Genomic DNA, 104,784 nt, shown 5'->3' with positions numbered 1-104,784 from the left:
TCAAAGACGATGAGGTAGATAGGTTCGAGGTGGAAGTGTGGTGACACATGGAGCTGACGAATACTAATCGATCGAGGACTTAACCAAATCTTGAATACGCAATCAATGTCTTTATCCAGTTTTGAGAGAACGAACTCTCAACTAAATAGTCTAGTGATGATGGCAAAGAGGTCACACCCGTTCCCATACCGAACACGGAAGTTAAGCTCTTTAGCGCCGATGGTAGTTGGGGGCTTCCCCCTGTGAGAGTAGGACGTTGCTAGGCACATTAAGAACGCGACTTAGATAGTCGTGTTCTTTTATTTTTTGTGCAGAAAATAAAAGAACTTTGAATAATTGGAACTGCTCAGTATTTGTCAACATCTTTTTCCAGTACCTTATGGAATTGATTTTTTAGAGAGTAGAGAAAAAATGGGATTTTAAAAGTGACAGTTAAATCTATGGTGAATACGCGCTTGCGTAGTCACGAACCTTTATTTTGACTACATTCCGGATTTCTCGTATAAGGATTCGATCAGAAGCTTCCTATTCATAAATATCGAATGAAGGACAAAAGCACAGGAAAAGTCGATTGAAGTGGTCTTCATAAGCTCGATGAAGGACAAAACCTCGAGAAAAATTAGTTGAAGTGGTCTTCATAAGCATGATGAAAGACAAAACTCGATGAAAAATTGGTCGAAGTGGGTTTCATAGCCCCAATGAAGGACAAAATTGATGGAAAAATCACTTCAAGTGGCTTTCATAACTATTTCATAATCTCCCCTTCTACTCCTATAATTATTTTTGTTAAGAACTAAACGCTACCGCATCTTCTTAAACATACAGTAACATAACCCAAAATGCTTCATTTTGAATTAGTGACGCTTATTTATAAGGCTTGTAAACTCACAATAGATGGAATTAATGTAAGTTGGAAGAAACACCGCGGATCGCCTGAAACGGAAAGCAGCTATACCTTATATAACAGTCGATTTTAAAAAATGTGTTTTATGAAATTGATTCAATTAAATAAAAATATTCATATAGAGTAAAGTCACATGTATGAGATATTACATAAATATAGTAATAGTAATGTCTTTTCTAGAGGTGGTTTGATGAAATTTCGTCGACAACGCTATCGTAGAAATTTATTGGTTATTCTCTTTATTGTCGTAGCAGCAATTATTGTTTTATTTTCTCAATGACCTTGACCTGGGACTCGAAAGAATGGGGAAATTGTATTTCTGAGGATGGTTTTGATTGGGTAGATGAATTACGTATGATTCAAGCTAGTGAAATGATTTATCTATTTGAATAGCAATAAAAGCACAACATGTACTAATGCCACTCCTATAATTACAGGTGGTCCTAGTTAAGGTAACTATGTTGTGCTTTTTATTGTTCGGAATAGGTAATACATTTTGAACATTTCTCATTGTTTAGGTAAACTAAAATTATGTGAAGTGAACAGTGAGAGGAACAGTGAGTATGGAATATGAAATTGACATTATGTCCTTAGAAGATACACAACGATTGGCGCTAGAATTAGCGAATCTCCTTAATGAACAAAATACAATTACTCTTGAAGGTGATCTTGGGGCTGGAAAAACAACTTTTACTCAAGCGCTAGCAAAAGGTCTTGGCATAACAAGAACAGTAAATAGTCCAACTTTTACAATTATGAAGCAATATGAAGGCAGACTTCCATTTAATCATTTGGATGTTTATCGACTAGCAGATAGTGATGAAGATCTTGGTTGGGATGAAATTTTTTATGGGAATGCAGTAACGGTTGTAGAGTGGGCACATTTAATAGAAGAATATTTACCAGATGAACGACTAGCGATTGAAATATATCGAGTAGATGATACGAAAAGGAAATTTATTTTAAAACCAATTGGGAAGCAGTATGAACGATTGTGTGAGGAGTTAGTGAAATGATTTGGTTAGGAATTGAAACATCCAATGCACCTCTGTCGGTTGCCGTTGTCAAAGATGGACAAGTGCTTGCTGAAATAGTGCAAAATATAAAGCAAACGCATTCGGTAACGGTTATGCCAACGATTGAGGAGCTTTTAAAGAAAGTCAATATTCGATCTGAAGAGATTGATGCAATTGCTGTAGCAGAAGGACCTGGGTCGTATACGGGTCTTCGTATCGGAGTAACAATTGCTAAAACCCTAGCGTGGACATTAAAAATACCAGTTGTGGGTGTATCTAGCTTAAAGGTACTTGCAGCGAATGGCCAACTATTTAATGGAATCATTTGTCCGTTATTTGATGCACGTAGACAAAATGTTTATGCAGCAGCATATAAGGGGCTACAATTAGAGAAGATCATCGAAGAACATCATGGCTCCATCGATGAATTATTACTTCGGTTAGATCAAACGAAAGAACCTATTCTGTTCGTTGGACTGGATGTTGAAAACTTTAAAGACAAAATTATTGAACAGTTAGGGGATCGAGCTTACTTTGCAAATAGTTCGCATCATTTACCTAGAGCTTCAAAATTAATCGCTTTAGCGGAAGATCAACCAATGCCAACTATTGAAGATGTGCATACTTTTGTTCCAAAATATCATCGTATTGCGCAAGCAGAAGCTGAATGGATAAAGGAACAAAAGAAAGGAAATCAATAGAATGGTGTATTATCGTAAAATGACAGCAGGTGATGTAGATGCTGTACATAAAATTGAAGTAGCGTCTTTTCCAACACCTTGGACACTCGATTCTTTTCATTACGAGATGAGGGAAAATCAGCATGCCCATTATCTTGTTGCGCAAACAGATGAGGGAAGCCTTATTGGATTTTGTGGGATGTGGATTGTTTTGGACTCTGCGCAAATAACAAATGTTGCAGTTGTTGAGTCTGCGAGAGGACAAGGAATTGGCGAAGGATTGATGAGAGAAGCAATGATGCTTGCAAAGGCTCATGAAGTAGAGGTTATGAGTTTAGAAGTACGTGTATCAAATATTGTTGCACAAAACCTTTATCGTAAGCTCGGATTTAATGATGGTGGCATACGTAAAGGATATTATACAGATAATCAAGAGGATGCTCTTGTAATGTGGGTGAACTTATAATGAAGGATATATATATATTAGCAATCGAAACAAGTTGTGACGAAACTGCTGCTGCCATTATTCGCAACGGTTCAGAGATTGTGTCAAACGTAGTAGCGTCGCAAATCGAAAGTCAAAAGCGATTTGGTGGTGTGGTTCCAGAAATTGCTTCACGTCATCATGTTGAACAAATTACACTTGTTATTGAAGAAGCTTTAAAAATAGCGAACATGCAACCTAATGATTTAACAGCAGTTGCAGTTACTGAAGGACCAGGATTGGTAGGTGCTCTATTAATAGGCATTAATGCAGCGAAAGCCTTTGCTTTTGTACACAATTTACCGATTATTGGTGTCCATCATATTGCTGGTCATATTTATGCCAATGCTCTTGTTCAGCCGATGGAGTTTCCGCTACTTGCTCTTGTGGTATCAGGAGGACATACAGAATTAGTGTTAATGAAAGAGCATGGGAGTTTTGAAGTAATTGGGGAAACAAGAGATGATGCAGCTGGAGAGGCCTATGACAAAGTAGCACGCGTATTAAACATGCCTTATCCGGGTGGTCCACATATTGATCGGTTAGCTCATGAAGCAAAAGAAGCTGTAGAATTTCCTAGAGCTTGGTTAGAGGATTCCTATGACTTTAGTTTTAGCGGGTTAAAATCAGCAGTTATAAATTATAAACATAATATGGATCAACGTGGAGAAGAAATAATACCGGAACAAGTAGCGAAAGGGTTTCAAGATAGTGTTGTTGAAGTGTTAACGACAAAAACAGTAAGGGCAGCACGTGAATATAACGTAAAACAAGTTATTGCGGCAGGTGGAGTCTCTGCCAATAAAGGGTTACGAACAAGCCTAGAACAAGCCTTTAATCGTGAAGGAATCTCGTTTATTGTACCACCATTAAAACTGTGTACAGATAATGCAGCAATGATTGGAGCGGCTGCTACATATATGTATGAGGCTGGAGTGCGAGGAAATTTAGCGATGAATGGCGTACCAGGGAAAGAATTAATAAATTGGATTAAGTAAAGATTTAGGGGGTTCAGTCGTGTACTGAACCTCTTTTTTATAGCAGAATTAGTAGGGCATTTTCGGAACTTTCTTACTGAAAAACTAACATACTTATTCAACCTCATTTTTGTCGAAAAAATGCTAGGTTATTAACAATCCTTTTTTTGTACAATTTTTCTGAAAACTTATCCACAGGTCAACTATATTTTTTGTAAATTGTCAAGACGAACATTCGTACTTATGCACAATTTGGGGATAAGTTGTTGATAACCTGTGGTAAAACTATATATAGTGTTACTATTTTAACATTTGAATGTGGATAATTTTACTTTTTGATGTGGATAATGTGGAAAAGTGTGTTGATATGTTGGTATACCTTGATTTTTAGTGTGAATAAAATTGTGGAGCTTTTTTATTGAAATTTGTCTATTGACCAAGATATATGTAAAATATCCACGAATAATAAAAAAGGAGACATCCGAAAATTGATTTTCGAACGTCTCCTATGCGACGGAGATAGTGACAATTTATTGTTACTACCGTAAGAGCACAGATTTTTAGCGAAATTATATCATTAGAAGCATAGCTGTTCAGAAAGTAATACTTTCTGGACAGCCTTTTAAGTTCCCTGTTCTAAGAAAGAATATCCTCAAGTTCTTCATTTAATTCAAGCCATTCCATTTCTAATTCATCATGGTTTGTTTTGACCGTGTCTAATTCCTTTTGGAGCTCCATGACTTTTTCATGGTCGCGGAAAATATTCGGATCACATAATTGTTCTTCAATAATCGTAATTCGCTCTGATAAAACGGACATATTCTTTTCTAATTCTTCAATTGTACGTCGAATTTGTCTTTCCCGCTTTTTCGCATCTTTATCTATTTGAGAAGTAGATGGCTTTGAAGTAGTAGGTGCTTGTTCACTTTTTTGTGCAGCTGCAGCTTTCATTTCTGCTAATTCTTGAAGCTCTTGTTTTTTCTCTACGTAATAATCATAGTCACCTAAATATTCAAAGGAACCCGTACCAGATAGTTCGACAACTTTTGTGGCAATTCGATTAATAAAGTAGCGATCATGGGAAACGAATAATAAAGTTCCTGGATAATCAATTAAGGCATTTTCTAACACTTCTTTACTATCTAAATCAAGATGGTTCGTTGGCTCGTCAAGAACAAGTAAATTTGCTTTTTGCATCATTAATTTGGCTAATGCCAGACGAGCTTTTTCTCCCCCAGATAATGAGTTAACAGGTTTCGAAACATCATCACCGCTGAAAAGAAAGCGACCTAAAACGGTACGGATATCTTTTTCATTCATCAATGGCCATTCATCCCATAATTCTTGTAGGACGGATTTATTCCCTGTTAATTTTGCTTGCTCCTGGTCATAGTAACCGATTTGAACGTTGGTACCATAACGAATGTCTCCCTGGATAGTAGGCAGGTCCTTTACAATCGTTTTTAACAAAGTAGATTTACCTACACCATTTGGGCCAACTAAAGCAATGCGGTCTTCACGGAACAGGCGCATAGATATATTTGTCGAAATTGTTCTTCCTTCGTAGCCAATTGTGAGATTGTCCACGGAAAGAACATCATTACCACTTTGACGATTAATGGTAAAACCAAAGTTTGCTGATTGTTCATCGCCATCTGGAGCGTCCATCCATTGTGTTCGTTCTAGAACTTTACGTCGGCTTTGGGCCATTTTCGTAGTAGAGGCTCTAGCAATATTTTTTTGAATAAAAGCTTCTAATTTTGCCTTTTCATCTTGTTCTCGTTCATACAGTTTTAAATCACGTTCATAATTTTTCGCCTTTTCATCTAAATAGGCACTATAATTCCCAACATATTTTGATACATGGGTACGAGAAACTTCATACACAATGGAAACGACTTGATCAAGAAAATAACGATCATGGGAAACGATTAAAATCGCTCCATCATAGCCTTTTAAATAATTTTCAAGCCAACTTAGTGTTTCAATATCAAGATGGTTTGTCGGTTCATCTAAAATGAGCAGGTCTGGTTTACTTAAGAGAAGCTTTGCAAGTGCTAAGCGAGTCCGCTGACCACCAGAAAGGGAAGCGATCGGTTTATGATAGTCGGCTGGATAAAATTGCATTCCATGAAGAACAGAACGTGTATCCGCTTCGTATTGATATCCACCTGCATCTTTAAAGTCATGTTGTAGCTGGTCATATTCAGCCATTACTCGACTATAAAGATCGGTATTTTCATAAACAGAAGGATCGGCCATTTTTTGTTCCAGTTCGCGCAGTGTTTTTTCTTGATTACGCAACGGTTCAAATATTGTCATTATTTCGTCCCAGATGGTTAAGGAAGATTCTAAACCCGCATGTTGTTCTAAATAGCCTAATTTTACATCTTTCGGAATAATGATCTCGCCTGAGTCATAAGACATTTGACCTGCGATAATTTTAAGTAGGGTGGATTTTCCGGCTCCATTCCGGCCAACTAAGGCAACACGATCTCGATGTTGAACCTCTAATTTAACACCACTTAGTATTTCATCTGTCACAAAAGATTTATATAATTGATTTACTTGTAAGACAATCATTTTTTACACCTCAGTTTCGCTATAATAAGTGTAATAGAAGGGGAAAATGTACGCAATGAGGAGACTTTACTTATTTCAACATGTTTAGTAATATGAAGACGATTTCCAAAAAAAGTTTTATCATAAGTAATAAAGATAAAATGACCAATTCGTTATCGGGCAATTTGATAGGGGGACATTAAGTGAAAAACGAATTGAAAATACCACAGGCAACAACAAAGAGACTACCATTGTACTATCGTTTTTTGCAAAACTTTGCAAATGAGGGGAAAAGGAGAATTTCTTCACAAGAATTAAGTGAAGCAATTAAAATAGATTCAGCAACAATCCGACGAGACTTTTCTTATTTTGGAGCACTTGGTAAAAAGGGATATGGATATGATGTTTTATACTTACTAGAATTCTTTAGACAAACACTTGACCAAGATGAAGGAGCAAATGTAGCTCTAATTGGTGTGGGGAACCTAGGGAACGCTTTTTTGAAATATAATTTTCAGAAGACTCACAATACTAGAATTGTTGTAGCCTTTGACTCAAAAGCACCTCAAGAGGGAATGGTTATTAATGATATTCCTGTTTATCACCCTGATCGACTTGAAGAAATGTATCATGAGTATAACGCGGAACTTGCCATTTTAACTGTTTCCACTCGCTCTGCTCAAATGATGACAGATCGTCTTGCTGCAATTAATGCAAAAGGAATTTTAAATTTTACGCCAGTACGTCTAAATGTACCGGATTCTATGAAGTTAATGAACATCGATTTATCTGTTGAACTAGAAGCCTTGATCTATTTAATAAGAAATAGGGACTGACGAAAAGTGTTCACATTATCTATTAGCAAATTACGACAAGATGCGTTAAAATGTACATAATAGAGGAGGTGGCTATCGTGGTTGTGCATTTAAATGCAATTGGACCAGTGAGCCTAGTTATTATTGGGATAGTAGCATTATTAATCTTCGGACCAAAAAAATTACCGGAGCTTGGAAAGGCGTTTGGCTCAACACTTCGGGAGTTTAAAAAGGGTACTAAAGGGTTAATTGATGACGATGATGATGACAAAAAGAAAGTTATTGAGCATAAAGACGAAAACAAGTAAGTTAGGGATGTCTCATTAATATGAATCCAAGAGAACTCACTGTTATAGAGCATATAGAAGAATTACGAAAGCGGCTATTTATTTGCGCTGCATTTTTTGTGGTTGCGTTAATAGGAAGCTTTTATGTAGCGGAGCCAATCATTAAGTATATCCAACATAGTGGAGAAGCTGAGAAAATTACATTAAATGCTTTTAATGTAGGGGACCCGCTTACGGTTTATTTAGAAGTAACGTTTGTCGTTGCATTAGTAATTACGTCGCCAATTCTTCTTTATCAGTTGTGGGCATTTATTACACCTGGTTTACATGAAACAGAACGTAAAGCAACGTTAAAATATATCCCTTATTCATTTCTTTTGTTTATCGGTGGACTAGCATTCGGCTACTTCATTTTATTTCCGAATGTGATGAATTTCATGATGAAGCTGTCAAATGATCTTGAAATCGAACAAACGATAGGAATTAATGAATATTTTTCATTTTTATTTAAGTTAGTTGTTCCATTTGGCGTCATTTTTCAGTTGCCAGTTGTCATGTTATTCTTAGCACGATTAGGGATTTTAAATCCACAGCTAATGGTAAAATTCCGAAAGTACTCATATTTTGTTTTGTTTGTATTAGCGGTGTTCTTAGCACCTCCAGACTTGATTTCAAACTTACTGATTGCAATTCCTTTATTTATTTTGTATGAAGTTAGTATCGTTATTGCGCGGATTGGATATAAAAAGTACGAAGCGGCTGAGAGTTTGCGAATGCAAGAGGAAAAAGAAGCGGCACAAACATTACAAGTTGAACAGGTCTTGGCTGAACAACGTCGACAAATTGAAGAAATGAGTAAGCATAATTAAAATTACAAAGAACGTTTATTTTAGCATGTATGTAGATGGGTTCATCTTCATATGTGCTTTTTATTTTGTATGAAAAAGGGGCTGTCCAAAGTGTGAGATTTAGAACGTATATGAGTAGAGAGCCCCGAAAAGAAGACGTTTAATCTATCAATAATTATTACATCTATAAAGAAACAAACATTTTATCTATTTCAATAGCATTACTTTCATTAAACAGGTGGATAAAGTTACGGACCGTTTTGGATAAATATCGATCTTTTTTCCAAATGATTGTAGCTTTTGATTGAATATTACAATCAGCAAACTCGAGTATTTTAATGCCATTTATACTAAATTTATTTAGGCTTGTACGGGGTAAAATCGTAACACCTAAACCTTCTCTAACAAGTGACACGATCATTGCTAAATCAATACAATCACAAATAATATTGGGTAGAAAACCGTGACGCCTAAACTCATCATTAATAATTTTAAATGTATTACAATTACGATGGCGATAAAAAGACAGGAAAGGGGTATCTTTTAAACTTTTAAATGCAACAGGACTTTCTAATGGCCATTTTTCAGGTGTTATGAGAACATACTGCTCTGGTAATAAAGACATAAAATCAAAACGTTCGTCTTCAATTGGATGTTGGATGATCGCGACATCAATTTCTTTTTTATCTAACTTTTCCGTTAATGTGAAGGTATCACCCTCGTTTATTTTAAAACACAAATCTGGAAATTGCCTTCTCATTGATATAATTTTTTCAACAATATAAGACTGACAGGTTTGATCAACACCAATTGAAAGTAATCCTTTTACGCCTTTACCTACTTCTTTTACCTCCGACATGGTTTCCTCAAAAGTAGAAAGTAAAGATTTACTTTTTTCATAGAGAATACGTCCAGATTCCGTAAGCGACAAATTACGTCCATTGCGATCAAATAGTTTACAACCGAGCTCGGATTCAATGAGTTTGAGTTGATAACTAAGTGGAGGTTGTGCCATATGGAGCCTTTTTGCAGCCTTTGTAATTTGACCCTCTTCCACAATTGTAACGAAGTACTTTAGTTGTCTTAAGTCCATCCATTTTCCTCCTAATCTATATAATTTAATTACAGAATTCTGAATTTTCCATATTTATTATGTATAATAACACAACTTTTGTCATTTTAGAATATAACATTTTTTTGTTAGTAGTTTTTTTTCTGTAATTTATATGTGATATTCTCTACATCTACATAAAAATAGTATTTGAAATTTAATAAATGCTTGAAATTTAAAGGGTTTTGACTTTGATTGTTAAGTGGAAATTGCGAATTTATGTTTTGTAATCAAATTGAATGTAACTAAATTTTATGTACCGATAATAATACCTTATACTTTTTTTGTATATATTACGTGTGAAAACAAATTTTTAAAGTATTTAAAAAATTAAGAGAATCGTGTTAATCTTCTAAATAAGCTAGCGTTATTAGAATATTATCTACATTTTTATAGATTATTTCTTAGAAATGTACGATATTTGTAATTTGACGCTAACTGTTACATAGTGATTATCAATATAAAAGTATAAAGGGTGCTTATTGGTAGTACTAAGTAACAACTTATAATTAAGTAGATAATTTTTCTGGAAAAAGGGGCCGGTAAAATTGTTTACACAAAAAATTAGAGAAATAAGGGGTGTTTTTAGTGAAGAAGGTATTATTTACTCTATTCTTACTGATGACAATGCTATTTTTAGCTGCATGTAGCTCATCGGAACCAGAAACTACAAAAGAAACAACAACAGAACCTTCCTCAGATGATTCAGCAAAATCAGAACCAAGTGGTGGAGGCGAGCCAATCAAAATGGTTGGGATCTTCTCTTCATCTGGTGGAGCTGCTGCATTAGGGGAGCCAGAATTAGAAACATTTAAAATGTTAGTAGAAGCAAAGAATGCTGAAGGCGGCATTAATGGGAAACAAATAGAATTTATCACATATGACGATAAATCAGATCAAAACCAAGCGATTTTATCTATGAAAAAGGCGCTTACGCAAGATGAAGCAACAATCGTAATTGGTGGAACAATTAGTGGGAATGCTCTTGCTATGTTACCACTTGCAGAGCAATACGAAACACCATACATTGCGCTTGCAGCAAGTAAACAAGTTTATGTTGACGAAAATGGCAAAGCACGTAAATGGGTATTCAAAATGCCACAAGATGATCAGTTAGCAGTTGAACGTATTCTACAATATTTAAAAGATAAAAACTTAACGAAAGTGGCATGGTTAAACGTAGCAAACTCATATGGTACAGGTGGACATGATGAGTTCAAAAAATATGCAGCAGAATATGGTGTAGAAGCAGTAATAGAAGATGAGTTTGAAGCAACTGTAAAAGATGCTAAACCTCTACTTACTCGTGTGAAAAAGGAAAACCCTGATGCAATCATTGTATGGGGAACAGTTCAAGAATCAGCAGTAGTGGTTAAAAACATTCGTGAATTAGCTCTTGAAATGCCAATCTTAGCAAGTCATGGAATTGCAACAAAGCAATTTATTGAAGTAGCTGGAGATGCAGCGAATGATGTTATTTTACCTACTGGAAAATTATTAATTGCAGATAGTTTAGAAGATTCAAATCCACAAAAAGCAGTGTTATTAGATTACATCAAACAATATACAGAAAAGTATAACAAGCCAGCAAGTACGTTTGGTTCTTACGCAGCAGATGGTTTCAACATTGCAGTAAAAGCAATTGAAGAAAAGGGAACTGACCGTGCAGCTATTCGTGACTACATTGAAAATGAGTTAGGTGAGTATGTCGGTATTACAGGCGTATTTAATATCACTCCTGACAATCATATGGGTCTATCTTCAGATAGCTTTGAAATGGTACGCATTCAAGCAGGTGAATGGGTTCTTGAAAAATAATATGTAATGACTTAATGAGCATTGAAGTTTTATCCAATGCTCATTATTTTTCAATAAATAAAAGTATAAATTTTCAAGTTAGAACAGTGTCTAGCTGCGAACGCCAGCTCCTCGACAACTTCGAAAACCCCTACGAGGGCCAAAAGCTCCCTCTTGTGGTTTGCTCCAGTTGTTGTCGGAGCTAAGCGGGCGTTCTCCGCTTTTCTTAAGAGGGAGGATCCTAGTATGGAATTATTATCACAAATGTTACAACTACTGTTTTCTGGGCTAACACTTGGGGCAATTTATGCACTCATAGCAGTTGGATTTGTTGTAATTTATAACGTTACCGGAATATTAAATTTTGCCCAGGGCGAGTTTGCGATGTTAGGAGCACTCATCAGCATATCATTTGTGAATATGAATGTGCCTTTATGGTTAGCCGTTATTCTTAGTATTATTATTGTTGCTGCTATCGGAGGGATTTTTGAGAGAACAGCCATTCATACTGCTCGAAAATCGTCTGTCACAACATTAATCATTATTACAATTGGGGTGTCAATTGCCCTGCGTGGTTTAGCGATACTTATTTGGGGTACACAAGTACAAACATTACCTTCGTTTACTGACAATACACCAATTAATATTCTCGATGCAGTCTTATTGCCACAAAACATTTGGGCTGTTGGTATTTCAATTGTCATCTTAATTATTATGATGTACTTCTTTAACTTCACATTTGTCGGTAAATCACTAACGGCTTGTGTTGTAAATCCATTTGCAGCACGTTTAATGGGTATTAATCCTGAGAAGATGTCATTACTAGCGGTTATTGTAAGTGCGGGTATCGGAGCATTAGCTGGATCAGTTATTGCACCTATTTCAGGGGCTACTTATGATATGGGGATGATGCTTGGTATCAAAGCCTTCGTAGCAGCTGTCATCGGTGGATTAACAAACGCACCAGCAGCAATTGCAGGAGCATTTTTAATTGGAATTATTGAAGCATTTACAGAAGGTCTATGGTCTTCAGGGTTAAAGGATGTTGTAACGTTTTCAATGTTGTTGCTAATTTTGTTTATTAAACCAGAAGGGCTTTTCGCAAAAGCTTCAGGAAAACGTGTATAGGGGGATACAGTAATGAACAGTAAAAGCTTGAACAAGATTTATAATAATAGCCTTTTGGGTCCCATGATCTTCTTTGCTGTGTTGTTGTGTATTCCTTTAGTTACTTCATCGAATTATGTATTCTCTATTTTAACAATGGTTGGGTTTTATGCACTTGTATGTATTGGGCTTACAACGTTAACTGGATATGCAGGACAAATTTCTTTAGGGCATGCAGCATTTTATGGTATTGGGGCGTATTCTTCAGCAGTATTAACAGGCACATATGGTTTGAATCCATGGTTAGCAATTATTATAGGTGCAGTCATTTCAGCAATTGTAGCTTTAATCGTCGGAATACCAACATTTAAGCTAAAGGGTTACTATTTAGCGCTTGCTACTCTTGGATTTGGTATCATTGTCTTTACCTTATTTAAAGAGTTAAGTTCAATAACTGGAGGCTCAAATGGTTTCTTTGGAATTCCATCTATTAGTCTCTTTGGATTTGAATTCATAACAGATATCAGTTACTTTTATTTAATTTGGATAGTTGTATTTTTGGCTATTTTGTTTATGCGTAATATTATCCATTCGCGTATTGGGCGAGGTTTAAGGTCTATTGAAGGTAGTGAAATTGCTGCTGATGCAGTAGGTGTAAATTTAATGAGTTATAAACTACAAATGTTTGTATTAAGTGCTATTTTTGCTTCGGTAGCAGGATCATTCCTTGCACATTATGTTTCGTTTATTAACCCAGATCTATTTGTCGCAAATACCTCTATTTTCTTTTTAATAATGGTCATTATAGGTGGTAAAGGAAATATATGGGGTTCCATTGTAGGAGCTGCTATCTATGTATTATTAGATGAGCTTCTAAAGCATTATGTACCCTTACTTTTACCAAATGTCGGTGGGGAGTTCGAGATTGTATTCTTTGGAATATTGTTAGTATTAATGCTAATCTATATGCCTAATGGATTAGTACCTCAATTTGAAAAAATAGTGTCTAAATTTAAGAGAAAACCATCTGCCAATAGTACCCTTCAATCAATTTCAGCAAATGCAACGGGAGGAGACAACAAATGAACGACAAAAGACCGATTTTAAGTGTTGAAAATTTAACAAAAGTTTTTGGTGGTGTTGTTGCCGTTGATAATGTCTCTTTTGCTGTAGATGAAGGTGAGATTTTTGCCGTAATTGGTCCAAATGGTGCTGGGAAATCGACACTTTTTAATATGATTACAGGTGTATTGCCGAGTTCTTCGGGTAATGTTTATTTTCAGGAAAAGCGCTTAACTCGGAAAAAGCCATATCAAATTGCTCAACTGGGTATTACACGTACTTTTCAAAATCTAGAAGTTTTTGATAATATGACGGTCATTGAAAATGTTATGACGGGTGCGCATATTACGATGAAGACAAATATATTAACTGCAGGTTTACGTTTGCCTAATGTAAAAAAAGAAGAGATTAGAATAATGGAAAGATCAATGGAAGCATTAGAAGCGGTAGGGATTAGTCACCTAGCGTATGAACTGGCAGACCGATTACCTTATGGAAGTCAACGTCTGTTAGAGATTGCTCGTGCTGCAATTTCTAATCCTAAATTAATTTTATTAGATGAACCAATGGCAGGTCTAAATTCAGAAGAATCAAGGCAACTTGTTGAAGTGATTTTAAAAATGAGAGAACAGGGAATGACATTTTTATTCGTTGAACACGACATGGAAACGGTTATGTCCATTTCCGATCGAATTGTCGTAATTGATAATGGGGTTAAAATTGGTGAAGGAACGCCAGAAGAAATCTATCAAAATCCTCAAGTTGTAGCTGCTTACTTAGGGGATGAAGAGGAAGAAGGTGTTGAAGCTTATGCTTAAAGTTTCGAACTTGCACATCCATCATGGTTATTTACATGTGATAAAAGGTATTAACTTTGAATTAGCACAAGGAGAACTGTTAGCCATCGTAGGCTCAAATGGTGCTGGAAAAAGTACATTGCTGGGCACTTTAGCAGGTGTTTACAGAGCGAGTGATGGTTCAATTGAATACAAGGATAAAGTGATTACAAAGCAGGGCGTTCAAAAAATGGTATCGACCGGTATTTGTTTAGTACCAGAGCGGCGCCAAATTTTCTCTTCCCTTACTGTAAAAGATAATCTAATGCTAGGAGCTTACCATCGATATCGTCGCGACCATAAAACTGTCCATCATGATTATGAAGAAGTATTAGAACTATTTCCGCGTTTAAAGTCGATGTTAAATCGCCCAGGTGGATTATTATCTGGTGGAGAGCAGCAAATGTTGGCAATTGGTAGGGGATTAATGGCAAACCCTAAAGTACTAATGCTAGATGAACCTTCCTTAGGATTAGCACCTTTAATTGTAAAGGATATTATGCAGATATTAAGAAAACTTTGCGATGAACGTGGTGCAACGATTATTTTAGTAGAACAAAATGTAAAGGCTGCTTTAAAGGTAGCGGATCGTGGTTGTGTATTAGCTCATGGTCAAATCGTTATTTCTGGAACAGCAAAAGAATTATTAAATGATCCGAAAGTACAAGAAGCATACTTTGGTAAGATGGAAGTGGCTTCTGTATAAAAAGAGAGCTAAATGAAAAAGACCTAAACACTAAATGTAAAAATTGTGTTTAGGTCTATTTTTTTATTGGCTAAATAAAAGAAGAAGCTACTCTCAAAGTGAGTGAGTAACTCGCTTTGAGAGTAGCCCCCATAAGCTATAAGTTTAACTTTACTAGTAAGTGATGTAATAGTATACGTTGCTCATACCCCTTGTGTATTTCAAATTATCTAGTAGATATCTATTTAACTATTCTTTAACGAAAAATTCGCTTTTTACGTATACCATTGCCTCCATAGTTGCGATTAATTCATCTTCACTATAGACCTTCATTGAATACCAAGCTAATTTTCGAGTACGTCTAACTTCTTGTGCCTCAGCGCGCAAAAGTTTGTTTGCAAAACCAGCAGCAAGGTAGTTAATGTTGTTATTTACACCGACTGCAATTTGTCCGTATGAATTACTAGCCGCTGCGAAAACGAAATCTGCAAGCGAAAAAATAACTCCCCCATGTACCGTGCCATGGGAATTTAACATATTCTCGGTGGGCATCACTTCAGCCGTTGCGCAACCATCTTCAGCTGATAATAGTTTAAAACCTAAAAAGTTCGCATAAGGCTCTTCTTGAAGTGTTTTAAAAATTTGCTCTTTACGTGTACTTACGTTTGTCATGTAACTCCCCCTTTGATAAACGATGTAATAATAATTGAACGACAGTAGATGAATTTGAAATACATTATTAACTGTACCATTGAACTTAGAACGTTTGCAAAGGGAAAAAGTATTTTAGGGAGAATAATAATACTTAATGTAGAAATAAAGTGCTGTATAGCAAAAATGTACTGATTACATACAATAATTGTATTATTACTTAGAGTGAATTTCAGGTATAATATTGTCCCTTTTTTAAAAATTCTAATAATAAATAGAAACATAACTATTTAGAGAATATATTTATATTTTGCGAGAATTATTGTCTAATTTTATTGACAATTCTATGAAAATATTTTATTCTTTGGTAACAGAACGGATTAATAACGCTCCGTTTCCAAAGTGTTATATAAGGGGTAAATTTTTGTTTAAAATCAAAGGGGGGGCAATGATGTATTCACCTGAAATCGAAACATTGTCTAGGGAGAAACTGCAAGAGATTCAAAATGCACGTCTTGTAGAGACAGTTGAAAGGGTTTACAATAATGTGCCATTTTACAAACAAAAGTTTGAGGAATTAAAAATTTCGCCATCTGATATTAAATCAATTGATGATGTCCGGAAATTGCCTTTTACTGTGAAAAAGGATTTACGAGATCAATACCCATTCGGTTTATTTGCTGTTCCAAAGAAGGATGTTATTCGAATTCATGGTTCATCAGGTACGAGTGGAAAACCAACAATTGTAGGCTACACTAGGAAAGATATTGAGAACTGGTCTGACCTTATAGCACGTGCGATTGTGACAGCTGGGGGATCTTCAGAAGATATTTTTCATAACGCGTATGGTTATGGACTATTTACTGGAGGAATAGGGTTCCACCATGGTGTAGAACGATTAGGTGCAGCAGTTGTACCAATTTCTGGTGGTAATACAGATCGACAAGTCACTTTAATTAAAGATTTCAAACCTCGTGGCATTGGCGGTACACCATCATATATTTTAAATATCGCTGAAAAGTTAGAAGAAGAAGGAGTAGCGCCTGAAGATAATGGTATTGAGTACGGCATTTTTGGGGCAGAACCATGGTCAGAGGAAATGCGTAAAACCATTGAAAAGAAGTTAGGGATTAAAGCAATGGATGTTTACGGCTTAAGTGAAGTAATGGGTCCTGGTGTAGCGATTGAATGTTATGAAGCTCAAGATGGTTTACATCTTGCAGAGGATCATTTCTTAATTGAACTTATTAATCCAGATACGCTAGAGCCAGTAGCAGATGGTGAGGATGGAGAATTAGTTATTACATGCTTAACAAAAGAAGCATTACCATTACTTCGTTACCGAACTGGTGATATTACGTCAATTACAAAAGAAACATGTAAATGTGGACGTACAACCGCAAGAATGGCTCGAGTAAAGGGACGTACGGATGACATGATTATTATTCGTGGTGTAAACGTTTTCCCATCTGAAATTGAAAGGGAATTACTAAAAGTTGATGAATTTGCACCGCATTATCAAATACATTTATGGAAAAAAGGGAATATGGATGCCCTTGAAGTGAAAGTAGAGTTGACTTCGAACTTCCATCAACAGATAGCAGGTGACTTAAATCATGATGCGATTCGAAAATTAAAAAAACAAATACAGCATGATTTAAAAAATGCATGTTTAGTGTCTGTGGAAGTGACGATTCAACCACCTTTAAGCATCCCAAGATCAGAAGGTAAAGCGATACGTGTAGTCGATCATCGAAATGAGCTGCTTGAGGAGGCGGTAAGATGACAAATCTGCCAATAATAGATGTAACAATTATTGGTGGTGGACCAGTAGGGATGTTTTCAGCATTTTACGGTGGAATGCGTAAAATGAGCGTTAAGATTATTGAAAGCTTACCGCAATTGGGTGGACAGTTGTCTGCCCTCTATCCTGAAAAATATATTTATGATATTGCTGGTTTCCCGGAGGTAAAAGCACAACAGTTAATAGATAACTTAGAAAAACAAATGAAGGTTTTTCCAGTTGAAGTGTGTTTAGAAGAAAGCGTTGAAAAAATTGAAAAAAATGCTGATGGTATCTTTGTCATCACAACGAATAAAAAAACGCATTATTCCAAAACAATCCTAATTACAGCTGGAAATGGTGCTTTTAATCCACGTCCATTAGGTATTGAACGTGAAGACGATTTCAAAAATGCAAATTTACATTACTTTGTGAATGATTTAGAAAAATTCAGAGGTAAAAATGTAATGGTATTTGGCGGAGGAGATTCAGCAGTAGATTGGGCATTAATGCTTGAACCGGTAGCAAGTAAAGTAATGCTTGTACACCGTCGAGATAAATTTCGTGCGCATGAGCATAGTGTGGAAAAATTAATGGCATCTTCCGTTGAAGTGCTAACACCATACAACCCGCATATGCTAATAGGTACTGAAAAAATCGATCAAGTAATATTAAAACATGCGAAAGATGAATCTCAAACTCTCTTAAAAGATGTGGATGAGGTTATTGTCAACTACGGTTTTGTATCTACGTTAGGTCCGATTAAAAATTGGGGATTACAAATTGAAAAAAATTCAATTGTAGTTAACTCACGTATGGAGACGAATATTGAAGGCATTTATGCAGCAGGTGACATTTGTACTTATGAAGGCAAAATAAAACTAATCGCCAGTGGATTTGGTGAAGCACCAGTAGCCATTAGCAATGCAAAAGTTTATGTTGATCCATCCTCGAAAGTCCAGCCATTACACAGCACGAGCATCATGGAAAACAAAAAACAGTTAGTGTAAATGAAATTATTAAGGAGTGAATTGAACGATGGCAAAATTCACAAGGATTAACCAAGAAACGTGTATCGCATGTGGTGCATGTGGAGCTTCTGCACCAGAAATCTTTGATTACAACGCAGAGGGAATTGCTTTTGTTTTGTTAGATGATAACCAAGGAATAGAAGAAGTACCTGAAGATTTATACGATGATTTAGAAGATGCAGTTGATGGTTGTCCTACAGATTCAATAAAAGTTTCTACACAACCAATTGAGTTACAAGAAATCTAGTAATCTAGTATGCTCATTTTTTTTACACATTAATATAACTGAATATAAGTGTTTATCATTAAAAATGTTATATAGGAGGGTATAAATGATGACAACGCATTTGTTAGAAAATGATTTACAAGCTCAGTTTGAAGCACGTATTGCTGCAGGTGACAAGATTGAAGCAGATGATTGGATGCCGGAAGAATACCGCTTAGCATTAATCAAGTTAATTTCAATGCATGGTATTAGTGAAATTATGGGGGCTTTACCTGAAAAAGAATGGGTACCAAAAGCGCCAACTTTATATCGCAAATTAGGAATTATGGCAAAAGTACAAGATGAAATGGGTCATGGTCAGTTATTGTTACGTGTTGCAGAGGACTTGATTAAGCCACTAGGGAAAAACCGAGAAGATTTAATGCAAGACTTATTTGCTGGACGATTAAAGTTCCATAATGTTTTCCATATGGCCACAGAGTCATGGGGAGATGCTGGTTTAATCGGTTGGTTAGTAGATGGTGCAGCGATTATTACACAGACAAATATGTTAAATGCTTCGTACGCTCCATATACGCGTGCCCTACAACGCATTTGTGCCGAAGAAGTATTCCACGCACAACACGGAGAAGCAATCATTTTAGCATTGGCAGAAGGAACACAAGCACAAAAAGACATGGTGCAAGATGCATTAAATCGTTGGTGGGAAGCGCTTCTATTCTTCTTTGGACCACCATCAAGTGATACAACAGGTTCTAGTAAACAAGATGTAACAATTAAATACAAAATCAGAATCAATACAAATGAAGAATTACGCCAAGGTTTCTTATCAAAATATATTCCACGTATACAATCAATTGGCTTAAAAATACCAGACCCAACTTTACGCTTTGATGAAGAAAGTCAAAAGTGGATCTATCAACAACCAAACTGGGAGAATTTCAAAAAAATCCAACGTAATGAAGGTCCAAAATCACAAGAACGTTTAACACTTCGTCGTACTTCTTATGATAACACTGCTTGGGTACGAGAAGCATTAAGTTCACAAAGAGGATAAGGGGGATATAACAATGGGCAACGAATCATTTTATCAAGAATTTGAAGTGTTTAGCCGCCGTACGAAAACATCCGCATTCCAGCATCAATTTAGTTTATTAGCGCCAAATGAAGATATCGCTATTTTAATGGCACAGGAGAACTTCATGAGACGTGAGCCAGTTGCGGATATTTGGGTTGTTAAACGTGATCATATTCGTGGGTTAAATCAAGAAGAACGCCAAATTGTAGAACGTCTAGATAATAAAGATTACCGTTTAACTAAAGGTTATGGTTACTTAAGAAAAAAATGGCGTGAATATGAGCAAGGCATGTTTGATGAAAAAGAAATTTTATCTTGGGCTGGGGGTCAGAAAAAATGACGGGGAACATCGAAAATCCAGTAGTTGAATTACTATTCCAATTAGCAGATGATGATTATCTATTTTCATACCGTGGTTCAGAATGGTTAGGTCTAGCACCACATATCGAAGAAGATGTTGCATTTTCTTCTATAACACAAGATACAATGGGTCACGCAACGATGTTCTATCGTTTACTTGAAGGGTTAGGAGTTGGAGTAGCCGATTCACTTGCCCATATTCGACCAGCATCGGAACGTAAAAATAGTATTTTAGTAGAACGTCCAAATGGTGAAGGTTATTACATGGATAACCCACAATATGATTGGGCATATGCAGTGGCACGTAACTATATTTATACGACTGCTAAAAAGATAAAAATTGATTCGTTAAAATCTAGCTCAGATGAAACATTAAGAGATGCAGCAGTAAAAGTAAGTATGGAAATTTACTACCATTTACTACACTGGAAAACTTGGTTTGTGCAATTATTTAATGCAACAGAAGATGCGCGGAAACGTATGACAACTGCATTAGAGAAAGTGCTTGCAGATTGTGGCGACCTATTCTCTTATGGTGAAGCAGCAACTGCTATTACAAATGCAGGATTAATTGAATCCGAAGAAGTTCTAGTAAATCGTTGGATTGAATATGTTAAACCAGTGTTTGAAACAATTAAAGTTGAAGTTCCGACTTTCGGAAAACCTCAACAAAATGGTCGAAATCAAGAACATACGAAAGAATTGCAACAAGCTATCGATACGATGTCAGAAGTTTATGCAACAGACTTAGCAGCATCCTGGTAAAAGAGAAAAAATGGAGGGGTAGATATGGCAGCAGTAGATATTATGATAGATCAAATCTATAAAGTGCTCGATACGGTTAAAGATCCTGAAATCGATACGGTGAGTGTACTTGATTTAGGGATGGTAGAGCATGTGGATATAGATGGTCAGCAAGTAGTGATAAAGATGCTTCCAACATTTTCAGGTTGTCCCGCGCTGAATATTATTAAAGGGAATATCGAACGTGCGATCAAAACTGTTGAAAATGTAGATTCTGTCGAGGTTCAATTTATCTTCAACCCTCCTTGGACTTCCGACAGAATTACGGAAAAAGGAAAAGCAGGGTTAAAGTTATTTGGTATTGCACCACCACCTAAATACTTAGAAGAAGATGGTTCATGGCATGTTGAATGTGCCTACTGTGGATCTGATTATGTAACAATGGATAATATTTTTGGTCCTACAGCTTGTCGCAGTATTTTGTATTGTAAAAGCTGTAAAAATCCATTTGAAGCGATGAAACCTATTTCAACAATAATGTAAAAAGGGGCGTATTTTTAATGGCGAAATTAATAGCACTTTATAAACATCCAGAAGATAAAGAAGCATTCGATCAACATTACTTTGAGGTTCATGCACCAATTACAGAAAAAATTCCTGGGTTGCGTGAAATGCGTGTAACTAAGTTTTCTACAACGCCAATGGGAACAGATTCACCTTATTATTTAATGTGCGAAATGATTTACGACAGCATGGATGATTTAAAGAACGGAATGCGCTCGGCAGAAGGGAAAGCATCAGGTAAAGACTTAATGAGTTTTGCAGGTAATTTAGTAACGTTAATGATCGGTGAAGATGCTTAATGGATTTTGAATTCATTATTACATCTAAGCAAGAAGCAATAGGTATTGTGGAGTTAAATCGTCCAAAACAATACAATGCACTAAATCGTAAAATGGTACGTGAAATTGTTGAAGCATTTGAACAATTTGAACGGGATGAAGAAGTACGTGTCATTGTTCTACAAGGGCGTGGAAATGCTTTTTCAGCTGGTGCAGATATTGATGAAATGGCCTTTGATGATACGATTAAGCTCGAACTGTTAAACCAATTTGCTGATTGGGATAAAATCGCGTTAATGAAAAAGCCGATTATCGGAGCAGTTCAAGGCTACGTATTTGGTGGTGGCTTTGAACTTGCTCTAAGTTGTGACATGCTAATTGCTGCAGAAGGAACAGAATTTTGTTTCCCTGAAGTAAATCTTGGGGTAATGCCAGGAGCAGGGGGGACACAACGACTAACGAAACTTGTCGGTCGCACAAAGGCTCTTGAATGGATTTGGACAGCAAATCGAATTACGGCTAATGCTGCACTTCAACATGGTGTCATCAATCAAATCGTCCAAAAAGAGATCTTAATAGAAGAAACGATGAAAATAGCAACTCAAATTAGTAATCAACCGCCTCTTGCCATTCGATTAATTAAAGAGTCGGTAAATAAAGCAGTTGATTATTCTTTATATGAAGGTATGCAATTTGAACGAAAAAACTTTTACGTACTGTTCTCTTCAGAAGATCAAAAAGAAGGAATGCAGGCTTTTGTAGAAAAGCGTAAACCTCAGTTTAAGGGGCGATAACATGTACGAAACAATCGAATATGAAGTAATAAATAATGTATGTACGATTTTACTTAATCGTCCAGATTCGTTAAATGCATTTACTGCTACGATGAATAAAGATATTAAAAACGCGATTAAGCAAGCTGAAAAAGATACAAATGTTCGATGTATCGTCTTAAAAGGTGCTGGTCGAGGTTTTTGCTCGGGACAGGATTTATCGACAGTGGATGAATCAATGAATCATGGTGAAGTATTAAATACTTTATATGGTCCAATGGTAAAACAAATTACTAACTGTGAAAAGCCGATTATTGCTGCAGTCCACGGTGCGGCAGCTGGAGCAGGCTTTAGTTTAGCACTGGCATGTGATTTTAGAATAATGGCTGAGAAATCGTTCTTCTTAAATGCATTTATACACGTTGGACTCATACCCGATTCGGGCAACCTCTATTTCTTAAAACGCATTGTTGGAGATGCAAAGGCATTGGAAATTTCTGTTTTAGGTGAACGTATTTTACCACAAGAAGCTCTAGCACTTGGCCTTGCGACGAAAGTAGTAGCGAATGAGGAATTTGATAGGGAAGTAGCTTTATTTGCTGAGAAAATTGCTAATCTTCCAACGAAGGCAATTACTTTAATGAAACGTGCGTTACGTGCAGCAGATGCATTATCGCTAGAGGATTACTTAACGTATGAAGCAGAAGGGCAACGAATTGCCGGACTCACTCAGGATCATCGAGAAGGTGTTCAAGCTTTTGTAGAAAAAAGAAAACCTATATTCGTAGGTCAATAGAAGGAGAGATTGTATGTCAACAGTAGAAGAAAAAAGCACATTAAAACGTGAGTACTATCACTTAATTATAAATGGCGAAAAAGTAGAAAGCAGTAATGGAGCAACAATCGAAACATACAACCCAGCAACAGGGGAGTTAATTGCGAAAGTTGCAAAAGCGAGTAAAGAAGATGCAGAACGTGCTGTTTTAGCTGCACGCGAAGCATTTGACCATGGGAAATGGAGCAAGTATCCAGTATCTCGTCGTTCACAAGTTTTAAATAAAATTGCTGCTATTATGCGCTCTCGTTTTAATGAACTAGTAGAGCTTGAAATTTTAGATACAGGTAAATCTTTAAGTGCAGCACAAGGACAAGTACATCAAGCGATTGAAGATTTCGAGTTTTATGCTGCTGCTATTGTTGGCCATCGTGGAGTAGTCAATAATTTACCTGGTCAATTCCATAACTACACGGAAAAGGAAGCAGTGGGTGTTTGTGCACAAATTATTCCTTGGAACTATCCATTAATGATGGCAGCTTGGAAAGTAGCTCCAGCAATCGCAGTTGGATGTTCCGTTGTAGTAAAGCCAGCTTCTTTAACGCCATTAACTGCGATCATCTTAGGTGAAATTTGTCTTGAGGCAGGTGTACCAGCGGGTGTTGTGAATATTGTACCTGGTTCAGGTGCTGAAGTTGGAAATTACCTAGTAGAACACGAAAAAGTTGATAAAGTAGCGTTCACAGGTTCGACTCCAATTGGGAAAGACATTATGAAAAAAGCTTCAGATACGTTAAAACGTGTGACATTGGAACTTGGTGGTAAATCACCAAATCTAGTATTTGAAGATGCTGATATCGACGCTGCGGTAGATGGTTCTTTATATGGTATTTTCTATAATTCAGGTCAATCTTGTGAAGCGCGTTCACGTTTATATATTCAAGAAAGTATTTATGATGCATTTATGGAGAAATTCGTTGCCAAAGCAAAACAAATTAAGCTTGGTGATCCATTTAGCAAGGAAACACATATGGGCGCGATTATCGACCAAGCACAAGTAGATGTAATTGATGGGTATGTACAATCTGCACGAGAAGAAGGCGCAACAATTTTAGTTGGTGGGAATGTAGCGAGCGTTGATGGCTTTGAAAAGGGCTTCTGGTACGAACCAACAGTAATTGCAGATGTAACTCAAAATATGAAAGTCGTTCAAGAAGAAATTTTTGGACCAGTTGTAGTTGTTAGTAAGTTTAAAGATGAAAAAGAAGCAATCCAATTAGCGAACGATACGGAATTTGGTTTAGGTTCTGCTGTTTGGTCGAAAGATGGTGCACGAGCAACGCGTGTAGCAAATGCAATTCAAGCAGGTATCGTCATGGTAAACTGTCCATTCTCTGCAATGCCAGGAACACCATTTGGGGGTTACAAGCAATCTGGTTTCGGCCGTGAACTTTGCATTGAAACATTAGATCTTTATACAGAAACGAAGAGTATTATCTCTTATTATGGTAATCGCCCATTAAATCCACTTGGTTTATAAAATATTAAAAAAGAATAGGGGATTCTTCTCCTATTCTTCTCTTTTTTTAGCTTAAGAATACAAATATAGAGATTGAATAGTGTCTAGCTACTGCGGCGAGCCGATTTCGCTCTTCTTACTATAGGGGGATTAAATATGAAGTTTAAAAATCTAACAGTAATTGGTTCTGGGGTTATGGGGCGAGGAATTGCTTATGTTTCCGCTATCGGAGGATTTAATACAACGTTAGTCGATGTAAATGAAGAAGCTTTACAAGGTGCAGAAAGAGAGATTCAAAGTATTTTTGAGAAATCAAAGAAGTACGGAAAACTTTCTGACGAACAAGCAGCCCTTGGACTATCAAATTTAGCTTATACAACAGATTTTGAAAAAGGTGTAAGCAATGCCGATTTAATAATTGAGGCTGTACCGGAAAAAGCAGATATAAAAAGATCTGTATTCGAACAAATGGAAAAATTAGCACCATCTACTTGCTACTTTGCAACAAATACTTCAACGATGAGCCCAACGGAAATTGCCTCCTATGCTAATCGTCCAGAACGTACGATAGCGATGCATTTCTTCAATCCAGTTCACCGGATGAAACTTATTGAAATTGTGCGCGGGTTAGAAACGAGTGATGAAACAGCTAATCTGATTCGTGAAGTTGCTGAGCAGTTAGGAAAAGAAACGGTTGTGATTAATGAGTTCCCAGGGTTTGTAACGAGCCGAATCAGTGCGCTAGTCGGAAATGAAGCGTTTTATATGTTACAAGAAGGACTAGGCACGCCAGAAGAAATTGATAAAGCAATTAAACTTGGTTTAAATTATCCGATGGGGCCTTTTGAATTAGTAGATTTAGTAGGATTAGACGTGCGTTTAAATAACTTACGCTACTTACATGAAAAATTAGGGGAAAAATATCGCCCAGCCCCACTACTTGAACAATACGTAAAAGCAGGTCGCTTAGGACGAAAAAGTGGTCGAGGCGTTTATGATTATACTGAAGATAAAGAGTTGGTGAAAAAATGACAGAAGTAGTAATTGTAGATGCAGTTAGAACACCGATAGGACGCTACAAAGGTGCTTTAAAATCGGTCCGCCCAGATGATTTAGGAGCGATCGTCATTAAAGCCTTGATCGAACGTAACCCAAATTTGCCAGTAGATCAAATTGAAGACGTCGTGTTTGGTAATGCCAATCAAGCAGGGGAGGATAACCGTGATGTGGCACGTATGTCCGCTTTACTTGCAGGGTTACCAATCGAAGTAGGTGGAACGACTATTAACCGTCTTTGTGGTTCAGGTATGGATGCGGTACATTATGCAGCACGCGCGATTTTGGCCGGTGAAGGTGATATTTTCATTGCAGGTGGTACGGAAAGTATGACACGTGCGCCATTTGTAATGGGGAAACCAGAAAGTGACTTCCCACGTGGTGATCAAAAATTATTTGATACTACAATTGGCTGGCGCTTCACTAATCCGAAGTTACATGAGAGGTATGGTTCTGATTCTATGCCTCAAACAGCAGAAAACGTTGCTCAGCGCTATGGAGTTAGCCGTGAAGAACAGGATGTATTTGCTTTTGAAAGTCAACAACGCGCAAAAAGAGCAATAGAAGAAAATCGCTTTCAAGAGGAAATTGTACCTGTGGAATTAAAAGATCGTAAAGGGAACGTTACAGTTTTTGATAAAGATGAGCATCCCCGTCCAGATACAACTCTTGAAAAATTGGCTCAATTACGTCCAATATTCGATGGTGGTACAGTAACTGCTGGTAATGCTTCAGGCGTTAATGACGGGGCATCCGCGTTATTAATGATGAGTGCTGAGAAAGCAAAAGAACTTGGGTTAAAACCCCTTGCAAAATATATAACGGGTGCAGTTACAGGTTTAGAGCCTGCAGTAATGGGTCTAGGTCCAATAAATGCTACACGTAAAGCGTTAAAACGTGCAGGGCTATCAACAAATGATATTGGTTTAATTGAAATTAATGAAGCTTTTGCGTCTCAATCCATTGAGTGTATTAAACAACTTGAATTGGATAATTCAAAAGTAAATGTTAATGGTGGAGCAATCGCATTTGGTCATCCATTAGGGGCAAGTGGGGCCCGTATTTTAACAACATTGATTTATGAAATGCAAAAACAAGATGTGCAATACGGATTAGCGACGATGTGTATTGGTGTTGGTCAAGGTATTGCGACGATCATTGAAAGTGTGAAGGAATAGTAAGGAATGAAGGAGACGTCCGAAAAGTCATTTTGGGACGTCTCCTTTGCGACGAGGATAGTGACAATTTATTGTTATTACCACAGGAGCAAAGCTTTTTAGCGGTATTTTATTATTAGAAACGTAGATGTCCAGAAAGTTGAGTGCTTTCTAGACATCCCCTTTATGACTTTAAATAGGAGGTATTCAATCGATGGCAGTCGTATTATTTGAAGTAAAGAACCATATTGCTTACGTGACCGTTAATCGTCCGGAAGTGTTAAATTGTTTTGATTATGAAACATTATCCACCTTACAACAAAAAGTCGATGAAATTGCTAAAAGCGATGATATTCGAGTTGTCATCTTCACTGGTGCAGGAACAAAGGCATTTAGTGCTGGGGCAGATTTAAAAGAACGAAAATCATTAAATGAAGAACAAGTTAAGCGGAATGTGAAGGCAATCCGAGATGTCTTTAATAGTATCGCAGAATTACCACAACCAACTATTGCCGCAGTAAATGGTCATGCCCTTGGTGGTGGTTTTGAATGGTTATTAGCATGTGACTTTGCCATTGCCGCAGAACATGCAAAATTAGGCTTAACCGAAACGAGCTGGGCAATCATACCAGGAGCTGGTGGTACGCAACGTTTACCGCGTCTAGTCGGTGAAATGAAGGCAAAGGAAATGATTTTTACAGCCAAAAAATTAACTGCTACTGAAGCGCTTGCTGAAGGGATTATTTTAAAAGTGACTCCGGTAGAAGAAGTAATATCGGCTAGTGAAGAATTGGCAAATGCCATTATAAAAAATGGTCCTATTGCAGTAAGACAAGCAAAATACGCCATTACAAAAGGAATGAATACGGACTTGGCTACGGGGCTTGAAATTGAAACAGAAGCTTACCAAGTGGTTATTCCGACAGAGGATCGATTAGAGGCATTGCAGGCATTTAGTGAAAAAAGAGCCCCTAATTTTAAAGGGAAGTAAGAGATAGAAACTTTTTATAGAATCAGAAACATACTTAATAGTTTCTGATTCTATTTAACGGAAATTAATTATTATAGATCGGATTTTTGCAATGCTTAGGATACATAGTGTTATTTAGAGAAAGTTTCTTTAAATTGAACCCCTTTTTGCACATACGTATCAATTGAAAGTTGGATGAGTTCTAAATCTTTTTCTGTAATTTGGCGTACAACTTTACCAGGAGAACCGACGACTAAAGAGCGCGGTGGAATTTTTGTACCTTGTGTAAGAAGTGTATTGGCCCCGATAATGCATTCTTCACCAATTTCGACATGATCTAGTATGACAGAACCCATTCCAATAATTGAACGTTTTCCTATTTTACAACCGTGTAAAACAACTTGATGACCGACTGTAACTTCATCTTCAATAATAACTGGTGCACCTTCAAAGTGATGAATTGTTGAGTTATCTTGTATACTACATCGTTGACCGATCTGAATGCGATCTTCATCCCCACGAAGTACAGCATTGAACCAAACAGTTGACTGGGCACCAATTGTCACATCCCCAATGATATAGGCGCCTGGTGCAACGAAAACAGAATCATCGACAATCGGATTTTTATCTAAATATGGAACTAGCAAGGGCAAAACTCCTTTATTGTAATATTTTAATTTTTCTAAAAATAGTATATCATATTTCCTAAGAGGGGTGTATTCTATGAAACATTTATGTAGTTTGTTAGATATTCAATATCCAATTATCCAAGGAGGAATGGGCAATATTAGCAATGCTAGTATTACATCTGCAGTAAGTAATGCTGGTGGTCTTGGTACAATTGGCAGTGGGGTAATGTCTCCCCAGGAAGTAGAAACATTAATTATCGAAACAAAAGGTAAAACATCAAAGCCATTTGCAATTAATATCCCAATTAACGTTAATCCTTACTCGAAGGAATTAGTAGATTTAGCTATTACACATAAAGTACCGGTCGTTTCATTATCAGCGGGAAATCCAGCACCTTTTATCAAAAAGTTACACGAAGCTGGAATTAAAGTAATTGTTGTGGTGGCAGCGGTAAAACATGCACAAAAGGCAGAAGAAGCAGGTGCAGATGTATTAGTTGCAGAAGGGTTTGAAGCTGCGGGCATTAATTCAAATTTAGAGTTAACGACAATGACGCTCATTCCACAAATCACAAAAGCTGTATCTATTCCAGTTGTGGCAGCTGGTGGCATTGGAGATGGAAGAGGATTAGCAGCAGCCTTATTGTTAGGTGCATCGGGTGTTCAAATGGGTACACGGTTTATTGCAACGAAAGAGATGCCAGTTCATTCTTATTACAAAGAACGTTTACTGAATGCAAGCGATCAGGAGACAATGGTACTTGGCCGCTCTGTAAATCAAGTACGAAGAGTGTTGCGAGATACGTATGCACAGAAAGTATTAGCGTATGAAAAAGAGGGAATTACATTAGACCAATATAATGAAAAAACAAGTGAACCCTATCATATTAAAGGGGCAATTGATGGTAACGGTGAGGAAGGTTATATGAATAGTGGGCAAATTGCGGGTTTAATTGACCATTTGCCAACCGTAGAAGAGCTCATTAACAGTATGATGAAGGAAATGCGTGAACAATTAGCACTTGTATATAATGAATATAACTAACGTAAAGGGAGCATCCGAAAAGTGATTTTCGAACGCTCCCTTTTTTAACTTTTTAGATCTGTCATAAACGGGTGGTGCTGTGCATCATACAACGAGTCTTTCTTTTGCAGGTCATTATCTTTTTCGAAGATTTGTTCAAAGAAACGACTTGCAGGTTCTGCTAATATTTTATAATATTGCTTGAATAATAGTGCTGCATGGTTGCCGCTCCACATTTGTGGTAATAATTCGTTCGGTAGACCTGGGTCGATAAATAGGAATTTACGGTATTCATGGACAAGCTTCGAACGTTCAACAAAACACTCTGCCTCGGACATCTCCCCTTGAGCAATAATGCTTTGGTGGACAATAAACTTCTTACTATATTCATCGATAAATTCTTCGTAACGTTTTTCGATAGTATCTAAATCCCAGCTTTTTTTAACAAGTTGTTGTTCATCTTTTGGTCCAAAATAATCCGCTTCAAAAAGCTCAACATATTCTTCTATTCCGTATTTTTGAATAAGAATGTTTGCTTCATTTCCTAAATTATTTGGGGAAATCCAACAACCGTTTGAGAAAGAGCCAAAACCACTCCAGTGCAATTCTCGACGGAGCTCATCTCGAATATGGCGATCCTCTTCTGGAATCGTATACATAAAGATAAGCCATTTTCCGTCCCATTTATTCGGTTTTAATTTAAAGATACGATTTCCTGCTTCTTGAATACGTTGTTCGCCACGCTCAGTTAAATAATAGTAGCTTTTATTACTTTTCTTTTCAGATCGAAGCCAACCTTGCTTTACCATACGAGATACGGCAACGCGGACTGTTTGTTCATTATGACCAAATTCTTTTAATAATCGAATTAAACTACCGATCCAAATTTTAGAACCGTAATGACAAATATAATCGCCAAAGAGTGTAAAAATCATTGATTGTGCTTTCAAATTAAAAAGCACTCCTTTCTTTGGTAGATAATTACTTTAAATAAAAGTAGAATTTTTGTTTAAAGGGGTAAAATAGTGGTGTTTTATAGTAAAAGGGTAAATTAAGAATACCATGTTCTGTCAATCGATTCAAAATGAATAGTGAATAAAGATTGTAACAAGTAAGAAAATGAACAAAAAAATTAGTACAAACCGTATCGCGATTTGTACTAATCCATTTTTCATAGCATAGTATTACTTTGTTAGCTGATCGGAAATTTGTTGGAGTTTATCTATATTTAATGTAAGGATTGTCAGAACCCCATTTAACAACATGTGTGCAATGATCGAAGTAAGTATTCGCTTCGTTTTATAGTAAAGGAATGCAAAAACGAAACCACTAATTGTATATAAAATAATATGGGTAAAATCTAAATGGATTGCTGCAAAAATAATCGAACTAATAAGCCCGGCAACCCAAAAACTTTGTGTTTGAATTAAAGAGCCAAAAACGACACGTCTAAACACAAACTCCTCTAAAATAGGACCGAAAAACACAGTTGCTAGCATCATAATGGGCGCAACCTCAGTTACTAACATAATCGTTTCGGTATTTTCTGAGCCTGCTTTAATCCCAAGGGCTGCTTCAATGTATGCGCCAATAATTTGACCAAAGTAAACAAGGAAAAACCCGATAATCCCCCAACCAATTGAAACCAGAATGGATGCTTTCTCTCCATTAAATACATTCCAAAAGTTTTTATTTCTATTAATCAATATTAAACAAACAATAAACGCGATTCCTGCCGTCATGCTAGACCACCAAGCGGCTAAAGCAATTCCAGAATTTATCCCGTCTTCATGAATAAATTGAAGGAAAAACTCCCTTATTGGTGGAATAACTAATATAAAACCAGATACTTGAAATATAACGTAAGTAATTAAAACGTAAAAGGCAGTCTTTTGCGTTTGAAGTTTAGTTAAGGTACTCAATTTAAAAAAACCCTTTCTAAAAATGGAGTTTAAAACATAGAATAAGTAGCTACACTATCACAGGCGAAATATGGAAGGATAGTAGCATTTAACAACTAAACTCTATTGTAGTTGAATTTGGAAAGAAAACAAAATTTTTTTATGCTTCTTGCTTGCAAAACAAGATTTAATTCATTATTATAATAATTGTGTTAGCACTCATATGAAGTGAGTGCTAATAAAGTTACTAATTAATACAAACTAAAATTTGTAGGAGGTTGTTTCACTTGTTAAGACCATTAGGTGATCGTATCATTATCGAACTAGTTGAGGTGGAAGAAAAATCTGCATTCGGAATTGTCCTTCCAGATTCAGCAAAAGAAAAACCACAAGAAGGTAAAGTTGTTGCTGTGGGAACAGGTCGTGTACTAGATAACGGCACACGTGTCGAGCTTGATGTAAAAGAAGGCGATTCTATCATCTTCTCTAAATATTCAGGCACAGAAGTGAAATATGAAGGTAAAGAGTATTTAATTTTACGTGAAAACGACGTATTAGCAATTATCGGCTAATCAATTTTAAAATATCATCAAAAAGGGCGTCTATACATAATATGGATTGTTTGACGCTCTCATGCTACTTTTGATTTTTAATAGAAAAAAACTGGAGGTAAGCAACAATGGCAAAAGATATTAAATTTTCTGAAGAAGCTCGTGCACTAATGCTTCAAGGTGTGGATAAATTAGCAAACGCTGTAAAGGTTACATTAGGTCCAAAAGGCCGTAACGTAGTCCTAGAAAAGAAATTCGGTTCACCATTAATTACAAATGATGGTGTGACAATTGCAAAAGAAATCGAACTTGAAAATGCTTATGAAAACATGGGTGCTAAGCTTGTGGCTGAAGTAGCATCTAAAACAAACGAAATCGCTGGTGACGGTACAACTACTGCAACAGTTTTAGCACAAGCGATGATTCGTGAAGGTCTTAAAAACGTAACTGCTGGTGCTAACCCAGTAGGAATCCGTAAAGGTATGGACAAAGCGGTTGCTACTGCAATTGAAGAATTACAAGCAATTTCTCGTCCAGTAGAAAACAAAGAAGCCATTGCACAAGTTGCAGCAATCTCAGCTTCAGATGAAGAAGTTGGAGAATTCATTGCAAACGCGATGGAACGTGTAGGAACTGACGGTGTTATTACAATTGAAGAATCTAAAGGGTTCACTACGGAGTTAGATGTTGTAGAAGGTATGCAATTTGACCGTGGCTATTCATCTCACTACATGGTAACAGATACAGATAAAATGGAAGCTGTATTAGACAACCCTTATATCTTAATTACAGACAAAAAGATTTCAAGCATCCAAGAAATCCTTCCATTATTAGAGCAAGTTGTACAACAAGGTCGTCCATTATTAATTATTGCGGAAGATGTTGAAGGTGAAGCTTTAGCAACTTTAGTATTAAATAAATTACGTGGTACATTCAACGTAGTAGCAGTAAAAGCGCCAGGATTTGGTGATCGTCGTAAAGCAATGCTTGAAGACATCGCGATCCTAACTGGTGGTCAAGTAATTACTGCAGACCTTGGTTTAGAATTAAAAACAGCTGACGTTACTTCTTTAGGTCGTGCTGGTAAAGTTGTAGTTTCAAAAGACTACACAACAATCGTTGAAGGTACTGGAAATAGCGATGCAATTGAAAGCCGCGTAAACCAAATCCGTGCTCAAATTGCTGAAACGACTTCTGAATTCGATAAAGAAAAATTACAAGAACGCCTTGCTAAATTAGCTGGCGGTGTAGCAGTAATCAAAGTTGGTGCTGCAACAGAAACAGAATTAAAAGAGCGTAAACTTCGTATTGAAGACGCATTAAACTCAACTCGTGCTGCAGTTGAAGAAGGGATCGTATCCGGTGGTGGTACTGCACTTCTAAACGTATACGGCGCAGTTGAAAAAGTATTAGAAACAGTTGAAGGCGACGTGGCGACAGGTGTACGCATCGTTCTACGTGCTCTTGAAGAACCAGTTCGTCAAATCGCAAACAACGCAGGTCTTGAAGGTTCAATTATCGTGGACCGCTTAAAACGCGAAGAAGCTGGTATCGGATTCAACGCGGCTAACGGCGAATGGGTAAACATGATCGAAGCAGGTGTAGTTGACCCAGCGAAAGTAACGCGTTCAGCTCTTCAAAACGCTGCATCTGTAGCTGCTCTATTCTTAACAACTGAAGCAGTAGTAGCAGACATTCCAGAACCAGCTCCAGCAATGCCAGATATGAGTGGCATGGGCGGAATGGGCGGCATGATGTAATAAGTGCCACCAACCCTTGATACGCTTGGGTTTGTATGTAAGGTGAAAGTGATTTGCTAACATAGAGGATAATCTAGAAGCTTCTCATAAGTTGACTAAACTTGTGGGGGGCTTCTTTTTTCATTTATTGTATTACCTTTATCTTGTATTATTAAAGAGGGAAACTTCTTTTTTTATTTTTATAGGTTCGTGATAACCTCCGATAGAAAAAGAGACATAACAACAAAGAGGTGGCTACATGAAAGGGCGAACTCATTTAACAATAGGGTTAGGAATAGGAGCGGTGGCATCTGTTAGCCAACCACTTGAAATGATACCCGTCATTTTAGTTGCGTCAGGCATAGCTTCCCTTGCGCCTGATTTAGACGGAAATAATCTGTTAAATAAACGTATAACTAATACAGCTAAACTAATAAAAAAACGTGGGATATTTATCGGTGTGGCATTAATGGTCCTGTCCTTAGTTACATACTTTTTAGATGTAAATTTCTTGTCTTCCCTAGATGGAAAATGGTTTACTCAACAAAATAAACTTCTCCTGTTTGGGTGTGGAGCAATCATTATAGGCCTTTCCCTGAAGAGCCAGGAAACTTTGAAAAATATTCTAATGAGCATCTTAAGTTTATTCCTTCTATACTATGCAATTACGGATGAGTTGTGGTGGTTGGTTATGTTTGCCCTATACATAGGGGGAGCAGGGTGGTTTCCACACCGAGGACCAACACATACGATTTGGGCATTAGCTTATTGGTGGTATATGTCCTATCTGTTGCAAATCAGTACGGGAGTGGACAGTTTGGCTCTTATTTCCACGATAGCTTATCTTTCACATATTGTAGGAGATATGTCAACGAAAAAAGGGGTTAAATTTCTATATCCACTTACCAATAAAGTATTTAGAATGCGTTTTTAAAGGCGATTATTGGAAGAATGGCTAACTATGGGCTTTAAGTTTATGAAGTACTTGCTAAAAATATCTAATTTTATAGGTAAGAAAATAGTTAATCAATGTAGTATATAGAAGCTTCTCATAAGTTATAGAAACTTGTAGGAAGCTTTTTATTTCATTTTGGGTTACGTAAAGGTAAGCATTTTTGATTTGACCATCACTATGACCAACTCTATACATGATTTGTTCGAGTAAGACATGAATCGTATTTCAAAGAAGGATCTAAAGTTAATACGCAATAGAATTATACAGTATGAAAAGTTGAAAAAGCGATTTTATAAAAGATTAACGACTTATAACCAGACAGTCTTTTACGCAAAAGACTATTTTTTATTGCTTCTGTGACAATTCGTGTATGCGAATCATTTCATCGATTACTTCTAATTGTTCTTTCACTTCTTGGTAGATTACGTTTGCACCATTTGGCGTGAAATGTGTTCCTGTTTGATCAATCAATCCAGATGACATTAATGATTTGTCTGAAGAACCATGTGCCTTTTCAACGATTGTTCTATAAATATCTACTAAAGGTACATTTTGCTCTTTTGCTACTTTTCGTACAATGTCATTGTAATCGTTTTGGAATGCTCTCACTCCTTTGTGTTGACTGTATAACTGTTTATCATGTCGTTGATAAAACTTTTGTTCAACGACTGGAATGGTTGTCATTAAGATAACTTGAGTCCCTTGTTTTTTTAATGTTGTAACGAAATAATTTAGATTCTTTTCAAATTGCGTTTTACTTACCTTTGCTTGCGTTTTACTTGTTAAGACAGCATCGTTTGTTCCAAACATGATGGTAACTACTTCGGGCTTTTTATCTAACACGTCTTTTTGGAATCTTCTCTTCGCATCTTCTGTTGTTTCACCCGCAATCCCTGCATTGTGAACGCTAACTGTTTGTCCAATTTGATTTACCCATTTTGTTTTCTCGTTATATTTATATAAATTCCAATTGGAGCCTTGCGTGTTGCTATCTCCAAATGCAACGATTCGTTTGTATTCGCTTTTACCCATAACAATATTGCAGTTTGGGAGAAAACTGATAAAGAATCCTAATCCCATTAGAATGACTAACAATTTTTTGCTTTTTTTCATAGTTGAATACTCCTCTTGATCGTTATGATATTTTAAAGAATTTCTAAAACATCAATACATGGAAACATAAGGAAGGGTATAGAGTGGAAAATGGGAGAGTGATAATGATTCATTTGGATAGTTAAATAAGTTTGCTGTTTGTTCTTTTGGAAGTGATGTAGGGTTTAATTTCTATGGGGGAAGTTGCTGTCTCTGAATAAGTTTAATAATGGGGAGTTTCGTAAGCGGGTACAGTTTATGTGTTCTGGAGAAGTAAGAAGAATCACATTCGGTTTTATTGGATCTTCAATAGAAGCTTCTCATGAGTTGTGAAAACTTGTGGGGAGCTTCTTTTTCATTTCTTTGTATCCTAGTAATAGCAAGGGGATAAATGGTTAGCTTTCCTTGTTATCATCCATCTATCCCATTTACTGAGTTGAAATGAGGTTTATTTCCTGCCATGAACTCTCTCTATGAAGTTTGCAAATTGTTTTGTGAATGGAAGAATCATTAACGAACTTGCTACGTTAAAAATGACACTAATATGCGCCAGTTGTACATCGGGGTATTTGGATAAATGAGTGCCAATTGTTGCTAACAGGCCTATGAATGGATAGAAAATGCCTACCCCCAACACATTTAGCCATATATGAGCATAGGCAGTAAGTTTGCCTTGTCTACCAGAGCCTAATGAAGCAAGCCATGCATCCAAACATGTCCCAATATTTGCCCCAAGAACAATGGCCACACTTGTATCTAAATTCATGCTTCCTGCTGCAAGAAATCCCATCATGATGCCAGTTGTGGCTGTACTTGATTGAATGAATGCAGCGATTAAAGCTCCGGCTACGACAGCATAGAATAGGTTTCCATCTAGCATGAGGAGAATTTTGTCGATATAGGCTAGTCCTCTTAAAGGTGTTGCCAATTTTTCAAATCCCCACATGGCTCCAAAAATTGCAGCTATTCCGATTAACGCTAAACCAGAGTTTCGCATAGTTTTATTCTTAAATAAAAAGAGAATGGCTCCTATAATCGCGATTGGAAGGATGAACGAATCGATATTTAATGTAATTAGCTCAGCTGTCACCGTTGTTCCAATATTTGCACCTAAAATTACACCAATCGATTGCGAAAAAGTTAAAACCTTTGCAGCAACTAGTCCAATTGTGATAATGGATACAGCAGAGCTACTTTGTAGTATGGAGGTTACAACAATTCCAAGTAAAAGGCCTTTCCATGGTTTATTCGTTAAAGTGACAAGTGATTTTTCTAGTTTCTTGGAAGAAAGATCAAAAAGCCCCTTCCTAAGTAAAAACATCCCCAATAAAAACAAGCCAATCATAAGAATAAATAACGATAATTGAAGCATTTTAAAATTCCTCTCTTCTCTTCAACATGAAAATTGCTAGGCTATTAACCTTAAGGAAATATAGTTGGTAAACTCCCTATAACAACAAAGAAATTATACGTACAAGCCTAAAAGATATTTCAGTGTATGCCTATGCTGGAAGTTTAATGAAGTTTCTTTTTTATGCTTAGAGTGACGTGAAGGATATAGTAAACTTCTAAAAATATTCATAAAAATTATTTACAATATATTACACTTAAGTATCTTTAGGTTATAATTAATGGTAAATAGACAGACTTTTCAGATAGTTACAAAAGGCGGTGATAAGTTCACATTTAAAAGAAACTAGAACTTATGTATATAAAGGGGATGTAAGTAGGTACATTGGGGGGAGAGTATGAGGAATTGGATCCAAAATCGAAAATTGAGTACAAAGCTATACTCTATATTAATATTGATGGCTTTAGCTATATTGGTTAGTAATACCATTTTAATTCAAAATTCAAATGCATCTTCAAAAAATCTTGAAAAAGAATTATATGATGAGTTGTATAATTCAACTTTTTATCTATTAAATGCAGATCGGGACTTTTATCAAGCTGACCAAGCCTTGATTAGTTTTCAAATAGATCAGCAGCTACAGTTAGGAAATGGGGATGCGTTTATAGAAGATTATGAAAAAAATCTACAACAAGTCCAGGAAAGAATGGAAGAGGCGAAGATTATCTTGCTTGCAGATAATGGATTAAAGAATGATCAAATCGCCACTTACTTTAATAATTTTTTTGATAGTTTAGCCTTATGGGGAAATATGTCTGCGCAACTTTTAAAACCTAATAACTTACAGAACATTTCTTCACAAATTGAAAATGTAAGAAATACTTTTGAAGAGACACGGAATTATATTGATTTAATTCAACAGGATTTAGAAGCTTCTGCATTAAGTACGGTAGAGTTAATCCATAAGGAAAATCGAAATTCTATGATTATTTCATTTATCAGCATTAGTGTATGTCTTGTTATTATATTTATATTTGGGTATCTTCTAATTCGTAGTATTACGAAGCCAGTCCATCAGCTTGTAAATCTTTTGCAACAAGTCGCAACAGGAAATTTACAAGTGGAAGAATTGAATCTTCAACGACAGGATGAAATTGGTCAATTAGCCTCTGCTGCAGAGAAGATGCTTGATAAGTTAAGACAAATGGTAGGTAGCATTCAAGGTATATCTCAAACCGTGAGTGCTCAAAGCTTGGAATTAATGCAATCCGCAAATGAAGTGAAAACTGGGGCAGATCAAGTGGCTGCTACGATGGAACAATTGTCAGCAGGAGCAGAAGAACAAGCTAGCTCTTCCATTGAAGTTTCGAGTTTAATAGAAGATTTAAGTAATGAACTTTCTAAGTCAAATGAAGATGGGAAAGCATTGGAGAATTCTTCAAGAGCTGTTTATCAAATTTCAAATAGTGGGAAAGCAGAGATGGATCAATCCGTTAAACTGATGAATGAAATTACAACGATCGTAACAGAATCCGTTGAAAAGATTAAAGGATTGGAAAAGCGTTCGGAGGAAATTTCTAAACTAATTGTCGTCATACAAAATATCGCCGCACAAACCAATCTACTTGCTTTGAATGCGGCCATCGAAGCGGCTAGGGCAGGAGAGTCGGGTAGAGGATTTTCGGTTGTTGCAGATGAGGTAAGAAAATTAGCTGAGCAAGTTGGGGAGTCGGTAAGTGAAATTACGGAAATTATTAATGGCGTACAAGAAGATACAAAATCGATGGTGGATGCATTAGAAGCTGGGGATCAAAAAGTGAAGACTGGGCATAAACAAATACATGTTAGTAGAGAAAGTTTTAAATCAATTAATCAAGCAATAGTAGAGGTAATGGAGCGGATTCAAACGATTTCTTCCAGTGTTGCGAAAAGTTCAGTAAACGCGAGCAAAGTGAGTCTTTCTGTCACAGAAATTGCTTCAGCATCAGAAGAAGCAGCTGCAGGAATTGAAATGAGTGTTGCCACAGCCCAACAACAAAACGCGTCCATGCAAGAGATTGCAGCTAGCGCAGAATCGCTCTCTAAATTATCAGAGGAACTAAACGATATGATTAAAGAATTCAAAATTAGCGAGTAAATTTTCCAAAAGTAAAAGACCACTTCAAAACTGAGTGGTCTTTTTTAGGGCAAAATGCATTATCTACCTTGCTATTTTCTAAGATGCTAGATGAGAGGAAACATTCGCAATTTTTGTAGCAATTGCTTCTCGGAATCTTTTGGCCTCTTGTATATTTGATAGATCTACCGTTGTACAGAAACTACCTGCTTCCTCATATAAGCATTCTAAAAAAGCGCCTTTTCCTTTAACTTGATATAAGGCATATATGTTGCTAATAATTTGGTTAATTGCGTCATCGGAAAATGAATTAATGACGGCAATTTCAAAGTAACCCGCATCTCCTATCGTTTTAAAGTACAGTCTAAGCGTTTTAATATTGCTTAAACGGTCTTGTATCTTTGCAATTAAGAAGTTGTCCTTTACCATGTGTTCATCAAAATAAAAGACTTCTCCCTCAGTTTCAAATGTCCTTAACCTTTCTGAAATCGATTTTATTGGCACAAATATCGCACTCCTTCAAAATTCTATTCGTCTATCACCATCTTTAACTAGAATTTCATTATTTATACGTAATTTTTTTTAATAACTAATAATTTTATAGAGTACATAGGCTATATGTTAATTCCCAAAGTTTACTAGGTTTATAGAAGGATGGTATTATCTAATATAGAGTTATAATTGTATACGCTTACATAAGGGTGTTTCGTTCGGAGGTTCTAATTGTAAGGAATGGCCAATATAAAAGTAATAGAAGGGAGGGAAAACGATGGATAATATTGACATACAACTATTAGATATTTTGCAGAACGATGGAAGGATTACGGTGAGTGAACTATCTAAAGCTTTATCTTTGAGTCGCCCTAGTGTGACGGAACGGCTTACAAGACTTATGGAAAAAGGCGTTATTTCAAGGATTAGCGCAATTGTACCGCCTCCAAAAGTAGGTCGCGATCTTTTATTATTTATTCAGGTAAGTCAGGTAAAGGTTCCTTACGCTGAATTTGAAAATATGATAGTTGACCATCCGGATATCTTAGAGTGTCATCGAATCACGGGGGTAGTAGATTATCTGTTGAAGGTCGCGGTGAATGATATGGAGCACCTGCGTAGATTAAGTGATGAGCTATTAAAATATGGAAATATTAATTCATCCATTGTACTGAAATCCCCAATTTCCAATAAAAAGATTCTTCCCTCTATGGAGGATAAAAATGAATAGTGTGTAAGAAATCGACTTTTGCTATTTAAAGAAAGTCGATTTTTCTTTTTTGCTATATCGCCGGAAAAGTTGATAGAAGAGGTGTTCATAAGCCCGATGAACCCCCAAATAGCTGGAAAAATTAGTGGAAGAGGTGTTCATAAGCCCGATGAACCCCCAAATAGCCGGAAAAGTTAGTGGAAGAGGTGTTCATAAGCCCGATGAACCCCCAAATAGCCAGAAAAATTAGTGGAAGAGGTGTTCATAAGCCCGATGAACTCCCAAATAGCCAGAAAAATTAGTGGAAGAGGTGTTCATAAGCCCAATGAACCCCCAAATAGCCAGAAAAATTAGTGGAAGAGGTGTTCATAAGCCCGATGAACCCCCAAATAGCTGGAAAAATTAGTGGAAGAGGTGTTCATAAGCCCAATGAACCCCCAAATAGCCAGAAAAATTAGTGGAAGAGGTGTTCATAAGCCCGATGAACTCCCAAATAGCCAGAAAAATTAGTGGAAGAGGTGTTCATAACCGGGATGAAGGACAAAACCGTGGGGAAAATCAATAATAGTGTTCTTCATAAGCCAAATGAAGGACAAGAACATGGAGAAAATCAATAGAAGTGTTCTTCATACCCCAAATATTAAACTCGCACAATAGACCTCAGTATATTTTGAATTGGCATAAAATCAAAGTGTAAATAAAAACATAAAAATTAATTCACGATGTTAATTATTGCTCGAAAATTCATTCTTTTTGTTATGTAGCCGATTCCCGGAAAACTTTATAATTAATTAAAAATTCAAATAAGACCAAATAAATTGAGGTGAACTAAATGGGATATGAACAACAATTTCCATTACAACAAGTTGTTGACCATAATGGAGAGTTAGTTCTAGAAGGCTACGAAAGTAAAATATCTCAGGATTTAGTTTTAACATTCTACCGGCATCTTATAAGAGTAAGAGCTTTTGATAGAAAAGCAAAAAACCTACAACGTCAAGGGCGGATTGGGACATATGCATTGTTTGAGGGGCAAGAGGCTGCCCAAGTCGGAAGTGCTTTAGCATTACAAAAAGATGATTGGATGTATCCGACTTATCGAGATCATGCAGCTAGTATTACATTTGGCCATTCTCTTCCTACGATTCTTTCCTATTGGAACGGACGTTTTGAAGGAGGAGTACCGCCAAAGGGTAAGCGCATTGTTCCACCTTCTGTACCAATTGCAACTCAACTACCATTAGCGACTGGCACAGCGATGGCCGAGAAGTATAAGGGCACATCAAATGCGGTGATTTGCTACTTTGGTGATGGTGCCACATCAGAGGGGGATTTTCATGAAGGGATGAACTTCGCCAGTGTGGTAAAGGCACCAGTTGTATTTTTCAATCAAAATAATAGTTATGCGATTTCAGTTCCTATTTGGAAGCAAATGAATTCACCAACCATTGCGCAAAAGGCAGTTGCATACAATATTCCGGGTGTAAGAATTGATGGAAATGATATTTTTATCGTCTACTTTGAAACGATGAAGGCATTAGAACGGGCGCGAAATGGTGAAGGTCCAACCTTAATTGAGGCGGTAACATGGCGATATGGTGCACATACAACGGCTGATGATCCGACAAAATACCGAGATCAAGAAGAAAGTGAAAAGCGTCGTGAATATGATCCGATTACTCGTCTAGAGAGGTTTATGAAAAATTACGGACATTGGAATGAAGAATGGGTTCAGAAAGTACAAGAAGAAGTTGAACAGGAAATTAATCAAGCAGTTATAGATATGGAAGCGATGCCAAAACCAGATGTAAACGATATGTTTGATTACATTTTTGCCCAACCGACATGGACAATTCAGGAGCAAAAGGATGCGTATCTTAAACATTTGCGAGGTGAAGCATAATGCAATCATTGACATTAATTCAGGCGATTACAGATGGAATGCGTACGATGATGAGGGACCATGAAGACATTTTAGTGTTGGGTGAAGATGTAGGGAAAAATGGTGGTGTATTCCGTGCGACAGATGGACTTCAAGAAGAATTTAGCGAGTTTCGTGTGATGGATACGCCATTAAGTGAAGCTGGAATAATCGGCACTTCGATTGGAATGGCGATGAATGGGTTACGCCCAATTGCTGAAATTCAATTTATGGGGTTTATCTATCCTGCCTACGAACAAATTATGACCCATGCTGCTAGAATGCGTTACCGAACAAAGGGAGCATTGACTGTTCCTTTAGTAATACGTACGCCATATGGAGCAGGGGTGCGGGCTCCGGAAATTCATTCGGATAGTACGGAGGCATTATTTACACATATGCCGGGCATAAAAGTCGTTTGTCCGTCTACACCATATGATGCGAAAGGGTTGTTAATAGCGGCAATTGAAGACCCAGACCCAGTGTTATTTATGGAATCATTAAAATTGTATCGTTCTGTTCGTGGAGAAGTTCCTAAGGGGAAATATACCATTGAGATCGGAAAGGGTATCAAACGAAAAAATGGTGATGATGTTACTTTAATTGGGTGGGGCGCTATGATGCCAGTCATTGAAAAGGCGGCTGAAGAAGCTGAAAAAAGTGGCATAAGCTGTGACGTGATTGACTTACGCACACTTTACCCGATTGATAAAGAGATCATTGCTGAATCTGTCCAAAAAACTGGGCGATGTGTCATTGTTCATGAAGCCCATGCTACTGGCGGGTTAGGAAATGATATTGTATCAATTATTAATGATACATCCTTTTTATATATGAAATCACCTATTCAGCGAGTAACAGGTGCAGATGTTCATGTACCATTTTTTGCATTAGAGGATCACTATTTACCGACGCCAGCACGGGTAATGAAAGCAATTGAAGATGTCATGTACTTCTAGGGGGTGGAAAAGTGGTTGAAGTTAAATTATATGATGTGGGTGAAGGGATTCATGAAGGGGAAATTCTCACGTACTTCGTAAAAAAAGGTGATACAGTTTCCGTTGATCAGCCATTAGTTGAAATACAAACAGAAAAGATGGTTGCCGAGTTGCCATCGCCTGTAGCAGGTGTTGTAAAAGATATACTCATTGAAATCGGCACAACCATTACAGTAGGAACGACCGTATTAATCATTGAAGAAGAGGGAGTATCAAGAAAAATTCAAAATGATAAGATGGAGATTGCGTCATTAGATATAGAGCTAGAGAAAATTAAGCCGAAAAGTATGACAATGCAGGTAGCTCCAAAAAGTAAAATTGGTGTTGTCATAGCTTCACCCTATACAAGAAAAATTGCACGAGAACATGATGTGGACATTACGTTAGTAAAAGGAACTGGTCGTGCAGGAAGGGTACTTGAGGAAGATATATATCACTATTTGAAGCAACAGGAAATAGCCCCCGAACTAATGCCTGTTGAAAGTCAACCGAGTGTAGTAACAGATGAGGCTGACGTAATCCCATTCAGAGGGATTCGAAAACAAATTGCGAAGAAAATGACAAAATCTTTATATACAATACCTCATGTTACCCATTTTGAAGAAATTGATATGACCAATTTGTTAGCGTTTCGTCATGAATTAAAATCAGCAAACGTTTCAATTTCTGTAGTGGCTTTTTTTATCAAAGCGTTAGCAATTGCATTAAAGGATTTCCCGATTTTCAATGCGAAATTAGATGAAGAAAATGAAGTAATTCGTTTAGAAAAAGTGGTTCATATCGGTCTTGCTACAGATACTGATCACGGTCTTGTTGTTCCGGTTTTAAGGAATGTGAGGCACAAATCATTAAAACAAATTCACGAAGAAATGAAAGGGCTTACGAAAAAAGCGCAGGATGGTAAGCTGACGGTCAATGAGATGACTGGTAGTACGTTTACCATTAGCAATGTTGGACCAATGGGAAGTATCGGAGCAACGCCAATTATTAATTATCCAGAAACGGGATTGATGGCATTCCATAAGACAAAGAAGATGCCAGTTGTAAATGAACATGATGAAATTGTCATTCGATCCATGATGAATATTTCCATGTCCTTTGATCATCGAGTTGCCGATGGAGGAACTGCGGTAGCCTTTACAAATCGATTTAAAGAACTTATTGAAACACCAAGTCTATTATTCTTAGAACTTACTTAATAGAAGAAAGCCCAATTTCTCATTTCATTGAGAAGTTGGGCTAAATTTAGTTAATCTGGAATAATCATGACAGAGGAAACGACACTCGCCACTTTTTTTTCATTTTGAAATAACTCGGCAACGATATAGGCGATTTTGTTTCCTTTTCGATCAACCTTTGCTTCCACTAATACATCACCTTGAAGGACTGGTCGATGAAAAGTTGTATGAAGATCTATCGAAGCAAAAGTCTGCTGTGCTTCTAGTGTAGATGAAATCGCGTAGGCCATAATAATATCCGCAGCTGACGATACATATCCACCCATTGCGATTCCTTTTCCGTTGATAAATTTTTCATCCACTTTCCATAATCCACGTGCAATGCCATTCTCAGCATAGGTAGCTTCGATTTGTAACGTTAAATCACAATTCGGTGGTGTTTTTCCCTCGGTTATCACTTGGATAAGATCCGCGGCTTTATAAATATTTGTCATCTCCATACCCCCAATAATAGCAATCCATATATTGAATATTCTAACATCTTAATTGGTAAATCGGTATGGTATTTAAAAAGATTGTACCTGCTGAAGTGCTAATCCGCATCTGTTAATTCATTTATCGCTGCAAACCCCAGTGTCTTACGGAATTTCATATTGTGCTTAAAATTATTTAAAGCATCTGACGGATCAATGAAAGCAAAGTTTAATGTTTCAAATGTTGCGCGGTCAAATTTGGCGGAAACAATGCAATATCTCTCAATATGCCCGGTTTCCGTGTTTAGTTGTTCATCATAGGCATGGACATACGTTGTGTGGATTGGTAATAAGGCAAAAAGATCACGTGCAATGCGGATCATACAACTACATACATAGTCTTGTTGCAAATCGTAATACTTTGTTTTGGTGAATTTCTTAACCGAGAGATTGCCAGCCTTTGTTAATGTTTTTTCGTTGGTAGGAATTATGCTTTTCGAATGGACATCAAATTGAACAAAGATCGTGGATGCATCATTACAGCCAATTTCAAAGCCACTACCAAATTCGCTTAAATCATTTAGTGGGTCCATTTCTTCGATGACTTGCATATAGGCATCCAAGTCTCCATTAAGAACGCGTTCACTCAATAACTTTAGCTTTTACGTTATTTCCGTAATAAATCGTATCTACAACAGTATTTGCATATGGAAAGTAGCTAAACATTTAATGAAATTCAGTCCAATTTCTTTATTTACAGTATGAAGCAATTCATTCAGGAAAAACTACTACATAAAGAAATGGAAGGAAGGATTACATTTGAAGAACACTAAGGCGATTCTTATAAAGTTTGCCATAACATTTGGTGTTTTATTGTTAGTGTTAACATTTTATTTTGGCGTATCACTGATCAATACACTAATCATAAGTGTTGTTTTAACTTTAGTTGCATTTGTTGGTGATAAGGTTCTCTTGCCGAAAATCGGAGGAGTCTCCGCTACAGCCGGTGATTTAGTGCTTGCCTTTTTAGTCATATGGGCTTTAGGGGCGTTATTGTTTGATCCAGACATTTCAGTATTCTCAGCGGCTTTATTGTCATCATTGTTCATTGCAGGTGGGGAGTTTTATTACCATAAATATTTGGTCGATCATCTATTTGAAAATGAAATGGAACATACAACCATGACGCCGAAGCATAATCTTGTCACACAAACGGAATTTTCTGAGGACTTTGATAAAGGGATTGAAAGTAATAAGGAAAAACAACAAGATGATGCAAATATGAGTTGATAAAAAAGGGGGATGTCCAGAAAGCACTACACTTTCTGGACATCTACGCTTCTAATAATAAAATAGCGCTAAAAAGCTTTGCTCCTGCGGTAGTAACAATAAATTGTCACAATCCTCGTCGCAAAGGAGACGTCCAAAAATGACTTTTCGGACGTCTCCTTTAGTATGGTTTACGAGTTTTCCTTCTTCATATGCAAATAACGCCAAAAAGCAATGGAGATTTCGTGTACTTCGTGTTCGTGTGTTGTTGATTTAAAACTTCTAATAAAGGCTTGTAAAATTGCTTCTAGTATATAAAGACTGTCATTATTCGACTGTAGCTCCTTTATTAGATAATCCGTGTATTCAATTCCGCTTTCTGGGTCGTTTTCAGTAAGCTTTTCTTTAAAGCCTTCTAATTGATTGACTAGCATCTCTTTTGAAACTATCCGAAGATCTACTTTAAGTTGTAGTGACTGAACAATTTCTGGCGTAATAATGATTTCTTTCTTAATGAGCTGACGTTCAATAATGGCATCGATATGATTCATGACGACTTTAATTACTTCTTCTGGAGAACCAAATTGCTTTGTTGCCATCGCGATAATACGTAATGATTGTTGCATCATGCCAATTATATGGACAGCACATTCAAAGGAAATATCTCGAATTTTTTCCCCATATACATCAACCAGTCGATTTGCCAGCCAACTGATTTCAAGGATTATATGTTTTTCAAGTAATGCTTTTAATTCCTTATCAGCGTTTCCTGCGAGTGACTCAAAAATTTGAACGACATTTCGTTTTCGGTTTACATAAGCGATAAGTGCAATTTGCTTGATAAGTATGTCAATATTTGAACGGTCTTCATTAATTGCGATTTCATAACGTTGACTTAATGCTTCTTCTCGAGTTTCTTCCAAGATCGCAATTAAGCATTCATTTTTGGAAGCGAAGTGATTATAAAAAGTGCCTTTGGAGATATGTGCAGCCGAAATAATATCCATTATAGACGTATCGTTAAAACCTTTATCGATAAAAAGCTGACGCGCAGCATGGATAATCTGACGTTTTCTTTTATTCATATTTTCACCTTTTTTACTTTTGTATGAAATAATTATACCACTAGTTTAATGTTGTAAGCATTTTCAATTCAACTTTTTTTCTATGAAGCTACTTTTATGTTGAAAAAAATAGACTATGGGTATAAAATGAATTTCGAGTATAGAAACGAATTTAATGAGAGCGAGTGAAATAAATAAATATGAATACTGCACAGACAGTACAAAAGCCCCCGTATTTAATGATTGCCATCTTATTTGTGGGTGCTTTTGTTGCTTTTTTAAACAATACATTATTAAATGTTGCACTTCCTACCATGATGGAAGACTTAGGGGTAACCTATTCAACTATTCAATGGCTTGCCACTGGCTATATGCTCGTAAGTGGGGTGTTAATTCCTGCATCGGCGTTCTTAATAACACGCTTTAAAACAAGACCATTATTTATCTTTGCTATGGCAATTTTTACGATCGGCACATTATTTGCTGCCATTGCGCCTAACTTTGGGATGTTACTAGCGGGTCGTATGATACAAGCAGTTGGATCTTCCGTAATGGGTCCGATTTTAATGAATGTGATGTTAATTAGTTTCCCTGTAGAGAAGCGTGGAGCTGCGATGGGAATATTCGGTTTAGTTATGATTAGTGCTCCTGCCATTGGACCGACATTATCTGGATGGATTGTTGAGCATTATGATTGGCGAGTACTTTTCGAGATGATTTTACCGATTGCCATTATTAGCTTATTGTTAGGTATTTGGAAATTACAGAATGTATTACCTAATCGAAAAGTTACATTAGATTATTTCTCACTAGTGCTATCCTCAATTGGATTCGGTGGGATTTTGTATGGTTTCAGTACAGCTGGGAATGATGGTTGGACAGATCCGATTGTACTTACAACAACAATTGTTGGGGTTATTGGTGTAGTAGCATTTGTCGTTCGTCAATTAAAATTAGAAACACCAGTCCTAAGTATGGAAATCTTTAAATCACCAATGTTTGCATTATCAGCCGTTATTAGTGCCGTGAACTCTATGGCCATGATGGGTGGGATGATTTTAACACCTGCATACGTCCAACAAGTTCGTGGGATTGACCCGTTTGAGTCTGGATTAATGATGTTACCAGGTGCAATTGTTATGGCGGTGATGTCACCAATTACAGGGAAATTGTTTGATAAATATGGCCCAAGAATTTTAGCAGTAATAGGGCTCTTCATTACGGCAGTTGCAACGTTCTATTTATCTACGTTAGATGTTAATTCAACGTATTTATTTATTATTTCAATCTATACAATTCGTATGATTGGGATCTCATTAATAATGATGCCGATTATGACAAACGGCTTAAATTCGTTACCAATGCAATTAAACCCTCATGGTACTGCAGCAAACAATACGATTCAACAAGTTGCAGGTTCAATCGGTACTGCAATTCTAATCGCAGTGATGAATGCACGTACAACATCATCTGCTGAAACATTAGCAAAAGAGGCTCAAAATTCAGCAACAGGACCAATGACAGAAGAACAAATTGCAACGTTAAAAGGACAAATAACACAACAGGCGTTACTAGATGGAATTCAATACTCATTTTTAATAGCAACATTCATTACTTTAATTCCATTAATCCTGTCATTTTTCTTAAAACGTGCAAAAAGTCCGGACAAATTACAGTCTAGCGTTGAAAATGAAGCACAATAAAAGGAAAGGAGTAACCTCGAATTTATGAGGCTACTCTTTTTCTTTTTAGTTGGAAATATATTAATATATTAATTTAAACTGGATTATTGTTTATTCTTTGTAAAGAGGATAAGATGAAATTAAGATACATTAAAGAGGATCATTATATAAATAAACGTGACACTAAGGAGGGGTAAGGATTGGATATGCAATTTTATAAACAATTTTATAAAAATTCTCCAACCGCTTATACGTGTCAACAAGCAATTTTCGATGGAAATGGGACACCTATTGATTACATCATTTTGGATTATAATGAATCCTATGAAAAGATGATGGGGATTAATGGAGAAAAAATAAAAGATAAAAGATACTATGACATTTTCCCAAATGGGTGGGAGAACCAACGAGAATGGAACAATTTTGTAATCGATGCAGTCATTAATAAAAAATCCACACAATTTGATATAAATCGGTATACAATCCAAAAGTGGATAAGAATAATTAACTTCCCCATAGATGGAGACATTTTTGGCTGTATATATTTTGATGTAACGAAAGAGTATATGTTAGATAAAGAAGTTGAAGGTTTCCTAAAAGTTAATATCGATATGTTATCCGTATCTAGTACGGATGGCTATTTCGTTCGAGTAAACCAAGCGTTTGAAAGAATTTTAGGATACAAAGTAGAGGAACTGGAAGGTAACCGTTTTACAGATTTAGTTCATCCGGAAGACTTACCACGAACAATCGAAGCAATGAAAGATTTAGTCAATCAAAAGTATGTCTCAAGCTTTGTGAATCGTGTGCTTCGTAAAGATGGAACGTACCGTTATTTAGAATGGCATTCACAACCAAATGGCAACTATATTTATTCTTCTGCAAGAGACATTACGGAAAGACGAAAGTTGGAACAAGAACTATTCGAGAAAAATCAAAGTCTAGCAAAACTTACAGAGGAATTAAAAGAGAAAAATAAGCTATTAAAGACATTAGCAATTACAGATGATTTAACAGGTCTATATAATCGTCACTATTTGGATATGAAAATCGGAGACGAAATAAACCATGCGGATCGCGTCAATCAACCACTTTCGATGATCATAATTGATATGGACTTTTTTAAAGAGGTAAACGACACATGGGGCCATCCAGTAGGAGATGATGTATTAAAGCAAACTGCTGGGATACTTAAAGGCATTGTACGAAAATCGGATATCCTTGTTCGTCTTGGTGGAGAAGAATTCATCATTATTTTAAATAATACGACTACCGAAGAAGCCTATCTCATTGCAGAACGAATTCGTAAAACGATTGAACAGTACAAGTTCCCAATTGCGGGCTTTTTAACAGCTAGTTTGGGAGTAGCTACAAAAGAAAAGAATGAAGCTTTTAATAGTTGGTATGGAAGAACCGACTTAGCTCTTTATAAAGCAAAAGGGAAAAAGCGCAATTGTGTTGTGAAATCTTCAAGTTGATAAAAAATTTTCATTAATAATAAATATGTTCGTCATATTCAAAGTAATAAAGAATACACTAGGTTACAGTGTGTTCTTTTTTTGCATAAAATTAATTGTGATAGAAATGGTGATGTAACTTTTTCTGACATGTAGTTTGGTGTATAATTAGGATGAAGTAAGGACAGGTAATTATTTTAGATTTTGTGTGTGGGGGTTATGAGGATGGATGTTCTTGATTTTTTAGAGAAACTAGATGAAATCAAAATTAAGTTTGAACCAATTTTTAGTGCAGATGAACACGTCATTGTAGCTTATGAAATTATTGCACAGCATACAATTGCAGGAAGAATTGTTGATCTAAAAGAGTTTACATATGATGAATCAATTGCAGAAGAGATACGGACAGAAGTGGAATTGTATGTAATAAGAAAAACAATTGAAATTGCAAAAGAAGATGTTTTACGAAATCAAGTTGCCCTCTATTTACCGTGTAATCCAAACTTGCTTATGACAGACTTTGGTGAGAAGTACTTCCAAGTGTTAAAAGATCAATTAGATGAAAGTTGCATGTCTTCTATTTATTTAGTGATTCCAGAGCATAAGTTTAAAGGTGACTTTGAGCAGTTACAACACCCCATTCGCTATATAAAAACATACGGTGTGAAGATTGCACTAGATAATATTGGTTCTGAGACGAATTTGGATCAAATTTTAATGTTCGAGCCATCTGTATTAAAAATCAATGTTAGCCAACTAAATTATAATGCGTGGGGTGCGCAAAACCATGTATTTACAACGATACAATCATTAGCGATTAAAATTGGATCTACGTTAATGTTTGATAATATTCAGACCGATTATCAACTGCATCATGCATGGAAAAATGGTGCGCGTTATTTTAAAGGGGTATATTTACAAAAGCCAGCCGAGCAATTTATCCCACGTGATACGCTAAAGATGCGTTTCCGTAATGAGTGTCAGCAATTTATCTTAGCGGAAAAAAGACTTTTAGAAGTGAAATATGAAGAAATGAAAAAGCTGAAAAAAACGATTACGACTATCGTGGAACATGTGAAGCCGGATGGGAAAGATGTACAGAAGCTATTACAACTAGCGAAACAATTAGAAGCTTATGCATTTCGTTTTTATATTTGTAACGATGAAGGATTCCAAGTGTCGCCAAACATTGTCCGCCATAATGGTCAATGGGATGTGGAAAATAATGCGGTTGGTAAAAATTGGAGTTGGCGACCATACTTCCTATTCAATCTAATCAAAATGAGAAATGATGCAAAAGGTGAGCTTTCAAGTATTTATAGTGATATCGAAACCGGTGAATTAACACGTACGTATTCAATGGCATTAAATGATCATGAATATTTATTTGTCGACATCACGTACGATTATCTTTATGAACATAATATTGTAAATTAAAATAATGGGCTACTAAATGTTTGATTGTCTAAGCATTTAGTAGTTTTTTGTATGTTGAGTAAACAGAGCGTTCCGTATGAGGGACCCAGTTGCAAATTTCAACTGTTATTTTCTATGCATCCTTATCATAAAATCTAATGGTGTTATATTTTCATAGAACGATTTAAGGGGAGGAAACACGATTCAAATACACGTTGTTCAACCAGGTCAATCGTTATGGGGGATTTCTCAGGCATATGGAACAACAATGGAAAACATCGTTCAGGCAAATCAAATAGAAGATTCTTCAAGTCTTGTAATCGGGCAAGCATTAGTGATTCCGATTTACGGTAGCTTTTATTGGGTTCAACCAGGGGATTCTTTATATACCATTGCCCAGCGCTTTGGCACAAATCCGAATACCCTTGCGCAAATTAACGGGATAAACCCGAACACGCCGTTAACAGTAGGAACAAGGCTTTATATTCCACCAATGCCTAAACGAAATACCGAAGTAAATATTTATATTGAACCAATGGGCGATACGGTGAGCCAGGAATTATTAAATGAAGCGAGAAGTGTAGGTCCATACTTAACGTACTTGGCGCCATTTAGTTATGAAGCAAGAAGAGATGGTAGCTTGGATCCAATTCCGACAGAGGGAATACCGGAAGTTGCAGCAAGTGCAGGGGCAAAACTGATGATGGTAGTGACCAATTTAGAAAATGGTCAATTTAGTGGTGAGCTGGGTAAAGCCATTCTCCAAAGCTCTGCTGTTCAAGATGTGTTGCTTGAAAACATTGTAGAAGAGGCAAGAAGAATTGGAAGTGTATCCGATATTCATTTTGATTTTGAGTTTTTACCAGGGGATCAGCGCCAGGCGTACAATAATTTCTTAAGAAAAGCGGCGGATTATTTGCATAGAGAAGGATTTTTGATCTCAACTGCCCTAGCACCAAAAACAAGTCGTGAGCAAGCGGGACAATGGTACGAAGCGCATGATTATCGAGCGCATGGGGAGATAGTTGACTTTTCTGTTTTAATGACATATGAGTGGGGATATTCTGGTGGACCACCAATGCCAGTTTCTCCGATTCAAGAAGTGGAAAAAGTATTAAATTATGCGTTAAGTGAGATGCCTGCCAATAAGATTATGATGGGCCAAAATTTATATGGCTATGATTGGACACTGCCGTTTGTAGAAGGCGGAAAGTACGCTCGTGCAGTAAGTCCGCAACGAGCAATAGAAATCGCAAGGGAAAATAATGTAGCGATTCAATATGATTACACTGCTCAAGCACCTCATTTTAATTATGTAGATAAAGAAGGGGCTGCTCATAAAGTGTGGTTTGAAGATGCGCGGTCAATTCAAGCAAAGTTTAACCTTATGAAACGATTAAACTTGAGAGGAATAAGTTATTGGAAGCTTGGTTTCCCATTCCCTCAAAACTGGTTACTCATCGGTGAGAATTTTAATGTAACGAAAAGGTGATTGGTGCCTTGATTGGTGCCTGGTACTCACACAATTCTCACACAACTTTTTTTGCCTCAAATCTACTAACGTGTAGGTCGAGGCTTTTTTTGGTGCCTGGCACGCAAACAATTCTGAAAACTTCTTTAATGTGGAGCTTTAAAAGGAATAGATGAATAGAAACTACTATTTTATCTCTTCCTATTATGTAATAAAATGGATGTTAAATAGTGAGGAGGGTTATTTTGGTAAATTTAAGGAGAATTGGAATTACTGTAACAACTGCGGCATTATCTTTAGGATTAGTAACTTCAGTAGGACATGCACAAACAACGGTCAATGGACAAGGTGGACAAGCAGAAAAACCTTTAATCGAGGTTGCTGCTACTGAGAGCACTGTATCAAAAAATGACTTAATTAAAAAGTTCAAAGAGATCTTCCCAAACAAATTTGATTACTTAACAAGTAATGATTTTCATATGAGTAGCGGACATCATTTTCCTGGTGAAGACACGATCCGCTATGATTTAAGTTTCCATAAAACTGTTCAAGGTAAAAATATTCATGGTGGCATTACATTCGCAGGTGAGAAGTTAGAAATTGAGAGTTTTTATTTCAGCCCAGCTAATGAATCAGAAGCATTGTTCCCTGCGAAAGTAAAAGAAGATGAGGCCAAGGAAATTGCTTCAAACTTTATTAAGAAGTTCCCAAATGGCGATCAATATAAACTCAATACAAATGAAAGTAATTTTTATTATTTTTATGCAAACCAAGTATTAACTGAGCCAATCCGTTATGGCTTTACATTTGGACGTACGAACAAGGATATTAAAATTTCTGATCAGCAAATCCACGTAACAGTACTTGGAAATGGCGAAATTACAGAATTTTATCGAAACCCATTATCTAATAAATCACATACATTTGATGAAACAACTCAATTAAAAATGCAATCAGAAGTACTAAAGAAAATAAAAGAAAATCTATCAGTTCAGCTCCAATATCAAATTAATCACGATTATCAAAGTGGTGAAAGAACTGTCCAATTAGTTTATAATCCAACAAGCCAATTCGTGGGTGTTCATGCGTTAAGTGGCGATTGGTATACTTCAAAAGAGATCACAAGTAGCCTACCACCTCGAAAATCAATAGAAAAACTAGTAGAAAAGCCATTACCAGCAAAGCATAAAGGTTTAACAGTTGAAGATGTCAAGACACTTGTCAATGAATTATTAAAAGTGGATTCAGAAGATGTGACTTTAACAATTCATCATGTTGGTGAAACAACGAATTATAACGGTAAAGAAGTATATGTGGTTGATTATTCCTATGAATATAAAAATGGCGGCTATGGGACAAGCATTGAGATTGACAAACAAACGGGTGAAATCATTCAATATCACGACATGAGAAATGAAGTACTAAATAATTTAGGCAAAGATGAAAGTAAAGGTGGTACTTTAACAAGTGCTGAAGCCTTATCAAAAGCAATTGCCTATTTAAAAGAATGGGTACCATCGTATTTACACAATTATGCCAAACCAATTGCTGAACCTTATGTTGATCAACAATTAGGATCATATAGTTTCACATTCCCAAGAGTAGTGAATGGAATTGCCGTAACAGGGGATGAAATCAGCATCAGTATTAATTCAGATGGAAAATTAAGTAGTTTATATGTTAATCAACAAAATATCGAAGAGTGGCCACAGGTAGAAGGCGCATTATCCAATGAAAAAGCTAAAGAACGCTATTTAGAAGCAATCGGTGTAGAGTTACTGTACATGAAACATTCTGAAGAAGACAAGCACTATTCGTTAGTTTATGTACCAACTTATAACAAGTTAGCGATCGGTTCTTTAGATGCAACGAGTGGGGAATGGATTTCTCATTACGGACAGAAAGACTCTACAACCGTATCACATCCAACTGCAGCAAACGAATTGAACTACTTAATTCAAAATAAAATATTAGATGTGAAGGATCCAGCTAGCTTTAATGCAAACGAGAAAATCTCAAAAGGTGAAGCGTTAAGTGTGTTGGTGAAGTCTTTATCCTATTTTTATGATGGAATGTATCCAGAGCAAGAGGAAAAACCACAATCTTTCGAAAATATCGGCCCTGATAATAAATACTATAATGTAGTTGAAAGAGCTGTAACGATGGGTATTTTAGATGCTTCGGCGGGTACATTTGACACGGAAGCGAAAATTACACGTGAAGAATTAGCCGTTTGGTACATTAAAGCGCTTGGATTAGAACAGGCTGCTAAACATAAAGACATTTATAAAGTGAATGTAAAAGACGCAGATGAGGTAACACAAACAGGTTATGTTGCATTAGCGACGGCATTAGAAATACTACCTACAGAAGATGGTAAGTTTAGTCCGAAAAAAGAAGTAACGTATGCAGATGTGGCAGTTTCCACAATTCGCCTAGCGCACAAAGCACATGAATCAGGAGTAGAAATCTACTATTGAAAAAGGGGCATTTCCACCGTGTGTGGGGATGCCTATTTTAATTGAATAAGAATGTATAAAATTTTAAGTTGGAATAATGTCTAGCTTCAGCACCATAGCCCCTTTCGAAACTTCAACTTCCTCCTACGCATGCAAGCATCCTTGTCGGAAGTCTCTAGTTTCTGTCGGGGCTGAGCGATGGCGCTTCCACTTTTCATATAAAATTTTCCAAATGAATATGTGTACATTTAGAATAAATCAACGTATAATAATTATATGAACATATGCTCATATATCGAATTTTAAGTGAGGTGGATGGAGTGGAGGATGATTTCCAATTGGCAAGTGAAGAATTAGATGAAGAAACGTTATTTTTAGTTTCTCAAACATTTAAAGCATTAAGTGACCCAACTCGAATACGAATATTAAATTTACTTTTTGCAAAGGAGTATTCCGTTAACGAAATTGCAGATACGTTAGATCTTAGACAATCAACTGTTTCCCATCAACTTCGATTTTTAAAAAATCTCCGTTTAGTTAAATATCGTAGAGAAGGCACAACTTTATTTTACTCTTATGATGATGAACATGTGATGAACATGTTAAAGCAAACAATTGAACATGCTATTCATAGCTAGAAGGTAAAATGTCTTATATCAAATATCGCTATATGAACATATATTAATATATAAAGATAGGGGGCATAGCAATGGGACACGGACATGATCATGCACATCACAATCATGCACACGGCGCCAATAAAAAGACGTTGTTGATTGCATTTTTTATCATTAGTGCATTTATGATTCTCGAAGTCATTGGGGGATTAATGACAAATAGCCTTGCGTTACTTTCAGATGCTGGGCATATGCTTAGCGATGCGGTATCACTTGGGGTAGGAGTTCTAGCCTTTAAATTTGGTGAGAAGGTGGCAAGCTACAGTAAAACCTATGGATATAAGCGTTTTGAAATATTAGCTGCTGTATTTAATGGTGTTACGCTAATTATCATTGCCCTTTTCATTTTTTATGAGGCAATCGAAAGGTTTTCCAATCCTCCTCAAATTGCGTCAACGGGGATGTTAACGATTGCAATTATCGGGCTACTTGTCAATATTTTAGTAGCGTGGATTATTATGCGTGGCGGTGATACGAAGGAAAATTTAAATGTACGCGCAGCATTTTTACATGTTATTGGCGATATGCTTGGTTCGGTAGGGGCAGTAATTGCAGCTCTACTGATAATGTTTTTAGGTTGGGGCTGGGCAGATCCATTAGCAAGTGTAATCGTGGCACTGTTAGTTTTAATTAGTGGTTATCGCGTAACAAAAGACTCGATTCATGTTTTAATGGAAGGTACACCAAGTAATATTAAGCTAGAAGAAATTATTCAAATCTTTAAATCAACGCCGGATGTAATGGATATTCATGATTTACATGTATGGTCAATTACAAGTGGCCAAAATGCATTATCTTGCCATATGGTAGTGAAAGATCATATCACATTACAAGAAAGTCAAAAGATGCTGAAAGATATTGAACATCGATTACTACATGTGGGGATTAATCATATGACAGTTCAAATAGAAAATGTAGAACATGCCCATGACAACTCGATCTTATGCAAACTCAAAAATGATGACCACCATCACCATGCGCATAGTCATTAAATGAAGCATGAGGCTGTTCTGAAGGTGAAAAATAAGGCTAGCTAGGGTAAAACAAAAACACATCACTTTTCCATTGAGAAAAATGATGTGTTTTTAATGTGGAGAAAATTAATTTCCGTTACGGGGACGCTTTTCGTGGGCCCGGCTCGAGCCTCCTCGTCACTTTGCTCCTGCGGGGTCTCGAGTCACTGTTCCCGCAGGAGTCGCCCCTTCACTTCAATCAACAAGTTACTTAGGACAATAGGATATAAGAATATACCGGTAGTATAATCTGAATTTAGAAAGCGCGGCCTACCACTGTAAGCCGCGAACAAATATAGAAAGTTTAGTTGGCATTATTTTATGTGAGAGGACCTTTCACAAAGCACAAAGACAAGTCGTAGAGACAGCTTCAAGTTGGCTCTGCGGCTTGTGTGCTTAGTCCTCTCACTATGCAAACTTTTTCCGAAACTCCGTTAGCATCTAGTAATAGAGCAGTTTTTATCATTTCCAAAGCTACTATATATAATTCATAAGCAATATAATTCATAAGCACTTATTAGATACTTGTTTTTTCTAATTATAGCTTTTACAAAAGATGGATAAAATAGGAGGGGAAAATATACGTACGATAAGAGGATGAGTAGAATTGGAAAAAAATAAAAATGACGATGCTTTAAATCTATGGTCAGGTGTGTTCTTTGGAGTAGGGATCGTGGCATTTTTGGACGAGGCTGTTTTCCACCAATTGCTTCATTGGCATCACTTTTATGATAAAGCTACATTAAGTGTAGGGCTAATCTCGGATGGTCTGTTTCATGCATTTAGTTGGTTCGCAACCGTAGCCGGATTATTTATGCTTGCTCAACTAAGAAAACGAAATGTGTGGAAAAAACAAAAATGGATCGGTTCTTTATTGCTTGGAGCAGGGGTGTTCCAGCTCTATGATGGAACGATTCAACATAAATTAATGAAAATCCACCAAATTCGTTACAATGTGGAGATTTTTTATTACGATCTAACCTGGAATGTCATTGCCATTTTATTAATTATTATTGGAACTGTCTTAATAAAAAAGAAGTCCTCCGTTCCACATCCAAAAGTAGGTGGAATGAATGCATAATCACCATGAAGTAGGTACAGTGGATAGTTCAAGTCTGTTGGGTCTGGGGATATTAATCAGTTGTCTTATTTTACCTTATTTAATTGCCGTGTATGCTTCTAACAAGAAAAAGCGAAAGTGGCCATTGTATCGAATTGTTTTATGGAGTGCAGGAATCGTCTGTATTAGCTTAAGCATTCTAGGACCAATTGCGAAAATGGCTCATACTAGTTTTCAAGCACATATGGCTACCCATTTGCTCCTCGGGATGCTAGGTCCATTATTGCTTGTATTTTCAGCACCAATGACTTTGTTAGTAAGAACGTTACCTGTACGATTTGCAAGAAAAGTAAGCAAATTTCTAAAAAGCACATATATCCAATTTGTTAGTCATCCAATAACTGCAAGCATCTTAAATATTGGAGGGTTATGGATTCTCTATACGACAGACTTGTTTAATCTTATGCACTCCTCGACAGTACTTTATATTTTCATTCATTTCCATGTGTTTTTAGCGGGATATATTTTTACGGTATCGATGATTAACGTTGATCTATCCCCTCGACGGACAAGTTTTCAATTAAGAGCAGTTGTATTAGTACTAGCGATGGCAGGTCATAGTATTTTATCAAAATGGATTTATGCAAACCCGCCAGTAGGAATTGAACAAGCTGATGCAAAAGTGGGGGCAATGTTGATGTATTATGGTGGCGACCTGATTGATTTAATCATCGTTATTGCTGTATGTGCGCAATATTTTAAACTAAAACAACCGGAACCAGTGCTACTAAAAGCGTAGACCCTCCAAATTGATGGAGGGTTATTTTTTTGTTCATTCTATTAAAGTTGTTAAAATAGGTTCGGAATTTTGTATGATGCGTTCGGGTACTGCTGAAATAGGAAAAAATTTTGGAGCCAAATGATGATCTATTTAATCAGTTATACATAGAAAGAACAATCTATTCGCATAATAATGAAAAGAGGAGTGATTTTAATGCATACTGTTTGGAAAGGTAGCATTAGTTTTGGTCTAGTGAACATTCCAATCAAGCTCCACGCCGCAACGGAAAGTAAAGATATACAGTTAAGACAATTACATAAAGCATGTAATAGTCCAATTAACTACAAGAAGACCTGTCCAGTTTGCGATACGGAAGTAGGTAATGAAGAGATTGTTAAGGCTTATGAATATGCCAAAAATAAATATGTAGTGTTAGATGCTGAAGAACTTGAAAACCTTAGAAAAGAAAACGAAGACAAAGCTGTAGAAATTATAGAATTTGTAAAACTAAAAGAGATTGATCCCATTTATTTCGAACGAAGCTATTTTCTTGCTCCAGACAGTGGTGGAAAAAAAGCTTATGCATTATTACGAGAAGCATTAAGTAATTCGGGGAAAATAGGCGTTGCAAAAATTACAATTCGTTCAAAAGAGCAACTCGCTATTGTTCGTGTCTATCATGATACATTACTAATGGAAACGATTCTATTCCCAGATGAAGTGCGAAATACTGCTGAAATACCAAATATGCCAAGCACAGAGAAGGTTACAGAAGAGGAATTGGATCTAGCACTCATGCTGATCGAGCAGTTAACAGTACAATTTGAACCGGAAAAATATACGGATGACTATCGAACGGCTTTATTAGAACTCATTGAGAAGAAGAAAGCAGAAAATGCTACTGTCACTGCAACTGAGAAAGAAACAAAGCTTCCATCTGGTATGACAGAATTGATGGCCGCATTGCAAGCTTCACTGGATAAAACGTCAATAAAAAAGAAACCTACTACAAGGAAGAGAAAGACAAAACCAAAAAAAGAAGCGTAAAAGAGAATGGACAAGTATCTCTTCTACGCTTTTTATTTTTATCTTGCAAACCAAAGCCCCATAACTACCGCAACAATTTCAATGTTGACTACCCCTTCACCAATTAATCTCGCCTCTAATCTAACATAAGGTAAAGTTATAAAGCCAATTATTCCAAGACTGGAATATTCCTGGATTTTACCACCACTTTTTAACATTAGTTTGGATAAAATTTAACTTTATGGAGAAAATATGATGAGACAACTTTAGAAGGAGAGAGTAAAAATGAAGTACGCGAAAATTCTTATTGTTCCATTTTTAGTAGGCGCGTTGTATGGATGTAATGACAATGATGTCGATCAAGATGAACTGGTGACAGAAACGAACCCCGCAACTGAAACAAATCAAACAGATACAACTAATGATGATCAAGAGAATGCAGAAACATCCTATAATTTCACGCATTTTGACTTAGATGTAGATTATGCAAATGATGTATCCTATGATGTTGAATATACTATGAACCAAAATGGTACAACGGCAGAAATTGATGATGATGCGAATAAAGTGGAATTAAAAGGTGACGAAGCAAATAATCAACTTGCGGGATACTTCGAGTCGCTCACATTTAATGAAACGTCTTCAGATGAAGATGTAGTAAATCAAGTCATTACAGCCTTTAAATTAGATGAAAATTATCAAAACCTTAAACTTGAAGTAAAGTTTAATAATGGCGACGTAAAGCGATATGAGTTTAAAAAGTAAATAATACTAAAAAAGGGGCTATCGGTATGCCCCCTTTTTTATTAGTCAAAATAGCATTTTATTGTAAGGAGAGAGTGAACGGGATATAGTTTGAGAGAGTAGAGTATACATAGAAGGAGTGTTTTCGTTTGAATAACTTTTTAATATTAGGGGCATTACTTGCATTTTTAGGTGTAGCGCTAGGTGCCTTTGGAGCGCATGCTTTAAAGGATAAATTTGCAGAACCGCGATATGCTCAAAATTGGAATACAGCTGTACAGTACCAAATGTATCATGGTTTAGGGATACTATTAATAGCAATTTTATCAATGGATTCGTTACTAGGTGCTACTTCGTTACTTCGATGGGCCGGCTACTTAATGTTTGTTGGCGTACTGTTCTTTTCTGGTAGTTTGTATGTTCTATCAATTACAGGGATTAAGAAGCTAGGTGCAATTACTCCAATTGGTGGGGTATTCTTTTTAGTAGCATGGATCTTCATTATAATTGAAGCTTTATAATTTAAAAACTGCCTTTAAGAAGAATAGATACTCTTAAAGGCAGTTTTAGTTTAGTTATAATTTAAAATGTTGTACTAAATCATTTAATTCATCAGATAAAATAGAGAGCTCTTCTGTACTTTTTGTAATTTCTTCAATTGAACTGTTAAATTGTTGGGTTGTTGCAGCGGTTTGCTCGACCGCAGCAGCCGTTTCTTCTGAAATGGAAGCAACATCGTCAATCGTTACGCTCATATGTTTGGAACGCTCCATGTTTTCGGATAAGTCATGAGTAATGAATTGGATTTTTTCAACCATACCAGATATAGAGTGAGTAATTTGTTGAAAAGTTTGTTCAGTAGATTGAATTTGCTCATTCCCTAGTTTTATTTCGGAATAACCATCCTTTAAAGAAGTTTCCACTAATTTTGTTTCATGTTGAATGGACGCAACAATGTGGGTGATGTTTGAAATGGAATTGGATACTTGATCCGCTAATTTTCTCACTTCATCTGCCACAACAGAAAATCCTGCACCATGTTCTTTTGCACGTGCCGCTTCTATCGCTGCGTTTAGTGCAAGTAAATTGGTTTGGTTAGCAATGTCTTGAATTATGGTTACTAACGTAGAAATTTCTTTTGTTTGTACTTCTAAGTTTTGCATCTTGTTAACAGCTTCGATCATAATACAGTCAATTTTTTGCATCTGCTTACTAGAAGAATGCATTAATTGTTTTCCGGTATTTGTGTGCTCAAGAACTTCATTGGATAGGTAATTCATTTCAAGCCCATTATTATTTGTATACTGGATTGATGTAGAAAAATCAGTAGCCATGGAAGCTAAATCGGTCATGTTATTCGCCTGACTATCAGCTCCTGCAGATATTTCGTTCATCGTGAAAGCGATTTGTTGTGACCCTGCATTGAACTCGTTTGCCGCTTCTTTTAACTCGTTGCTTTGTGTCGCCACTTGTTTAGAAGCATCTGCCACTTTTTCAATTGTTGTATAAATATTTGTTTTCATCTGATGCGTGGCATTCAATAGATGTCCTATCTCATCTTTGCGAGTACTTTCATATGTATTCACTTGTAAATTTCCATTTGAAAGTTCATCCATCGTATCGGCTAATTGTATAATTGGTTTTGATATGGAACGGCTAAACAGAATGGATGATATAACAACGATTATAATTGTTAGCGCCACTAAAATTGTTGTTACGACTAAAATTTGCTGTTTAACATTAGACATAACAGAAATATTTTGATTGATTCCAATACCACCAATCACCTCTGCACCAGTTGGGTCATAGAGTGGAACGATTGATTCCAGTGTATCATCCTGTTGATGTGTGGAGATGTTGCCTTTAAAAATATGGGTTAGAACTTCTGAATCAAGCTGCTTTACATCAGATGTAGCGGATGAATACATGACAGAACCATCTTGGTTATACAAAGTAATTATTGTTCCTTCAAGCTTGCTACTTAACTTCTCAATAAAGTTACTGTTTATACTCGTTTGAAGTGTACCAATTATTTTATTGTTTTCTACGATAGGTGAAAAGGCTCTTACAGAAAGACCGCTTTTTCCATACTCAAACCCAGAAAGTGTCTCTCCCTTCAGTGCTTTTTGAATAGCCCCTACATCACTTTTGTTGTCACCATATTCGAGTGGATTATGACCTCGTAAAGCAACCGTCCCATCGACCTCCCCAAGCTCAAATACAGTTAGTTGATGCTCATCTTGAAGACGTTGGAAAATTGGATTGATTGTATTTAATAGTTCACTACGACTGCCTGTTTTAAAACTACTTACTATTTGAGCATTTTTTGAATAGCTAGAAGTAATGGCTAATAAATCCTTTGAGATCGTATCCAATTCATATTGAACATTATGAATCATTTTTTGTTGTTGATCTTCTATTAAAAAAGATAACCCTTTATCTGTAACGAAAAAGATGATGGATGTGGCAATAACTAATGGAATGATAGATAGTGTCAGGAAAATAGAGATTAATTTGGCTTTAATACTAGTCATTCCTATTTTGATTCCTCCTTTAGCTGAAAATTTTCATAATATAATAAGTAAATAACCTATGTTAATTTAACATAATGAATAAATTGGTGCTATTACAAGAAATGGAAGTAGTTTAGAAAGTTGCGCCATTTTCAAATTAGTATGAAAGTAAAGTCTTTTAATTTATAGATATTTAACAGAAAGGAAAGAAATTATCAAATATTCTACTAAAAGTGAAGGTGGAATGGGTAATAATAATTATATGTATTTCATTGGATTAAAAAAATAAAGTGACTGTGCTGAAAAATACTTAAATTTAAATAATATATTGAAAATTAAATATATTAATTCTATAATAATATAGTGTTTTGGAAGATAATTCAAAAAATCGTTTTAAGTTAACCTATCCATACATGTGGTAAGGGAACATACATATTATAGAGGTGAAAAAATTTTTTTGTATCCATACTGGTAAAAATGTAATGGGTAAAAGTGATTATATATTTAATTTGAAATATAAAAAATGAAGTATATAGTAATGGGGGGATTTTTCTATCGATGGACAATATCCATAATCTTATTCGAGAAAATAGACTATTTAGTGAATATCAGCCGTTAATTAAATCAGATAATGAGAAAATCTTTGCGTATGAAGCGCTTATGAGAACAACGCCTTGGACGAACCCGTTAACAGTATTTGAACAAGCTCGTGAACATAATCTTTTATTTGAACTAGATACAGTTTGCATTATGAATGCGATCAAAGGGTATCCAAAGGAGTACTTAAGCAAACATCTATTGTTTATCAATATATTTCCGTCAACAGTAATTCACGATAAATTTGAAAGTTTTTTAAAGTCGGTTAGTGAGGCTTTTCCAAAATTGAAAAATAGAATTGTTTTCGAAATCAATGAAACAGAAAATGAACAAAAACTTTGGTGGCAAACTCAATTTTTAAATCGTTTAGTTTTATTAAAGAGATTTGGTTATAGTGTTGCGTTTGATGATTTATCTATATCAAAGGCATCGTTAAAGAAATTGGAATTACTAACGCCCGATTTTGTGAAACTAGATCATACAAAGGGTAAGGATTTATCACAGTCAGTTGCAAAACAACAATTGATTTCATTGTTTTTAGAATATACCAATGAAAAAATGAAGCTGGTATTAGAGGGGATTGAAGAGAAAGCAGATTTAGAAGTGGCTAGAAAATTAGGAGTTCCTTTATTGCAAGGGTATTATATCTCAAAACCGAAAAAATTATCTTAAGAGAATATGAAAATAAATTAAACATAGAAGGGTGGGCAAAAGGGTGGTACGCAAAATACTAGCACCAACCATTAAGGCAAAACTAATAATGATTTCCTTAGTTTTATTAATCGTTCCTATGTTGATATTAGGAGTGTTTAGTTACCAAAAAAGTGAAAAGGGCTTAAATGAACTAGGTAAAACCAATTTACAAAACAGTGTTTCAATGACAATTGAGATGATTAATACTTTGAATAAAGAAGTTGAAAAAGGTAATATTTCATTAGAAGATGCACAAGAGCAAGTGAAAATAATGATACTAGGTGAAAAGGATTCGGAAGGGATTCGACCAATTAATTCGAATGTTGATCTAGGCGAGAATGGTTACATCTTTATTGTTGACCAAAAGGGTGTTGCAGTTGCGCATCCAAATAAAGAAGGAAATAATCTTTGGGATTTAACGGATACAAATGATAAAAAGTTGATTCAAGAAATGATCGCAATTGGTGGGCAAGGTGGAGACTTTGTTTACTACGACTATCCGTTAATAAATAATGAAGATCAAATTGAAGAAAAGGTATCCTTCTCCCAAACGGATTCTAATTGGGGTTGGACAGTAAATGCAACTACATACATGATGGATTTTCATGCTCCAGCTAACGAAATATTGACTGCTAATTTATACGTATTGATTATTTCGCTAGTAGTAGGTTTCATTGTCATCTGGTATTTCGCAAATAAAATCTCTAGACCAATAAAGTCTGTAACAGAACACATGGACTATTTAGCGAATGCTGACTTAAGTCAAGAATTGCTTCAAATCAAATCGAAAGACGAGACAGGTCAATTGGCGAACGCTATGAATGATTTACAAACAAAACTGAAAGCCATTATTGAAGGCATTTCAACGGATTCACAAGTCATTACAAGCCATAGTGAAGAGTTAACTCAAATGGCAGGGGAAGTGAAACAAGGTTCTGAACAAGTCGCTGTGACGATGGAGGAACTGGCTTCAGGCACTGAAAAACAAGCAGATCATGCGAGTAGCTTATCTTCTATGATGACTTCCTTTACAAATAAAGTATTAGAAGTAAATGAGTATGGGGAAGAAATTCAACAGTCTACAAATGAAGTATTAATGATGACAAATAGTGGTAGTGAATTAATGGAATCTTCCACAAATCAAATGGTGACAATTGATCAAATTGTAAGAGAATCTGTTCATAAAGTGAATAGTTTAAATACACAAGCGCAAGAGATTTCAAAATTAGTTGTAGTCATCAAAGATATTGCGGATCAAACGAATTTATTATCTTTAAATGCTGCCATTGAAGCAGCAAGAGCAGGTGAACACGGGAAAGGTTTTGCAGTCGTAGCTGAAGAAGTACGAAAACTTGCAGAACAAGTGGGAAGTTCGGTAACGGATATAACAAATATTGTAGCAAATATCCAAAATGAATTTAATGAAGTCACAAGTTCGTTACAAATTGGTTATAAAGAGGTAGAAGAAGGAACAAACCAAATCCAACTAACGCAAAAAACCTTTGTGAATATTAGTGCATCGGTAAATGGAATGGTTGATAATATTCACTCGATTGTATCCAACTTGTCAACGATCGCATCGAGTAGCCAGGAAATGAACGGATTTATTCAAGAGATTGCAGCGATTTCAGAACAATCAGCCGCTGGAGTTGAACAGACAACTGCTGCTTCTCAACAGACAAATAGTTCTATGGAAGAAATTGCAGGTAGCGCGGATCAATTAGCGAAACTTGCGGAGAATTTAAATGGTATAGTAGGTAGATTTAAATTGTAGAAATAGTCCCTAAGGATAGTGGTCATCACTGTCTTTAGGGTTTTTATAATTTCACTAAAAGTTACTCATACTAATCTTATATTTAATGAGGATGTGAATGCGATGTTCCAAACCGTTTATGCTGACCTACATATACATATTGGGCGCACTAAATCTGGTAAACCTGTCAAAATAACGGGTAGTAAAAATTTAACATTAAAGAATATATTAGATACCGCAAGTAAACGGAAAGGGTTAGATTTAATCGGGATTATTGATTGTCATTCCCCTGAAGTCATACAAGAGATAGAAGAGCTTTTGGAACAAGGTAAGATGTATGAGTTGCAAGGTGGTGGCTTACGTTACGAATCGACAACATTAATTCCTGGATCAGAAATTGAAATTTACGATGAGAATTGTCATGGTCCTATTCATGTACTTGCCTATTTTCCTACCTTAGAAAAAATGAAGCACTTCTCTAAATGGATGAGTAATGAGTTGAAAAATATTCATTTAAGTTCGCAACGGATTTATTGTGATGGGCGTACATTACAACGAAAAGTGTACGAGCTAGAGGGGATATTTATTCCTGCTCACGTTTTTACACCATTTAAAAGTCTCTATGGAAAAGGAGTAAAGAGAAGTCTTACAGAAGTGTTCGATTCAAATTTAATCGATGGAATTGAGCTTGGATTAAGTTCTGACACTTATATGGTCAATGGGATCAGTGAGCTTGACCGCTACATCTTTGTTACGAATTCAGATGCCCATTCATTAGGGAAGTTAGCAAGAGAATATCAAAAAATGCAACTTGCTGAAATAAGTTTTCAAGAATTAAAAATGGCACTTCATGAAAGAGACGGGCGAGGAGTACTTGCCAATTATGGGCTAAATCCATTACTCGGAAAATATCATGAATCAGTTTGTGCCAATTGTAGTGAACAAGTTGTTGAGGAAAATCCTTTAATGTGTCCCCACTGCGGTAAATCACAATTTATTAAAGGTGTGGCAAAAAGAATTAAAGAATTATCGGATATTACGGAGCCTACGAGAAAACGACCTCCTTATATCCATCAAATTCCACTTGATTTTATACCGGGGATTGGACCAAAGACGATCGATAAACTGATTAATGCTTTTGGAACAGAAATGAATATTTTACATGAAGTCTCTTTAGAACAATTAGAACAAGTAATCCCAAGCAAACTTGCCAACACACTTCATTTAGCGAGGAGTGGAAAACTTGCAATCACTGTTGGGGGTGGGGGAATCTATGGGAAAATCGACCAAAGTTAAAAAATTACTATGAGATGTCGAACAGTGCCGACATCTTTTTCATATTAAATAAATAATTCATTTGATACATACTCTATTACTAACTTACTATATAGTATATGGTGGTGGAAATCTTTACAATAAAATAGGGGGCGAGAATGTTTTATGAAATTTATGATGAAGTTTAAAGCACTATTTGCATTCATCATGGTACTAGGATTAGTTCTTCCAGTAGCAGCAGTAAATGCGGATGAAGTCAATAGTACAGAAGAGCGCTTAAATTATCTAGCGTTAGGGGATTCACTAGCTGCAGGTATGAATGATCAAGGGGCCATTGCAAAAGGTTATGCAGACTATTTTGCAATTGGGTTACAAGAAGCTGGTGAATTAAATTATAATAAAGGTTTTGCAGTACCGGGTTATAAAACTACAAATATTTTAGAAGATTTAAAATCGAATGTTCAAAAACGAATCTATAACTTAGAAGGTGAGCAAGAAGTAACAGTAGATTTAAACACTGCTGTTAAAGAAGCCGATGTTATTACAATTAGCGTTGGTGCTAATGATGTGTTGGCTTATATTAAAAAGGACCCACAAACAGGACAATTTAAATTTGATTTACAAGAAGTAGCAGCTGGTATTAAAAGTGTTGGTCAAAACTACCATGCAATTTTATCAGCGTTAAAACAAATTAATCCTGAAGTTGAGATTTTTGTAATGGGTTACTATAATCCATACCCTACTTTAGAGGCGTACACGCAACAATTCACATTATTAGTAAATGAATTAGATAAAGCTGTAGGGCAAGTAACAGAAGCAAATGGTGGTCATTTTGTAAAGGTAGTAGAAGAAATTGCCGCTGATTATAAGACGCATGTTCCAAACCCGGCAAACATTCATTTAAGTGATGCGGGATACCAAGTAGTCGGGAACAAGTTCTTAGAATCTTTTGCTACTCTTGCAGATGAAGAAGAGGCAACTGAAGAACCTATTGAAGGTCCGGTATTTACAGATCTTGCAGGACATTGGTCAGCAGAGTATGTAAAAGCGGCAGTTGAATATGGTGTGATCTCTGGGTTTGAAGATGGAACATTCAAACCAAATCAAGCAGTAAATCGTATTCAAATTGTTTCAATTATTGGTCGTAGTTTAGAGGTGCCTGGACAAGCAGTTGAAGTACCATTTGTGGACATTTCAAACTATTCAGAAAAAATTCAAGCAGAAGTTGCTAAAGTCGCTGGGCTTGGTATCGTCGTAGGAGAGAAAGGTTATTTTAAACCAGAAGATAAAGTAACGCGTGCACAATTGGCGGTTATGATTTCTCGAGCGTATACTGCCACAACAGGAGAAACATATGTTCCAAAACAAGTAGCGCCGTTTAAAGATATTGCAGGTTATAATGAAGAAACTCAAAATGCGATTACTTTACTTTATGATTTAGGCATTGTGCAAGGGACAGGTAATGGCGCGTTTTCACCATCTAGTGATGTAACAAGAGCGCAGGCGGCAAAAATCATTTTAGGGTTCTTAACACTACCTACTGAACAAGAGTTAGTAGTGAATTAATAGTAAGTAAATTAGGAAAATCCATCACTGTACATTTAAAGGGTGCTCTTGTAATGAGAGTTACCCTTTTTCTGTTGAGGAAGAAAGTGATTTAGGAGTTTGGATAAAATAGAAGATTAAAAACTATATAAAAGCTCTAATATAAACTAACATAGTATCTAAAAATGGTTGTCTAGTGAGAGGACTTAGCACACAAGCCGCAAAGCCACGTTGTACGTGTCTTTACGACTTGTCCCTGTGCTTTGTGAAAGGTCCTCTCACATCTAGTAATACCTACTAAACTTTCTGTACTTTTTTCGCGGCGTACAGTGGTAGGCCGCGCTTTCTTAATTTAGGTTAAATACCGGTGTAATTGCAATAAATTTCATCATTTAGGACTGTTCCTTTTCAAAATAAAACAAGCTGCAATTTAAGACGGGGATCTTAAACGCAACTTGTTTTTAAAGGGATGTATGTCACTAGGACATATATTTTATTAGCAAATTGGGGAATTTGCTAGGGGATACATTAGTAATATGGACAAGTTTTTCAAATTTCATATCAAGAAATTCAAAAAAATTATTCATTCCATTTTAGACCTTCGAAGAAATGATAAATTTCTTCAAATACTAATTCTTTCTCTTGGTCTAAAGTTAAAATATGACCAGAGTTGATAAAGCTTTTGACAGATTTAATGCGTGACTTGACAGAATTGTAAATCAGGTCAGCACTTTCGCAATAATAATCATCATCACGCAGTCCGCGTAAAATATGAACGGGTGTTTGAATTGTTTCTAATTTAGAACTTGTATCGTTAATCATACCTTGTAAATAAGATAATGAAGGCATTACATATTTTTTTGCTATTTCTTGTGGTTGATCTTCTTGTTCGTTAAAAGTACCAGATAATTTTTTATATTTAATCGTGTAATCGATAATGCGTTCTTGTAAACTATCCGTGCTCTTTGCTAATGCTGGTGCGCTCATCGCAACAATCGCTTTTGTTGGGCGTTCTTCACCAAGTTTTAATGAGAAAATACCACCAAGTGAAACACCTGCTACTGCGATTTCAGCGTAGCCACGATTACGAAGTTCGTCGTAACCTTCTAAAACGCTATTCCACCATTCAATTGGATTTGTTTCAATCAATGTTTTTGGATCTCCACCATGCCCTTTATATAATGGTGCGTGCACAGTGTAGTTACGTTCAGATAAATATCGACCTAAACGTTTTACATCGTTTGTGTTTCCTGTAAAACCATGAAGTAAGAGTACGGCGCGGTTACCTTTCTCAATTGTAAATGGTTTTGGAGGAATGATTTTCATTTGAATTTGTCTCCTTTTTGAACTTGATTGTGACAAACAATCGAATATTTTCGTTTTCTAGTTGTTTTTTTTAGTGAATTTTGATATTCAAATCTATTGATTAAGCTTATTATAGGGTTAACGAATACATAAGTACAATCTATTGTTTTTATCATTATGATTACTAAAAGTTATCAATTAGAAAGAGGTATTCAAAATGGAGATTCAGCAACTAGAGTATTTTAAAGTTGTTGCTCAGATGCAACATATGACCCATGCTGCAGAAGAATTGAACATTTCTCAACCTGCGTTAAGTAAATCCATTTCAAATATTGAAAATAAAATTGGGGTACCTCTTTTTGACCGACAAGGACGCTCCATTACATTAAATCGCTATGGCAAACTATTCTTAAAAAGTGTTGATATCATATTAGAGGAGTATGAAAGAGCGCACCAAGAAATTGGCGGACTCGTCATGCCAGGTTATGGTGAAGTCGCTTTTGGATTTATTCATTCGCTTGGGATGGAAGTGGTCCCGGAATTAATGGCAAAAATCCCGCGAAAGTATCCAAATATGAAATTTTCCTTAACGCAAGCAGCTTCTTTTAACTTGCTGAAAAGACTAGAAGAAGGAGCTATTGATTTATGTTTATCGCAACGAATTGAATCAAAGGCAGTAAAAATCGATTGGATTGAGCTATGGAGTGAAGAATTATTTGTCATTGTTCCTAAGAATCATCGTTTTGCAAAAAGGGAATCCATAAGATTAGAAGAAATAAAAGGTGAGCCGTTTGTTTCAATTAAACAAGGAAATGCACTTCGTCAAATCGTGGATAAGTTTTTAAACGAGGCGGGTATTACAACAAATATTACCTACGAAGGGGAAGAAATGCATACAGTTGCTGGATTTGTTGGGGCTGGACTAGGTGTTTCGCTCATCCCGAATATAAAAGGAATAAACGAGTACAATATTTGTAAAATTCGTGTGAGTGACCCAATTTGTGAAAGGAGAATTGGTGTATCGTGGGTAGAGGGACGTTATTTATCACCTGCAGCTACCCAATTTAAAGAGTATTTAGTTGAAATTTATAAGGGGAAATAACCAATCCCAAATCATTAGTGAAATATATAAACTTATAAAGGTGTAGATTACTTTGTCTAATAGTTCTGCTGGATTTGAGCAATTAATACATGAAAATTTCCATCTATTTACTGATGAAGAAATACAAGAAGCTATTACGCTCTATCAACCTGCATTAGCTGGTCATGTTGAGGCGATGCTAGAAGTTGCCCATATTTATTGTTTATGTGACCAACATCGATATGGCGTAGAATGGTATAAGAAGGCTGCAGATATTGGAAATACAACGGCTATGTATGAACTGGCTAATTGCTACTTTGAAGGATTAGGGGTAAAAGAAGATTACACAGAAGCTTTTCATTTATATAAGGAAGCAGCAGAAAATGGTCATGCAGATGCTGCAAATAATTTAGCGGATATGTATTTAAATGGTGAAGGTGTTCCAGTTAATGAGAAAGAAGCGTTCATTTGGTTTCAAAAAGCTGCCGCAAACAATGTAATGGAAGCAATGTTTACCCTTGGCATCATGTATGAGCAAGGAATCGGAATTACAATAGAGGATGAAAAAGCTTTTGAATATTATATGAAATCAGCAAAAGCAGGGTATGAAGATGCCCAATATCGCATAGGGTCCATTTTCTTAGATGGTTTACTTGGCCAAGAGAAAAATATTCCACTTGCACTTGAGTGGTTTGAAAAGGCAGCAGCTTCCCACCATATAGATGCAATTTTTAATCTAGGCTTTTTATATGAAAATGGTATGGGTGTCCCTAGAAACGGAAAAAAAGCACTATACTACTATAAAAAAGCGGCACTTCTTGGGGATTATCAATCTAAACTAAACATTGCTTTGATTTATGAACATGGTATTGATGTACCGAAGAATAAAAAAACAGCAGCTAAGTGGCGCAAGTTAGCAATGAATCAAATGAATAGGATCGATTAAAGCTTTCGGAGGATTTCCGAGAGTTTTTTATTTACATTAAATCTACAAATATTACATTATAATGTAAGTTTAAAAATAATTTCAGCAAAATAAACTGGACTATTGAATCATGCTGTTGAATATAAAATAAGTATCAATTTCTTCTGATATCGAGTTCATTTTGCAAGAACACTGCTACTCCTAAGTTTGGGAAAGGAAACCCCTCGCTTTAAGAAGCTTGATCTAGGCAGATATAAAAATACTTTTGAAAGAAGTGTGAATGGTGCTATTTAATAAAATGCGCAAACCAACTTCGATGAATCTGAATGATATTAAGGTTGAGATTGATACGACTCAGACAAAATATACAAATCAATTGCAATTGCTCAATCTGACTGAGCAAGATTTGAAATATTTAAAAGTGTTCAAACCGTATATACAAGAAAAAATTCATACGGTTGTAGATCATTTTTATAACGCACTTTATGTTGAAGATTCTTTAATTCAAATCATTGATAGAAATAGTTCAGTAGATAAACTAAAAGTAACCTTAAGGAACCATGTTTTAGATATGTTCAATGGGGTTATTAATAAAGAGTTTTTTGAAAAACGGAAGAGAATCGCGCAAGTCCATGTAAGAATCGGTTTAAAAACACAATGGTACATCGGCGCATTTCAAAATTTATTGATAACCATTATTGAAATAGTCCATCAAGATGTAAAGGATCCAAACGACCAATTATATTTAATTAGAGCGATAACGAAAATGTGCACTTTCGAACAACAACTTGTTCTAGAAGAATTTGAAAATGTGGTAGAGGCTTATAAAGTGCAAATCCAACGACAAAAGGAGCAAATCAGCCAATCCATTATAAAATCTACTGAAAGTCTAGCTACTGTTTCTGAACAAACAAATGTAACCTTTCATTTAATTAATGATCAATCTCAAGAGATGACGAGTTATGCTATGAAAACGGCAGAGTTATCAATTTCAGCTGAAGAAAAAGCGAAAGTTGGTAAAATAAAAATAGTCAATCAACATCAAAATATGTTAAGTATACGAAATACTATAGACGACATTTCATCTAATATTAGTGATTTATTAAGGGTGACCAATGATATGGAAACGATTATAGGGATTGTCACAGGGATTGCCGACCAAACCAATCTGTTATCACTAAATGCCTCCATTGAAGCGGCTAGGGCAGGAGAGTATGGAAAAGGATTTAGCGTTGTAGCAGAAGAAGTGAGAAAACTTTCGGATCAAACGAAACAGTCGGTTGAATCGGTAGAACATCTTTTGAGTAAGAATAAGGAACACACTATAAACTTGGTTGATTTGCTAGAAAGAGTAAATGAGGAAGTTCAGTTAGGTGAAAAGAGTATGAACGAAACTGAAGAGCAATTTTCTCAAATTTTAAATGTCGTAAATGAATCAAAGGTACAAAGTGAATTAATGAAAAAAGAAATTGAGCGATTACATGGAGTAATTAGTGAATTAGCTTCATCCTTTAATGAAGTAACTTACTCTGCAGATCAATTAGCATTAGTAGCAAAGGATTTAGAGTGAATTCGGGTGCTTAACTTTATATCTTAATTTAGAATGGGGTGTCCAGAAAGCATTACACTTTCCGGGCACCTATACTTCTGGTGGTATAATATTGTTAAAAATCTTTACTCCTGCGGTAGTAACAATAAATTGTTACATCCTCGTCGCAAAGGGAGCGCTCGAAAATCACTTTTCGGACGCTCCCTTCTGTCTAAATATTGTAATACATTCAAGCAGTTACTTTTCTGTGAAAAGGTTTATACTAGAGAGGAGAATATTTTTGAGCGTGTAGGGAGTTGTAATGATGAAAACTGTTGTTGTTGTTGGTGGAGGGATAACGGGCCTTTGCACAATGCATTATTTAAAGAGGCAAGCCGAGAAAATGAACATGCCTGTTCGTCTTGTATTGGCAGAGAAGAATGCTTATCTTGGTGGTAAAATGCATTCGATTCAAGAGCATGGATTTATTATGGAAACAGGAGCAGACTCAATGGTTGCACGTCATCCTAGTGTGCTTAACCTTATAAAAGAGCTGGAATTTGAATCAGAGCTTGTATATAACGAAACTGGAATATCCTACATACATACAAATAATGAGCTACATGCTATTCCAGCAGGATCGACCTTTGGAATCCCTATGAGTTTGGATTCTTTGTATGCAAGTACATTAATTTCAAATGAAGGGAAAAAACGAGCTTTAAAAGATTCGGAACTACCAAACACGAAGTTTACGAAAGAAAGTTCTATTGGTGAGTTTTTAGAATACTTTTTGGGGAAAGAAATTGTAGAAAAACAAATCGCACCAGTATTAGCCGGTGTTTATTCAGGAGATTTATATCAACTATCGCTGGCTTCTACACTCCCCTACTTAGTAGATTATAAAAATGACTATGGTAGTATTATGAAAGGTTTCGAGGCGAATCGAGAACAGTTTGAACAAGCAGCGAATAAAAAATTCATATCTTTCCGAAACGGATTATCTTCATTAATGAATCGATTAGAGGAATTACTTCCAGAGGTTGAATTCTACAAAAATACTTCAACCGAAAGAATTTTAAAAATTGATCATGGCTATGAAGTGACATTTAATAATGGAGAAAGTATTTACGCTGATGTCGTGGTCCTTGCAGTTCCAAATACAGTCGTTCGAAGTATACTAAATGATTCGCAATTAGATCGTAATTTCGGTAAATTTACAAACGGCTCTGCTATCACAATGTATTTAGGGTTTGATATTCCGGATACTGTGCTACCAAAAGATGGTACAGGGTTTATTGTATCGCATAATAGCGATCTTGTTTGTAATGCTTCAACATGGACAAGTCGTAAATGGAAACATACGTCTCATAATGGAAAGCTATTAGTTCGGTTATTTTACAAAAGTAATAACCCAAAATATGAAGAGCTAGTTGCAATGTCTGATGAAGAGCTAACACAAGTAGCGTTAGAGGATATCCGTCTTAGCTTGAATATTGAAGAGAAACCAATCGTTGTTAATATTGAAAAGTGGATTGATGCGATGCCAAAGTATGACCTTGCGCATAATGAGGCGTTGCAAGAGACCATTGAAGATATGGAAAAGAACTATCCGAATGTCTTTATTGCAGGCTGTTCTTATTTCGGTGTCGGTATTGGTGCTTGTATTGGAAATGGTAAAAATACTGCAGAAAAAGTAATAAAAGCGTTGAAGTAGTACGATTTATTATAAAAATCTGTAAACTATATTGACTAAATCGGAATTAACAGATATGATTCAATTTAACATATTAATAACACTTATCAAGAGAAGTTGAGGGACTGGCCCTATGAAGCTTCAGCAACCAACGAATCGTAAGGTGCTAAATCCAGCAGGCGATAGCCGATAGATAAGGAGGAAATCAGATAAAGATTACAAGCCTTCTTTCAAAAAAAGAGGGCTTTTTATTTGTTATAAAATTGAGAGTGTGGCGTTTGATTCATCTAGTTTATCAAGATCTGGGCGAGCGCCTTACGCTTTTCTAATAAGTCGGAAAATTTTTTAAAGTATATTTATTTAGGAGATGAAAAAATGGGTCTACTTGAAGCGTTGAAATCAAAGGTATTAACAGCAGACGGCGCAATGGGTACGTTGTTATATTCATATGGACTGGATCATTGTCATGAAGAGATGAATATTGTAAGACCAGAATTAATTGAAAAGATTCATAGTGAATATATTGCAGCTGGAGCAGATGTGATCCAAACGAATACATATGGAGCCAATGTCATTAAGCTAGCGCGTTACGGACTAGAATCAAAAGTTCAAGAAATTAACGAAGCAGCGGTAAGGTTAGCGAAAAATGCGGCATCAAGTGGGAACCAGTTCGTCATCGGTTCGATTGGTGGAATTCGTGGTGTACGAAAAAATGAAGCAACTTTGAACGAAATTTTAGATGCGATTCGTGAGCAAGCAGAAATTTTAATACAAGGGCAAATCGATGGTTTATTGCTTGAGACGTATTACGATTTTGAAGAGCTTACTGAAACAATTAAAATGTTACGCGATTTAACGAGCTTGCCGATTATTGCACAGGTGTCCATGCATGAACCAGGTGTTTTGCAAAATGGCATGCTGTTAAATGATGCACTACAAGAATTAGAAAGACTTGGAGCCGATATTGTTGGGGTGAATTGTCGTTTAGGTCCACACCATACAATTCAAGCATTTGAAGGTGTTGAATTACCACAAAAAGCCTTTTTATCTGCGTACCCAAATGCTTCCTTATTAGATATTGATGAAGGTCGTGTCATCTATGAATCTGAAATAGATTATTTTGCACGTGCAGCGATTCAATTGCGCAACCAAGGAGTTCGGTTAATCGGAGGATGCTGTGGTACAACGCCAAAACATATCGAAGCCGTAAAAAAACAATTAGAAAAATTAACACCATTAGAGGAAAAACAAGCGAAGCAACAACAAATTGTATCTATTCAAGAACCAGACCCTACAAGACAAGAACCACTCCATGAAAAAGTGAAGCGTGAGCGTTCGGTGATTGTTGAACTAGATACACCGCGTCATTTAGAAATTGACGGATTCGTTGAAGGTGCAAAGTCTCTTTATAATGAAGGGGCCGATATTATTATGATGGCGGATAATTCATTAGCTTCGCCACGTATCAGTAATATTGCGATGGGTTCAATTTTGAAATTGCAACACGGTATTCGCACAATGCCTCATATTACATGCCGTGACCGTAATTTAATTGGTTTACAATCTCATCTAATGGGACTAAATGCATTAGGACTTCATGACATTTTAGCGGTAACGGGTGACCCAACAAAAGTAGGCGATTTCCCTGGTGCAACAAGCGTTTATGATGTGTCTTCTATGGAATTAGTATCTTTAATTAAACAACTAAATGAGGGAATTTCCTTTTCAGGTAAAGCGTTACGTAAAAAAGCTAATTTCTCTGTTGCAGCTGCATTTAATCCAAATGTTCGTGTATTAGATCGCGCAGTCAGTCGATTAGAGAAAAAAATCGAGCATGGTGCGGATTACTTCATCTCGCAACCGGTATATTCATCAGAGAAAATTGAAGAAATTTATGAAGCAACAAAACATTTATCAGCTCCAATTTATATTGGGATTATGCCACTAACAAGTTTCAGAAGTGCTGAGTTTTTACATCATGAAGTGCCAGGTATTAAATTATCTGATGAAGTGTTAGAAAGAATGAAGGCATGCGAAGGGGATAAAGTACGTGAAGCAGCTGAAGGTGTAGCAATTGCAAAAGAATTGCTTGATACGGCTACGAAACACTTTAATGGTATTTATTTAATTACACCATTTTTACGTTACGATTTAACAATACAATTAATGCAATATATCAAACAACTTGATAAGCAAAACGAAGGAGTTAAAGCAAATGTATAACCATCTGATAGAAGAGCAATTACAAAAACGAATATTAATTATCGATGGTGCAATGGGAACAATGCTTCAACGAGAAGATTTAACTGCAGACGACTTTGGTGGAGAAGAGTTAGAAGGATGTAATGAAAACCTTGTACTAACAAGACCAGATGTACTGACAAAGATCCATCGTGCCTATTTAGAAGCAGGAGCAGATATTATTTGTACCAATACTTTCGGTGGAACGCCATTAGTATTAAATGAGTATGGTTTAGGGGAAAAGGCAGAGGAAATTAATAAACGTGCAGTTGAATTAGCTTTAGAGGCAGTAGAAGAATATTCAACAGAAGAATGGCCTCGTTTTGTTGCAGGCGCAATTGGTCCAACAACGAAAACTTTGTCGGTAACGGGTGGTATTTCGTTTGATGAGTTACATGAAAACTTTTATGTTCAAGCAAAAGCCTTAGTTGAAGCAGGCGCCCACTTAATCTTACTTGAAACAAGTCAGGATATGCTAAATGTAAAAGCAGCTTCACTTGGTATTAAACGTGCCTTTGAAGAGACTGGAAAACAACTACCTGTCATGGTTTCGGCAACGATTGAGCCAATGGGTACGACTTTAGCAGGGCAAACAATTGAAGCATTTTATATTTCCATTGAACATATTCAACCTTTATCAATTGGTTTAAACTGTGCAACTGGTCCAGAGTTTATGACAGATCATATACGTTCACTTTCTGACTTATCTACGAGTTATATTAGTTGTTATCCAAACGCAGGTTTACCAGATGAGGAAGGGCATTATCATGAAACACCAGACTCTCTATCCATTAAATTACGTGGATTTGCGGAAAAAGGTTGGTTAAACATTGTTGGTGGTTGCTGTGGTACGACACCAGATCATATTAAAGCGATTCGTGAAGCAGTAGAAGGCCATGAACCGCGACCAATCCCAGCAAAAACACACGGTCATGCTGTTTCGGGAATTGAACCTCTATTATATGATGACTCAATGCGTCCACTATTCATCGGTGAGCGTACAAATGTAATCGGTTCTCGTAAGTTTAAACAGTTAATCATTGACGGCAAATTTGAAGAAGCCGCTGAAATTGCCCGAGCACAAGTGAAAAATGGTGCTCACGTAATTGATATTTGTTTAGCAAACCCAGACCGTGATGAGCTTGAAGATATGCGCAACTTTATGCAAGAAGTCGTGAAAAAAGTAAAGGTTCCATTAGTAATCGACTCAACGGATGAACGCGTGATCGAGGAATCATTGAAGTTTTCACAAGGGAAAGCGATTATTAACTCCATTAACTTAGAAGATGGGGAAGAACGTTTTGATGCAGTTATGCCAATCGTAAAAAAATACGGTGCATCCGTTGTTGTTGGAACAATTGATGAAGAAGGTATGGCTGTTACAAGAGAACGTAAATTAGAAGTAGCAGAAAAATCATATCAATTGCTAACGGAAAAATGGGGACTGGCACCAGAAGATATTATTTTTGACCCACTTGTTTTCCCTGTTGGAACAGGAGACGAGCAATATATTGGTGCGGCAGAAGAAACAATTGAAGGAATTCGCCTTATTAAAGAAAAATTCCCTAAAACTCTTACAGTACTAGGCGTAAGTAATGTTTCATTTGGTTTACCTCCAGTAGGTCGTGAAGTGTTAAACGCCGTATATCTATATCACTGTACACAAGCAGGACTTGATTACGCGATTGTTAATACTGAAAAATTAGAGCGTTATGCGTCAATTCCTGAAGAGGAAATCAAGCTTGCAAATGATTTAATCTTTAATACAAATGATGAAACGTTAGCTGTATTTACTGATTTTTATCGAGATAAGAAAAAGGAAAAGCAAGTAGCCAACATTCCAGATACGGTTGAAGGGCGTTTAGCTTATTACATCGTCGAAGGAACAAAGGAAGGGTTAATTCCAGACCTTGAACTGGCAAGAGAAATTTTTGAATCGCCTTTAGATATTATTAACGGACCATTAATGACAGGTATGGCTGAGGTTGGTCGTCTGTTTAACGATAACCAATTAATCGTTGCAGAAGTATTGCAAAGTGCAGGGGTTATGAAAGCGGCAGTAGCACACTTGGAACAATACATGGAGAAAGCTGAAGACAGTTCGGGTAAAGGGAAAATCGTCCTTGCCACAGTAAAAGGTGACGTACATGATATTGGGAAAAACCTTGTTGATATTATTTTAAGTAATAATGGTTTTAAAGTTGTAGATTTAGGCATTAAAGTAACACCAGCACAATTAATTGAAGCAATTCGCAAAGAAAAGCCTGATTTTGTTGGGCTATCAGGATTACTTGTAAAATCAGCACAACAAATGGTCATCACTGCACAAGACTTTAAAGCAGCCAACATTGATGTGCCGATTTTAGTAGGTGGAGCAGCTTTATCAAAACGATTTACAGAAACAAAAATAGCGGCAGAGTATGATGGTCCGGTGATTTACGCAAAAGATGCGATGCAAGGATTGGATCAAGCAAATCGCTTAATGGATGTCAACGAACGGGAACAGTTCTTCCAAGAAATTAAAGAATCCCGCGAAAAACGTCTACTTGCAGATGAAAAACGTGCAGCACGTCCTGCCAAAGAAGCACCAGAAAAACCAGTCAGAACGGTGAAAGATGCGGAAGTTTATGTACCGAAAGATTTAGATCAACATATTAAGAAAAATTATTCAGTGGCCCATTTACATCCATATGTGAATATGCGTACGTTAATTGGGCATCATCTAGGTTTAAAAGGTAGTGTAGAAAAACTTTTAGCTGAAAATGATGAGCGAGCAACACAGCTATATGATTTAGTAAACGAATATTTAACTTCGGATTTACTAACACCATCTGGCATGTATCGATTCTTCCCAGCACAGGCGGACGGAGACGATGTGGTGATTTATAGTCCAGAAGATAGTAAAACAGAAATTGAACGATTCCAATTCCCACGTCAAAAGGAAGCGCCGTACTTATGTTTATCAGACTTCTTAAAAACGGTCGAAAGTGGCGAAATGGATTATGTAGCATTAATGGTTGTTACAGCTGGTAAAGGTGTAAAAGAGATCGCTGAACAATTTAAAAATGATGGGAAGTTTTTAGAGAGTCATGCATTACTTGCTACAGCATTAGAGCTTGCAGAAGGCTTTGCTGAAAGACTACACCAAGAAATTCGTGATGTTTGGGGCTTCCCAGATGCGACTGACTTTACAATGCGTGAGCGTTTTGCAGCAAAATATCAAGGTCAACGTTTCTCATTTGGTTATCCAGCATGTCCAAACCTAGAAGACCAAGAAAAACTATTTAAGTTACTAAAACCAGAACAAATTGGAGTTCAATTAACAGAAGGCTTTATGATGGAGCCTGAAGCAAGTGTATCAGCTATTGTTTTCGCTCATCCAGATGCTAGATATTTTAATGTTTAATTAGAAGTAAATATATTCAATTAAAAAAGATGATGTCTAGAAACTACACTTTCTGGACATCTACGCTTCTAATAATAAAATATTGCTAAAAAGCTGTACTCCTGCGGTAGTAACAATGAATTGTCATTATCCTCGTCGCAAAGGAGCCGTCCAAAATGACTTTTTGGGCGGCTCCTTTTCTAATGCATACATCTATCATATTGTCACATGACATATGTAATATATTATTTGTGATGTTTGCTTCTACACATCATGATCTCATTTCTTTAAGATGATAGTAGATAGTAAAGAAGGAAAGAAGGTATATTACATTGACGACGAATGCAGAAAAAACAAAGCAGTTACGTAAAGAGGTTCAACCCTTTGCAAAGTCCGACACAGGAAAAAGTGTTTTTCAAATATTTAATACAATTGTACCCCTTTTAGTGATTTGGGCAGCGGGTTACTACTTAATTCAGTTTTCACCATGGTATACAGTGGCGTGTAGTGTATTAGCGGCTGGGTTTGTAGTTCGAACGTTTATCATTTTCCATGATTGTACACATGGTTCATTTTTCAGTAATAAAAAAGCAAATGATATCGTTGGGAATATTACAGGGCTTTTAACATCATTCCCATATCAAAAATGGAAACGCGAGCACACAATTCACCATGCAACAAGTTCAAATTTAGATAAACGCGGTATTGGTGATATCGATATGTTAACTGTTGACGAATACCTTGAAAAATCAAAACTTGGTCGTTTAGGCTACCGTTTATACCGTAATCCAATCGTGATGTTTGGTTTAGGACCACTTTTAATGGTTCTTGTATTAAATCGTGTGAACCGTAAAGATGCAAAGCAAAAAGAGCGTTTGAATACGTATTTTACAAACATAGCATTACTTGCAATCTGTGCGACTTTAATTTTTGTATTTGGTTGGACAACATTCCTATTAGTACATGCCATTACTTTATTTATCGCGGGATCACTAGGAATTTGGTTATTCTATATCCAACACACGTATGAAGATTCGTACTTTGAATACGATACAGAGTGGGATTATGTAAAGGCAGCAGTAGAAGGTAGTTCATATTACAAATTACCGAAAATTTTACAATGGATTACAGGGAATATCGGTTTCCACCATGTGCATCACTTAGCACCACGAGTACCAAACTATAAATTAGAAGAAGCGCATGAGTCAATTCCACCACTTCAACGAGCAACAACAATTACTTTAAAAACAAGTGTTGAGTCAATTCGTTATAAATTATATGATCCAGAGCGTAAAAAGTTTGTATCGTTTAAAGAAGTTGAAGAATTAATTCAATTACGAGAAAAATCAATGAAATCAAAAAATATGAAAGCCATCTCTAAATAAGAGGTGGTTTTTCTATCGCTTAAAATAGGATAATCGGAAGTATTTGTTATACTATAAGAAAAATATGAAATTAAGGAGGGGGACATGAGAAGCTGGTATACGATTTTACCGAAAAATCCATGGATTAGTATTTATGTTTGGATTATTTTTTGTATCATGCCTTTTTACTTTATTATTCGTTCCTATTCAATCATTCAAATTTCTATTGGGATTTTGTTAATATTGCTTTACTTTTTATCTCATCGGTTTTCGTTTAAGTCGAAAAATGGACTTGTCTATATGTGGATAAGCTTTGAAATGGTATTAAATATTGCCATGACACTCATGTATGGATATGTTTATTTATCACTATTTACGGCCTTTTTCATTGGCAACATACGAAATACTGTTGGATTCTTTATCATGTATGGCTTACATATTGGCTTTACAGTCGTATCGATTGTTGCTGGCTACTTTATTGATTTGGATTTATTCCTATCTCAAACACCATTTATTATTATTACGGTAATTGGGGTTGTATTATTGCCTTTTACTTTGTATAGCCGAAACAAACGAGAAAATTTAGAAGGTGAGCTTGAAACAGCTAGGGAACGTATTGAAGAGTTAATCATCGTGGAGGAACGTCAGCGAATTGCGAGGGATTTACACGATACATTAGGTCAAAAGCTTTCGATGATTGGGTTAAAAAGTGATTTAGCCAGTCGACTCGTGACGAAAAATCCAGAAGAAGCCATTCGAGAAATTAAAGATATTCGCCATACTGCGAGCATAGCATTAAAAGAGGTAAGAGAACTTGTAGCAGATATGCGAGCTGTTAAATTACATGAAGAAATCATTCGAGTGGAGCAAATATTAAAAGCTGCTGAAATAGATTATGAAATTTTGGGGAATACAAAAACATTAAATATTCCGGTGTTAATGGAAAATGTATTAAGTATGTGTTTAAAAGAAGCAATCACCAATGTTGTAAAGCATAGTGGTGCAACAAAATGTAAAATAACAATCGAACGAAATTATAATGAAATTAAGCTATGTATTATCGATGATGGAAAAGGTTTTAATGACAAACTAAACATTGCTGGAAATGGATTGAAGGGGATGCAAGAACGTTTGGAATTTTTTAACGGTTCCCTTAAAATAGATAGTAAGTTAGGTACAAAAATTTCAATTAGTGTGCCACTAGCCATAACACACCAGAAAGGAAATGAGTGAAATGATTCGAATTGTAATAGCAGAGGATCAGGGAATGTTACTCGGTGCAATGAGGTCACTGCTGAATATGGAAGATGATATGGAAGTGGTCGGGCTTGCTAAAAATGGTGAAGAGGCAGTCGAACTAGTAAAAGAACAGAACCCAGATATTTGTATTATGGATATTGAAATGCCGGTAAAAACAGGCCTGGATGCTGCAGAAGAATTGCATGCGAGTAGTGATTGTAAAATTATCATTCTAACAACTTTTGCGAGACCAGGTTATTTTGAACGAGCAAGAAAAGCAGGTGTGCGCGGCTATTTATTAAAAGATAATCCAATTGAAGAATTAGTCCATTCGATTCGTGTGATTATGGATGGACGGCGGATTTATGCACCTGAACTTGTAGATTTTGTTTATGAAGATGACAGTGAAAACCCATTAACAGAACGTGAAAGCCAAGTGCTGGAATTAGTAGCTGAAGGGAAAACAACGAAAGAAATTGCAGCAGAACTGTATTTATCAGCCGGGACTGTGCGAAATTATATCTCAACTATATTAGATAAACTTGGAGTAGGGAATCGCATCGAAGCCATTTCTCGTTTTAAAGAGAAGGGCTGGAATAAATAGTGGCTATCTATAGATGAAAGGGTTGTTCCAGCAAATTTGGAACAACCCTTTTATTTATTATTTCGATTTCTTTGTTAAGCGGCCTAAAACAAATGCTGCGGCAGTTAAACCGATCAACGTATTTGTTTTCTTAGTAAACACTTGTTTTGTTACAAGGTTTAAGTTTTGTGGTCTTTCTGCTAGACGGCGCATGAAATAGCCATACCAGTCGTCACCAAATGGAACATACGTACAGAAATTATATCCTTCTTTAGCAAGCTCTAATTGCATTTCTTTACGGAAACCATAAAGCATTTGGAACTCGAACTTGTCATTTGAAATATCATGATCTTTCACAAACTGTTTTACATGATTAATGACATTATGGTCGTGCGTTGCAATCGATGTAAATTTACCATTTAGTAAGTGGTATTCAATTAAATCGATAAAGTTTAAATCGATGTCATGTTTATTTTGATAGGCTACTTCAGCCGGTTCTTTATAAGCACCTTTTACAATACGTAGACGGAAGTTTTTGTATTTCTCGATATTTTCAGCAGCGTTAAAGAAATATGCTTGAATTACTGTGCCGACGTTATCGTATTTTTGAGATAATTGATCTAATAAATCAAATGAAGGTTGAAGACGATCGTAATCTTCCATATCTAAATTAATATGCATTTTGTATGTTGAAGCAAGGTCTACAATTTCCTCTAAGTTTCCATAACAGAAATCGTAATCGATATCTAAACCAAGTTGCGATGGTTTTAAAGAAATGTGTGCATCTACGTCATTTTCATGAATTGCCTGAATTACTTCTAAAATACGCTCTTTTGCTTTTGTCGCTTCAGAACGTTCAAATACAAATTCACCAAGGTTATCCACAGTACAAGAGATTCCTTGTGCATTTAATTCTTTAATGCTTTTAATGACTTCTGGAATATTTGTACCTGCTACGACACTTTGTGCACCAAGTCGAAGTCCATATTTTTGCGCTGCACTATTTAATAATTGATTTTCAGATAGGTTAATAAAGAGATCACGTAATACTGGCATAGTTGGAACCTCATTTCATTTTTTAAAATATTATAACATACAGTAATTAAATCGAAAAAAAGTATGAATTCTTTAAAGATTAAAATTATAATGCGGAGCTCCTTAATAATTGCATCCGCTCATTGAACAGTGTAGGGTAACTTAAAAAGCCTACTAGGATACTCGAAAGGGCAGCGGTTGTTAAAAGACCGAAAAGAATTAAAATTTGAAATTGTATAGCTTGAACTGGATCCGCACCCCCAATAATTTGTCCACTCATCATTCCGGGTAATTGGACAAGACCAATTGTTTTTTGACTTTCAATCGTAGGAATCATACTAGCTCTAATGGCACTCGTTAATTGTCGATGTACAGCTTGTTTCGGTGTACCACCAAGAGACAATAGAAGTTCAATTTCATCACGGCTGCTTTCAATTTCAGCAGTAAAACGATTTAAAAATAAAATTGATAAAACCATCGAATTTCCAATCAACATACCACTAATAGGAATGATATATTGTGCAGTAGCTGGAACGATTTGAAATCCTAGTAAAATTCCTTGAGTAACCACTTCCACTATTACAAGTGTAACGGCAATCTTCCATGTGATTCCTCGTATAGCTTTCCCTTTTTTTCTTGCATTTAACGTAGCAGCTACAATCATTAACAAAATCATTAATAGAATATAAATTATACTATCTGCTTCAAATACCCACTTTAATACATACCCAACAATCATTAATTGGATAATGGAACGAACTGTTGCAATGATTGTATCTTTTTCAAGGTCTAGTTTTAATGTTTTGGATAGTATTAACGGAATGAGTACAAAAATTAACGTTAATGCTAATGTCGAATAGGTCATACTTCCTGACCTCCAAGAGTAATGGTTTGAATAAAGTCATTGGAAGTACTCCATAATCGTTTACTCTCTCCACTTTCTACAAGTTGGCCTTCCATCATCATCCACGTGTAATCCCCAATGCGTTTTGCTTGTTCAATATTATGAGTTATCCAAATAATCGTTGTTTTATACTTCTTATTTATATTTAATAGCAGTTGTTCAATTTCTTGGACAGAAGTTGGATCGAGTGCAGAGGTAATTTCATCGAGTAATAAAATGTTTGGTTGATTCATTAACGTACGAGCGATGGAAACCTTTTGCTGTTGACCACCCGATAAATCCCTGCCTTGTCGGTATAAAAAAGTACGATCCAGACCAACATCTTCTAAAAAGGCGATTGCTTCTTTTTCTAACAAGGTTTTATTTTTTAATTTAAAAGGTAACGCCAGGTTCTCGAAAACAGTTCCTCGAATAATTGGAGAACTTTGTAATACAATTCCAACATTTGTTCGAAGGGCAGTAGGTTCATAGGTAGTGATGGGTTTGTTAAAAATGTAAATGTCACCTGATGTAGGAGAATGTAGGCCATTGCACATTTTTAAAAGAGATGTTTTCCCTGCTCCGGATGGGCCAACAAGGGTAGTAATTTTTCCATTATAAAACACACCACTTACATTATTTAAAATAGACAAATCATTCACTTCATAACAAACTTTTTTAAATTCGATGGCAATGTCGTTGTGTATCATTCATTTTCACCTAATATGTATATGCTTTTATCTATATTATAGCTTTAATTGCGTTTAGTATTAAAATGGATTGCCATTTGAAAAAAATAAAAAAGCTAACTCACGTATTTTGGGGGCGTAAGTTAGCTTATATTTTGATAACTAGCTTGTTAGGGGGAACAAGACTAGGAATATCCAAGTACAAAGTTAAAGTATTTTACGTTAATTTTAAACGCTATAGTCAATTTTTATGACTAATAACATATTCTACAATAATGTGGGATTTTATACAGGTAAGATTGAAATCGATACTTCGACTTTGTTAAATAGTGTATACTATGACTAATTATGAAACTGGAAGAAGGGTCTTGAATGGAATGGAAATTTGCTGATGATAGTTTAACACTTCACACCGACTTATATCAGATTAACATGGCGGAAAGCTATTGGGCTGACGGCATTCATAATAGAAAAGCGGTTTTTGAATTATATTTTAGAAAACTACCTTTTGGAAATGGATATGCGATATTTGCAGGGTTAGAACGTATTTTACAGTATTTACGCGATTTTCATTTTTCCGAGTCAGATATTGCGTACTTATCGAATGAGCTAGGTTACAAGGAAGACTTTATTGAATACTTAAAAAATATTAAATTCACTGGGAATATCTATTCAATGGTTGAGGGCGAGCTTGTTTTTGCGAATGAACCAATTCTTCGGGTAGAAGCACCTCTTGTTGAGGCTCAACTAATCGAAACAGCGCTATTAAATATTGTGAACTACCAAACATTAATTGCGACAAAAGCAAGCCGAATTAAACAAGTGATTAAAAATGAAGGTTCCGCAGAGTTTGGAACGAGAAGAGCACAGGAAATGGATGCTGCAATTTGGGGTGCAAGAGCCGCAGTCATTGGTGGATTCGATTCAACTTCGAATGTACGCGCAGGGAAGTTATTTGATATTCCTGTATCTGGAACTCATGCCCATGCAATGGTCCAAGCTTATAAAAGTGAATATGATGCGTTTCATTCCTATGCGAAACGTCATAAAGACTGTGTATTCCTTGTGGATACGTATAACACGTTAAAATCGGGCGTTCCAAATGCCATTAAAGTAGCGAAAGAACTTGGGGATCAAATTAATTTCGTAGGTATTCGTTTAGACAGTGGAGATATTGCGTTCCTATCAAAAGAAGCAAGACGTATGCTAGATGAAGCAGGATTCCCAAATGCTAAAATCATCGTTTCAAATGACTTAGATGAATATACAATTTTAAACTTAAAAGCCCAAGGAGCCAAAGTAGACTCTTGGGGCATTGGGACAAAACTCATTACTGCCTATGATCAACCAGCTTTAGGAGCAGTATATAAATTGGTGTCTATTGAAAATGCAAAAGGTGAAATGGAAGATACAATTAAAATTACTGCAAATGCTGAAAAGGTATCTACCCCTGGATTAAAAAAGGTTTATCGTATTATTAACCGCGAGAATCGAAAAGCTGAGGGTGACTATATTGTGATGGAAGATGAAAATCCACAACAAGAAGAACGGATTAAAATGTTCCATCCAATCCATACATTCATCTCAAAGTTTGTTACAAATTTCGAAGCAAAAGAGCTACATCATAAAGTAGTAGAACAGGGACAAATTGTTTACAAAAGTCCTACGCTAATGGAAATGAAACAGTATGCACAAGATAATTTAGAATTGTTATGGGATGAATATAAACGCTCCTTAAACCCAGAAGAATATCCGGTTGATTTAAGTCAAAAATGTTGGGATAACAAAATGAGAAATATTGAAGAAGTACGTAATATGGTGCATGATATCGAAAATCGTTAGGGGGAGTTCACATGAGTCATTTACAACAACAAATTATTGATGAACTAAAGGTTCTTCCAACAATTGATCCTGAAGTGGAAGTGCGGAAGTCTATTGATTTTTTGAAGGATTATGCCAAAAAGCATTCTTTTCTTAAAGGGTTTGTAATTGCCATAAGTGGTGGACAAGACTCTACATTAACGGGGAAACTCGTTCAACTGGCAGTGGAAGAATTAAATAATGAATCCGGGGAGAATAATTATTCAACTTATGCAATCCGACTTCCATATGGGGTGCAAGCGGATGAACAAGATTGCCAGGATGCGCTTGACTTTATTCAACCTACAACGATTTACGAAATTAATATTAAACCAGCAGTAGATGCGAGCGTACAATCGTTAATTGATGCTGGAATTGAATTAAGTGATTTTGCAAAAGGGAATGAAAAAGCGCGGGAACGAATGAAGGTACAATATTCAATTGCAGCAATGAAGAATGCAGTCGTAGTAGGTACTGACCATGCCGCGGAATCAATAACAGGCTTTTATACAAAGTACGGTGATGGCGGAGTGGACTTAATTCCGTTATACCGCCTAAATAAACGACAAGGAAAGCAAATTTTAGCTTACTTAAATTGCCCTGAGCACCTTTACTTAAAAACACCAACTGCCGATTTAGAAGAAGAACGACCAGCCTTACCGGATGAAACAGCATTAGGGGTTACCTATGATGAAATTGATGATTATTTAGAAGGAAAAGAAGTTTCGGAAGGAGCAAAAAAAATCATCGAAGGTCATTATTTAAGATCTCAACATAAACGACATATGCCAATTTCTATTTTTGAACATTTCTGGAAGTGAACTTGCATATAGTGTAGATAAAGGGAAAAGTAATCCCTTTATCTACACTTTTTTTGTGGTTCATTCATTGGAGTAAAGTGGAACAACTACAAAAACTCAAAAAAATAAACAAACATTGTAAATATTGTAGGATAGATTCCTTCATAGTAAATCTATTTTACCGATAAAAAGAATGAATATAGGTAAAAAGTTTCAAAAGAGAGGGGGTAAGTGCTTATGAGAACGACACGCGTTCAACCTGTACCCAGCAGTATTTTTCGAAACTCCAGACAATATTTACATTCCAATGAATTGTTTTATCGAGTGATGGAGGAAGGTTCTGGTTTTGGACAGGGACAACAATTCTCCCAACAACAACCTAGGCAAAAACCTGCACAACAAAAAAATAGTCCACCAAAAAGGGTTTTAAAACGGACTACGAATAAACTGATTGTGAAAGGATTACAGTTTGATGCGGATACAGCGGCAACAATGCGCAATAGCCTGTTAGAACAAGCAATAAAAATAAACACTGTATATAATCGAAATTCTCGTATAAGCACTTACCGCACTTCAATTTAATTAATATAAAAGATGGATGTCTCTAAACGGGAGATATCCATTTTTTTGTGTCGCAAAAAAGTCAAAGAAACTTTTCCGTTATTTCACAAGTACTTTCATCTTATTTCACAATTGCTTTGTATATTGGAAGTATATAGTAATACATACTGTTATTTATTGGAGGAGACAACAAATGAATAAGATTGTAGCAATAGTAGTAGTTTGTGGATTCACATTAGCTGCATGTGGAGCAAAGGAAGAGACTGCCGTAGATCAACCAATTACAGAAAAGGAAGTACCTATTCTCGTTGAAGAACCATTACATGATGAGGGGCAGGGGGCTATTTCCGTTAATGGATCAGTTGCTGACGAGGACCAACATATACACGAGCCTGATGAACATACCACATGTGAGATGTGCAATATGCATGTATACGAAAAGAATGATGCGATGGGGATGTTTAGTACAAAGGCGATAAAAAAAGATGGAACGGTTATCTTTTATGATGACATTGGTTGTTTATTAAACGATGAAGTTGCTAAAAACGAAACAAATGAAAAATACGTAAGAGATTTTAATAATTTAAAATGGGCAAAAGTAGAAGATGTAACGATTGTTAAAACAACATTAAAAACACCGATGAATTGGGGATATGCCTACTTTATAGAAGAACAAGATGCTAGATCGTATATTGGTCAAAATGAAGGCGCTTATATTGAAAAACTTGAGACAATTAAAGTACAAGCAAAAATGAAATACGAACAAAAAATGAAACAACAAGGAAAGATGGGGGATATGCCCAACAACGAATAATCGCCCATTATAAAGTAGGTGCAACGAATGAAGATATGGCTAGGGGTATTGGTAGCAGTTAGTAGTTATTTATTGGACATGTCCTTAATCAGTGCAAATTCAAATGATTTACAAAGTTTGATTGATGCGACTGAGGAAGGAGGAGTACTAACCCTTCAAGAAGGTGAATATAAAGGGAATTTTCTTATTCAGAAATCCATGGTCATTATTGCAAATGGTCATGTGGTAATAACAAGTGAACAAGTAAATGAACCTTTATTCCGGATAGAAGACAGTCAAAATGTATCTTTAAAAGGATTAGAACTAATCTCCTCTGGCACAGCTATTAAAGTTAATAGAGTAAAAAATATAGAACTATCTAATCTAGTACTACATAAAGTGTTTAGTGGTATTGAAGTGTATGATTCAAAAAATGTGGAGATCAATCATGTCTCCGTAAATGGAAAAGGCCACCATCCATCGAATTCGGGTAATGGAATCGCAATCTTCACTAGCACAGATATTACAGTAGAAAACAGTCATATGAATGGTGTCCAAGATGGGGTATATATTGAAGGGGTTAAAAATATAATAGTTACCGGCAATGAAGTGGTAAACAGTCGATATGGTAATCATTTTATGTATAGTGAAAACGCGACGATCGTAAATAATCGTTTTACTAAAAATGTAACTGGCCTCATGATCATGATGGCTAATGAGATTTACGTAGAAAGTAATGACATTTCAGACCAAGACGGCTTCAATGGAACAGGTATTACCCTTTATGATACAAAAGTAGTTGAAGTACAAAACAACACGATCGCCGGAAATAAAATTGGACTAACTATACAAAAAACAGCCAATGTACGGGCACTCTCCAACACATTTCAAATGAATCAAACAGCAGTGGAGTCAACGAATTCAGAAAACTCCAATCTACTTGCGAACAACGTATTTATAGGAAATATCGTAAACTGCAGAACAGACGAAATTGGGTTGAATCTAAAAAATAATTACTATGATGACTACACTGGGATTGATATTGATGGGGACGGCATTGGCGACGAACCTTATGTGGCCCTTCAAAGTTTTGGACAATGGATGGTTCGAAAGCCGGTCTACCAATATTATGTCGAATCACCAAGTGTCGTTTTACTGAATCAATTAGACCAACAAGCAAACAGAGGGTCCCAAACTTTATTAGTTGATCAATCCCCCTTAACCAACAAAAACATAAAGCAATACAAAGAATGGCACTTAAATCATTGGCAATTATCGATTGGCATTGCACTTTTAGTTTTATGTTTGATTATATGGAGAAGGAGTGTTTTAACGTGAAGTGGAAATTAGTTCTTGTTGTAGGCTTATTAATGATTCTTGCTGCCTGCTCATCGAAAGAGCCACGTGACATTAATAGCGCGACTGATGTATGTGAAGTATGCAATATGAGTGTTTCAAGTGAGGAACATGCTGCACAAATTGTAATGGATAATGGAGATTATACAGTGTTTGATGATTTAGGATGTTTAATGGAATTCATGATGGATGCTGATGCTTCTGAAATTGGTGGGGCTTTTGTTAAAGATGCATCGGAAAATAAATGGCTGAATATTGAGAAGGCAACCTATGTATATTCAGAAGGGAATTGGACACCGATGAATTACGGTGTATTAGCGTTTGATTCAAAAAAGTCTGCGGAAAATTGGATTGAAAAAGAAGGAATGGGTAAGTTATTATCCTATGATGATTTACAAGGTTTTGAGTGGGGAGTTCATCATTAAATGAACTCTTCCATGTTTATATCATTTGAATGGAAGCAAATGCTCCGCAGCAGATGGTTACAACTTGTAACCATTCTTTTCATCTTTGTATTCGTTGCTATTCTTATGATTCAGCAAATGTCCTTACCGGAAAGTAATGGCTTTACAAGACAGACTGCTTCCATATTAAATGTATTATTATTTTTACTACCTTTGTTTACTTTAACGATGGGAAGTATGAATGTGGCGGGGGATGTGGAAACGGGCTGGTTTGCTTTATTAAAAACGTATCCGATGTCTCTAAATCAATATATTTTTGGCAAATATACCGCCTTGTGTTTATCCTTTACTTTTATTTTAGCTTGTGCACTTGGCGTTGCTTTTACTTTCGGAGGGATATTTGGTGGAGTTAGTTTACCGATCCAATTCATCGGTGTTGCCCTCGCTCTTATTTTCATATTTTCAGCGATTGGCATATTGATTGGCAGTGTTGCTAAAAATCGGTTGCATGCTCTCGCTTTGTCATTAGTTGTATGGGCATTACTATTGCTATTATTATCTTATGCTCTAATGGCCATTGGAACGGTTATACCGGGTCACGTTTTGCAAAAGCTGACGATTCTTTTTTTACATTTGAATCCTGTGGAATGGCTTCGTTTTAGTTATTTTTTATTAGCTGGACAAGCAACGGTGCTTGGACCAACCTATTTTGACTTGATTCAATTTTATGAATCGATACTAGGAAAGGTTGTATTTGCGTTAGTAACCCTTACGTGGGCGGTGATGCCACTGCTCCTAACGAAATATCGCTTAAAGAAACGTGGTGTAGAGAAATGATTGTGGAATGTCAGGGCGTGCATAAAATCTATCGTAATAACCGAGGTATTCAGGATGTTACATTTCAACTAGAAAAAGGGCGTATTATTGCGTTAGCTGGAGGAAATGGGGCAGGGAAAAGTACGCTAATCCGATTACTTACGAGACAAGAAAAGCACCAGCAAGGAAAGATCGATTGGCATGATCAAAAATCCATTCGTTTTATGCCGGATGATGTGGACTTTCCGATTTCCTTAACGGCAGAAGAAATCATAACGTACCTGGCATCATTAAAAAAATGCACGAAAAAAGAGCAAATCGATGTTTTAAAGCAAGTAGGACTTTATGAAGTAAGAAAACAAAAGGTAGCATCTTATTCAAAGGGAATGAGGCAACGATTGAATCTTGCCCAAAGTCTTTTAGGTGAAGGGAAATTGCTAATTTTGGACGAGCCTACAAATGGGCTTGACCCTTATTGGATTGCTCAATTAAAAGAAATTATGCTAAAAGAACGTAGCAAAGGAAATACAATTCTCTTTTCGACACATATGCTTTCTTTCGCTCAGCAACTTGCTGACGATGTGATTGTGATGCACGATGGACAAGTTTTATTTGAAGGGGATATGAACAAAATTTTAGCGGATCATCAATGTGATGAGCTTGAACAATTATGGTTAGCGAAAATCGGAATAGGATTTTAGAGAAGTCTCAAGATAAAAATTGGGTCTTCTTTATTTTTGTTAAATTCTGTAATAATAAAGACAATTAGTTGTATTCATATTCGTATTTCGTTTATGCTTGAAGTACATTTTTTTGAAAATTGGAACAGTGTCTAGCTACAGTGGCCAGTTTCTTTCGGAGCTGGGCAAGCCGCTTTCGCTTTTCTAATTGGGAGGTTTTAGTGAATGTATAAACAAATCGAAGCAATAATTGAAAATATAGAAAAAGTGATGATTGGGAAAAGGGAAGTTGCTGAATTAAGTGTGATTGCCTTGCTTTCGGGTGGGCACGTGTTACTAGAAGACGTCCCTGGTGTTGGGAAAACAATGATGGTTAAAGCGCTAGCAAAATCAGTGGGGGCAGAATTTAAAAGAATTCAATTTACCCCGGATTTACTACCTACAGATGTCATTGGTGTATCCATCTACAATCCCAAAACACTTCAATTTGAATTTCGACCAGGACCAATTGTCGGAAATATTATTTTAGCGGACGAAATTAATCGGACGTCTCCCAAAACCCAATCTGCGCTTCTTGAAAGTATGGAAGAAGCTTCTGTGACGATTGATGGGAAAACGCTCAATATTCAAAAACCATTTTTTGTTATGGCCACACAAAATCCTATTGAATATGAAGGTACATATCCGTTGCCAGAAGCACAATTAGACCGCTTTTTATTAAAAATAAAGATGGGCTATCCAAACGCGCACGAAGAAATCGAAGTGCTTCGTCGTAGTGAACGGTCTGAGCCTATTATGGATCTAACACCAGTTATTTCTTTAGATGAGTTACTGGCACTACAAGATCAAGTAAGAAATGTCTATGTAGACGATTCAGTGAAAAGTTATATCGTACAACTTGCAAGAGCTACTCGAACAGTAAGTGAAATCTATTTAGGCGTGAGTCCTCGGGCATCCATCGCATTGATGAAAGCATCGCAAGCATATGCCAAAATGCAAGATCGAGATTTTGTAAAACCAGATGACGTTCAATATCTTGCGCCGTTCGTATTCGCACATCGCATTATTTTAAAACCAGAAGCAAGATATGAGGGCGTAACGACAGAGGAGCTTATAAATCGCATTATTTCAAAATCCGTTATTCCCATTAAAAGGTATGCAGAACAATGAATAAAGTAAAACGAGTTTTTGGCCGTAGTGGTCGACTCATTATACTCCTTCTACTAATTGTAAGTACCTTTAGTTATGCGATGTTTCAGGGGGGGTTTGTAAGTTGGTTTGTATTCTATACCATTAGCCCATTCTTACTCTACTCCTTGCTGTTCGCCTTTGCCCCAATACGAATAGTCGACTTTAAACGTGAAATTACTCCCGCGAAGTTACACCGTGGTGATTCTGCCCAAGTAACTATAAGCTTTCAAAACAAATCGTTGTTTCCGTTTGTATTTTTATCGGTAAGAGAGTTAGGAGAAAATATTTCGAAAGTTGATTATAAAAAGGAACGACCTAACCAAATCTTTTTTGTTGGATGGAAGCGAAAGTTTGAATGGACGTATGAGCTTCCACAGGTAGAGCGCGGTGTTATTCAATTTCGTGGTTTGCAGCTTACCTTCTCTGATTTTTTCGGATGGTCTATTCGATATAAGTTTTTAGAAGAAAACAGAAATGTATTGGTTTATCCGAAACTAACAGAAATGAAGTACAAACCGTTTCAAATGCAGTTTGAGCATGGTGGGGTACTATCTCCCTTTTCGATGATAAAGGATACTTCTCTTGTGACAGGGATTCGTGATTACCAACCAGGAGACAAATATTCGTGGATTCATTGGAAATCTTTTGCGAAAAATGAAACGCTACGTACGAAGGAATTCGAGGATCGGCAAACACAAGATATTTTCATTACCATTGACCAAACAATGGATAAGAACTTCGAGTATGCAGTGGATTTAACGGCGTCTATTTTACATAGTGTTGTAAAAAATCATGGTGATATTTCATTTTTAGCCACAGGTGAAAAAAGACACTACTTTCCAAAAATTAAAACTCAATCGCAGCTAGAAAAGGTATTTCAACATTTAGCAATTATTCAACCGAATCCGAAATTATCCTTTGAATCGATTATGGTCAATGAAATAGGACTATTAAATTCTGCCACATTGATAATCGTGACAGGAGAATTGACAGACCAGTTAAAACAATTTTTTATTAAAGGGTCAAAAATGAATCAGGGTATTGTTTGTTTTGTGGTGACAGATACGGATACGCAACAAACAAGAACGACGATTTCAAATGCAAAAGTTGTTCCAATTTCAAAAGACAATATTGAAAATGTATTCACGGAGGTGATGAAGCCGTGAAGAAAAACACCTTTAATCTAGTGGAACTTGGACTCTATTATGTTTTAATCTTTTTTATTTTACGTGAATGGCTTGTACCGGTAATGGAGTTAACAGGTACAGGGTATTTGGAGCTCATTTTATTCTTTATTGCACTGGCTCTTGCGTTAAGTTTGTTCCGGGTTCATTTCGCAATCGCCTTCCTAATTAAGTTTTTCTATATAAGTTGGTTTATTGTTCACGTTTATAGTAAGCAATCCGTTTTTACTCCTGCAGGTATTCAGTTTTTACTTTCGGAATTTCAATATAATATCGGCATTACACTAAGGGCCGACTGGGTTCAAGTAACGGATGCTTTTCGAACATTCCTATTCCTAATCTTAATTTGGATGTTAATTTACCTTATTCACCATTGGATTACGGTGCGAATGACCATTTTCTATTTCCTTGTACTGACTGTATTTTTCATCGGCACCTTAGATACGTTTACTGAGTACGATGGAACGTATGCGATCATTAAAATTATTTTACTAGGATTAGTTATGACGGCCTTTTTATTTTTAAAACGGCTGTTTACCCAAGCTGGCGTAGAACTCAATTGGATGAAGTATATAAAGCTTGTTTTCCCTGTAATATTATTAATTGGTCTTACAAGTATTGTGGCAATTTATTTACCAAAATCAGCACCTCAATGGCCAGATCCAGTGCCATTTCTAAAAGCAGCAACCGGACAAGGTGGAGAGGGCGAACTTTCAAATGGTGTTGGAAAAGTAGGGTATGGGGATAATGATAGCCGGTTAGGTGGCGCTTTCGTTGCAGACGATACCGTTGTATTGTTAGCAGAATCGGAAACGAAACAATATTGGCGGATTGAAACGAAGGATGTTTATACGTCAAAGGGCTGGGAAAATTCAACCTATTATAGTGGATCTTCGACAGTTTATGGGCCGGGTGATTTAATCCAACACTCACTACCGAGCGGACCTGAAGAAGATACAAAGCTAGCGACGATCCATATGCTATATCCTTATGAATTTATCGTACAGCCTTATGGATTAAAATCCATTAGTCAAACAAGTGAAGCCATGCAATTTTTTATGAATGATAACAGTGAAAAAATTGTACCGGTAATGAACAATAATACAATCCAACTCAATAATTATAGTCTTGAGTATAGTAAACCGGTTTATTTATACAGTGATTTGAAAAGTTCGAATCTAGAGAATTTAGATCCCTACTTAGTAGACCGCTATTTACAGCTACCTGAAACATTACCAAACAGGGTAGTAGAGCTAGCGCAAGATGTGGTGGCTGGAAAAGAAAGTGTTTATGATCAAGCGCGGGCCATTGAGATGTATTTTAGACAAAATGGTTTCCGATACGATACAGATGATGTGGCCATCCCCTCAGAGGAACAAGATTACGTAGACCAATTTTTATTTGAAACAAAAGTGGGCTACTGTGATAACTTTTCGACTTCCATGGTTGTTATGTTAAGGTCAGTTGGAATTCCAGCAAGATGGGTAAAAGGCTTTGCTGGTGGCGAATTAATTCGAACAAATGGGGATATGAAAAACTTTGAAGTTACAAACAACGACGCTCACTCATGGGTAGAGGCGTTCATTCCTAATGTAGGATGGATTAATTTCGAACCGACGATTGGCTTTAATAATTCTCGCTCCATTGATTATGATTTCGAAACAGATGATGAACGAGAAGAAGAGTTGTCAGTGGATGAAGAGACAGAACCAGATGAAGTAGTGAAAGAACAAGAGGAGACCCAAAAACAAAATACGAGCCAAAACAATCTATTTACAGCCATTTTTAACTCAATAAAACAACACAAATGGATCTATGTTATAAGTTTATTGATTTTGGTTGGGGGAGCGGCAATTGTTTATGTAAAACGAAAATCGTGGCTTCCAAAAGTGTATTTGAAAATGAGTAAACGTAAACAATATGGTGAATCTTCCTTTGAGTTAATGTATATGCAGTTACTAAAAGTGTTAGAAATGAAAGGGTTAAAACGGAAAGAAGGACAGACGTTAATAACCTTTGCGAAAGAAGTAGATGCTTACTATGAGACGAATCATATGTCCAAAATAACGGTAGCTTATGAGCAGTATTTATACGGAGGACGATCAACAAAGATTGATATGAACCAAATGAAAGAAAGTTGGGAATATTTAATCAATCGGACAACTAGTTGATTTTAGTATAGACTAAGAGTAAAATTTAGAAAAAATAGATAGACTGCCTTCATATAAGTCCGATAATATGGTTCGGATGTATCTACTAAGTTACCTTAAATAACTTATCTATGAGGGCGGGTACAATTGTGCCTGTACATGCATTGTACCCGCCTTTAAAGTTGTGGGATATATGAACGCGTCAGAAAGTTTTCTTTTCAGGCGCGTTTTTTTTACAATATGATTGGCACTACAGAACTATAGAAGAGGTGTAAAGTAGCGTGACAACTCCATTGTTAAAAGAGCAAGAAAAAATCGTCGTACTTGATTTTGGTAGTCAGTTTAATCAGTTGATCACTCGTCGTATTCGTGAGTTTGGAGTTTTCTCAGAACTTCACCCACATACAATTACGGCTGAAGAAATTAAAGAAATGAACGCAGTAGGAATCATTTTCTCGGGTGGACCAAACTCAGTGTATGATGAAAAAGCGTTTAAAGTAGATGAAGCCATTTTTGATTTAGGTTTACCGATTTTTGGTATTTGCTACGGGATGCAATTAATGTCTTATTCATTAGGTGGTAAAGTAGAAGGTGCAGATCACCGTGAATATGGTAAAGCAGAAATCAATGTTTCAGTGCCTAATAAACTATTTGGTGACTTACCAACAGACCAAGTTGTGTGGATGAGCCATGGGGATCTTGTAACAGAAGTACCTGCAGGATTTGAAGTGATTGCGACAAGTGCATCTTGCCCAATTTCAGCAATGCAAAACGTAGAACGTAATCTTTACGCAGTTCAATTCCACCCAGAAGTGCGTCACTCTGTATATGGAAACGATATTTTACGTAACTTTGTATTTGATATTTGTCAGGCAAAAGGCGACTGGTCAATGAGTAACTTCATTGAAATTGAAATAAATAAAATCCGTGAACAAGTAGGCAACAAACAAGTTCTTTGTGCATTATCAGGTGGCGTTGATTCATCGGTTGTAGCGGTGTTAATTCACAAAGCAATTGGGGATCAATTAACATGTATGTTCGTGGATCACAACTTAAACCGTAAAGGCGAAGTTGAACAAGTAATGAAAACTTTCACAGAAGATTTTGATATGAAAGTAATCAAAATCGATGCACGTGAACGCTTCATGGCAAAACTAGAAGGCGTATCGGATCCAGAGAAAAAACGTAAAATTATCGGAAACGAATTTATTTACGTATTTGACGAAGAGTCTTCAAAATTAACAGATATGGACTTCCTTGCTCAAGGAACACTATATACAGATATTATCGAGTCTGGTACAACAACAGCTCAAACAATTAAATCTCACCATAACGTAGGTGGACTTCCAGAAGACATGAAGTTCGAGTTAATTGAACCGTTAAACACGTTATTTAAAGATGAAGTACGTGCGTTAGGTTTAGAACTTGGTCTTCCAGAAGAAATCGTTTGGCGTCAACCATTCCCAGGCCCTGGTCTAGGTATCCGTGTACTTGGCGAAATAACGGAAGAAAAACTAGAAATCGTACGTGAAGCAGACTACATTTTACGTGAAGAAATCAAAAATGCCGGCTTAGAACGCGACATTTGGCAATACTTCTGCGTACTTCCAGACATCCGTTCAGTGGGTGTAATGGGTGATGCGCGTACGTACGATTACGCAGTAGGTATCCGTGCTGTAACATCAATCGACGGTATGACATCTGACTGGGCACGTATTCCATGGGACGTACTAGAAAAAATCTCCGTACGTATCGTTAACGAAGTAAAACACGTAAACCGCGTGCTGTATGATATTACTTCGAAGCCACCAGCGACGATCGAGTGGGAATAGGCTAAATATTTAAAAATACTCTCTTTTGTTTACTTTAATTGTAAACAGAAGGGGGTATTTTTTTGTTGTAGGAATCATATATGTAAATGTAAAATAATAGGTAGTAGTCATTATTAACTATATTTCAAATTAATGTAAATTCGGTCGATAAGTTAGTAAAGGGGGTGTTAGTAATGGGAGTTAACATTGGAGGTATTCAAGTTCAAGGTTCTACAGCATCAATTGTCCAAAGTAATAAACAAGTCGCAGAACAAGCAGTGAATGCAATGATACAGGAAGCAAAAAATGACCCTGCAAAAAATATTCGGGAATTACAGCAGCCGTCACCATTTTCTCAGTTTTTAGATATTAAAGCATAGATATAACGATTAAAGGGTTTTAATGTTAAATAACGAATATGTTCTATCTGAAGACCTCCTTCTCCTAACTTAGAAGGGGGTTTTACTATGTTTTGTAATAGAGTTGACATTAATAACACTATAAAAAATATTATTCGACAAATAACGATAATAGATAGAATATTTAACCATTTTACGAACTTTAACAAAAAAAATATAAATAATGTTCGTGAATAGGGTTGAAATTCGAAAAATGAGATGGTATATTACATGAGTAAATTAAATACGTCGTCGTATAATGTCGAGAATATGGCTCGAAAGTTTCTACCAAACTACCATAAATAGTTTGACTACGATTCGAAAAACTAATAAAACAAAATTCCTTACCGTTTTATTGTTTCGTCAAATCGTAGGCATTCACTACTTATTGTAGAATGTCTTTTTCGTCGTTATTAAGACAACTTGACGACTATACATACGGAGGAAAAAATGAAAAAGTATTTCCAATTTGATGAACTAGGCACAAATTATAGTCGTGAAATTCTTGGAGGTTTTACTACTTTCTTAGCAATGGCTTATATCCTTGTGGTTAACCCATTAACTTTAACATTAGCGGATGTACCAGATTTACCTAATCGCATGGATTATGGTGCGGTGTTCGTTGCTACTGCAGTTTCTGCGGCAATTGGTAGTTTCATAATGGGGATCTTTGCGAAGTATCCATTAGCGCTTGCCCCTGGTCTTGGTCTTAATGCTTTCTTTGCTTATACAGTTATTTTAGTTAACGGAAGTCCGTGGCAACATGCTTTAGCTGCAGTATTTATTTCAGGTGTTTTCTTCTTACTTTTAACATTAACGGGTTTACGTGAAAAATTAATCAATGCTATTCCAATGGAGTTGAAACTAGCAGTCGGTGCTGGTATTGGATTATTTATTGCTTTCATTGGTATGCAAAATGCGGGGATCATCGTAAATAACGATGCAACATTAGTTGGTATTGGTAACTTACGTGATCCACAAGTATTACTTGCGATATTCGGTATTATTATTACAGTAATCTTCTTAGTTAGAGGTTTTAAAGGTGGCGTATTCTACGGAATGGCCATTACAGCAGTTGTTGGTATGATTTTTGGTTTAGTTGATTTACCATCTCAAATTGTAGATGCACCACCAAGTATCGCACCAACATTTGGTTCTGTATTCAGTGCTTTCTCTGATCCAGAATTTTATACATTAACAATGTTATCAGTTATATTAACGTTCTTATTTGTAGATTTCTTTGATAATGCAGGAACTTTAATGGCCGTTGCAAACCAAGCTGGATTTGTAAAAAATAATCGTTTACCTAGAGCAGGTAGAGCACTTGTTTCTGATTCAATTGCAACAATTATTGGTTCGATTTTCGGGACTTCAACAATTACATCATATGTAGAATCATCTTCAGGTGTAGCAGCTGGTGCAAGAAGTGGTTTTGCTTCAGTTGTAACAGGATGCTTGTTCTTATTAGCATTATTCTTCTCACCGGTTTTATCTGTTATTACTTCTGCAGTAACAGCACCTGCGCTAATTATCGTAGGAGTACTGATGGTTGCTTCTTTAGGTGAAATTGCATGGAATCGATTTGAAGTAGCAGTACCAGCATTTTTAACGATGATTATGATGCCATTAACTTATTCAATCGCGACAGGTATTGCAGTTGGTTTCATTTTCTATCCTTTAACAATGATTATTAAAGGTAAGGGAAAAGAAGTAAGTCCAATTATGTATGTATTTGCTTTAATTTTCTTAGTATATCTTGCAACTCTATAATTAAGTTTGAGGCTAATGGAACTCTTTGTTTCATTAGCTTTTTTAATAGATAAATTGGATTTAGGAAAATACTGTTGAACGTTGGAAAGATTTTTACAGCATGAATTTTTGAGAGGTGTGATTAATTATGTGGAAGAATTATTTAAGCAACATAATAGAAGAATGTCAGTTTAAAGCCCCTGCAACTGAAATAGAGTTACTTTCGGTACAAAAAGAATTAAAAATAGAATTACCTAAGAAATTGACTGAATTATTCAATGAGACAAATGGAGTTGATGGCAAATACTACTCTTATATTTGGTCAACAGAACAAATGGTAAGAGAAAATTTATCTGTTTGGGATATTGAAGAATTTGAAAACTATAAAAAACCTGATAACTTATTATTCTTTGTTGATGCAGGTAATGGAGATTTATTTGGTTATTTAATATTAAATGGAAAAGTTCAAAATGACGACATTTATGTATGGAATCATGAAGATGGTAGTCAAACAGTGATTGCATCTTCATTAGAGGAGTTTATTAAAGGTTGGTATGGTGGAGGGATTTCTATTTAAATAAATTTTCTTACTTTAACTAATTACAAGGGTACGTCATTTTGATAAGGGAAGCGTGAAAGGGTAGTTGATTTATATTGAATAATGTCTAGCTCCAATGTGATCCTTGATAATTTTGATAACCTCAGAGAAGACAAAAAGTTTCCCTATGTCGTTACCTTCAATTGTAGTTAGAGGGAGATGGATGTTCTCGATTTCTTATGTAGGAATTATTCTTACTAAATAGAATAGTTTTACTTTTAGTTATCTCTTGCTAACTCTTTTTAGAGGTGATATAGTAATAAACGTTGTTGATGCGATATGAAAATAACAAATTAATTTTGTTGACATATTCAAAGCAAAGTATTATAGTAGTAAGAGTCGCTACGAAATATAGTGGTGAAATAAAAAATGTTGACACACTTAATATGGATGTGTTAAGGTATGAAAAGTCGCTTCTGAGTGGCGAAAATGAACTTTGAAAACTGAACAACAAAACGTTAATGAAATAAAGTTTCTCATTAAGTTGAGAAACAAAATTTGGACATCATAATTGATGCCAGCAAGAAATTTGAGCTAATCAAATTTTCTCTTTTATGGAGAGTTTGATCCTGGCTCAGGACGAACGCTGGCGGCGTGCCTAATACATGCAAGTCGAGCGGACCTTTAGGAGCTTGCTCCTAAAGGTTAGCGGCGGACGGGTGAGTAACACGTGGGCAACCTGCCCTATAGTTGGGGATAACTCCGGGAAACCGGAGCTAATA

General features: G+C 36.2%; 93 protein-coding genes, 3 rRNA genes and 3 riboswitches. Of the genes, 79 read left to right on the top strand and 17 right to left on the bottom strand.

All coding sequences use genetic code 11. From position 1 onward, the window contains the following. The 6 genes from EK386_RS11845 to tsaD all read left to right on the top strand — a co-directional run. Nucleotides 1-87, top strand: a 23S ribosomal RNA gene (locus EK386_RS11845); the annotation flags it as partial. A gap of 62 nt (nucleotides 88-149) precedes the next feature. Beyond that, a 5S ribosomal RNA gene (gene rrf / locus EK386_RS11840) occupies nucleotides 150-265 on the top strand. Between the two features lie 1,202 nt (nucleotides 266-1,467). Next, entirely contained in the window at nucleotides 1,468-1,920 is a 453-nt protein-coding gene (tsaE, locus tag EK386_RS11835) for a tRNA (adenosine(37)-N6)-threonylcarbamoyltransferase complex ATPase subunit type 1 TsaE (protein ID WP_126659378.1), read from the top strand. After that, a complete protein-coding gene (gene tsaB, locus EK386_RS11830) occupies nucleotides 1,917-2,621 on the top strand; it encodes a tRNA (adenosine(37)-N6)-threonylcarbamoyltransferase complex dimerization subunit type 1 TsaB (RefSeq protein WP_126659377.1) in 705 nt (234 codons plus the stop codon). Before tsaE ends, tsaB begins: the two co-directional genes overlap by 4 nt. 1 nt (nucleotide 2,622) lies before the next feature. Next, nucleotides 2,623-3,066, top strand: a complete 444-nt coding sequence (rimI, locus tag EK386_RS11825) for a ribosomal protein S18-alanine N-acetyltransferase (RefSeq protein WP_126659376.1) — start codon at nucleotides 2,623-2,625, stop codon at nucleotides 3,064-3,066. Then, nucleotides 3,066-4,082: a tRNA (adenosine(37)-N6)-threonylcarbamoyltransferase complex transferase subunit TsaD gene (tsaD, locus tag EK386_RS11820; RefSeq protein ID WP_126659375.1), complete on the top strand. Its 1,017-nt coding sequence runs from the start codon at nucleotides 3,066-3,068 to the stop codon at nucleotides 4,080-4,082. Before rimI ends, tsaD begins: the two co-directional genes overlap by 1 nt. A gap of 615 nt (nucleotides 4,083-4,697) precedes the next feature. On the opposite strand, the gene EK386_RS11815 is transcribed toward tsaD, so the two are convergent. Next, nucleotides 4,698-6,644: an ABC transporter ATP-binding protein gene (locus EK386_RS11815; RefSeq protein ID WP_126659374.1), complete on the bottom strand. Its 1,947-nt coding sequence runs from the start codon at nucleotides 6,642-6,644 to the stop codon at nucleotides 4,698-4,700. Nucleotides 6,645-6,826: 182 nt separating this feature from the next. Between EK386_RS11815 and EK386_RS11810 the strand changes: the two genes are divergently transcribed. From EK386_RS11810 to tatC, 3 genes are read left to right on the top strand one after another with little or no spacing between them, the layout of a single operon-like run. Then, the gene (locus EK386_RS11810) at nucleotides 6,827-7,459 is read left to right on the top strand and encodes a redox-sensing transcriptional repressor Rex (RefSeq protein ID WP_126659373.1); all 633 of its coding nucleotides are present in this window, start codon (nucleotides 6,827-6,829) and stop codon (nucleotides 7,457-7,459) included. Nucleotides 7,460-7,509: 50 nt separating this feature from the next. Next, on the top strand, nucleotides 7,510-7,746 hold the full coding sequence (locus EK386_RS11805) for a twin-arginine translocase TatA/TatE family subunit (RefSeq protein ID WP_126659372.1): 237 nt from the start codon (nucleotides 7,510-7,512) through the stop codon (nucleotides 7,744-7,746). A gap of 20 nt (nucleotides 7,747-7,766) precedes the next feature. Continuing rightward, entirely contained in the window at nucleotides 7,767-8,594 is an 828-nt protein-coding gene (tatC, locus tag EK386_RS11800; RefSeq protein WP_126659371.1) for a twin-arginine translocase subunit TatC, read from the top strand. 163 nt (nucleotides 8,595-8,757) lie between these two features. Here tatC and EK386_RS11795 read toward each other — a convergent pair whose 3' ends face one another. Continuing rightward, nucleotides 8,758-9,666 (bottom strand): LysR family transcriptional regulator, encoded by a 909-nt coding sequence (locus EK386_RS11795; RefSeq protein ID WP_126659370.1) that lies wholly within the window; start codon nucleotides 9,664-9,666, stop codon nucleotides 8,758-8,760. A 606-nt stretch (nucleotides 9,667-10,272) separates the two neighbouring features. On the opposite strand from EK386_RS11795, the gene EK386_RS11790 reads away from it, so the two are divergent. The 5 genes from EK386_RS11790 to EK386_RS11770 all read left to right on the top strand — a co-directional run bounded on the left by EK386_RS11790 (nucleotide 10,273) and on the right by EK386_RS11770 (nucleotide 15,192). After that, nucleotides 10,273-11,502 (top strand): ABC transporter substrate-binding protein, encoded by a 1,230-nt coding sequence (locus EK386_RS11790; protein WP_126659369.1) that lies wholly within the window; start codon nucleotides 10,273-10,275, stop codon nucleotides 11,500-11,502. A gap of 225 nt (nucleotides 11,503-11,727) precedes the next feature. Further along, nucleotides 11,728-12,609 carry a branched-chain amino acid ABC transporter permease gene (locus EK386_RS11785; RefSeq protein WP_126659368.1) on the top strand — a complete coding sequence of 294 codons (882 nt, stop codon included), beginning with the start codon at nucleotides 11,728-11,730 and terminating at the stop codon, nucleotides 12,607-12,609. Nucleotides 12,610-12,672: 63 nt separating this feature from the next. After that, complete coding sequence (locus EK386_RS11780; RefSeq protein WP_439331232.1) at nucleotides 12,673-13,674, top strand: branched-chain amino acid ABC transporter permease; 1,002 nt, start codon at nucleotides 12,673-12,675, stop codon at nucleotides 13,672-13,674. Next, nucleotides 13,671-14,468 carry an ABC transporter ATP-binding protein gene (locus EK386_RS11775; protein ID WP_126659366.1) on the top strand — a complete coding sequence of 266 codons (798 nt, stop codon included), beginning with the start codon at nucleotides 13,671-13,673 and terminating at the stop codon, nucleotides 14,466-14,468. The genes EK386_RS11780 and EK386_RS11775 overlap by 4 nt, the downstream gene beginning before the upstream one ends. Beyond that, a complete protein-coding gene (locus tag EK386_RS11770; RefSeq protein WP_126659365.1) occupies nucleotides 14,461-15,192 on the top strand; it encodes an ABC transporter ATP-binding protein in 732 nt (243 codons plus the stop codon). Before EK386_RS11775 ends, EK386_RS11770 begins: the two co-directional genes overlap by 8 nt. 228 nt (nucleotides 15,193-15,420) lie before the next feature. Here the strand turns inward: EK386_RS11770 and EK386_RS11765 are convergent, their stop codons facing one another. Next, on the bottom strand, nucleotides 15,421-15,843 hold the full coding sequence (locus tag EK386_RS11765) for a PaaI family thioesterase (RefSeq protein ID WP_126659364.1): 423 nt from the start codon (nucleotides 15,841-15,843) through the stop codon (nucleotides 15,421-15,423). Between the two features lie 427 nt (nucleotides 15,844-16,270). Here EK386_RS11765 and EK386_RS11760 point away from each other — a divergent pair, with 427 nt between their 5' ends. The 14 genes from EK386_RS11760 (at nucleotide 16,271) to EK386_RS11695 (ending at nucleotide 28,157) form a co-directional block, all read left to right on the top strand. Continuing rightward, complete coding sequence (locus EK386_RS11760; protein WP_370512004.1) at nucleotides 16,271-17,608, top strand: phenylacetate--CoA ligase family protein; 1,338 nt, start codon at nucleotides 16,271-16,273, stop codon at nucleotides 17,606-17,608. After that, complete coding sequence (locus EK386_RS11755; protein ID WP_126659363.1) at nucleotides 17,605-18,615, top strand: NAD(P)/FAD-dependent oxidoreductase; 1,011 nt, start codon at nucleotides 17,605-17,607, stop codon at nucleotides 18,613-18,615. The genes EK386_RS11760 and EK386_RS11755 overlap by 4 nt, the downstream gene beginning before the upstream one ends. A gap of 28 nt (nucleotides 18,616-18,643) precedes the next feature. Further along, nucleotides 18,644-18,883, top strand: coding sequence for a ferredoxin (locus EK386_RS11750; RefSeq protein ID WP_126659362.1), 240 nt, complete (start codon nucleotides 18,644-18,646; stop codon nucleotides 18,881-18,883). A gap of 85 nt (nucleotides 18,884-18,968) precedes the next feature. Beyond that, on the top strand, nucleotides 18,969-19,919 hold the full coding sequence (gene paaA / locus EK386_RS11745) for a 1,2-phenylacetyl-CoA epoxidase subunit PaaA (protein WP_126659361.1): 951 nt from the start codon (nucleotides 18,969-18,971) through the stop codon (nucleotides 19,917-19,919). A 13-nt stretch (nucleotides 19,920-19,932) separates the two neighbouring features. Further along, nucleotides 19,933-20,280 (top strand): 1,2-phenylacetyl-CoA epoxidase subunit PaaB, encoded by a 348-nt coding sequence (paaB, locus tag EK386_RS11740; RefSeq protein WP_126659360.1) that lies wholly within the window; start codon nucleotides 19,933-19,935, stop codon nucleotides 20,278-20,280. Further along, on the top strand, nucleotides 20,277-21,065 hold the full coding sequence (gene paaC, locus EK386_RS11735; protein ID WP_126659359.1) for a 1,2-phenylacetyl-CoA epoxidase subunit PaaC: 789 nt from the start codon (nucleotides 20,277-20,279) through the stop codon (nucleotides 21,063-21,065). Before paaB ends, paaC begins: the two co-directional genes overlap by 4 nt. 24 nt (nucleotides 21,066-21,089) lie before the next feature. Continuing rightward, a complete protein-coding gene (gene paaD / locus EK386_RS11730; RefSeq protein WP_126659358.1) occupies nucleotides 21,090-21,587 on the top strand; it encodes a 1,2-phenylacetyl-CoA epoxidase subunit PaaD in 498 nt (165 codons plus the stop codon). A 17-nt stretch (nucleotides 21,588-21,604) separates the two neighbouring features. Then, nucleotides 21,605-21,907, top strand: a complete 303-nt coding sequence (locus EK386_RS11725) for an EthD family reductase (protein ID WP_126659357.1) — start codon at nucleotides 21,605-21,607, stop codon at nucleotides 21,905-21,907. Continuing rightward, nucleotides 21,907-22,680: an enoyl-CoA hydratase/isomerase family protein gene (locus tag EK386_RS11720; RefSeq protein WP_126659356.1), complete on the top strand. Its 774-nt coding sequence runs from the start codon at nucleotides 21,907-21,909 to the stop codon at nucleotides 22,678-22,680. The genes EK386_RS11725 and EK386_RS11720 overlap by 1 nt, the downstream gene beginning before the upstream one ends. Before the next feature lies 1 nt (nucleotide 22,681). Next, nucleotides 22,682-23,455 (top strand): enoyl-CoA hydratase-related protein, encoded by a 774-nt coding sequence (locus EK386_RS11715; RefSeq protein WP_126659355.1) that lies wholly within the window; start codon nucleotides 22,682-22,684, stop codon nucleotides 23,453-23,455. A gap of 13 nt (nucleotides 23,456-23,468) precedes the next feature. Next, nucleotides 23,469-24,974: an aldehyde dehydrogenase family protein gene (locus EK386_RS11710; RefSeq protein ID WP_126659354.1), complete on the top strand. Its 1,506-nt coding sequence runs from the start codon at nucleotides 23,469-23,471 to the stop codon at nucleotides 24,972-24,974. Nucleotides 24,975-25,109: 135 nt separating this feature from the next. Continuing rightward, nucleotides 25,110-25,985 (top strand): 3-hydroxyacyl-CoA dehydrogenase, encoded by an 876-nt coding sequence (locus tag EK386_RS11705; RefSeq protein WP_126659353.1) that lies wholly within the window; start codon nucleotides 25,110-25,112, stop codon nucleotides 25,983-25,985. Further along, nucleotides 25,982-27,187, top strand: coding sequence for a thiolase family protein (locus tag EK386_RS11700; RefSeq protein ID WP_126659352.1), 1,206 nt, complete (start codon nucleotides 25,982-25,984; stop codon nucleotides 27,185-27,187). The genes EK386_RS11705 and EK386_RS11700 overlap by 4 nt, the downstream gene beginning before the upstream one ends. 193 nt (nucleotides 27,188-27,380) lie before the next feature. Next, complete coding sequence (locus EK386_RS11695) at nucleotides 27,381-28,157, top strand: enoyl-CoA hydratase-related protein (protein ID WP_126659351.1); 777 nt, start codon at nucleotides 27,381-27,383, stop codon at nucleotides 28,155-28,157. Between the two features lie 110 nt (nucleotides 28,158-28,267). Here EK386_RS11695 and EK386_RS11690 read toward each other — a convergent pair whose 3' ends face one another. Continuing rightward, nucleotides 28,268-28,783, bottom strand: coding sequence for a gamma carbonic anhydrase family protein (locus tag EK386_RS11690; protein ID WP_126659350.1), 516 nt, complete (start codon nucleotides 28,781-28,783; stop codon nucleotides 28,268-28,270). A 76-nt stretch (nucleotides 28,784-28,859) separates the two neighbouring features. Here EK386_RS11690 and EK386_RS11685 point away from each other — a divergent pair, with 76 nt between their 5' ends. Beyond that, nucleotides 28,860-29,810 (top strand): NAD(P)H-dependent flavin oxidoreductase, encoded by a 951-nt coding sequence (locus EK386_RS11685; RefSeq protein ID WP_126659349.1) that lies wholly within the window; start codon nucleotides 28,860-28,862, stop codon nucleotides 29,808-29,810. A gap of 44 nt (nucleotides 29,811-29,854) precedes the next feature. Here the strand turns inward: EK386_RS11685 and paaX are convergent, their stop codons facing one another. Then, nucleotides 29,855-30,724, bottom strand: coding sequence for a phenylacetic acid degradation operon negative regulatory protein PaaX (gene paaX / locus EK386_RS11680; RefSeq protein ID WP_126659384.1), 870 nt, complete (start codon nucleotides 30,722-30,724; stop codon nucleotides 29,855-29,857). Between the two features lie 249 nt (nucleotides 30,725-30,973). Further along, on the bottom strand, nucleotides 30,974-31,711 hold the full coding sequence (locus tag EK386_RS11675; protein WP_126659348.1) for a CPBP family intramembrane glutamic endopeptidase: 738 nt from the start codon (nucleotides 31,709-31,711) through the stop codon (nucleotides 30,974-30,976). 266 nt (nucleotides 31,712-31,977) lie between these two features. Between EK386_RS11675 and groES the strand changes: the two genes are divergently transcribed. The 3 genes from groES (at nucleotide 31,978) to EK386_RS11660 (ending at nucleotide 34,914) form a co-directional block, all read left to right on the top strand. Next, nucleotides 31,978-32,262: a co-chaperone GroES gene (groES, locus tag EK386_RS11670; protein ID WP_126659347.1), complete on the top strand. Its 285-nt coding sequence runs from the start codon at nucleotides 31,978-31,980 to the stop codon at nucleotides 32,260-32,262. Nucleotides 32,263-32,369: 107 nt separating this feature from the next. Next, nucleotides 32,370-34,001, top strand: coding sequence for a chaperonin GroEL (gene groL, locus EK386_RS11665; RefSeq protein WP_126659346.1), 1,632 nt, complete (start codon nucleotides 32,370-32,372; stop codon nucleotides 33,999-34,001). A 238-nt stretch (nucleotides 34,002-34,239) separates the two neighbouring features. Next, nucleotides 34,240-34,914: a metal-dependent hydrolase gene (locus EK386_RS11660; RefSeq protein ID WP_126659345.1), complete on the top strand. Its 675-nt coding sequence runs from the start codon at nucleotides 34,240-34,242 to the stop codon at nucleotides 34,912-34,914. A gap of 366 nt (nucleotides 34,915-35,280) precedes the next feature. Here EK386_RS11660 and EK386_RS11655 read toward each other — a convergent pair whose 3' ends face one another. Then, nucleotides 35,281-36,048 carry an SGNH/GDSL hydrolase family protein gene (locus EK386_RS11655; RefSeq protein ID WP_126659344.1) on the bottom strand — a complete coding sequence of 256 codons (768 nt, stop codon included), beginning with the start codon at nucleotides 36,046-36,048 and terminating at the stop codon, nucleotides 35,281-35,283. 427 nt (nucleotides 36,049-36,475) lie between these two features. After that, complete coding sequence (locus EK386_RS11650) at nucleotides 36,476-37,399, bottom strand: Na/Pi symporter (protein WP_126659343.1); 924 nt, start codon at nucleotides 37,397-37,399, stop codon at nucleotides 36,476-36,478. Nucleotides 37,400-37,775: 376 nt separating this feature from the next. Between EK386_RS11650 and EK386_RS11645 the strand changes: the two genes are divergently transcribed. Further along, nucleotides 37,776-39,515 carry a methyl-accepting chemotaxis protein gene (locus tag EK386_RS11645; protein WP_126659342.1) on the top strand — a complete coding sequence of 580 codons (1,740 nt, stop codon included), beginning with the start codon at nucleotides 37,776-37,778 and terminating at the stop codon, nucleotides 39,513-39,515. Nucleotides 39,516-39,593: 78 nt separating this feature from the next. On the opposite strand, the gene EK386_RS11640 is transcribed toward EK386_RS11645, so the two are convergent. Beyond that, nucleotides 39,594-39,998, bottom strand: coding sequence for a hypothetical protein (locus EK386_RS11640; RefSeq protein ID WP_126659341.1), 405 nt, complete (start codon nucleotides 39,996-39,998; stop codon nucleotides 39,594-39,596). Between the two features lie 265 nt (nucleotides 39,999-40,263). Here EK386_RS11640 and EK386_RS11635 point away from each other — a divergent pair, with 265 nt between their 5' ends. The 4 genes from EK386_RS11635 to EK386_RS11620 all read left to right on the top strand — a co-directional run bounded on the left by EK386_RS11635 (nucleotide 40,264) and on the right by EK386_RS11620 (nucleotide 44,813). Continuing rightward, complete coding sequence (locus tag EK386_RS11635; protein WP_126659340.1) at nucleotides 40,264-40,716, top strand: Lrp/AsnC family transcriptional regulator; 453 nt, start codon at nucleotides 40,264-40,266, stop codon at nucleotides 40,714-40,716. 811 nt (nucleotides 40,717-41,527) lie between these two features. Beyond that, nucleotides 41,528-42,598 (top strand): pyruvate dehydrogenase (acetyl-transferring) E1 component subunit alpha, encoded by a 1,071-nt coding sequence (gene pdhA / locus EK386_RS11630; protein WP_126659339.1) that lies wholly within the window; start codon nucleotides 41,528-41,530, stop codon nucleotides 42,596-42,598. Then, a complete protein-coding gene (locus tag EK386_RS11625) occupies nucleotides 42,598-43,575 on the top strand; it encodes an alpha-ketoacid dehydrogenase subunit beta (RefSeq protein WP_126659338.1) in 978 nt (325 codons plus the stop codon). Before pdhA ends, EK386_RS11625 begins: the two co-directional genes overlap by 1 nt. Nucleotides 43,576-43,586: 11 nt before the next feature. Then, nucleotides 43,587-44,813 carry a dihydrolipoamide acetyltransferase family protein gene (locus EK386_RS11620; RefSeq protein WP_126659337.1) on the top strand — a complete coding sequence of 409 codons (1,227 nt, stop codon included), beginning with the start codon at nucleotides 43,587-43,589 and terminating at the stop codon, nucleotides 44,811-44,813. Nucleotides 44,814-44,863: 50 nt separating this feature from the next. Here the strand turns inward: EK386_RS11620 and EK386_RS11615 are convergent, their stop codons facing one another. Then, nucleotides 44,864-45,286, bottom strand: coding sequence for a PaaI family thioesterase (locus EK386_RS11615; RefSeq protein ID WP_126659336.1), 423 nt, complete (start codon nucleotides 45,284-45,286; stop codon nucleotides 44,864-44,866). A gap of 98 nt (nucleotides 45,287-45,384) precedes the next feature. Beyond that, on the bottom strand, nucleotides 45,385-45,915 hold the full coding sequence (locus EK386_RS11610) for a hypothetical protein (RefSeq protein ID WP_126659335.1): 531 nt from the start codon (nucleotides 45,913-45,915) through the stop codon (nucleotides 45,385-45,387). 169 nt (nucleotides 45,916-46,084) lie between these two features. Between EK386_RS11610 and EK386_RS11605 the strand changes: the two genes are divergently transcribed. Beyond that, nucleotides 46,085-46,555, top strand: coding sequence for a YndM family protein (locus EK386_RS11605; protein ID WP_158674418.1), 471 nt, complete (start codon nucleotides 46,085-46,087; stop codon nucleotides 46,553-46,555). Nucleotides 46,556-46,725: 170 nt separating this feature from the next. On the opposite strand, the gene EK386_RS11600 is transcribed toward EK386_RS11605, so the two are convergent. Continuing rightward, nucleotides 46,726-47,619: a TetR/AcrR family transcriptional regulator gene (locus EK386_RS11600; RefSeq protein ID WP_126659333.1), complete on the bottom strand. Its 894-nt coding sequence runs from the start codon at nucleotides 47,617-47,619 to the stop codon at nucleotides 46,726-46,728. Between the two features lie 179 nt (nucleotides 47,620-47,798). Between EK386_RS11600 and EK386_RS11595 the strand changes: the two genes are divergently transcribed. The 12 genes from EK386_RS11595 to EK386_RS11540 all read left to right on the top strand — a co-directional run bounded on the left by EK386_RS11595 (nucleotide 47,799) and on the right by EK386_RS11540 (nucleotide 61,905). Next, entirely contained in the window at nucleotides 47,799-49,301 is a 1,503-nt protein-coding gene (locus tag EK386_RS11595) for a DHA2 family efflux MFS transporter permease subunit (RefSeq protein WP_126659332.1), read from the top strand. 185 nt (nucleotides 49,302-49,486) lie between these two features. Continuing rightward, entirely contained in the window at nucleotides 49,487-50,758 is a 1,272-nt protein-coding gene (locus EK386_RS11590) for a diguanylate cyclase (protein ID WP_246027654.1), read from the top strand. Between the two features lie 204 nt (nucleotides 50,759-50,962). Continuing rightward, nucleotides 50,963-52,174: an EAL-associated domain-containing protein gene (locus EK386_RS11585; RefSeq protein ID WP_126659330.1), complete on the top strand. Its 1,212-nt coding sequence runs from the start codon at nucleotides 50,963-50,965 to the stop codon at nucleotides 52,172-52,174. A gap of 181 nt (nucleotides 52,175-52,355) precedes the next feature. Continuing rightward, the gene (locus tag EK386_RS11580; RefSeq protein ID WP_126659329.1) at nucleotides 52,356-53,645 is read left to right on the top strand and encodes a glycoside hydrolase family 18 protein; all 1,290 of its coding nucleotides are present in this window, start codon (nucleotides 52,356-52,358) and stop codon (nucleotides 53,643-53,645) included. A 224-nt stretch (nucleotides 53,646-53,869) separates the two neighbouring features. Continuing rightward, a complete protein-coding gene (locus EK386_RS11575) occupies nucleotides 53,870-56,104 on the top strand; it encodes a YcdB/YcdC domain-containing protein (RefSeq protein WP_126659328.1) in 2,235 nt (744 codons plus the stop codon). Nucleotides 56,105-56,403: 299 nt separating this feature from the next. Further along, nucleotides 56,404-56,721 (top strand): ArsR/SmtB family transcription factor, encoded by a 318-nt coding sequence (locus EK386_RS11570; protein WP_439331231.1) that lies wholly within the window; start codon nucleotides 56,404-56,406, stop codon nucleotides 56,719-56,721. A gap of 71 nt (nucleotides 56,722-56,792) precedes the next feature. Next, nucleotides 56,793-57,752, top strand: a complete 960-nt coding sequence (locus EK386_RS11565; RefSeq protein ID WP_126659326.1) for a cation diffusion facilitator family transporter — start codon at nucleotides 56,793-56,795, stop codon at nucleotides 57,750-57,752. 628 nt (nucleotides 57,753-58,380) lie between these two features. After that, nucleotides 58,381-58,854: a DUF2243 domain-containing protein gene (locus EK386_RS11560; protein WP_126659325.1), complete on the top strand. Its 474-nt coding sequence runs from the start codon at nucleotides 58,381-58,383 to the stop codon at nucleotides 58,852-58,854. Continuing rightward, the gene (locus EK386_RS11555) at nucleotides 58,847-59,632 is read left to right on the top strand and encodes a cytochrome c oxidase assembly protein (protein WP_126659324.1); all 786 of its coding nucleotides are present in this window, start codon (nucleotides 58,847-58,849) and stop codon (nucleotides 59,630-59,632) included. The genes EK386_RS11560 and EK386_RS11555 overlap by 8 nt, the downstream gene beginning before the upstream one ends. A 195-nt stretch (nucleotides 59,633-59,827) precedes the next feature. Then, nucleotides 59,828-60,661, top strand: a complete 834-nt coding sequence (ku, locus tag EK386_RS11550; protein WP_126659323.1) for a non-homologous end joining protein Ku — start codon at nucleotides 59,828-59,830, stop codon at nucleotides 60,659-60,661. A gap of 264 nt (nucleotides 60,662-60,925) precedes the next feature. Next, nucleotides 60,926-61,405 carry a YusW family protein gene (locus EK386_RS11545; RefSeq protein WP_126659322.1) on the top strand — a complete coding sequence of 160 codons (480 nt, stop codon included), beginning with the start codon at nucleotides 60,926-60,928 and terminating at the stop codon, nucleotides 61,403-61,405. A 128-nt stretch (nucleotides 61,406-61,533) separates the two neighbouring features. Further along, nucleotides 61,534-61,905, top strand: coding sequence for a DUF423 domain-containing protein (locus EK386_RS11540; protein ID WP_126659321.1), 372 nt, complete (start codon nucleotides 61,534-61,536; stop codon nucleotides 61,903-61,905). Between the two features lie 54 nt (nucleotides 61,906-61,959). On the opposite strand, the gene EK386_RS11535 is transcribed toward EK386_RS11540, so the two are convergent. After that, complete coding sequence (locus tag EK386_RS11535) at nucleotides 61,960-63,918, bottom strand: methyl-accepting chemotaxis protein (protein WP_126659320.1); 1,959 nt, start codon at nucleotides 63,916-63,918, stop codon at nucleotides 61,960-61,962. A 537-nt stretch (nucleotides 63,919-64,455) separates the two neighbouring features. Here EK386_RS11535 and EK386_RS11530 point away from each other — a divergent pair. The 4 genes from EK386_RS11530 to EK386_RS11515 all read left to right on the top strand — a co-directional run bounded on the left by EK386_RS11530 (nucleotide 64,456) and on the right by EK386_RS11515 (nucleotide 69,781). Then, the gene (locus EK386_RS11530) at nucleotides 64,456-65,166 is read left to right on the top strand and encodes an EAL domain-containing protein (RefSeq protein WP_126659319.1); all 711 of its coding nucleotides are present in this window, start codon (nucleotides 64,456-64,458) and stop codon (nucleotides 65,164-65,166) included. Nucleotides 65,167-65,209: 43 nt separating this feature from the next. Further along, nucleotides 65,210-66,961: a methyl-accepting chemotaxis protein gene (locus EK386_RS11525; protein WP_342774255.1), complete on the top strand. Its 1,752-nt coding sequence runs from the start codon at nucleotides 65,210-65,212 to the stop codon at nucleotides 66,959-66,961. A 102-nt stretch (nucleotides 66,962-67,063) separates the two neighbouring features. Then, complete coding sequence (locus EK386_RS11520; RefSeq protein ID WP_126659318.1) at nucleotides 67,064-68,236, top strand: endonuclease Q family protein; 1,173 nt, start codon at nucleotides 67,064-67,066, stop codon at nucleotides 68,234-68,236. 144 nt (nucleotides 68,237-68,380) lie between these two features. Continuing rightward, nucleotides 68,381-69,781, top strand: a complete 1,401-nt coding sequence (locus EK386_RS11515; protein WP_126659317.1) for an S-layer homology domain-containing protein — start codon at nucleotides 68,381-68,383, stop codon at nucleotides 69,779-69,781. Between the two features lie 558 nt (nucleotides 69,782-70,339). On the opposite strand, the gene EK386_RS11510 is transcribed toward EK386_RS11515, so the two are convergent. Then, nucleotides 70,340-71,086, bottom strand: a complete 747-nt coding sequence (locus tag EK386_RS11510; protein ID WP_126659316.1) for an alpha/beta hydrolase — start codon at nucleotides 71,084-71,086, stop codon at nucleotides 70,340-70,342. Between the two features lie 196 nt (nucleotides 71,087-71,282). Between EK386_RS11510 and EK386_RS11505 the strand changes: the two genes are divergently transcribed. The 9 genes from EK386_RS11505 (at nucleotide 71,283) to EK386_RS11465 (ending at nucleotide 85,125) form a co-directional block, all read left to right on the top strand. Beyond that, nucleotides 71,283-72,167: a LysR family transcriptional regulator gene (locus EK386_RS11505; protein ID WP_126659315.1), complete on the top strand. Its 885-nt coding sequence runs from the start codon at nucleotides 71,283-71,285 to the stop codon at nucleotides 72,165-72,167. A gap of 52 nt (nucleotides 72,168-72,219) precedes the next feature. Further along, nucleotides 72,220-73,092 (top strand): tetratricopeptide repeat protein, encoded by an 873-nt coding sequence (locus tag EK386_RS11500; RefSeq protein ID WP_126659314.1) that lies wholly within the window; start codon nucleotides 72,220-72,222, stop codon nucleotides 73,090-73,092. 277 nt (nucleotides 73,093-73,369) lie between these two features. Continuing rightward, a complete protein-coding gene (locus EK386_RS11495; protein ID WP_158674417.1) occupies nucleotides 73,370-74,641 on the top strand; it encodes a globin-coupled sensor protein in 1,272 nt (423 codons plus the stop codon). A 283-nt stretch (nucleotides 74,642-74,924) separates the two neighbouring features. Continuing rightward, nucleotides 74,925-76,313: a protoporphyrinogen oxidase gene (gene hemG / locus EK386_RS11490; protein WP_126659312.1), complete on the top strand. Its 1,389-nt coding sequence runs from the start codon at nucleotides 74,925-74,927 to the stop codon at nucleotides 76,311-76,313. 80 nt (nucleotides 76,314-76,393) lie between these two features. Continuing rightward, nucleotides 76,394-76,492, top strand: a riboswitch (SAM riboswitch). A gap of 175 nt (nucleotides 76,493-76,667) precedes the next feature. Further along, a complete protein-coding gene (locus tag EK386_RS11485) occupies nucleotides 76,668-78,515 on the top strand; it encodes a bifunctional homocysteine S-methyltransferase/methylenetetrahydrofolate reductase (RefSeq protein ID WP_126659311.1) in 1,848 nt (615 codons plus the stop codon). Next, on the top strand, nucleotides 78,508-81,939 hold the full coding sequence (gene metH / locus EK386_RS11480; RefSeq protein ID WP_126659310.1) for a methionine synthase: 3,432 nt from the start codon (nucleotides 78,508-78,510) through the stop codon (nucleotides 81,937-81,939). Before EK386_RS11485 ends, metH begins: the two co-directional genes overlap by 8 nt. 311 nt (nucleotides 81,940-82,250) lie before the next feature. After that, nucleotides 82,251-83,303: a Delta(5) desaturase DesA gene (desA, locus tag EK386_RS11475; protein WP_126659309.1), complete on the top strand. Its 1,053-nt coding sequence runs from the start codon at nucleotides 82,251-82,253 to the stop codon at nucleotides 83,301-83,303. Nucleotides 83,304-83,387: 84 nt separating this feature from the next. Next, nucleotides 83,388-84,515: a sensor histidine kinase gene (locus EK386_RS11470; RefSeq protein WP_179966029.1), complete on the top strand. Its 1,128-nt coding sequence runs from the start codon at nucleotides 83,388-83,390 to the stop codon at nucleotides 84,513-84,515. A 1-nt stretch (nucleotide 84,516) separates the two neighbouring features. After that, nucleotides 84,517-85,125 (top strand): response regulator transcription factor, encoded by a 609-nt coding sequence (locus tag EK386_RS11465; protein ID WP_126659308.1) that lies wholly within the window; start codon nucleotides 84,517-84,519, stop codon nucleotides 85,123-85,125. A 57-nt stretch (nucleotides 85,126-85,182) separates the two neighbouring features. Here the strand turns inward: EK386_RS11465 and EK386_RS11460 are convergent, their stop codons facing one another. From EK386_RS11460 to EK386_RS11450, 3 genes are all read right to left on the bottom strand, one after another. Beyond that, nucleotides 85,183-86,160: a proline dehydrogenase family protein gene (locus EK386_RS11460; RefSeq protein ID WP_126659307.1), complete on the bottom strand. Its 978-nt coding sequence runs from the start codon at nucleotides 86,158-86,160 to the stop codon at nucleotides 85,183-85,185. A gap of 85 nt (nucleotides 86,161-86,245) precedes the next feature. Further along, a complete protein-coding gene (locus tag EK386_RS11455; RefSeq protein ID WP_126659306.1) occupies nucleotides 86,246-87,004 on the bottom strand; it encodes an ABC transporter permease in 759 nt (252 codons plus the stop codon). After that, nucleotides 87,001-87,732 carry an ABC transporter ATP-binding protein gene (locus EK386_RS11450; protein WP_126659305.1) on the bottom strand — a complete coding sequence of 244 codons (732 nt, stop codon included), beginning with the start codon at nucleotides 87,730-87,732 and terminating at the stop codon, nucleotides 87,001-87,003. Before EK386_RS11450 ends, EK386_RS11455 begins: the two co-directional genes overlap by 4 nt. 351 nt (nucleotides 87,733-88,083) lie before the next feature. On the opposite strand from EK386_RS11450, the gene EK386_RS11445 reads away from it, so the two are divergent. From EK386_RS11445 to EK386_RS11370, 16 genes are all read left to right on the top strand, one after another. Further along, nucleotides 88,084-89,553 carry a nicotinate phosphoribosyltransferase gene (locus tag EK386_RS11445; protein WP_126659304.1) on the top strand — a complete coding sequence of 490 codons (1,470 nt, stop codon included), beginning with the start codon at nucleotides 88,084-88,086 and terminating at the stop codon, nucleotides 89,551-89,553. A gap of 11 nt (nucleotides 89,554-89,564) precedes the next feature. After that, a complete protein-coding gene (gene nadE, locus EK386_RS11440) occupies nucleotides 89,565-90,392 on the top strand; it encodes an NAD(+) synthase (protein WP_126659303.1) in 828 nt (275 codons plus the stop codon). Between the two features lie 216 nt (nucleotides 90,393-90,608). After that, nucleotides 90,609-90,953: a hypothetical protein gene (locus tag EK386_RS11435; protein WP_126659302.1), complete on the top strand. Its 345-nt coding sequence runs from the start codon at nucleotides 90,609-90,611 to the stop codon at nucleotides 90,951-90,953. A gap of 172 nt (nucleotides 90,954-91,125) precedes the next feature. Further along, complete coding sequence (locus EK386_RS11430) at nucleotides 91,126-91,746, top strand: nitrous oxide reductase accessory protein NosL (protein WP_158674416.1); 621 nt, start codon at nucleotides 91,126-91,128, stop codon at nucleotides 91,744-91,746. A gap of 27 nt (nucleotides 91,747-91,773) precedes the next feature. Next, complete coding sequence (locus EK386_RS11425) at nucleotides 91,774-93,063, top strand: right-handed parallel beta-helix repeat-containing protein (RefSeq protein ID WP_126659300.1); 1,290 nt, start codon at nucleotides 91,774-91,776, stop codon at nucleotides 93,061-93,063. Next, on the top strand, nucleotides 93,060-93,506 hold the full coding sequence (locus tag EK386_RS11420) for a nitrous oxide reductase accessory protein NosL (RefSeq protein WP_246027653.1): 447 nt from the start codon (nucleotides 93,060-93,062) through the stop codon (nucleotides 93,504-93,506). Before EK386_RS11425 ends, EK386_RS11420 begins: the two co-directional genes overlap by 4 nt. Continuing rightward, nucleotides 93,507-94,322 carry an ABC transporter permease gene (locus EK386_RS11415; protein WP_246027652.1) on the top strand — a complete coding sequence of 272 codons (816 nt, stop codon included), beginning with the start codon at nucleotides 93,507-93,509 and terminating at the stop codon, nucleotides 94,320-94,322. Beyond that, nucleotides 94,319-95,002 (top strand): ABC transporter ATP-binding protein, encoded by a 684-nt coding sequence (locus EK386_RS11410; protein WP_126659299.1) that lies wholly within the window; start codon nucleotides 94,319-94,321, stop codon nucleotides 95,000-95,002. The genes EK386_RS11415 and EK386_RS11410 overlap by 4 nt, the downstream gene beginning before the upstream one ends. 204 nt (nucleotides 95,003-95,206) lie before the next feature. Continuing rightward, nucleotides 95,207-96,151, top strand: a complete 945-nt coding sequence (locus tag EK386_RS11405) for an AAA family ATPase (RefSeq protein WP_126659298.1) — start codon at nucleotides 95,207-95,209, stop codon at nucleotides 96,149-96,151. Next, a complete protein-coding gene (locus EK386_RS11400; RefSeq protein ID WP_126659297.1) occupies nucleotides 96,148-97,338 on the top strand; it encodes a DUF58 domain-containing protein in 1,191 nt (396 codons plus the stop codon). The genes EK386_RS11405 and EK386_RS11400 overlap by 4 nt, the downstream gene beginning before the upstream one ends. Beyond that, the gene (locus EK386_RS11395; RefSeq protein ID WP_126659296.1) at nucleotides 97,335-99,527 is read left to right on the top strand and encodes a transglutaminase TgpA family protein; all 2,193 of its coding nucleotides are present in this window, start codon (nucleotides 97,335-97,337) and stop codon (nucleotides 99,525-99,527) included. Before EK386_RS11400 ends, EK386_RS11395 begins: the two co-directional genes overlap by 4 nt. 29 nt (nucleotides 99,528-99,556) lie before the next feature. Further along, nucleotides 99,557-99,658: riboswitch (purine riboswitch) on the top strand. 129 nt (nucleotides 99,659-99,787) lie between these two features. Beyond that, on the top strand, nucleotides 99,788-101,338 hold the full coding sequence (guaA, locus tag EK386_RS11390; protein ID WP_281274258.1) for a glutamine-hydrolyzing GMP synthase: 1,551 nt from the start codon (nucleotides 99,788-99,790) through the stop codon (nucleotides 101,336-101,338). A gap of 173 nt (nucleotides 101,339-101,511) precedes the next feature. Further along, nucleotides 101,512-101,697, top strand: coding sequence for a hypothetical protein (locus EK386_RS11385; protein WP_126659295.1), 186 nt, complete (start codon nucleotides 101,512-101,514; stop codon nucleotides 101,695-101,697). Between the two features lie 250 nt (nucleotides 101,698-101,947). Further along, a riboswitch (purine riboswitch) is annotated at nucleotides 101,948-102,049 on the top strand. A 116-nt stretch (nucleotides 102,050-102,165) separates the two neighbouring features. Then, nucleotides 102,166-103,485: an NCS2 family permease gene (locus EK386_RS11380; RefSeq protein ID WP_126659294.1), complete on the top strand. Its 1,320-nt coding sequence runs from the start codon at nucleotides 102,166-102,168 to the stop codon at nucleotides 103,483-103,485. A 127-nt stretch (nucleotides 103,486-103,612) separates the two neighbouring features. Then, nucleotides 103,613-104,041, top strand: coding sequence for an SMI1/KNR4 family protein (locus EK386_RS11375; protein WP_126659293.1), 429 nt, complete (start codon nucleotides 103,613-103,615; stop codon nucleotides 104,039-104,041). A 572-nt stretch (nucleotides 104,042-104,613) separates the two neighbouring features. Next, nucleotides 104,614-104,784, top strand: a 16S ribosomal RNA gene (locus EK386_RS11370); the annotation flags it as partial.

The organism is Lysinibacillus antri (assembly GCF_003977595.1).
GTDB lineage: Bacteria > Bacillota > Bacilli > Bacillales_A > Planococcaceae > Ureibacillus > Ureibacillus antri.
Note: the sequence above shows the minus strand (reverse complement) of the source record. Positions and strands in the feature narration are given on the sequence as shown.

Coding starts and splice junctions, on each gene's coding strand:
- tsaE (WP_126659378.1), top strand. CDS start 1,468: ATGGAATATGAAATTGACATTATGTCCTTAGAAGATACACAACGATTG.
- tsaB (WP_126659377.1), top strand. CDS start 1,917: ATGATTTGGTTAGGAATTGAAACATCCAATGCACCTCTGTCGGTTGCC.
- rimI (WP_126659376.1), top strand. CDS start 2,623: ATGGTGTATTATCGTAAAATGACAGCAGGTGATGTAGATGCTGTACAT.
- tsaD (WP_126659375.1), top strand. CDS start 3,066: ATGAAGGATATATATATATTAGCAATCGAAACAAGTTGTGACGAAACT.
- EK386_RS11815 (WP_126659374.1), bottom strand. CDS start 6,644: ATGATTGTCTTACAAGTAAATCAATTATATAAATCTTTTGTGACAGAT.
- EK386_RS11805 (WP_126659372.1), top strand. CDS start 7,510: ATGTACATAATAGAGGAGGTGGCTATCGTGGTTGTGCATTTAAATGCA.
- tatC (WP_126659371.1), top strand. CDS start 7,767: ATGAATCCAAGAGAACTCACTGTTATAGAGCATATAGAAGAATTACGA.
- EK386_RS11795 (WP_126659370.1), bottom strand. CDS start 9,666: ATGGACTTAAGACAACTAAAGTACTTCGTTACAATTGTGGAAGAGGGT.
- EK386_RS11785 (WP_126659368.1), top strand. CDS start 11,728: ATGGAATTATTATCACAAATGTTACAACTACTGTTTTCTGGGCTAACA.
- EK386_RS11780 (WP_439331232.1), top strand. CDS start 12,673: ATGATCTTCTTTGCTGTGTTGTTGTGTATTCCTTTAGTTACTTCATCG.
- EK386_RS11775 (WP_126659366.1), top strand. CDS start 13,671: ATGAACGACAAAAGACCGATTTTAAGTGTTGAAAATTTAACAAAAGTT.
- EK386_RS11770 (WP_126659365.1), top strand. CDS start 14,461: ATGCTTAAAGTTTCGAACTTGCACATCCATCATGGTTATTTACATGTG.
- EK386_RS11765 (WP_126659364.1), bottom strand. CDS start 15,843: ATGACAAACGTAAGTACACGTAAAGAGCAAATTTTTAAAACACTTCAA.
- EK386_RS11760 (WP_370512004.1), top strand. CDS start 16,271: ATGATGTATTCACCTGAAATCGAAACATTGTCTAGGGAGAAACTGCAA.
- EK386_RS11755 (WP_126659363.1), top strand. CDS start 17,605: ATGACAAATCTGCCAATAATAGATGTAACAATTATTGGTGGTGGACCA.
- EK386_RS11750 (WP_126659362.1), top strand. CDS start 18,644: ATGGCAAAATTCACAAGGATTAACCAAGAAACGTGTATCGCATGTGGT.
- paaA (WP_126659361.1), top strand. CDS start 18,969: ATGATGACAACGCATTTGTTAGAAAATGATTTACAAGCTCAGTTTGAA.
- paaB (WP_126659360.1), top strand. CDS start 19,933: ATGGGCAACGAATCATTTTATCAAGAATTTGAAGTGTTTAGCCGCCGT.
- paaC (WP_126659359.1), top strand. CDS start 20,277: ATGACGGGGAACATCGAAAATCCAGTAGTTGAATTACTATTCCAATTA.
- paaD (WP_126659358.1), top strand. CDS start 21,090: ATGGCAGCAGTAGATATTATGATAGATCAAATCTATAAAGTGCTCGAT.
- EK386_RS11725 (WP_126659357.1), top strand. CDS start 21,605: ATGGCGAAATTAATAGCACTTTATAAACATCCAGAAGATAAAGAAGCA.
- EK386_RS11720 (WP_126659356.1), top strand. CDS start 21,907: ATGGATTTTGAATTCATTATTACATCTAAGCAAGAAGCAATAGGTATT.
- EK386_RS11715 (WP_126659355.1), top strand. CDS start 22,682: ATGTACGAAACAATCGAATATGAAGTAATAAATAATGTATGTACGATT.
- EK386_RS11710 (WP_126659354.1), top strand. CDS start 23,469: ATGTCAACAGTAGAAGAAAAAAGCACATTAAAACGTGAGTACTATCAC.
- EK386_RS11705 (WP_126659353.1), top strand. CDS start 25,110: ATGAAGTTTAAAAATCTAACAGTAATTGGTTCTGGGGTTATGGGGCGA.
- EK386_RS11700 (WP_126659352.1), top strand. CDS start 25,982: ATGACAGAAGTAGTAATTGTAGATGCAGTTAGAACACCGATAGGACGC.
- EK386_RS11695 (WP_126659351.1), top strand. CDS start 27,381: ATGGCAGTCGTATTATTTGAAGTAAAGAACCATATTGCTTACGTGACC.
- EK386_RS11685 (WP_126659349.1), top strand. CDS start 28,860: ATGAAACATTTATGTAGTTTGTTAGATATTCAATATCCAATTATCCAA.
- paaX (WP_126659384.1), bottom strand. CDS start 30,724: ATGATTTTTACACTCTTTGGCGATTATATTTGTCATTACGGTTCTAAA.
- groL (WP_126659346.1), top strand. CDS start 32,370: ATGGCAAAAGATATTAAATTTTCTGAAGAAGCTCGTGCACTAATGCTT.
- EK386_RS11660 (WP_126659345.1), top strand. CDS start 34,240: ATGAAAGGGCGAACTCATTTAACAATAGGGTTAGGAATAGGAGCGGTG.
- EK386_RS11655 (WP_126659344.1), bottom strand. CDS start 36,048: ATGAAAAAAAGCAAAAAATTGTTAGTCATTCTAATGGGATTAGGATTC.
- EK386_RS11650 (WP_126659343.1), bottom strand. CDS start 37,399: ATGCTTCAATTATCGTTATTTATTCTTATGATTGGCTTGTTTTTATTG.
- EK386_RS11645 (WP_126659342.1), top strand. CDS start 37,776: ATGAGGAATTGGATCCAAAATCGAAAATTGAGTACAAAGCTATACTCT.
- EK386_RS11635 (WP_126659340.1), top strand. CDS start 40,264: ATGGATAATATTGACATACAACTATTAGATATTTTGCAGAACGATGGA.
- pdhA (WP_126659339.1), top strand. CDS start 41,528: ATGGGATATGAACAACAATTTCCATTACAACAAGTTGTTGACCATAAT.
- EK386_RS11625 (WP_126659338.1), top strand. CDS start 42,598: ATGCAATCATTGACATTAATTCAGGCGATTACAGATGGAATGCGTACG.
- EK386_RS11615 (WP_126659336.1), bottom strand. CDS start 45,286: ATGACAAATATTTATAAAGCCGCGGATCTTATCCAAGTGATAACCGAG.
- EK386_RS11600 (WP_126659333.1), bottom strand. CDS start 47,619: ATGAATAAAAGAAAACGTCAGATTATCCATGCTGCGCGTCAGCTTTTT.
- EK386_RS11595 (WP_126659332.1), top strand. CDS start 47,799: ATGAATACTGCACAGACAGTACAAAAGCCCCCGTATTTAATGATTGCC.
- EK386_RS11590 (WP_246027654.1), top strand. CDS start 49,487: ATGCAATTTTATAAACAATTTTATAAAAATTCTCCAACCGCTTATACG.
- EK386_RS11585 (WP_126659330.1), top strand. CDS start 50,963: ATGGATGTTCTTGATTTTTTAGAGAAACTAGATGAAATCAAAATTAAG.
- EK386_RS11565 (WP_126659326.1), top strand. CDS start 56,793: ATGGGACACGGACATGATCATGCACATCACAATCATGCACACGGCGCC.
- EK386_RS11555 (WP_126659324.1), top strand. CDS start 58,847: ATGCATAATCACCATGAAGTAGGTACAGTGGATAGTTCAAGTCTGTTG.
- ku (WP_126659323.1), top strand. CDS start 59,828: ATGCATACTGTTTGGAAAGGTAGCATTAGTTTTGGTCTAGTGAACATT.
- EK386_RS11545 (WP_126659322.1), top strand. CDS start 60,926: ATGAAGTACGCGAAAATTCTTATTGTTCCATTTTTAGTAGGCGCGTTG.
- EK386_RS11535 (WP_126659320.1), bottom strand. CDS start 63,918: ATGACTAGTATTAAAGCCAAATTAATCTCTATTTTCCTGACACTATCT.
- EK386_RS11530 (WP_126659319.1), top strand. CDS start 64,456: ATGGACAATATCCATAATCTTATTCGAGAAAATAGACTATTTAGTGAA.
- EK386_RS11520 (WP_126659318.1), top strand. CDS start 67,064: ATGTTCCAAACCGTTTATGCTGACCTACATATACATATTGGGCGCACT.
- EK386_RS11515 (WP_126659317.1), top strand. CDS start 68,381: ATGAAATTTATGATGAAGTTTAAAGCACTATTTGCATTCATCATGGTA.
- EK386_RS11510 (WP_126659316.1), bottom strand. CDS start 71,086: ATGAAAATCATTCCTCCAAAACCATTTACAATTGAGAAAGGTAACCGC.
- EK386_RS11505 (WP_126659315.1), top strand. CDS start 71,283: ATGGAGATTCAGCAACTAGAGTATTTTAAAGTTGTTGCTCAGATGCAA.
- EK386_RS11495 (WP_158674417.1), top strand. CDS start 73,370: ATGCGCAAACCAACTTCGATGAATCTGAATGATATTAAGGTTGAGATT.
- hemG (WP_126659312.1), top strand. CDS start 74,925: ATGAAAACTGTTGTTGTTGTTGGTGGAGGGATAACGGGCCTTTGCACA.
- EK386_RS11485 (WP_126659311.1), top strand. CDS start 76,668: ATGGGTCTACTTGAAGCGTTGAAATCAAAGGTATTAACAGCAGACGGC.
- metH (WP_126659310.1), top strand. CDS start 78,508: ATGTATAACCATCTGATAGAAGAGCAATTACAAAAACGAATATTAATT.
- EK386_RS11470 (WP_179966029.1), top strand. CDS start 83,388: ATGAGAAGCTGGTATACGATTTTACCGAAAAATCCATGGATTAGTATT.
- EK386_RS11465 (WP_126659308.1), top strand. CDS start 84,517: ATGATTCGAATTGTAATAGCAGAGGATCAGGGAATGTTACTCGGTGCA.
- EK386_RS11460 (WP_126659307.1), bottom strand. CDS start 86,160: ATGCCAGTATTACGTGATCTCTTTATTAACCTATCTGAAAATCAATTA.
- EK386_RS11455 (WP_126659306.1), bottom strand. CDS start 87,004: ATGACCTATTCGACATTAGCATTAACGTTAATTTTTGTACTCATTCCG.
- EK386_RS11450 (WP_126659305.1), bottom strand. CDS start 87,732: ATGATACACAACGACATTGCCATCGAATTTAAAAAAGTTTGTTATGAA.
- EK386_RS11445 (WP_126659304.1), top strand. CDS start 88,084: ATGGAATGGAAATTTGCTGATGATAGTTTAACACTTCACACCGACTTA.
- nadE (WP_126659303.1), top strand. CDS start 89,565: ATGAGTCATTTACAACAACAAATTATTGATGAACTAAAGGTTCTTCCA.
- EK386_RS11435 (WP_126659302.1), top strand. CDS start 90,609: ATGAGAACGACACGCGTTCAACCTGTACCCAGCAGTATTTTTCGAAAC.
- EK386_RS11430 (WP_158674416.1), top strand. CDS start 91,126: ATGAATAAGATTGTAGCAATAGTAGTAGTTTGTGGATTCACATTAGCT.
- EK386_RS11425 (WP_126659300.1), top strand. CDS start 91,774: ATGAAGATATGGCTAGGGGTATTGGTAGCAGTTAGTAGTTATTTATTG.
- EK386_RS11415 (WP_246027652.1), top strand. CDS start 93,507: ATGAACTCTTCCATGTTTATATCATTTGAATGGAAGCAAATGCTCCGC.
- EK386_RS11410 (WP_126659299.1), top strand. CDS start 94,319: ATGATTGTGGAATGTCAGGGCGTGCATAAAATCTATCGTAATAACCGA.
- EK386_RS11405 (WP_126659298.1), top strand. CDS start 95,207: ATGTATAAACAAATCGAAGCAATAATTGAAAATATAGAAAAAGTGATG.
- EK386_RS11400 (WP_126659297.1), top strand. CDS start 96,148: ATGAATAAAGTAAAACGAGTTTTTGGCCGTAGTGGTCGACTCATTATA.
- EK386_RS11385 (WP_126659295.1), top strand. CDS start 101,512: ATGGGAGTTAACATTGGAGGTATTCAAGTTCAAGGTTCTACAGCATCA.
- EK386_RS11380 (WP_126659294.1), top strand. CDS start 102,166: ATGAAAAAGTATTTCCAATTTGATGAACTAGGCACAAATTATAGTCGT.
- EK386_RS11375 (WP_126659293.1), top strand. CDS start 103,613: ATGTGGAAGAATTATTTAAGCAACATAATAGAAGAATGTCAGTTTAAA.